General features: G+C 60.6%; 79 protein-coding genes, 1 tRNA gene and 2 pseudogenes. 41 read left to right on the forward strand and 41 right to left on the reverse strand.

Features of this window, described 5'->3' with window-relative positions:
* The first annotated feature begins 111 nt into the window (after positions 1-111).
* The gene (locus E3T19_RS12170) at positions 112-618 is read left to right on the forward strand and encodes a hypothetical protein (RefSeq protein ID WP_134408930.1); all 507 of its coding nucleotides are present in this window, start codon (positions 112-114) and stop codon (positions 616-618) included.
* Positions 619-693: 75 nt separating this feature from the next.
* Here E3T19_RS12170 and E3T19_RS12175 read toward each other — a convergent pair whose 3' ends face one another.
* The gene (locus E3T19_RS12175) at positions 694-2,094 is read right to left on the reverse strand and encodes a sugar porter family MFS transporter (RefSeq protein ID WP_088455816.1); all 1,401 of its coding nucleotides are present in this window, start codon (positions 2,092-2,094) and stop codon (positions 694-696) included.
* Between the two features lie 432 nt (positions 2,095-2,526).
* Between E3T19_RS12175 and E3T19_RS12180 the strand changes: the two genes are divergently transcribed.
* The 4 genes from E3T19_RS12180 to E3T19_RS12195 all read left to right on the forward strand — a co-directional run bounded on the left by E3T19_RS12180 (position 2,527) and on the right by E3T19_RS12195 (position 8,032).
* Positions 2,527-4,428: an ABC transporter ATP-binding protein gene (locus E3T19_RS12180; protein WP_134408931.1), complete on the forward strand. Its 1,902-nt coding sequence runs from the start codon at positions 2,527-2,529 to the stop codon at positions 4,426-4,428.
* Positions 4,429-6,081: 1,653 nt separating this feature from the next.
* Positions 6,082-6,567, forward strand: coding sequence for a dihydrofolate reductase family protein (locus E3T19_RS12185; protein WP_198415675.1), 486 nt, complete (start codon positions 6,082-6,084; stop codon positions 6,565-6,567).
* A 229-nt stretch (positions 6,568-6,796) separates the two neighbouring features.
* Complete coding sequence (locus tag E3T19_RS12190) at positions 6,797-7,231, forward strand: hypothetical protein (protein ID WP_134408932.1); 435 nt, start codon at positions 6,797-6,799, stop codon at positions 7,229-7,231.
* A 426-nt stretch (positions 7,232-7,657) separates the two neighbouring features.
* The gene (locus E3T19_RS12195; RefSeq protein ID WP_134408933.1) at positions 7,658-8,032 is read left to right on the forward strand and encodes a hypothetical protein; all 375 of its coding nucleotides are present in this window, start codon (positions 7,658-7,660) and stop codon (positions 8,030-8,032) included.
* An 840-nt stretch (positions 8,033-8,872) separates the two neighbouring features.
* On the opposite strand, the gene E3T19_RS12200 is transcribed toward E3T19_RS12195, so the two are convergent.
* Together E3T19_RS12200 and E3T19_RS12205 are read right to left on the reverse strand one after the other, a co-directional pair.
* Positions 8,873-9,286: a hypothetical protein gene (locus tag E3T19_RS12200; protein ID WP_134408934.1), complete on the reverse strand. Its 414-nt coding sequence runs from the start codon at positions 9,284-9,286 to the stop codon at positions 8,873-8,875.
* Between the two features lie 287 nt (positions 9,287-9,573).
* Positions 9,574-10,203, reverse strand: coding sequence for a LysE family translocator (locus tag E3T19_RS12205; protein ID WP_134408935.1), 630 nt, complete (start codon positions 10,201-10,203; stop codon positions 9,574-9,576).
* 256 nt (positions 10,204-10,459) lie between these two features.
* Between E3T19_RS12205 and E3T19_RS12210 the strand changes: the two genes are divergently transcribed.
* Positions 10,460-10,972, forward strand: coding sequence for a GNAT family N-acetyltransferase (locus tag E3T19_RS12210; protein WP_134408936.1), 513 nt, complete (start codon positions 10,460-10,462; stop codon positions 10,970-10,972).
* A 293-nt stretch (positions 10,973-11,265) separates the two neighbouring features.
* Here E3T19_RS12210 and E3T19_RS12215 read toward each other — a convergent pair whose 3' ends face one another.
* Positions 11,266-12,486: an MFS transporter gene (locus E3T19_RS12215; RefSeq protein WP_134408937.1), complete on the reverse strand. Its 1,221-nt coding sequence runs from the start codon at positions 12,484-12,486 to the stop codon at positions 11,266-11,268.
* A 61-nt stretch (positions 12,487-12,547) separates the two neighbouring features.
* Between E3T19_RS12215 and E3T19_RS12220 the strand changes: the two genes are divergently transcribed.
* The gene (locus tag E3T19_RS12220; protein WP_134408938.1) at positions 12,548-13,561 is read left to right on the forward strand and encodes a LacI family DNA-binding transcriptional regulator; all 1,014 of its coding nucleotides are present in this window, start codon (positions 12,548-12,550) and stop codon (positions 13,559-13,561) included.
* Between the two features lie 1,102 nt (positions 13,562-14,663).
* On the opposite strand, the gene E3T19_RS12225 is transcribed toward E3T19_RS12220, so the two are convergent.
* Positions 14,664-15,119: a hypothetical protein gene (locus tag E3T19_RS12225; RefSeq protein WP_134408939.1), complete on the reverse strand. Its 456-nt coding sequence runs from the start codon at positions 15,117-15,119 to the stop codon at positions 14,664-14,666.
* An 827-nt stretch (positions 15,120-15,946) separates the two neighbouring features.
* Between E3T19_RS12225 and E3T19_RS12230 the strand changes: the two genes are divergently transcribed.
* The 3 genes from E3T19_RS12230 (at position 15,947) to E3T19_RS12240 (ending at position 17,690) form a co-directional block, all read left to right on the forward strand.
* Positions 15,947-16,348, forward strand: a complete 402-nt coding sequence (locus E3T19_RS12230; protein ID WP_134408940.1) for a hypothetical protein — start codon at positions 15,947-15,949, stop codon at positions 16,346-16,348.
* A gap of 145 nt (positions 16,349-16,493) precedes the next feature.
* Positions 16,494-17,000: a substrate-binding domain-containing protein gene (locus E3T19_RS12235; protein WP_255578535.1), complete on the forward strand. Its 507-nt coding sequence runs from the start codon at positions 16,494-16,496 to the stop codon at positions 16,998-17,000.
* Positions 17,001-17,090: 90 nt separating this feature from the next.
* The gene (locus E3T19_RS12240) at positions 17,091-17,690 is read left to right on the forward strand and encodes a DUF1349 domain-containing protein (RefSeq protein ID WP_134408942.1); all 600 of its coding nucleotides are present in this window, start codon (positions 17,091-17,093) and stop codon (positions 17,688-17,690) included.
* A 1,952-nt stretch (positions 17,691-19,642) separates the two neighbouring features.
* On the opposite strand, the gene E3T19_RS12245 is transcribed toward E3T19_RS12240, so the two are convergent.
* Complete coding sequence (locus tag E3T19_RS12245; protein WP_134408943.1) at positions 19,643-20,143, reverse strand: hypothetical protein; 501 nt, start codon at positions 20,141-20,143, stop codon at positions 19,643-19,645.
* 313 nt (positions 20,144-20,456) lie between these two features.
* Here E3T19_RS12245 and E3T19_RS12250 point away from each other — a divergent pair, with 313 nt between their 5' ends.
* Positions 20,457-21,005 (forward strand): RNA polymerase sigma factor, encoded by a 549-nt coding sequence (locus E3T19_RS12250; RefSeq protein WP_134408944.1) that lies wholly within the window; start codon positions 20,457-20,459, stop codon positions 21,003-21,005.
* Positions 21,006-21,145: 140 nt separating this feature from the next.
* Positions 21,146-21,769 (forward strand): hypothetical protein, encoded by a 624-nt coding sequence (locus E3T19_RS12255; RefSeq protein WP_134408945.1) that lies wholly within the window; start codon positions 21,146-21,148, stop codon positions 21,767-21,769.
* Between the two features lie 273 nt (positions 21,770-22,042).
* On the opposite strand, the gene E3T19_RS12260 is transcribed toward E3T19_RS12255, so the two are convergent.
* Together E3T19_RS12260 and E3T19_RS12265 are read right to left on the reverse strand one after the other, a co-directional pair.
* Positions 22,043-23,137: a CU044_5270 family protein gene (locus E3T19_RS12260; protein ID WP_134408946.1), complete on the reverse strand. Its 1,095-nt coding sequence runs from the start codon at positions 23,135-23,137 to the stop codon at positions 22,043-22,045.
* The gene (locus E3T19_RS12265; RefSeq protein ID WP_241980205.1) at positions 23,100-23,693 is read right to left on the reverse strand and encodes an RNA polymerase sigma factor; all 594 of its coding nucleotides are present in this window, start codon (positions 23,691-23,693) and stop codon (positions 23,100-23,102) included. Before E3T19_RS12265 ends, E3T19_RS12260 begins: the two co-directional genes overlap by 38 nt.
* 480 nt (positions 23,694-24,173) lie before the next feature.
* Between E3T19_RS12265 and E3T19_RS12270 the strand changes: the two genes are divergently transcribed.
* From E3T19_RS12270 to E3T19_RS12295, 6 genes are all read left to right on the forward strand, one after another.
* The gene (locus E3T19_RS12270) at positions 24,174-24,626 is read left to right on the forward strand and encodes a hypothetical protein (protein ID WP_134408947.1); all 453 of its coding nucleotides are present in this window, start codon (positions 24,174-24,176) and stop codon (positions 24,624-24,626) included.
* A gap of 314 nt (positions 24,627-24,940) precedes the next feature.
* Positions 24,941-25,342, forward strand: coding sequence for a hypothetical protein (locus E3T19_RS12275; RefSeq protein ID WP_134408948.1), 402 nt, complete (start codon positions 24,941-24,943; stop codon positions 25,340-25,342).
* A gap of 233 nt (positions 25,343-25,575) precedes the next feature.
* Positions 25,576-26,169: an RNA polymerase sigma factor gene (locus tag E3T19_RS12280; RefSeq protein ID WP_134408949.1), complete on the forward strand. Its 594-nt coding sequence runs from the start codon at positions 25,576-25,578 to the stop codon at positions 26,167-26,169.
* Positions 26,166-26,675 (forward strand): hypothetical protein, encoded by a 510-nt coding sequence (locus tag E3T19_RS12285; RefSeq protein WP_134408950.1) that lies wholly within the window; start codon positions 26,166-26,168, stop codon positions 26,673-26,675. The genes E3T19_RS12280 and E3T19_RS12285 overlap by 4 nt, the downstream gene beginning before the upstream one ends.
* Positions 26,676-26,832: 157 nt before the next feature.
* Positions 26,833-27,534 (forward strand): hypothetical protein, encoded by a 702-nt coding sequence (locus E3T19_RS12290; RefSeq protein WP_134408951.1) that lies wholly within the window; start codon positions 26,833-26,835, stop codon positions 27,532-27,534.
* Between the two features lie 716 nt (positions 27,535-28,250).
* A complete protein-coding gene (locus E3T19_RS12295) occupies positions 28,251-28,706 on the forward strand; it encodes a hypothetical protein (protein ID WP_134408952.1) in 456 nt (151 codons plus the stop codon).
* Between the two features lie 466 nt (positions 28,707-29,172).
* Here the strand turns inward: E3T19_RS12295 and E3T19_RS12300 are convergent, their stop codons facing one another.
* From E3T19_RS12300 to E3T19_RS12320, 4 genes are all read right to left on the reverse strand, one after another.
* On the reverse strand, positions 29,173-30,015 hold the full coding sequence (locus E3T19_RS12300) for a hypothetical protein (protein ID WP_134408953.1): 843 nt from the start codon (positions 30,013-30,015) through the stop codon (positions 29,173-29,175).
* 257 nt (positions 30,016-30,272) lie between these two features.
* Complete coding sequence (locus tag E3T19_RS12310) at positions 30,273-30,791, reverse strand: hypothetical protein (RefSeq protein WP_134408954.1); 519 nt, start codon at positions 30,789-30,791, stop codon at positions 30,273-30,275.
* Complete coding sequence (locus E3T19_RS12315; RefSeq protein ID WP_134408955.1) at positions 30,788-31,381, reverse strand: RNA polymerase sigma factor; 594 nt, start codon at positions 31,379-31,381, stop codon at positions 30,788-30,790. Before E3T19_RS12315 ends, E3T19_RS12310 begins: the two co-directional genes overlap by 4 nt.
* Positions 31,382-31,715: 334 nt before the next feature.
* A complete protein-coding gene (locus E3T19_RS12320) occupies positions 31,716-33,116 on the reverse strand; it encodes a glycosyltransferase family 39 protein (RefSeq protein WP_166788869.1) in 1,401 nt (466 codons plus the stop codon).
* Positions 33,117-33,451: 335 nt separating this feature from the next.
* Between E3T19_RS12320 and E3T19_RS12325 the strand changes: the two genes are divergently transcribed.
* The 3 genes from E3T19_RS12325 (at position 33,452) to E3T19_RS19665 (ending at position 35,865) form a co-directional block, all read left to right on the forward strand.
* Entirely contained in the window at positions 33,452-34,021 is a 570-nt protein-coding gene (locus tag E3T19_RS12325) for an RNA polymerase sigma factor (protein ID WP_166788870.1), read from the forward strand.
* The gene (locus E3T19_RS12330; protein ID WP_134408958.1) at positions 34,018-35,052 is read left to right on the forward strand and encodes a CU044_5270 family protein; all 1,035 of its coding nucleotides are present in this window, start codon (positions 34,018-34,020) and stop codon (positions 35,050-35,052) included. Before E3T19_RS12325 ends, E3T19_RS12330 begins: the two co-directional genes overlap by 4 nt.
* A gap of 459 nt (positions 35,053-35,511) precedes the next feature.
* Entirely contained in the window at positions 35,512-35,865 is a 354-nt protein-coding gene (locus E3T19_RS19665; RefSeq protein ID WP_370294273.1) for an AAA family ATPase, read from the forward strand.
* A gap of 362 nt (positions 35,866-36,227) precedes the next feature.
* Here E3T19_RS19665 and E3T19_RS12340 read toward each other — a convergent pair whose 3' ends face one another.
* The 3 genes from E3T19_RS12340 to E3T19_RS12350 all read right to left on the reverse strand — a co-directional run bounded on the left by E3T19_RS12340 (position 36,228) and on the right by E3T19_RS12350 (position 38,350).
* Positions 36,228-36,725 (reverse strand): hypothetical protein, encoded by a 498-nt coding sequence (locus E3T19_RS12340; protein WP_240632529.1) that lies wholly within the window; start codon positions 36,723-36,725, stop codon positions 36,228-36,230.
* A gap of 124 nt (positions 36,726-36,849) precedes the next feature.
* The gene (locus E3T19_RS12345; protein ID WP_198415057.1) at positions 36,850-37,320 is read right to left on the reverse strand and encodes a class F sortase; all 471 of its coding nucleotides are present in this window, start codon (positions 37,318-37,320) and stop codon (positions 36,850-36,852) included.
* Positions 37,321-37,579: 259 nt separating this feature from the next.
* Positions 37,580-38,350 carry a hypothetical protein gene (locus tag E3T19_RS12350; protein WP_088458189.1) on the reverse strand — a complete coding sequence of 257 codons (771 nt, stop codon included), beginning with the start codon at positions 38,348-38,350 and terminating at the stop codon, positions 37,580-37,582.
* A gap of 1,820 nt (positions 38,351-40,170) precedes the next feature.
* Between E3T19_RS12350 and E3T19_RS12355 the strand changes: the two genes are divergently transcribed.
* Positions 40,171-40,542 carry a hypothetical protein gene (locus E3T19_RS12355; protein ID WP_088458187.1) on the forward strand — a complete coding sequence of 124 codons (372 nt, stop codon included), beginning with the start codon at positions 40,171-40,173 and terminating at the stop codon, positions 40,540-40,542.
* A gap of 515 nt (positions 40,543-41,057) precedes the next feature.
* On the opposite strand, the gene E3T19_RS12360 is transcribed toward E3T19_RS12355, so the two are convergent.
* Positions 41,058-41,651 carry a 2'-5' RNA ligase family protein gene (locus E3T19_RS12360; protein WP_241980207.1) on the reverse strand — a complete coding sequence of 198 codons (594 nt, stop codon included), beginning with the start codon at positions 41,649-41,651 and terminating at the stop codon, positions 41,058-41,060.
* A 520-nt stretch (positions 41,652-42,171) separates the two neighbouring features.
* Between E3T19_RS12360 and E3T19_RS19390 the strand changes: the two are divergent.
* Positions 42,172-42,465 (forward strand): annotated as a pseudogene (locus tag E3T19_RS19390) (recombinase family protein); the annotation flags it as partial.
* A 140-nt stretch (positions 42,466-42,605) separates the two neighbouring features.
* Here E3T19_RS19390 and E3T19_RS12370 read toward each other — a convergent pair.
* The 8 genes from E3T19_RS12370 to E3T19_RS12405 all read right to left on the reverse strand — a co-directional run bounded on the left by E3T19_RS12370 (position 42,606) and on the right by E3T19_RS12405 (position 48,892).
* Positions 42,606-43,244 (reverse strand): Type 1 glutamine amidotransferase-like domain-containing protein, encoded by a 639-nt coding sequence (locus tag E3T19_RS12370; protein ID WP_134408961.1) that lies wholly within the window; start codon positions 43,242-43,244, stop codon positions 42,606-42,608.
* Between the two features lie 412 nt (positions 43,245-43,656).
* Positions 43,657-44,226, reverse strand: coding sequence for an AAA family ATPase (locus E3T19_RS12375; protein ID WP_134408962.1), 570 nt, complete (start codon positions 44,224-44,226; stop codon positions 43,657-43,659).
* A gap of 115 nt (positions 44,227-44,341) precedes the next feature.
* A complete protein-coding gene (locus tag E3T19_RS12380) occupies positions 44,342-44,731 on the reverse strand; it encodes a GntR family transcriptional regulator (protein ID WP_134408963.1) in 390 nt (129 codons plus the stop codon).
* On the reverse strand, positions 44,728-45,339 hold the full coding sequence (locus E3T19_RS12385) for a hypothetical protein (RefSeq protein WP_134408964.1): 612 nt from the start codon (positions 45,337-45,339) through the stop codon (positions 44,728-44,730). The genes E3T19_RS12380 and E3T19_RS12385 overlap by 4 nt, the downstream gene beginning before the upstream one ends.
* 741 nt (positions 45,340-46,080) lie before the next feature.
* A complete protein-coding gene (locus E3T19_RS12390) occupies positions 46,081-46,563 on the reverse strand; it encodes a GNAT family N-acetyltransferase (protein WP_134408965.1) in 483 nt (160 codons plus the stop codon).
* Positions 46,564-46,908: 345 nt separating this feature from the next.
* Positions 46,909-47,370, reverse strand: a complete 462-nt coding sequence (locus E3T19_RS12395) for a nuclear transport factor 2 family protein (RefSeq protein ID WP_103432397.1) — start codon at positions 47,368-47,370, stop codon at positions 46,909-46,911.
* Positions 47,371-47,384: 14 nt separating this feature from the next.
* Complete coding sequence (locus tag E3T19_RS12400) at positions 47,385-48,311, reverse strand: pyridoxamine 5'-phosphate oxidase family protein (RefSeq protein ID WP_134408966.1); 927 nt, start codon at positions 48,309-48,311, stop codon at positions 47,385-47,387.
* Positions 48,312-48,343: 32 nt separating this feature from the next.
* The gene (locus E3T19_RS12405) at positions 48,344-48,892 is read right to left on the reverse strand and encodes a carboxymuconolactone decarboxylase family protein (protein ID WP_134408967.1); all 549 of its coding nucleotides are present in this window, start codon (positions 48,890-48,892) and stop codon (positions 48,344-48,346) included.
* Positions 48,893-49,001: 109 nt separating this feature from the next.
* Between E3T19_RS12405 and E3T19_RS12410 the strand changes: the two genes are divergently transcribed.
* Entirely contained in the window at positions 49,002-49,619 is a 618-nt protein-coding gene (locus E3T19_RS12410) for a CGNR zinc finger domain-containing protein (RefSeq protein WP_134408968.1), read from the forward strand.
* Between the two features lie 161 nt (positions 49,620-49,780).
* Here E3T19_RS12410 and E3T19_RS12415 read toward each other — a convergent pair whose 3' ends face one another.
* The 4 genes from E3T19_RS12415 to E3T19_RS12430 all read right to left on the reverse strand — a co-directional run bounded on the left by E3T19_RS12415 (position 49,781) and on the right by E3T19_RS12430 (position 52,309).
* Complete coding sequence (locus E3T19_RS12415) at positions 49,781-50,362, reverse strand: zinc-binding dehydrogenase (RefSeq protein WP_166788871.1); 582 nt, start codon at positions 50,360-50,362, stop codon at positions 49,781-49,783.
* A 235-nt stretch (positions 50,363-50,597) separates the two neighbouring features.
* On the reverse strand, positions 50,598-51,200 hold the full coding sequence (locus E3T19_RS12420; protein ID WP_134408969.1) for an HD domain-containing protein: 603 nt from the start codon (positions 51,198-51,200) through the stop codon (positions 50,598-50,600).
* On the reverse strand, positions 51,201-51,671 hold the full coding sequence (locus E3T19_RS12425) for an OsmC family protein (protein ID WP_134408970.1): 471 nt from the start codon (positions 51,669-51,671) through the stop codon (positions 51,201-51,203). It lies immediately after the preceding gene.
* Positions 51,668-52,309, reverse strand: coding sequence for a GntR family transcriptional regulator (locus E3T19_RS12430; RefSeq protein ID WP_166788872.1), 642 nt, complete (start codon positions 52,307-52,309; stop codon positions 51,668-51,670). The genes E3T19_RS12425 and E3T19_RS12430 overlap by 4 nt, the downstream gene beginning before the upstream one ends.
* A 333-nt stretch (positions 52,310-52,642) precedes the next feature.
* On the opposite strand from E3T19_RS12430, the gene E3T19_RS12435 reads away from it, so the two are divergent.
* The gene (locus E3T19_RS12435; protein ID WP_134408972.1) at positions 52,643-53,140 is read left to right on the forward strand and encodes a hypothetical protein; all 498 of its coding nucleotides are present in this window, start codon (positions 52,643-52,645) and stop codon (positions 53,138-53,140) included.
* 350 nt (positions 53,141-53,490) lie between these two features.
* Complete coding sequence (locus E3T19_RS12440; protein WP_134408973.1) at positions 53,491-54,384, forward strand: DNA/RNA non-specific endonuclease; 894 nt, start codon at positions 53,491-53,493, stop codon at positions 54,382-54,384.
* Here E3T19_RS12440 and E3T19_RS12445 read toward each other — a convergent pair.
* Positions 54,381-55,016, reverse strand: a pseudogene (locus E3T19_RS12445) (recombinase family protein). The gene E3T19_RS12440 and the pseudogene E3T19_RS12445 overlap by 4 nt on opposite strands.
* Positions 55,017-55,335: 319 nt before the next feature.
* Between E3T19_RS12445 and E3T19_RS12450 the strand changes: the two are divergent.
* The 5 genes from E3T19_RS12450 (at position 55,336) to E3T19_RS12470 (ending at position 59,329) form a co-directional block, all read left to right on the forward strand.
* Positions 55,336-55,554 carry a hypothetical protein gene (locus E3T19_RS12450; RefSeq protein ID WP_134408974.1) on the forward strand — a complete coding sequence of 73 codons (219 nt, stop codon included), beginning with the start codon at positions 55,336-55,338 and terminating at the stop codon, positions 55,552-55,554.
* Positions 55,555-56,152: 598 nt separating this feature from the next.
* The gene (locus tag E3T19_RS12455) at positions 56,153-56,722 is read left to right on the forward strand and encodes a dihydrofolate reductase family protein (RefSeq protein WP_134408975.1); all 570 of its coding nucleotides are present in this window, start codon (positions 56,153-56,155) and stop codon (positions 56,720-56,722) included.
* 241 nt (positions 56,723-56,963) lie between these two features.
* Positions 56,964-57,782, forward strand: coding sequence for a hypothetical protein (locus E3T19_RS12460; RefSeq protein ID WP_134408976.1), 819 nt, complete (start codon positions 56,964-56,966; stop codon positions 57,780-57,782).
* A 332-nt stretch (positions 57,783-58,114) separates the two neighbouring features.
* The gene (locus tag E3T19_RS12465) at positions 58,115-58,663 is read left to right on the forward strand and encodes a GIY-YIG nuclease family protein (RefSeq protein ID WP_134408977.1); all 549 of its coding nucleotides are present in this window, start codon (positions 58,115-58,117) and stop codon (positions 58,661-58,663) included.
* A gap of 93 nt (positions 58,664-58,756) precedes the next feature.
* The gene (locus E3T19_RS12470; protein WP_134408978.1) at positions 58,757-59,329 is read left to right on the forward strand and encodes a hypothetical protein; all 573 of its coding nucleotides are present in this window, start codon (positions 58,757-58,759) and stop codon (positions 59,327-59,329) included.
* Positions 59,330-59,409: 80 nt separating this feature from the next.
* On the opposite strand, the gene E3T19_RS12475 is transcribed toward E3T19_RS12470, so the two are convergent.
* Positions 59,410-60,108, reverse strand: a complete 699-nt coding sequence (locus E3T19_RS12475; RefSeq protein WP_134408979.1) for a hypothetical protein — start codon at positions 60,106-60,108, stop codon at positions 59,410-59,412.
* Between the two features lie 327 nt (positions 60,109-60,435).
* On the opposite strand from E3T19_RS12475, the gene E3T19_RS12480 reads away from it, so the two are divergent.
* Complete coding sequence (locus tag E3T19_RS12480; RefSeq protein ID WP_134408980.1) at positions 60,436-61,335, forward strand: hypothetical protein; 900 nt, start codon at positions 60,436-60,438, stop codon at positions 61,333-61,335.
* Positions 61,336-61,451: 116 nt separating this feature from the next.
* Here E3T19_RS12480 and E3T19_RS12485 read toward each other — a convergent pair whose 3' ends face one another.
* From E3T19_RS12485 to E3T19_RS12495, 3 genes are all read right to left on the reverse strand, one after another.
* Positions 61,452-62,417, reverse strand: coding sequence for a hypothetical protein (locus E3T19_RS12485; protein ID WP_134408981.1), 966 nt, complete (start codon positions 62,415-62,417; stop codon positions 61,452-61,454).
* Between the two features lie 308 nt (positions 62,418-62,725).
* The gene (locus tag E3T19_RS12490) at positions 62,726-63,841 is read right to left on the reverse strand and encodes a hypothetical protein (protein ID WP_134408982.1); all 1,116 of its coding nucleotides are present in this window, start codon (positions 63,839-63,841) and stop codon (positions 62,726-62,728) included.
* Positions 63,842-64,058: 217 nt separating this feature from the next.
* Positions 64,059-64,352 carry a hypothetical protein gene (locus E3T19_RS12495; RefSeq protein WP_134408983.1) on the reverse strand — a complete coding sequence of 98 codons (294 nt, stop codon included), beginning with the start codon at positions 64,350-64,352 and terminating at the stop codon, positions 64,059-64,061.
* A gap of 40 nt (positions 64,353-64,392) precedes the next feature.
* On the opposite strand from E3T19_RS12495, the gene E3T19_RS12500 reads away from it, so the two are divergent.
* Positions 64,393-64,980 (forward strand): hypothetical protein, encoded by a 588-nt coding sequence (locus E3T19_RS12500; protein ID WP_134408984.1) that lies wholly within the window; start codon positions 64,393-64,395, stop codon positions 64,978-64,980.
* Between the two features lie 780 nt (positions 64,981-65,760).
* On the opposite strand, the gene E3T19_RS12505 is transcribed toward E3T19_RS12500, so the two are convergent.
* The 3 genes from E3T19_RS12505 to E3T19_RS12515 all read right to left on the reverse strand — a co-directional run bounded on the left by E3T19_RS12505 (position 65,761) and on the right by E3T19_RS12515 (position 68,001).
* On the reverse strand, positions 65,761-66,438 hold the full coding sequence (locus E3T19_RS12505) for a S8 family serine peptidase (RefSeq protein WP_134408985.1): 678 nt from the start codon (positions 66,436-66,438) through the stop codon (positions 65,761-65,763).
* Positions 66,439-66,467: 29 nt separating this feature from the next.
* Positions 66,468-67,208 (reverse strand): hypothetical protein, encoded by a 741-nt coding sequence (locus tag E3T19_RS12510; RefSeq protein WP_134408986.1) that lies wholly within the window; start codon positions 67,206-67,208, stop codon positions 66,468-66,470.
* Between the two features lie 508 nt (positions 67,209-67,716).
* The gene (locus E3T19_RS12515; RefSeq protein ID WP_134408987.1) at positions 67,717-68,001 is read right to left on the reverse strand and encodes a hypothetical protein; all 285 of its coding nucleotides are present in this window, start codon (positions 67,999-68,001) and stop codon (positions 67,717-67,719) included.
* 288 nt (positions 68,002-68,289) lie between these two features.
* Between E3T19_RS12515 and E3T19_RS12520 the strand changes: the two genes are divergently transcribed.
* Genes E3T19_RS12520 through E3T19_RS12530 form a run of 3 tightly spaced genes read left to right on the forward strand, consistent with a single transcriptional unit; the run spans position 68,290 to position 69,522 of the window.
* A complete protein-coding gene (locus E3T19_RS12520) occupies positions 68,290-68,667 on the forward strand; it encodes a hypothetical protein (protein ID WP_134408988.1) in 378 nt (125 codons plus the stop codon).
* Positions 68,664-69,083, forward strand: a complete 420-nt coding sequence (locus E3T19_RS12525) for a helix-turn-helix domain-containing protein (protein WP_134408989.1) — start codon at positions 68,664-68,666, stop codon at positions 69,081-69,083. The genes E3T19_RS12520 and E3T19_RS12525 overlap by 4 nt, the downstream gene beginning before the upstream one ends.
* Positions 69,076-69,522, forward strand: a complete 447-nt coding sequence (locus tag E3T19_RS12530) for a hypothetical protein (RefSeq protein ID WP_134408990.1) — start codon at positions 69,076-69,078, stop codon at positions 69,520-69,522. Before E3T19_RS12525 ends, E3T19_RS12530 begins: the two co-directional genes overlap by 8 nt.
* Positions 69,523-69,861: 339 nt before the next feature.
* Here the strand turns inward: E3T19_RS12530 and mobF are convergent, their stop codons facing one another.
* The gene (mobF, locus tag E3T19_RS12535; protein ID WP_134409000.1) at positions 69,862-73,347 is read right to left on the reverse strand and encodes a MobF family relaxase; all 3,486 of its coding nucleotides are present in this window, start codon (positions 73,345-73,347) and stop codon (positions 69,862-69,864) included.
* Positions 73,348-73,822: 475 nt separating this feature from the next.
* Here mobF and E3T19_RS12540 point away from each other — a divergent pair, with 475 nt between their 5' ends.
* Positions 73,823-74,179, forward strand: a complete 357-nt coding sequence (locus E3T19_RS12540; RefSeq protein WP_134408991.1) for a hypothetical protein — start codon at positions 73,823-73,825, stop codon at positions 74,177-74,179.
* A gap of 239 nt (positions 74,180-74,418) precedes the next feature.
* Here the strand turns inward: E3T19_RS12540 and E3T19_RS12545 are convergent, their stop codons facing one another.
* The gene (locus tag E3T19_RS12545) at positions 74,419-75,279 is read right to left on the reverse strand and encodes an AbiJ-NTD4 domain-containing protein (RefSeq protein WP_134408992.1); all 861 of its coding nucleotides are present in this window, start codon (positions 75,277-75,279) and stop codon (positions 74,419-74,421) included.
* A gap of 359 nt (positions 75,280-75,638) precedes the next feature.
* On the opposite strand from E3T19_RS12545, the gene E3T19_RS12550 reads away from it, so the two are divergent.
* The 3 genes from E3T19_RS12550 (at position 75,639) to E3T19_RS12560 (ending at position 79,220) form a co-directional block, all read left to right on the forward strand.
* Entirely contained in the window at positions 75,639-76,271 is a 633-nt protein-coding gene (locus tag E3T19_RS12550) for a hypothetical protein (RefSeq protein WP_134408993.1), read from the forward strand.
* A 1-nt stretch (position 76,272) separates the two neighbouring features.
* The gene (locus E3T19_RS12555) at positions 76,273-76,782 is read left to right on the forward strand and encodes a hypothetical protein (protein WP_134408994.1); all 510 of its coding nucleotides are present in this window, start codon (positions 76,273-76,275) and stop codon (positions 76,780-76,782) included.
* A gap of 395 nt (positions 76,783-77,177) precedes the next feature.
* Positions 77,178-79,220: a hypothetical protein gene (locus E3T19_RS12560; RefSeq protein WP_134408995.1), complete on the forward strand. Its 2,043-nt coding sequence runs from the start codon at positions 77,178-77,180 to the stop codon at positions 79,218-79,220.
* Between the two features lie 591 nt (positions 79,221-79,811).
* Here E3T19_RS12560 and E3T19_RS12565 read toward each other — a convergent pair.
* The 3 genes from E3T19_RS12565 to E3T19_RS12575 all read right to left on the reverse strand — a co-directional run bounded on the left by E3T19_RS12565 (position 79,812) and on the right by E3T19_RS12575 (position 81,515).
* Positions 79,812-80,999, reverse strand: a complete 1,188-nt coding sequence (locus E3T19_RS12565) for a tyrosine-type recombinase/integrase (protein ID WP_134408996.1) — start codon at positions 80,997-80,999, stop codon at positions 79,812-79,814.
* 6 nt (positions 81,000-81,005) lie between these two features.
* Positions 81,006-81,260, reverse strand: coding sequence for an AlpA family transcriptional regulator (locus E3T19_RS12570; protein WP_241980211.1), 255 nt, complete (start codon positions 81,258-81,260; stop codon positions 81,006-81,008).
* A gap of 178 nt (positions 81,261-81,438) precedes the next feature.
* Positions 81,439-81,515, reverse strand: a tRNA-Pro gene (locus E3T19_RS12575).
* 327 nt (positions 81,516-81,842) lie between these two features.
* Between E3T19_RS12575 and E3T19_RS12580 the strand changes: the two genes are divergently transcribed.
* The gene (locus tag E3T19_RS12580; RefSeq protein ID WP_088455772.1) at positions 81,843-82,313 is read left to right on the forward strand and encodes a hypothetical protein; all 471 of its coding nucleotides are present in this window, start codon (positions 81,843-81,845) and stop codon (positions 82,311-82,313) included.
* Positions 82,314-82,407 lie beyond the last annotated feature (94 nt).

Here is an 82,407-nt window from a genome sequence, read left to right on the forward strand (position 1 = left end):
ATGGCTCCACGAATACAATCACCACAGGCACCACACCGCCATCGGAGGCAAGCCACCGATCACGCGGTTAACTAACCTGCCTGGGCAGTACAGCTAGGGTTCGCATCGGAGATGATCGCACGCGCGATCGCGATCGAGGAGGAGCGGAACAATCGGTGGGACTACATCTATCTCACCGCGCGCCGCGGGTGGGCCACCCCGGGCAACCCGCTGAACCGACCCGGCTGGCACTCCGACGCGTTCGGCAAATCCGACATCAACTACGTCTGGACTGACCGTTTCCCAACCGTGTTCGCCGAGGGGCCATTCGAGCAGATCAGCGACGACCACGTCCGCTCGACCGAACAGTTCGAGGAGCAGGTCCGCAGCAACGACGACATCCGTCTGGTGACCTACGGCGACCGGGTGCTCATGCGCCTGGACTCGTCCGTCATCCACACGGCGCCTGCGATCCCAGCTCCGGGAGACAACCGATCCTTCATCAAGGTGTCGTTCTCGAACGAGCGATGGAACCTGGGCGGCAACAGTCACAACTACCTCTTCGAATACGAGTGGCAGATGTTCGATCGCGCCCCGATCCGCAACGATCCGGCGCGAGCGAACGCGGATGCAGTATGAAGGTCCGCGCCGTGCGTGACCGCACTCTCGCGGGCTCCGCCGACCGCGAATCGTGGCTGACCTGAGTCACCTGATTCACCGGCTCCTCTCCTGAGAAGCGAAGACATTCTGGGTCGGAATACTTTTGGTTTCGATGTCCTCCAGCGTGCGGCCACGAGTTTCGGGAACACGAGTCCGGATGAAGATGACACCAAGAATGCAGATGGCACCGAAGATCGCGAACACCGCGTCCTGGCTCATCAATGCGGTCATGATCGGGAACAAGAGACCGACAGCGAACGATCCGATCCAATTGAAGGACGATGCGATACCAGAGGCCCTGCCGCGAATCGCCATTGGGAAGATCTCTCCAACGATCACCCAGGTGAGTGGGGCCCACGTGAACGAATAGGCGGCCACGTAGATGCTCAAGAACACCACGATCATCATCGGGTTCGCGTCCTCCATCACCGTATTGAGTATCGCGGGCAGAAGGAAGGACACACCCATGATCGTGCCGCCCACGGTCAGCAACAGGCGTCGGTTGAACTTGTCCGCGATCACCAGGAACAGCAAGGAGCCGAGCACGAGGATCACGCCCTGGATGATGGGCCACAGCAGCGCCGAACTTGCCGAATTGCCGGTGGCTTTTTCCACGATCAAAGGGATGTAATAGAAGATCGCGTTGGCACCTTGGAGCTGCTGGAACGCGGCGACACCGACCCCCGCAATGACGAGATACCGGTACTTGCTGTCGAACAACGTTGCCAGTGAGGTGTTGCCTGCCGTCCTCTTCTCGACTTGAGCCGTTTCCTTGATCGATCTGAGCTCGGCATCGACCTCGTCGGGGCGGCGAATGTAGCGAAGCACCGTGGCTGCCTCGTCTTCCTTGCCGACTTTCACCAGAAACCGCGGCGATTCGGGCAACCGCAACACGCCCAAGTACAGAATCACAGCCGGCACCGCGGCCGTCGCCAGCATCACTCGCCACGCCCACGCTTCGGGCAGATCCTTCAGGGAGAAATCCAAGATGTATGAGATCAGCATGCCGGAGACGATCATTGTCTGATTCAGGCCGGACAAGCGTCCACGCAGCCGCGCGGGTGCAAGCTCGGACATGTACGCGGGAACCGATGCGGAGGCCGCGCCGACCGCCAGGCCCAAGAAAATTCTGGCGATGACCAGATAGGTGACGCCATCCGGCGGCGCTAGGCCGCAGAGAATGGATCCGAGCATGAAGACAACCGCTGCGGCGAGAATCATCTTGCGCCGTCCGAATCGATCGGAAAGCTGTCCGGCCAGAGCGCCACCAAAGATGGCGCCGAACATTACGCCAGAGGTTACCCAACCGATGATGGCGGCATCGTCAAGGCCCCAGTCACTTTGCAGGAACGGCAGAGCTCCAGTCATGACTCCGATGTCGTAGCCGAAAAGGATGCCTCCGAACGATCCGAAGAAGTATATGAATTTGCTGTCGATCTTTTTTTCATTGTCCATGATTCACTCCGAGTGAGGAACTGGTTTCAGCCCCTGGTGATCACTAGGAAGGATGGCTGGCCGGGACGGTCGTCTCGGGCCAATGCCGTCGTGCGAATGAGCGCGTCCTCGGCGATGACATGGAGCGCGGCACATTTCGATGTGCTGAGTTATTCTCTATCGCAGCTGTCCGCTCTGACGCATGCCTTCCCGGCTATGGGACTTGGATGCAACACAGGTGGGCTCTCAGACCCAAAGTGAGCGCTAACATCAAGCTGTTTTGTAGCCTAGCTCACAAAATTTCGGCATCGTGACGTTGACCGGCTTGGGTCGAGGCGCTGGTTCTTCACCCGCCGGCTGGTCATCACCCGCAGCGATGGCATCGCCCACCAACACGCAGAGCTCGGGCAAGCCGCCATCTAAGCTGGACTGTTGCCCACGGAAGGAACCTCAATGAGCATGGAAGGCGCGGCCTGGAGCTCGCTGTACAAGATTTCTACCGCCAGGGACGGCAAGCACGGCTTCTCCCGTGAGTCCGTTCGGCGGATCTTGACGTTCGCGGTGCCCTACCGGTCCAAGCTGCTGATCTTCATCACCCTCTCCACCGTGGGAGCTTTCCTCGCGGTCGCGACGCCGGTACTCGCCGGCCAGGTGGTCGACGTCATCGTCGCCCAGGGTGCGGTCAGCACGATCGTTTGGCTCGCCGTCGTCATCGCCCTCGTGGCCGTGGCCGACGCCGCCGTGTCCCTCGTGACGCGCTGGTACTCGGCGCGGATCGGCGAAGGCGTGATCCTCGACCTCCGCACCGCCGTCTTCAACCACGTGCAGAAGATGCCGATCGCGTTCTTCACCCGCACGCGGACGGGCGCCCTCGTGAGCCGCCTCAACAACGATGTGATCGGCGCTCAGCAGGCCTTCAGCGGCACACTGTCCGGCGTGGTCACGAACCTCGTGGCGCTGATCCTCACCCTGATCGTCATGCTCAGCACGTCCTGGCTCGTGACGGTTCTCGCCGTGATCATGCTCCCCATCTTCCTGGTACCCGCGCGCCGCATGGGCAGCCGCCTCGCCGCGCTGCGCCGCGAGGCCGCCGATCACAATTCCGCCATGAGTACGCAGATGACCGAGCGCTTCTCCGCGCCCGGTGCCACCCTCGTCAAGCTGTTCGGCCGGCCCGACGAGGAGGCCGAGGAGTTTCGCGTCCGCGCCGCCCGTGTCCGCGACATCGGGGTCCGGACCGCGATGCTGCAGTTCGTCTTCTTCACCGCACTGATGCTCGTCTCCGCTCTCGCCCTCGCGCTCGTGTATGGGCTCGGCGGCTCCCTCGCACTCGCCGGCCAGCTGAATACCGGTGACGTGGTCACCCTGGCGCTCCTCCTCACCCGCCTCTACGCGCCGCTCACCAGCCTCGCAAACGCACGGGTGGAGATCATGAGCGCGGTGGTCAGCTTCGAGCGCGTCTTCGAGGTGCTGGACCTCGACCCACTCATCAAGGAGAAGCCCGACGCCGTCGCCGTCCCCGAAGGCCAGGTGTCCGTCGAGTTCGACAACGTCCGCTTCGCCTACCCGTCCGCGGACAAGGTGTCCCTCGCCTCTCTCGAGGAGGTTGCCACGCTGGACACCCGCGGCGGCGAGGAGGTGCTGCACGGCGTGTCCTTCAGGATCGAGCCGGGGCAGACCGTTGCCCTCGTTGGTACGTCTGGTGCCGGCAAGTCCACAATTGCGCAGCTCCTCTCGCGCCTGTATGACGTCGACAGCGGCGCCGTGCGCCTCGCGGGGACAGATGTCCGCGATGTCACTTTCGCCTCCATGCGGCACAGCCTGGGCATGGTGACGCAGGACGGCCACCTGTTCCACGAGACCATCCTCTCCAACCTGCGCCTCGCGAGGCCGGAGGCGTCCGACGACGAGGTGTGGGACGCCGTCCGCCGTGCGCGGCTCGAGCCGCTCATCCGGTCCCTGCCGGACCAGCTGGACACCATGGTCGGAGAGCGGGGCTACCGGCTGTCCGGAGGTGAGCGCCAGCGGATGACCATCGCGAGGCTCCTGCTCGCCCAGCCGCGCGTCGTCATCCTCGACGAGGCGACAGCGGCGCTGGACTCGACGTCTGAGGCCGCCGTGCAGGCGGCGCTCAGCGAGGCGCTCGAGGGACGGACGGCGATGGTGATCGCACACCGCCTCTCCACCATCCGCAGCGCGGACCTGATCCTCGTGGTTGAGGACGGCTCGATCGTGGAGCGCGGTACCCACGAGGAACTGCTGGCTATGGGTGGGCGGTACGAGGAATTGCACCGGACCCAGTTCGCCGTGCAGAAGAATGTTGCAGCCGATGAGGAAGCGCTGAGCCGGACCTAGTCGCTGAGCACCCGAGCCATGCACTTGCTTCTTTTGAACCAGCGACCCCCTGAAGGCTACAGCCTTAATTCGGTTGGAGCCGAAATTGTCCGGAAACCCTCGGATTCCCTTGTGTTTACAGGGAACCGGGCGGTTCGCTACCTACGATTGTACTCGGTCAGATTGGGGCCCCTGGATTTGAAAGTGATGGGTAAATGATGGCCATTTGAACCGCTTTTTGGACCTCCGATCGAGGCGCTGAAGCCACCGAGGGGCGGCCTTCACCGCTGTCTACATCCTGGTCGGCAACCGTCTAAGCTGCCGATACGTCGCCTTGACGAGGATTTCCCGTCACCACCGCTATAGCGGGATCATGGAACCAACAGGAGCTAACCGGCCTTGGAGTGTCGATGAGAGAAATCATAAGACTTCTGAGTGTGGACATCGTGTTCACTCTCATAAGCGGAGTTGCACTCCTGATCGTCCCGGTCATGCTGACGTGGTGGGTGATCGCACAGATAGTGAATGCCCAACGCAAGAATGCAGGACTACAGCGATTCGCAGGAAGATGGCACTTTCTCCGCTTCGGCCCTGCGGCTCCGCTACTAAGCCTGAGCGCCTTCATCTGCGGAGCGGTGCCAGTCGTAGTTGACCGGTCCAGCAACGTTTCAAGCTCAATTCTCTTCCCGTGCATCGCCTTGAGCTTCACCGGCTTGATGGCGTTTCTCATGTGCATGCTTCTTTGGTCTTACGCCAGTGACCCTGCAGAATCAGCGGTAGCGGATTAATCGCTCCGATCCACCGGTCGTTGGGTTGCCCGCGATCCGATCAGCGTGCATGGGCATAGGTCACCGCAGATATCGAGAACAGCCCCCAAGAAAGGGAAGTTTGAATGGCCAGGATGTTCAAGTTCAGCGAGGGTGACCGCGTAGATTGCCTCGACTACCATGGCCCACTCGGAGCGGCCGGCACGATTCTCAAACGGTGGGAAGAGAAGGGTTTCCTCGTCTATCGGGTTGCATGGGACGGTGGGAATCCTGACGGCCACGTAGAAATCGAAAGCACTTTGGTGCCCCTCGAATCACCCCAGGAGTAGCCACCGTCTCGATAACTTGTCTCACTGGCGGCATCGTCCAGCGGGCGCAAGCTCAGGTTCGTCCGACACAGCGAGTTGCGCTCGTCCCTCGGGCGGACAGAATGCGCGAGTTGTATCGAGCGAATCTCACGAGCCACCGGTTTGCGAAGGCCACGGAACCAGCCGACGTGGCATCAGCTGCGATCGGACTTGAACCGGCGCCCGGCTGAAGTTCTGGCCTTAATTTGGTCGTTGCCGAATGTCTCCGAAAACCCTCGGATTCCCTTGTGTTTACAGGTAACCAGGCGATTCGCTGTTTCCAATTGTAGGTCATCGTTTTGGGTCAAATAGAGATGAATTATATGAGTAAATGATGACCCCGTCAGCCGACTTGAGCGCTCTCACAAGCCCTCTCAACCTCTCCCCCGGAGGCCGCCGCGAGTGATCGCGCACCGGACGGTGATGGTGATTAGTCGTGCGCTCGGTCGGCGGTCTGGTTCGCATCACGGGCGGCGCAATATACTGGGCGCGATTTCGATCAACGTCACGCTCGACGGCTGCTGCCACCACGAGGCAGGACTCCCCCGGACGAGGAGTCGATGCGCTACTGGACTGCTCAGCTGGAGCGCGCCGATGCCCTGCTCTTCGGCCGGGTGACCTACGAGATGATGGCGTCGGCGTGGCGGAAGCCGGCCACGGGCACGTGGCCTGACTGGGTGGATGAGTGGCAGAAGCCGTTTGCCAAGACCATCGACCGGGCGCAGAAGTACGTCGTGTCGAGCACGATCAGCGGGGTCGATTGGAATGCCGAGCTGATCCAAGGCGACTTGGGGCAAGCGGTTCAGCGGCTCAAGCAGGAGTCAGGCGAGGGCCTGTGGGTCGGTGGCGTCACTCTCCCCCTGGCGCTGGCAAATCTGGGACTGATCGACGAGTGCGAGTTCCTTGTGCAGCCAGTCATTGCCGGACACGGACCGACGCTGCTCGCCGGCCTGCATGAGCACATCCAGCTCGAACTCGTGGACCGCCATGAGTTCCGGTCGGGGGCAGTCGCCGTGCAATACAGGCCCACGCGGCGTCCTGATTGACGCGACGTGTCCCGGCACGAGGCGCCTCCGCGGCCGAGTACCGACCGACCCTGCCGGCCCCACGACCCGCCGAGGTGGCCAACAGCCTCCTCGAAGAGCTCGTCAGCTCGTATCGGCATGCCTGTGTCTACCAAGTAGCCGCCGGAGCCGGCCCCGACAACAGGTTGGGGTCCTCTAACTGATCGCGCCGCAACTACGTGATATTAGTCTCACGCCGAGAGGAGGACCCATGAAGAAGCAGGCAAGCCAGGCCGAAATAGACAAGGAAATCAGGGCACTGCGGGGGCAAGCGGTCCGCCTATGGACCCTCCGCAAGTCACGACTCACCCTGAGTCTGTTACTCCCGATCACCGCAGTCCTTGTGATGTCGGCGGGCGTCTACATCACTGATATGGCCGTCGATATTCTTGCGGGCCCCGGATTGCTCTCTGCTTTTCAGGGGCTCCAGACGGTACAAGGCCTCCTGAAGATCGCCTTCGCCGTCGAGGCGGTGATCATTCTCTCTTGTGGAATCTGGGTCTACATCGAAAGCGTACGGCTTCGGTTCAAGCTCAAGAACATCGGCCTTACGATGCGCAGACTCGACCCGAATGCAGGGCTACTAGCGACCGGGCTGGAAGAGATTTTACGCAGCGAGAACCCTCTCAGCGAGCTCCGCAGCTGACCTCTGCTCGGCCCTAGCACCGGAGCGCAACCACGCACCCACGCACCCACAAGGCTTTCAAAGCGCCAAATATCCGCTGGGCGGTTTCAACCGGACGACGCAACAAGGGCTATTTTTCTCACGCGGGATGAGACGTGCGTGCCTCAGCTTCTGTGCGCGGTCCCCCAGCCAGCCCCTGAACCCACGGCCGCGTTGATTCCGGCAACCACGGATGCGCACCGGGTGATCATCGCTATGAGCAGTCCCACAGCGCCCCCAGAAGGGGGCTGAAGCACGATCCGTCTCCAACACCGTAGGGTCAGGATGCGAGACAAGTCGCCCGCCGCTCGTCGTGTCTCGAGGAGCGTCGGTCACGTCTCGAAACCCATGGGTTTCGATGCACTTAGGTTACGAGACGGCTGTCAGCGGCCTGCTACCTTCATGGGCATGATGGACCCTGTGCAGTGGATTGAACATCGACGTGGCGGCGACGGCGAACTGATCGGATGGATGGCACCCGACGGCGAGGGATTTGTTGTCGTCGATCTATTGGGCCGAGAACGCTCTGATGTTGTGGACTGGCTCACCGCCGAAGAAACGCTTGACGAAATTGGATTGGGGTTTCTCGCCGATCCCTTCGAACTTCGACTTCCTGATGGGCGATGGCTGCAGGTCCGCATCGCCGAACTCTCCCCTGAGGGGATCCGGGTCACGCGCGATGATTGGGGCGCCACTGACGTACAGGATCGCGAATTCGAGCTGCCATTCCCGATGCCAATAGAGCTACGTCCACGAGCCGACTGGCCGTCAATCGCGGAGTGAGCGGCGGTTCCCTGAAGAGTGTGGACTCGCATAGGTCGTTGCGAAGCTCTAGGGCGTCGAACCTTCAACCGCCGCGGCTCCAGGAATGCTCCCACCGTCTCGTATCCGATGGGTTGCGAGGCGCTCAGGTTACGAGACAAACGCTGTTGGGTGGTGGTCCCGTGACAGTCACGATGAAGTTCGGGACCCGGGGCATGCAAGTCTGGCGACGAAATGAGATGCAAGAGCTGCGCTCAACATCAGGGCAGCTCCTCGCGCGGTGTCGCCCGCGGTGAGAGGCGTGGCACTGCGCCTGAGGGAGGCGCGGGAGATCCGGGCCCCGGGCAGCATTACGAATGGTGCGGTAACCAGTCCGGCGGTGTATCGCTTGAGAACAACGGNGCGGACTGGGCCGGAGTTACCAGAATGCGGGAGGATCCCAACCGCGCGGCGATGATCCTTGATGTAGCCGGGAACGTGAACGCTTCCTCCACATCGTGTATCAGCCACGCAATGAAGAGCGATGCTGCGGAGGTTCGTATGCCAACGAGTGTTCTCTTCACGGGGGAATCGTACTGCGCGACATAAGCAACCCGAGGACGAACGATTCTGGCTGCCGAGCCAATCAGCGACGATTCAGACGGTTTCTGGTGCCGCATATCCCATAGGTTTCAACACATTGAAGTTACGCGCCACGTCGCATGTAGATGGATGCTTTGGGTGAGCTGCTTGGCGCCCAGTTCCCCGCTGCGAATAGCCGGTCTGCCAGGCATCCATCCGACTTCCGCCAAGTCATCCGCCCCTGCGTATTCGAGACGTGTCTCGACCTCCTTCTGGTCGGCAAGGGGCGACTGTGGAGCCCTACTTCTTCAGTGCGAGGTTGTCTGCTACCTGGTCCCACTCGTCTGACGACGGAAAGTCTGACTCGGCATTCAACTGAGCTTCACGGCCGCCATCCACAAAAAGGGTAATTGGTAGCGAGGTGGAACAACTTTGCACCCAAGCTTCATCAGAGACGTGGATGGTCAAACAGACTTCTCCATCCACAGGTGATTCGGAAGCGAAGTACCGAGCGCTCTCCTGTTCAAACAAAAGGCGAGAGGAGCCCGGGATCGTGGCTGCAGGGCCGGAAGGGAGCTTGTCCGTCTCGGCCTGGGGTCGATCGAACGCCGTCACGTTGGCGCTCGCCTGGGCGCTACAGCCGGACAATAGTGCGAATGAGGCGGTCGCGATCAGAAAAAAGGCTGTGCGTCTGTTCCAGAGCTGCTTCTCCATGACCTCATCATGGCAGCACGAACACCTGATTGATCCCCAAAAATTCTCCCGGTGCGGCACAAGTCAGGTCGCGCCACTATCCAGGCCCCCGGGTGGCAGAACAGGCGATGCCTAGTCTCGTAACCAATGGGATATGAGGCAGCTAGGTTACGAGACACACACCATGTTGGATCGCTTCGACCAGTGTCGTTTTCCGTGCACGGCTGCACGAATCTTGATACTCGTTTGCACAGCTCGCCGGGGCCGCGGTTTGGTCGAGGCCCAGGAGAAGCGGCCGGCTCGTGGCTTTAGGCGCGGCGCGCAGTGAGCGAATATGCCGCTAGCCCGAATAAGACAGTTCCAGAAAAGCGCTCCATGGTCTTCATTTTGATGCCAGGTAGGAGACGTCGGACTCCGCTGCCGGTTAGAGCCCAGATCAGGTCTGGGAGCGATGCCATTGCGATGAAGATTAATCCGAGGACGCTCATCTGCACCCAGGCTGGGCCGGCACCTTCCTGCACGAACGGTGGCAATAACGAAAGGAAGAACACAGCTGTTTTGGGATTGAGCACCCCGACGAGCAGGCCGCGTTGGAAGGCCTTCGCAGGTTGAACCCTTCCACCGGCGGCCGCGAGGTCCGCGAGCAACGTGTTATTGCGAGAGCGCCATGCTTGAATGCCCAACCAGATCAAATAGGCCGCCCCCACGACCTTGACAACGGTGAAAGCCGTCGCGCTGGCGGCGATAACCGCGGAGATGCCGATGACCGCTGCCAAGACGTGCGCGACGTATCCCAGCTCGACACCCGCGACTCCGCTCAGTCCCGCTCGACGCCCCGAGCTCAGCGTGGTGGTCAGGATGAACGCGACAGAGGGGCCAGGCGCCAGGACTAAGGGTAGGCAGGCTGCCATGAAAAGGAGAAAAGTGCTCGTTTGCATTAGGTGCTCTCCATCCGTCAGGTGGGGCGAGGCTATCAGCACAGTGGGTCGGCAGTGTTTCGGGCCGCAGCCCCGACGTTGCAGTCGCCAGAGGGGGGGTGCCGGCCGTCTCAGTACTCATGGGTTTTGAAGCACTCAGGTTACGAGACGCTCCTGCGGGTGAGACCCAACGTGAGGCCGCACAGGCACTTAGTCGAAGCGCGATAGAATTACCCAGTACCGAATCCTCCGCCCCGCCAGGTGGAGGTTTTTTAGTATGACCACTTCTCAGCCAGGCCCTGCCACCGTGTCTCTGGCGCACGAGGGCGATCGGCCCACTCTCGAACGACTTTGGACCATGTTCCGGCACGAAATGTCCGCCCACTCCGGAGTGCTCCCGAACAATGACGGCCGCTTTCGACAAGAGCGGCTCGATGCCGCCCTCAGCAATCCGGAATGGGCCGGCTTCGTCCTCAGGCTGGGTGGCGCGCCTATCGGCCTGGCTATCGTGCGCGGCACCGAATCCACGGAAAGGACTCTGAGCAGCTTCTTCCTCGTCCACGGCGCGCGCAGAGCTGGTCACGGGCGAACTGCCGTGCGGGCAATTGTCAGTCAGTATCCCGGGCGATGGGCCGTCGCGTTTCAGGACGTGAACTTTCCTGCCGCCGCATTCTGGCGGGCTATCGCTTCCGAGTTAGATGAGGGATGGACGCTGGATCATCAGGACGTACCAGGCCGGCCCGGCTTCGCACCCGATTCGTGGGCCCGGTTCCGCGTACGCAACATGTAGACGGGCACTCATATGTCGCTCGGCAGAACCCGACCTTCATGAGACCGAAGTCCACGGGGCCCTACGTGTCGCGTAACACATGGGTTAAGCGACGAGTAGGTTTCGAGACACTTACCGTTAAAGTCCAGATGCTTCATGCATTCGTGAAAACAGGACTTTTGGATCTGGCCGACGCCGCAGCGGGGGAACTCCTAGTTAGCGTGGAATGCACCGAGCGAGGGATAGCGGAGACGGCCACGCGTTTCGACGCGTCGCCACTGCGGGAGGCTTCACTGCGAGCCCGCCCCTCTGGCCTAGTTCCTGAGCCGCACTCTGAGTTTCTTCCGACGGGCGTACCCGGACAGGTGGAGCAGGGGTAAGGACAGGGCTGACAGGACGACGCCGAGTGCGGCGACTGCGACCATAGCGCCGCGCAAACCCGTCGCTTGTGACCAAACGCCGACGTAGACCGGTCCGAGGAGAAATCCGATGTAGGAAACCGTGGTCACAATGGCGGTGGCTCTGCCGCGATACGCCTCATCCACCCCCCGGGACACGAGGCTGAGCATCGTTGGGTACAGTGCCGCTGTGCCGGCCGCGGCCACGATCAGCCCGAGGATGGCGATCGGAACGGTCGGGGACGCAGCGAGGATCAGCGCACCGGTGGCCGCTGCAAGGGATCCCAAAATCACTATGGGTCTCTCGTTGCCCTGTTGGATGCGCCCCAGGGCAAACCGAGTGACGGCGACGACACCGGCGAAGACGGCTGGCCCGACGGCGCTGAACCCGGGGCCGGCGCTGAGTTGGTTCTCGAGGAAGACCGCACCCCAGCTCTGGTGGGCGTTCTCACTCGCGAACGCGAGCGCGCCCAACACGCCGACAAGCAAGAGCGGCGTGTTGCGCAGGCGTAGGCCGCGGCCGGAATTAGGTCCAGGCGCCCACGCGGCTTTGCGAGTCGGGTTAGCGGCGCCTTGAATTGAGAGAGAGCGCAGAACGCTCGCGCTGGCTACAAGTGACAAGACAGCCACGACCAGGAAGGGGGTGAATACTGGTGCGCCGATCCAAGAGGAGAGTCCTGTCGCGATACTTGCCAGAACGACGAAGCTCGAGAACACACCTCCGGAACGGATGATGATTGCGCTCCCCGATGCTTGCTCTGCACGGCCGGCGATCGAGTTCATGGCGACATCGGTGGCCCCACTAGCCAAGCCAACCACGGCGAGCCCAACACAGAGGGCAACGAACCCGTGTGCGGTCAGCGACACACCGAACCCGGCCAAACCGAGGGCGACGATCGCCGCCACCGCGAAGCGGAGCCCCCACTTGTCCAACGCCCGCCCGGTGACCAACATGGCAGGCAGGGCCCCGGCACCAATGAAAAGAAGAGCGAGGCCCAATTGGCCGTCGTCGACATCCGCTTGCATCCGAAGGCGAGGGACGCTCGCTCCCCACGCACCCCAGAAAGAGCCGAAGGAAGCGGCAGCGAGATACGCGGAGAACACAAGTTTGCGCACGGGTAACGTTTCGGAAGGCATATGTGTGACGTTACACAGTTACAATGGGGTTATGCAATCACTCCCGCAGCGTCGCCCCACAATGAGCCAGGTTGCCGCGCGAGCCGGAGTGTCGGTGATGACGGTTTCCTACACGTACAACCGCGCCGACAGAGTCTCGGCCGAGAGCCGGGACAAGGTGCTGCAGGCTGCCGCCGAGTTGGGTTACGCGGGCCCTGATCCTGCGGCACGGTCCCTGCGCTACGGCAGTACCCGCACACTTGGAGTCATCCTGGGCGAGCACCTCACCTACGCGTTCGACAACCCTCAGGCCGTCACATTCCTGGCCGGCATCGCAGAGGTCTGTGCGGATCGAGGATACGGAATGCTGATCGTGCCCACTGCCGGAGGCGCCGAAGACAGTCTCCGAGTCAGCGAGGCCGCCGTTGATGCATTCATAATCTGGACAACGACCGACGACGACCCCGTGCTCGACGCAGTTTCAGGAAGCGGTCGACCTGCGGTCATCCATGGTGGGCCTGCCCGCGCGGGCTTCAAGCTCGTGAGCATCGACAACCGAGCGGCCGCCTTTGCAATGGGCATGAAGACCTTCGCCGGTGCCCACCGCCCCGCAATCCTCAGCTTTCCCCTGGATTCCTCGCGAAAGACAGTGCTCGCTGCGGGCATCGACCCCGACGCCGTGCGGTTCCCCGTGACCAGGCAGCGCCTCCTCGGGTACAGGGATGCAATTGAGGCGCTGGGGCTTGACTGGAACGACGTGATTGTAGGCGCCGCGGCAACCAACAACGAGGGCGAAGCCCGCTCCCTCGCCGAGCGAATGTTCGCCCTAGAGCACCCTGTCGATGCAATCGCGGCGATGAGCGATGACCTGGCACTCGGCGTCCTGGGCGCTGCGACAAGCGCACAGCTCGCTGTCCCCGAGACTCTCTCTGTAAGCGGATGGGACGATTCACGAGCGGCCGCTCTCCACCAGCTGAGCTCGGTTGCCCAAAACCTGAGAGCCCAAGGGACGCTGGCGGCCAGGCTGGCTCTCGGTGAGGAACCCGAACCAGCCCCAGATGACTGGTCAGTAGTCGTCCGAGCGTCAACTGGGTAGCCAGCGACTCAACGGACCGAGCACGGCCATACCCTGATCAGACGGATGGGCGTCAACCGTGAGCCGTTTTTGCGATCTGACGACCTCTCGTAACCCGTTGGTTGTGAACCGTCTTAGGAGTTGAAGACTGGGGCAATGGACGGTGCTTTTGGTCCCAGTGCTAGCAACTACTCTTTCAGCGGCAGCGTGTCCCCACTGTCTGCAAGATACTGGGTCGCACCCCTTTGCTTTGACCAGCCGAATCGATAGGAGCCTTGTGTCATTCATCGTTCAGACCGGCAGGGTAGTCGACCCGGGGCCTATTCAGGATGACGACGGGTTCCTTTACGGTGGGTGACCATTGTGTCTGGCACGGAGAGTCTCGCCGAGTTCGAGGGAGAAATCTCTTATCGGGTACTAGTAATGGGCGACCACACAACTGTTGTTGGCAGGTTGACCGAATCGGGCGACCAGCCGATTCTGGTCTTCGCGGGTCGGTATACCGCAGTGGCTGACGCGGATGGGAAGGTGACCCACCAGGTCGACGCGAGCCATGTAGGTCTCTCGTTGAGTGACCCGGCGTTCGAAAGTACGGGGTCGAGCGCCGCTCCGCCTTGGTATTGAGCTGCTCGGTTCGATGACTCGAAAAGCATGGGATTTGAGGCAGTTAGGTTACGAGACAGCTCTCGTTCTGGCTACATGCGATCGAGTGGATGAGCGCGCCACCCCCATCTACGTGAAGCCTGCGCCCATTATGCTTGATTGTCTCACTAGCTCGGGGCGACCGCCCAAAGCGGTCCGTCGCCACAACGGTCCGGGACGTCAGCGGTCGAGACGTCCCGACTCGTTTCGCCGCCACCAACATCGATTGTGTCGCCCATGTGGTATGTGACCCCGTTCAGGACTCAGAACTCTCCGTCCCCAGAGATTTCGTCTTCCGGGAAGACAGGGATCGTGCCGTTTCGAGCCGAACACATCTATTATCGAAGTGCAGGACGCACGATAGCGCAGCCGCGTTCCCCGCGCCCGAACTCGCATCGTAGGTCACAGCGCCATCATCCAGGTTCGGGAGTCGCGTGCAGCCGGCAAGGGCCAAGACAATGCAGAGCAGCTGTCGCTTTCGCTACGTCTGTTGCGTCTGTCGGCTCCGCAACTCAGCCACCAGTCGAACCAATTCCACGATCCGGTCGCGGCTCGAAAAGTTGAAGATCCCCCATCCTGATTGGTTTGGCACGATCGGAAGCTGGAGGTCGCCTTCTGGTGTGCTTACCTGTATATCGATTCTCGGAATCGACCGGACACCCAATGCGAACTCTCCTTTTTCCACTGACGTCACGTTTTGCCACGGAATTTGCACGAGCAGCTTCAATGGTCGATGTCCCGAATAGACTTCTAAGCCGCGATCGTTAGCGACAATCGCGAGAATAGATGCCTTTTCCGATCTAGGCGCACCGAGCTGCAGCAGCGCTTCCCAAAGGCCTGTTCCATGCCTCTTGTCGACGTTGAGCACGAGACTGTTGGGTTGTACTTCCGAGAGCTCGCGCACTCTTCGATTAAGGCGCGTGCCGTAGAGGATCATCCCCAAAAAGATCAAGAGGGCGAGTCCCGCGATAATCGCAACGGAATAGACGAACGCAATCGCGTTCTGCGACTCATCTAGCTTGTCGGCGCGATCGACAATCGTAAGAATTCGGCCAGCTATGAAGATTGAAAACAGTACGACGAAGACGAAGAACGAGTTTCTTAGTCCTTTACCCGGGGACGATGGCTTACTGATTGTGGCTCCCCTTTCTTACTAGACCGTGAGGATGGAGGGCCAGTGCGGCTTAGCCCACGAAACTCGAACTTAGGGAGCCCGCCAGGAAACCATAGCGTTCGCACTGCTCGCCGCCCAAGCGGTCGCCCGAGACGCCCCTTTTCATGCGCCCAGCGATCCTCCCGCGCGACCTAACGACCAACCTCCGCTTCATTTCAACAGCGCGCTGCGAAGAAGACTCGCGTTCTAAACCGATTTCGTGAGCGACGGCGCGCTACAGGGGTGTCGAAGTCTTCTACATTCACGGGTACAGGAATGCCTCCGCATTTCCCCAGGCCGCGGGACAGCCGCATAACAAGTTCTCTTGTCTCGAAACCCTACGGAAGCGGGACAGGTCCAGATATGAGACAAGGCACCTGCCGCTCGTCGCGTGAGCAGGCGAACTTCGACGTCTCGTAACCCATGGGATATGACGCACTTAGGTTACGCGACCCTCAGACCGCGCTCATTCGTGGGCATTCATGATTGCCAAATGCGGTCTCAACGCGGGTGCATTGCGCCGAGGGGGCGACTACTGCTGTGGGAGGCTGACTCCCATGGAGACCATAAGTCAGCGACAGACAACTAGGTGCGATCCCGGGGCAGTGCTATTGACGATGGTGCTCGGCGTTTGCTTCGGTCTCGTCTCAAGCGTGGTCTGGGCTGTTGTCGGTCATGTCATCAACGCCAATGCCAACCCCGGCCTGGCAGCTCCTTTCATTGGTCTGGAACTGTATCTCGCCGTAGTCGGTGGCTTGTTGTTGAGTTCGGTCGCCGTCGTTGGTGCCGCTGTCGCGCTGGCCATTGCGGACCATCACCTGAAGTCGTCCCGCTTAGTACAGGGAGGCATCGCCGGTGTGGGAGCGGCATTGGCAGGGCTCGGACTGCTCGTCTACCTCGGTCCAACGATCATTCTGGACGGCGGTGGGGCTGCGGGCATACTCGTCTTCGTCGCCGCTGCCTCGTGTGGGCTGATGTGCATTCGAGCGAGCGCGCACAAAGTCGTCAACTAGCCCTCGTCAACGCTCTAGGACGTCTCGCAACCCATGCGATATGAGGCAGTGAGGATATGAGACAGTTATCGATCGGTTTCTCGACCGGGGTACGCCGAGTCAGCCGGGAGCGGAGGAATTAATAGGGCGCGTCGCGGCCGAGCACCTGTGTGAGCTTGGCCATCAACGAGTGCTGCATCTGCCGGGACCACCCGGGGCTCTCTCCGCTGGGCATCGACAGGACGCGTTTGTCGCGCGAGCCAGTGCACTGGGCATGGTTGTCGAGATCGGCCAAGCCGGCGACTGGACGTCCGCATCCGGATTTGATCTTGCTCGCACCATCCGCCCGGACGCGTACAGCGCAGTCTTCGTCGCCAATGACGCGATGGCGATCGGTTTGATGCACGGCCTACGCGGCCGCTCGATCGGTGTGCCCAGCCAGCTTGCTGTGCTGGGAGTGGATGATTTGCCCGAAGCCCGGCACTTCGATCCGCAGCTGAGTTCCATCCGACACGGCCTGGCCGCGGAAGGGCAACTCGCTGCGCAAACCTTAATCTCGGCGATTCAGGGCAGTCCTGAGCCCGACCCATCACATTACCTGCGTGTCCACGTCGTTGGCCGTGTCTCGACCGGTTCCTCCGGTGCCGACCCTCGAGAAACCCGTTATCGATAACAGCTCCTAAAGTCCGCCGACGAGTATTGGATTTCCTTTACGCTATCGACGGCGCTGTGTACGGCGCCCATGATGGGGAGAAGGAATTCGATGAAGGTAGCTGTGCCGGGGGTTCCTCCGCTCGCATGGGTCAACGGCCAGGGAGTTGCCGAAACGCCAACAACCGGTGTCCTCGTCGTCACCGCTGCCGCAGGCGCTGACTGGACCAACGACGCCTTCGGTGGACCCCAACAACACGCAGCGTCCTTGCTCGGATTCGTCCCACCGGGAGACTTTTCCTTCTCAGTTCGCGCTCGGGTCCTGACCGAACGAACAACTTTCGACGCTGCAGTCCTGGCGATCTGGGGCGACAGCGACCATTGGGCAAAGCTGTGCTTCGAATACTCACCCCAGGGCCAAGCAATGGTCGTGTCCGTGGTGACAAACGAATACTCGGATGACTGCAACTCAGCAGTTGTCTCCGCGGACTCGGTCTACCTCCGCGTTGTTCGCTCCGGGTCGGGTTGGGCCTTCCACTCTTCCGCCGACGGTCACAAGTGGGTTTTCGTGCGCGTCTTCCGCCTCGCCTACGAGGGCCCTGTGCATGTGGGCTTTCTCGCGCAGGCCCCCATGGGAGACCAGTGCGTCACCGAGTTCAAGAACATCACCTACAGCACCAATGTGCCGGCAGATTTTCGAGACGGGAGCTAATTCCGCAGGTCACCAGACCGCTAGAGAGACACCGCAGTGCAGGCGTCTCCAAACGTTGCCAAGCGACGCACAACGATACGTCGCCACGTGCGCTAGTCGAGCGCCGACATCGTCCCTGATGTCTCGAAACTTATGGGATACGAGACACGTGAGTTACGAGACATCGTGATCTGAACGGGCGTTGCCACCAAGGCTCGCGGTCGACGGCGTTACGGCGCGGTGGCTGGTCAGACCGTGTGCGTTCCTGAAAGAGCTAATCCATATACTTTTCAACCACCGAGCTCGATGGCGGGACGCGGGACTCGATGAGGCCAAGAGCAGCCGCGAACTGTGCGTCTTTGGCCGCTCCGGTGGCGATCAGGCCGGATGTTTGCGGGCATATTGGCAGCGCGAAATCGCGACCGTTTACCCGAACCCAGAGGATTATCGCTCGATCGGTTAGGTAGGCGAAGGTCACGCTCCCGAACTCCCAGGAGGTGGCACATGACCACGAGATACGGACGACGCACTCCACTCGGCCATGCCGCCACCGCCAGAGTTCGAACTTAGGCCCAATGTCCACGAACACAAGGAATGCGCCGGATCGTGACCAGCCCGACGCGAGCCTGATGCCTTTGAGAGATTGGACTGCCATTACCAATTCGGGCGACGATGAGGTCACCACTGGCTCGTACCCCGCTTTGCGAAGCGCCCTGGCGAGCATACGGGCGGGGCGATTCAAATACCAGAAATACAAGCCCACAGCGAGGAACGCACTCAATGCGAAAATTAGAGATGCGGGAAGTGTGGCCCAGAGCTGGGCGGGTGTCTTTCCGATAAATCGTGCTGACAGGCCGGGGAGGACCACCGCTGCACTGATCCCGACGAAGCTCAAATACACTAGCCAATTTATGCGCGTAGGCCGCGGGAGCCGGTCCTTCTCGCTCAACAGGTCCCCACCGATCTTGGGCACATGAGTCTCACCGCGCCTCTCTGCTCACTGGTCAATCTACGGCACTGCTTGTAGGGGCGATCGCCTCCTATCCCTTGGGATAGGAGGCGACTCACGGGGCCACCTGGTTGGCCCCAGGGGTGACCCCGGTCCCGTATGCCATGGCGTGTGAGGCACTTCGGTTACGAGACTTTTCATCGCGACAAGGTCGTACCCGCCGGAAGGATCGTTTGAGGCCCTCTTTGCCGAGACGGCAAAGTCTGCGAAGACCGCGCCGCGATGCCGCCTCTGGACCAATACGATCTCTTCATGGTGACATCACGGCGAGGGAATCAGTTCCGACCGGATTGGCGAACCGAACACGCACTTCACACAGGCCTGCAACCACTAGAACCCCTACCCGCGCTCCTCATGCTGTTTTCTCGAGCACTTCTGCTCTGGATACTTATCCCGCTCGGATTCACCGTTTGGGTGCTCGGGTCGCCGTGGTTTCTGCTCAAACATGTCTCGCTTGGACAATCCCTGGGTTGGCTCGATCTGAATCTCTGCGTTGCGCTCCAGCGCGGCCCACTACGACCGTTCATCGCGAAGCCAAGAGTCAAATGGATCCCCGGAAGCAAGATGCACCAAACAGAACACCGAATACGGATGCTCGACCTCTGGTGAACCGACCGCTGGCCCGTCGCACACCGGCAGGGTCACCAGGATGGCGCACGAATCGCGTTGCACCGGATTCCAAATCAGCTCAGGTTCGCTAGCGCGGGGCATGTCGATTCCCATGCACAGTGTGTGGAGCCTGCGGAAGCGGTCGTAGAGCAAACACGACGGTGATTCTGTCTCGGAACCCTACCGATGCGAGACAGGTCCAGATGCGAGACAAGTCAGCTGCCGCTTGTTGCGTGAGCAGGCGAGCTTTGACGTCTCGTAACCCATACGTTTCGAGGCAGTGTTGTTGCGAGAGTGCCGCAGCGTGACGGGAGAAGCTCCCGTGTCTGTCCGATTGGCCAGCGCCATAGTGCTGCTACTCAGGGGTATCGAAGTCCTTTACATTCACAAGAACAAGGAAGGTTTCGGCATCTGGGCTGCACTCATCGAAACCCGTGAGCTGTGCCGGGTCCGAGAACTTTTCGAACTCCTCACGAGCAACGAGGTACCCCCTGCTTCCGGTCAGTTTCTCGCCAATATAGACAGTTCCATTCGCATCACCGACAGAAGTCTGGTCGGGCAGCAGCTGGAATCCGAGCGGCCAGATTATGGGGTACACCACACCCCCTGATAGTTCTAATGCAACGCAACCATCAGCTGTTGCGACCGTACCAGCGATGTCCCGATGCTCGTACTCTCCAGGGATCCTGCCAGTGATGATCCGCGGACCGCTGCCCGTTGTTTCACCGCTGTCGGTGACGGTAGGGGATTCAATACCGGTCGGATCGACACAACCCGGAAGGAAAAACGTCGGCACCAACAGCGACGCGGCTCCCCAACGCCTAAACGTCTTGGTGCCACGACCTACGCTGCGCATGGGGCTGAACCTAGCAGTACCTCGATGGGAGATTGTCAAGCATCTCAAAATGCCAGCCACGGCGGCATCTTGGAAATCAGACGCACGACGTCGGGCACGGCATCCTGCTGTCTTATAACCGTACCGATGCGAGACAGGTCCAGATGCGAGACAAGTCAGCTGCCGCTTGTTGCGTGAGCAGGCGAGCTTTGACGTCTCGTAACCCATGCATTTTGAAACACTTGGGTTTCGAGGCACTTAGCGCTTCTGACCTTTTAGCGTTGGCGTCGGATTTGGTTGGAACCAAATCCGGTGGTGCCGGACACTTCTAAGTATGAGCACCAGTGATTCAGTTGAGTGGGACCTAGCTCTCGCCGGACGCGGCGAGGCGTTTGGCCGCGTGTATGACCGACATCACGACCGCGTACTCCGTCACAGCCGGCGTCTGGTGATGAATTTTGTTGACGCAGAGGACGTTGTTTCTCTTGCGTTTCTGGAAGTCTGGCGGAAACGAGATTCTGTTCGTTTCGTTAACGGATCGCTTTTGCCCTGGCTGCTCGTCGTCGCAAACTATTCCGCGAAAAATCTGTCTCGTAGCGCCCGCCGCCATGAAGCACTCCTCCGCCGGCTACCACCCATCCAAGACGCCCCTGCTGCTGTGGACGAGCTCAGCGACATCGAACTGGCTCTGTCCCGGCTACCCGTTGCTGCACGTCAAGTCATCACTCTCTGTGTGCTCGAGGGATTCAAAGTAAGCGAAGCGGCGATCGTGCTCAACGTCCCGGACGGCACAGTCGAATCCCGGCTCTCCCGAGCAAAGAGAAGGTTGGCTCAAGAATTTCTAACCGGACCGGTCCCAGCAACCGCGGAAAGGACATCATGACCAACCACTCCTCGTCTCAAGCTCGACAAGAGGCATTTCGCACCCTGCTTATCTCACAAGTTGAAACTGATGCGCTCACCGGCGCCCCCCAAAAGACCTCGTCCAAGTGGCTCCCCGCAACCCTGGTGACAGTTGGAATCGTGATCATCGGCAGCCTCGCACTCGGGAACCTCAATGGTCAAGAGAGCGACACGCCCCTGGCAACGGCCGGCCCTGTCGCAGTCAACCCGCCGGACGCTTCCGGCGACGAGACCGTCGCTAGCGACCCAGCAGAGCTTGCCGCCGGCGCACAGCTCGTGGTTGTGGGAACGGTCATTGGAGTAGAGGAGACGCAGGCTCCTGCCGAGGTGCCACAGCCCTATGGCGTGGTGAAGACGTTCACACTCGTCCTCTCCACAGACCAGACGATACAAGGCATTGCGGAGCCGGGACCGGACGGTTTTTTGCGTATAGTCATCCCGTCTTTCGCCACCAGCACTGGCGGACTATCGGTCGACGAATACCTCCAGCGCATCCCTCTAGGCAGCGAGGTAGCTGGCTACCTGGAACGGGGTTGGCCCGCCAGCGGGGGGATGGTGAATACAAACCCTGAGTACGCAGCAGCCGACCAGGTCCCGCTATACATTCCGACCACCAGCCAAAGCCTGGCGGTGCAGGTTCACGAAGACTCCACCGTGTTCTGGCCGCTCACAGGAACATGGAAGGAGGGATCAATTCGTGACGCGTTGCCGGGAGGCACCGTCGTCCCTCTGGCTGGCGATTGAATCAATGGGCGCGACGCGCTCAGCTCTCCCTGGCACCGTTGACGCGCCGCGAGAGCGTCATAACGCATGGGTTTTGAAGCACTTGGGTTTCGAGACGCATCGCTCCAAGCCGCTGCACACGTGCGCTCTAGTTCTTCAGGGGCGCAATCGTGGTCTGCTCGTCGGAAGAAGACTCCGCCAGCTTTCGTTTGACCAGGGCGGTTAGATCGACGGAGGAGCCCAGCCGGAGGTCGACACCGGCTGGGTCGGGCGTTGAGGACTGATTGCGGGAGATCATCCCGGCAGGCCCATGTGTCCGTAAACGTTGCCACCCGCGGGGGCTTCGTCCACCACTGTGGTGGTCACAGCCGTCCATCCCACTATCGCTCCCACTGGGAGCGGATAATCGCCGCCGAGCGCCACGACGGTCGTTCGTTCCCCGATCATTTCCCCGGTTTCGGGATCGATGATCATGTCGAGTCTGGTCTTCTGACCCGATTCCTGCCGACCAATGGCAATTCCTGTGCGTCCGTTGAGCGTCGCGACTCCCTCAGTGATCATGACGCCGGGGATCATGGCTGCGGCTTCGTAAAGTGCTCCGCGGAGGTCTGCTGGAATTCCGCCACCGCGGAGGGTGTCTGAAATCCAGACGAGCGCTTCACCGTCAGGTGAGGGGCCCTGGCCCAACGTAATGCGGTAGATGTTGTTGAGGAGCTGGTACGGGTCACGAGGCAGCGCAGCAAGCATCTCGACGTCAGAGCTGGGGCTGCCATAGAAGGCGCCGCCCGCGGCTCGCACGTTCTCCTGGTAGTCAGGGCTGCCGCGTTTTGCCAAACTCTGCTCCCACTCCGACTGCATCGCGGCCTCGGACTCAGGCCCGAAGGCTTGATACGGCTTCCTCATACCCCGCATCCAGACCCAATCGTCATTGAGATTGGCCGGGATATAGAGCTGGTCCTCGGTGATCGTGAGGAAGAAAATTTCGCGGCCGTTCTTGCCGGCGGGGCCCAGTCCGTTGTAGACCGCGCTCGTGTCCACCCGGAGATACTGACCTGGCTTGAGCACAGGGTCTGCTGTGGCGATAGTTAGCGCCGACGCTTCGTTAAGCACGGCTGCCGCCGCGGGATCGGCGCCGCCGCGCCAGCCGGCGAGCCCGACCATGTCGCTCATAATCAGGCCAGTCACGAGCGTGGCCGCCACAGCCGTGCAGGCAGCCGAATATCCAACTCGGCGCAGAACGGGCATGCGCCTGGCGACGGACGGGCGGGATGCCGGACGGCGGGATTCCTCAATGTGCGCCAGCAATGCCGCGCGACCGGAGTCGAGTGCTTGCCGACTCGGCTTGGGTGGGTCAGTACGAGCGCTGCGGAGCAGTGTCAGTTCGTCCATGAAAGGTCTCCTTATCGGTAGCAATGTCGAGAGCGGAGCGAAGCAGTCGACGCGCCCGGTTGAGCCGGGAACGCACGGTGCCGAGAGGAATTTCTAAGGCATCCGCGACGCCTTGGTAGTCGAGATCTCCCCAGGCGTAGAGCAGCAAAGTGTCTCGGTCACCCACCGTCAACCGCCGCAGCGCACTTTCGATCCGTTTAGCGGATCGCGCCGCGTCCATCCGTGCGCCAGCAAGCTCGATCGCGTCAGGCACAACGTCAGCCGCGATTCCTGCGACCATGCCTCTCCACGCGACTGCCTCCCGCCGGGCATGCTGCTTCAGCAGCGTTGTGGCGATGCCCAGCAGCCACGGAAGAGCGCTGGTCGCAGATGCGTCGAACCCTCGCCGCTTGTCGAAGGCGACCAGGAAGGTTTCGGACAAGATATCGTCCGCGACCTCCGCGCCGATCCGGCGAGCCGCGTATCGGTGGATCGTCCCCGCATGCCGGTCGTACAGCGCCGCGAATTCTTCCGGGCTGCCGATCGATCTCTCGATCACCTCGTTGTCTGTGCTCACACTAGGTATTGCTCATTCACCGATAAATAGTTCACGATTCGACCATAGAAGCTGAGGACCGGCCCGCCGCGCAGACCTGAGCTTCCGCGCCACTCCAGCAGGCTCCATCAGCGAAGGCTTCGGTGTCTCGAAACCCTACCGATACGAGACAAGTCCAGATGCGAGACAAGTCGCCTGCCGCTCGTCGCCTGAACGGATGATCTCCAACGTCTCGTTTCCCATGGGTTATGAGGCGGTCTTGCTTCGAGACACGTGCCCGCAGTGCGCTCGAATCACCGCACGCAACGCTGTGGGGCGTCAAGGCACTCAGGAGTGCGTTCCGGTTCGGGGCTGTTGGGAACAGGACAGCGCGTAACGGACACTATTTATTAGGGCTCCGAAGGAGCGCAAGGATCAACCGGGCAATAGGCTGCGGCCAATGAGCGGGGATGAAAATTCCTTGATCTCACACCGAAGAGCACCAGTCTTGAGGGGCAGTTGATGAAGCACAAATACAGAAGCATCGCAGTGATAGTGGTCGCGCTTGCCCTGTCTGGTTGCGCTGGAGGGGCCATTAGCACCGGGGCGCCAGCGTCCTCGCCCGTGGCCGGCGAGGAATCTGGCTCCACTATTGCTTTCGTCGACGGTCTCTTGACGTACGAGGTCACGAGAGTAGGCGACAATTTCATCGCGCTGGGGGCCGCGTACGCGGGAGAGGTTTCATTCGAGGACGGATGTCTTCTCGTCGGTGGTGCGCCGTTCGTGTTTCCCCGTGACGGAACGAGCTGGGACGGAACGACTCTCAGACTCAACGGCAACGAGTTCGTTGTTGGCGACCAAATATCGGTGGGTGGTGGCGGTGGGCTCGAGGGCCTAAAACTCCCTGAGAATGCTACTGACCAGTGCGGAGGTGAGGCACCCATTTTTGTCTCCACAATCGACGACAAGAGCTGATACCTGAAGACGGCAGGACGGTCCTGGCTGACTCGTGAGTATTGATGGGTACCGCATAAAGGAACGGAGCAGCGGGGCAAGGTGACCCCCACCAGGGCGATATCCGTGACTCGTATCCCATGGGTTTCGATACACGGGGGCTAGGCGACGTCGGGCTCTCAAGGAGCCCTCCGATGACGCATGAAGACTCTGACCAGACCTGGGCGCATTGGACCCTGCAGCCTAGGCAAAATCCGAGCGATCCTGGCGCAATGGAGCAAGTAGGTTGAGGACATGAGCGCGCGTGGAGGCATCGTCGTGAGGAGCAGACGCGGGTGAACGACACTGAATCTTCCCGATGTAGTGGTTCGGCCCGCATTTTTCAGGCGCTCTGGATTGTGGGCTACCTGATTGGCACCAGCACGCACACCGTCGATCTCGTGCTGGGTGGCACAAACGCCTATTCGTCCTTCCCCGATCCTCTTCGCCTGTTCTGGATCTTGCTGACGGTTTTAGATCCGCTTGTCGTCGTTCTCATATTGCTCCAGAAACAGGTTGGCGTCGTCCTCGGTGTTGTCGTCATCGTCGTCGACGTTGGCGTGAATGCCACGGTTTACGCCACGATCGGAGGCCTTTCACTCTTTGGCGTACTCTGTCAGACGCTGTTCGGCATCCTGATACTCATCACGGCTCGACCACTATCCGCCTGGTTTGCCGCCGTCAATCGATCAAAGTGACTCACGGGCATAGACGTAGCCCGCGAGCACGTGCTGGGCGCAACAAGGGAATTGTCGCGCCCATGTCTTGTATCCCATGCGATAAAGGACACATAGGTTTCGGGACACACTCAGTGCGAGGCCCTCTCCGCCAGACGCATTGAAGGCAAGCGCACGCGTCGACGGGTCTGCGCCTCGCCATGCCGTGGTTTTTCCGCGATGGAACCACGTTCGGCGTGCGGACATTATTAGGTATGACGGCAGCCCGGGGGATTAACGAGTACGAGGTCTGGGCTCGCGCCGTCGACGGGGATGCGGGGGCGTTCGGGGAGCTGTTTGATGAACACCGCGACCGAGTGTTCGGCCACGCCCTGCGCTCGCTCGCGTCACGCCACGATGCTGAGGATGCCACGGCAATCGTGTTCCTCGAGTTGTGGCGCCATCGACGTAGGGTACGCGTGGTTAATGGCTCGGTTATCGGCTGGTTGTTGGTGACCACAAACAACGTCTGCCGCAACCAGGCCCGTTCGGCGAGGCGCTACCGCCTGGCCCTGGCGAAACTCTCGCCAGAAGCGGCGAGCCCAGACCCGTCCGACGACCTGTCGCTCGAAATGGACCGCGCCCGCAATGCGCCGGGCGTGCGCGAGGTCTTCAATCAGCTCAGTGCGCGGGATCAGAACATCCTTACGCTCTGCGTGCTGGAGGACCTGACCACCGCAGAGGCAGCCCTGGCTCTGCGCATCCCCATCGGCACGGTGAAATCTCGGTTGTACCGAGCAAAGAAGAGAATGGCCGAGTTGATGATGCAGTCTGCACCCGACGCGAGAGAACAGTGGAGTCTGTCATGAGCCAGGACCGAACAGGTCGACTTGATCGACCTTCAAAGTTTGACCCGCGCCGTAGCGATGAGATCCGACGCCTTCTCACCGGCCAGGTGGCGGCAACAGCCAGGCCTCGCAGGGCCCGACTTTCGCGCACAGCGTTCTCGCTCGCTGCCACGGCGGCTCTTCTGTTCGCCGGCGGCATCGGTGCCGGCGCCGTGGAGGCCTACGACCAGCTCTCCATGAGCGCGGATGCTCAGAACGCAGTCCAACCCGATAGCCCCACATCCGCGGAGCCCTTGAGCGGCTTCGGCGCCTCTGCAATCGACCTTGTGCCGATTCTTATTGTGGATGGTGAGGTCGGCTACGCACATCGGGACGCCCTCGAAGCGGCCAACCCGCTTGCGGAGTCCCACCTGTCGGGATCCGCCAGCGCCGATTCCGAAGCATCCACCACTCTTGTGCCGATTTATCTTGCGGATGGTGTCACCTTGGTGGGCTCTTTCGATCCTGCCGCATTGATCCATCCGTAGCCTCTCTGCCGGCAGCGTCCATGCTTCTGATCGGAAGCCCAGTTGGCCGTTCCGTTGCCCAATACACGCGGTAATGACCCACGCGGGACACCCAGATCAAGTCGGATTGACACCCATTGATGCGCTGCGGACATTTCTAGGTTAAAGAAGCAACCCAATGATCAGAGTGCGGCAGATCGAGGCGATGCCACTCGCCACGTCGGCGCGGCGCATGCCCACATCACCACAAAGGGGAGAAGAAGTGAAAAAGATCGCGTCCTGTTTTATCGGTCTTGGACTGACGCCTCTGGCATTGTCCGGGTGCGCGGCAGCTTCCGCTGAGGGCATTGAGCCCACCGCAGCCTCGCCTGCCAACTCGCTCACGCCCGCCGAAGTCGAAAGTGCAGCCGTACCGAACGAAGAATTCTCGTCGGCTGTGGGTCCGGTCTTGGAGTCGTTTCCGAACGACTACGCCTTCTTCTACTTCGACAGCGAACTTAAACCCGTCATCGGTTTCACTAATGAAGCGGTACCCGCGGTTCTAGCTGCGGTCAAGTCGACGGGGCAGCCAGCGCAGATCCTCGAGGACTCCGGGTTCACCGATGCTGAATACAATGCAACAGCCGAACAGCTTGTCGCTGACCTGCAAGCGACGTGGCCCACGAATGTTCCATTCCCCATGATCGGTGCGCGACCAGACTTTGGTGTCGGCGTGCTTGGTGTCACCCGAATTGCCGATGAGGGCAGCTCGGATGCGGCCCGGTTGATCCAAGAGTCGACCAGGTTGATCGAAGAGGCAGATGTCGGGTCACCGTTCTCGGTTCAGGTCGATAAGAACGTACTCGGGCCAGGAAAGCCGGCCACCGCGGTTGACCGATAGGGATCGTCCAGCAGACGTTCCTCGAGTGGATCCACACACCTGTGACTTTTGCGCTCTGGCAGCGTTTTTAGCGCATCGAACTGATTGCGTGCGCCGGTCCAGAGCGGCGTCAGCGTCTTGCATCCCATGGGTTTCAAGACAGGTAGGTTGCGAGACAGATCCGGCTGGAGTGCCGTTTAGGTGACTAATTGCTGATTTCGAACGATCACTTATGAATGATCCGCGGCGCGCGCCATCAGTGTCAGTCGTGCAGCGCCGGGCTGCCAATCAGAAAGGTGCCGATGTCCAAGGGCAAACGCCGACACCGTGAGCTCATAGCGCAGCGCTCCCGCCAGAACCAAAAAGCCCCCGGCCATGTGACCGGGGTTTTTAGTGTGCCCACTCGTGGCGCTTGAGGCTCAGGTACTCACGGTTTTTCCTCAGGGCTTACTCAGCAAACCAGTCGGCTATTCCCTGAGCCAGGGCAGTACGCTCCGAAGCACAGCGACGGTCCTGCTCGACGAAAGGGCACGTCGGACGCTAAATTCAAAGGGGTACTCGGCATGAACAAGATCATCTCCTGCCTCATCGGCGTGAGTCTGTCAGCACTGGCGCTGTCCGGTTGCGCAGCGGCTTCCACCACGGGCGCTGGGTCGGCCGGAGTGGCCAGTGTCGAGCCGAGTCGACTCCCCATCGTGGAAGAACACGCTCCCCCGTCCGACGCGGCAACTACAGCCATGAATGAGTTCGCTGCCCTAAATCAAACGCCGCTCGGCGACGCCACGGCGCTCATCGAAGAGCAGTTCCCCAACGAGTTCGCCTACGCCTTCTTCGATGACTCCAGCGCCATGCACGTGGGCTTCGCTGGAACGGCGCCGGCTGGAGCAGTCGCACTCCTCAAGGGCACCGACCTGCCCTACGTCGTCATCGAGTCCGTGGGCTTCAACGCAGCGGAGTATCAGCAAGCGGCCACCAGCGTTGGCGAGCAGACTCGGAAGTACGTCACTTCCGACCGCCAGGTACAAATCTCTCAGGACTCCTCGATGGCACCAGGTGCGATCAAGGTGAGCTTCCAGTCAGATGACGCCCAATTCAGGAGCGACCCCGGACTTAGGAAATCCATCACGGTCGACACACCCTTCAGGATCATCTTCGACTTCACGAACACCTCCCCCATCAGCACCCTCTTCTGAGCGGCTTGACGCGAGTTCGGTGATTCGAACAGGACGAGCGACCGCCTAGATCGGGTGTGGCGCGCTCCTGCCCATCGACTCCGATCCAAACGTTTACTCGGTTGGGGCCGATATCGGCGATCGGATAGTGACTGCGGTGGTGGCGCGCGACTACCTCCGTACGTCACCCTTGCCTTCCAGACACGAGCCTGACGCCACAGCCCTAAGCTGGCCTGGCCACATCGGGGTTTCGATGCCACGCACTAAGCGCAGCCTTCGTCCTGTCTCGAAACCCTACCGATGCGAGACAGGTCCAGATGCGAGACAAGTCAGCTGCCGCTTGTTGCGTGAGCAGGCGAGCTTTGACGTCTCGTAACCCATGAGATTCGAGACACCTAAGGTTGCGAGACACTTTCTTCGGCCGATTAGGGCGAGTTCCTAGCGGCGGTCAGCTTGCTTTGGATCGTTAAATGGGGGGCGAGCTCGTTCACCGAAAGTCAACTTTTCCCGAGCCCGTTTCGGCAGCGGAGGGGCCCCACCATCTTTCGCCGGGTGCCAGAGCGCTTTGTTCCTTGATTGACGGGCCAACCTTCTCAGTGCCCGTTCCCATGATGATGGGTGAGGTGTACGTGTCGTCGAAAGTGACGGTGAAGGGCGCGTCGACCGTAATTGGCTTGTAGCGGGATCTGGCGAGAGGAGCGGTGAGCCCAGGGTCGGTGGTGAATTCGGGTTTAGTCGATAGGAAGCTCACCTTGATGGCGCCTGGTCCAGCTGATGGGTCGGACGAGACCGATACCTGTCGTTCTGGTGTGATGTACTGGCGGATTTGGTCGAAAACGTCATCCTGAGCGGCGCCATATTCAGCTGCATTGAAGCCCACAGACGCGACGATGACATACGGCAAGCCGGTGTCGTGGAGGAGTGTGACGGCTTCCGTCGGAGCCGGTCCGGCGAAGGCCACGTGCATGGCGGGGACTTCGTCGAAGAACGCGTACGCGAACTCGTTTGGAAATTGCTCTTCGATGGCCGCGGTGGCGGTCCCGAGGGCAGCGTAATTGCGTTCCCAGAACTCCCCATCGGCAGGAGTGGACGCGTCAGCTGGAGTCCCTGCGCTGTCGGTGGGCTCTGCCGAATCGGCAGGGCCGGCTGCGGCGGCGAGCGGCAGCAACTGGTCCTTCTCCTGCTCAGTACCAATTCCCATGACGTTACTGGCCCCGAACTTGCTTTCGCTATCGGATGCCGACGCAGTTGCAGCGGAAACTCCTGCGCAACCAGACAATGCAATTGCAGCCAGTCCAACGCTGACGAAACAGGAGGCGAGCTTGTTCATTTCTACCCTTTGAGTGATGGTCCACGCCTCTGCCGGCTCGTGTCCGGACAACGGCATGTTTTCGTGGCGGTCGAACTCGGACAAACGGATTAGTGCGTTCAATACTTAATGTCCGGATCGGACCAAGGAGTTCCACTCTTGCCCCGAACTGGGGTGAGCTCTTGGCCCGTACCGGACGGCCAGAAGCTCCTGAGCGGCACGTGGTCTGCCCGACCACCTCAGCTCAAGTTCTGGTCCCAGAGTGCACCTTCGGTGGCTTACTTAGGGATCAGGGAGGCAGGATCGTAATAGCCCACCAAGGTGACGCCGTCGGCTAGGTAAACCGGCACCAATGGGGCGGATATTTTTGTTCCGGTTGTGTCGGATTTGGGAGTGTAGGCGGTCGCAAACGTATCTGCCGCTGCGAGGGCGCCCTGATACGCGTAGCCGACCTCACCATTCATGATGAGGATCGGCCTGAGGTCGCCAGCGTAGTCATCTCCCGAACTGGCGCTAAGGGGCTCGGCGGCTGACGCCGGGATACCGGACACTGCGGCGTTCTCAGGATCCCCGCTTTCGGAAATTTGGTCGTAGGCCAGTACCGTGCCTGCCCCAATGCCGCCGGCGAACAGGAGCGCCGCGGTTGCGGCGAGTGAGAACGCTGCACGAGATAGCCGGGGCGTGCGCGGCCTGGGGGCGCCAGCCACCACGCTCGTGAGCAGGCTTCGGATCTCGTTACTGCGACGAGGATCGAACTCTGACGATCGATCGGGGCGCTCTGTTTGGTTAAGATTCACGACAGGCTCCACTGGTCTCGCGTGTCTGGCGCAGACTGCACCATCAACTCGGCCATTCTCTTCTTGGCCCGGAATAGGCGAGATTTCACCGTTCCGATGGGAATGCGCAGAGCCAAGGCCGCCTCCGCGTTGGTCAGTTCTTCCAGCACGCAAAGGGTGAGGACGTCCTGGTCCCGCGCACTGAGCTGGCTGAAGACCTCGCGCACACCCGGCGCATTCCGGGCGCGGTCGATTTCCACGGCTAGCTCGTCCGACGGGTCCGGATGCGTCTGCTCTGGCGAGAGTTTCGCCAAGGACAGGCGGTAGCGCCGCGCCGATCGGCTCTGATTGCGGCAGACGTTGTTGGTCGTCACTAACAGCCAGCCGATGATCGAGCCGTTCACCACACGCACCCGGCGGCGATGGCGCCACAACTCGAGGAACACGATCGCCGTGGCATCCTCAGCGTCATGCCGTGATGCCAGTGAGCGCAGGGCATGGCCGAACACCCGGTCACGGTGCTCATCGAAGAGCTCCCCGAACGCCCCCGCATCCCCCTCGACAGCGCGAGCCCACAACTCGTACTCGTTGGTCCCCCGGGCTGCCGTCATACCTAATAATGTCCACGCGCCGCAGTTGGTTCCATTTCAAATAGCGTCATAGGGCGATCAGGCACAAATCGGTCTCTCGCCAGATGTCAGCCCCAGGAGATCGCCGATCTAATTCAGGCACGCTAAGCGCGGCCTCTGCAGCGTCTGCGTCTGCGCAGCCAGCGTGTCGTTCAGCTCGGATATCCCGATCTGCGGCTTCTCGTAGCCAAGGGATACGAGACGTCTCCGCGTGGCTCGTCCTGCCCCAGAACGCATCCCTATGTCGCGTATCCCATGGGTTATAAGGCAGTGAGGTTGCGAGACACGGCGTTGGGTGTCACGAACTGGGGCCGCATTAGCGTTCGTAGAGAGTGATGAGGGAACGGTTCGTTTTGTGAGAGGTGCCGGCGAAGAATCCGATCGGCTGAAGCGCAGCGTATGCCTCCCGGGTTACATCTGAATCCAAGAGTCCTGCCGTGACAACCCAGATGCGATCGATGCCCGCCAGCCCCGGCCCGATCTCATCGAGTGAAAGTGTTCGGTCGGAGAACGTGCCCGTCGTCGTGAAGGGTGCCTCGAGGGCTAGGTCTGCGGTGTCGGCGAACGCCTCCGGATAGGCGTAGAGCGCCTGGCGCGGTCTGAGCGTGATGCTGCCGGTGTCTTGCAAATAGATCCCGTCGCCTTCAGCGGCGTGAGAGTGAATGTAGTCGGCGATTTGGGAGAGGTCGCTGCCACCGTTCTTCGCGAATGGGCCGCGCTGGGCGATGTAGGTGGGCACGCTCGCCAGAGCAAGAGCCGCGACCAGGATCCCGGCCACGATTGAGCGCGCCGGCATCGTGAACGCGATAGCCAGAAGAATTGCGACCGCCGGGACGGTGAGGGAGAGATATCGAGCGGTGTACAGCGGGCCGATAAGGGCATCGGCGGTGAGGAGAAGTACCAGCGGCACCAGGAACCACGCCGCTGCAAGCCGGAAGAGGCCGCTGTGCGGACTCAACATGATTGTTCGAGACCGATATGCCACTAGCAGCAGAGTGCACCAGGCAATTGCCGCAACGAGCCAGGAGCTGTCAAACCCCGGCTCCACCAGAATGGTCCATGCATTGACGACGGGCTGATCAGACAACCACGCAATCTGGTCCTTTTGAGTGACGCTCACGAGCAGGATGGGAAGCGCGGTCGCGACGGCGACGGATGCGGCGATGAGCCAGGGCACGAGAATACGCCGCACTGGATGGTGCAGCAGCAGGAAGACGAGATGGGCGGCGAAGATGAGCACGGAATATAGAAAGAGGTAGGTTCCGGCGGCGCCGAGCGCCGCGTACGCTGCCCACCATCTCCAGTTTCTGGCGCGCGCAGCCACCAGGAGAATGACGGTGATCCACACTGCAACCGCGACGCTCAGCGCAAAAGAGCGAGCTTCGATGCCCATGGAGGTTGTGCGCGGCAGGACCGTGAAGATCAGGCCCGCCGATACAGCCATTCTTACGCTCGTGACCGACGCGACCAGGACTACGAGCCCCGCAGCGGCCGCCGCGACGGCGATCGCAGAGAGCGACCGCGTGGCCAACTCGGACTCACCGAATGCGCCGACCCAGAGCTTTACGAGGGAGTAGTAGGCGGCGTGCACCGCATCCTTGTGCTCGACAAACGCGAAAAGCTCGTGCCAGCTCAGTCGGGACGCACGAAGCGTCGCGACTTCATCACTCCAATACGAGGGAATCCAAGAACCCGCCAGCGAGATAACGACGGCCACAAGGCCGACAACTACCGCAGCCTGGTTACTCCGATTCGGATTGCCTATGCGTGAACGGCCTGTGCGACTCGATCTTGGGATAGCGAGTGAAGTTGCATGCACGGTCGGCCCCCAGATCGATCCAGAGCCTATTCCCACCGAACTGCTCAGAACGGTCGGTTTGCCGTTCCGCCCAGTTCTGGGGGTAGGGACTGTCCCGCACATCCGTGCCCGCGGTGGCAGAAGAATTTTCGAGCGAGCTGCAATGTTGGAGACGAATCGAACGTTCCTGACATTCTTTGGAAAGACCACAAATTTCGGGGGGACAGCGTGAGAAAAAGATGCAAACAGCGGTCGTGACGAACATCTCGTCAGAGCCATTGACAGACGAGAAGCTTCTACAGCAGAGCGTTGACGGTGACCGGCGAGCCTTCGGCACCCTCTACGACCGGCATAGCCGAATTGTTTACGCCGTTGCCATTACGGCCACACGAAAACCAGCCGACGCTGAGGAAGTCTCCTCAGACACGTTCTTCACGCTGTGGAAGAAGCGGGCAACGGTGAGGTTCATCGAGGGGTCGGCCCTTCCGTGGCTGATCGCGACCGCCCGATACCAAGCGAAGAATCACCAACGAGCACGTTTCCGTGAGGCGACGATCTCGCTCAACGACGACGTAGATACCCATGCCTCCGCTAGCGCCGAAACAATCGCCGCCGAACGCCAGCTCACCGAACGGCTCGAAGAAATCATCGCCGATCTGGGTCCTCTCGAACAGAGCATTGTTCACCTGTGCCTGGTCGACCGCCTTACGTACGAACAGGCCGCGATCAAACTCGGCATCACTCACGCCACGGTGCGAAATCGGCTCGCCCGATCACGCACACAACTGCGCCACGAACTGCACCTGGAGGAAGGAACCTCATGAACAAGTCAACTGACCTGCACAGCGACCTCCTGCCGAACGACAAGGCTTTCACCCGGATGAAGCAGGACCTGTTCGAGCGAATCGACGCCGACGAGCTCGCCCCATCAATCAATCTGGTTGCTCCGGTCACACACAACCCTGCGAAGAAGACGACGCGGCGACGGTGGGCAGGCGCCATGGCCGTGGCAGCAGCAGCGATCACCGTTGCCCTGCTGGGAGCCAACCTCTTCAGCCCGAACGTCGCACCCGCGACGGCCGCGGAAGTGCTCCGTTCAGCCGCAGCCGCGACCATCATCACAGCCGACCCCGTGGTCGGCCCAGGCCAATACCTCATGACCCAACGCACCGAAGGCGCCCTGGGGAGAGGCAACGATTCTGGCTATATCGACAACCGTCGTAGCGCAATGTATATCCCCTACGACCGGTCCGGCACCTGGATTGAAGAGATCCAATGGCTCCCAGCTGGCGAGATCTTCGGTGATGCCGCGGAGGCGCAAGCGGAGATCGACGATTTCTGGAGTACGCCGGGACGCGGTGACGCGAAGTTCTATGAGGGTCCGGCCGGTATCTTCGCCGGATCTGACCGGTCGTACCCGGAGCTGGCGTCCATGCCCACAGATTCCACCGAACTGCTGGACTTCGTCTACAACAACCTCACCGGCCAGAACCCGCCGGACGAACAGGCCTTCCTAGACATCTGTGACCACCTGTCGACGGGTGTGGTGCCGGCGAAACTACGCGCGGCGATGTATGAGGCCCTTGCCCATATACCAGGGGTTTATGTCGCGGAGGGTGAAGTGACCGTGGATGGCCGTACCGGGGTAGCAATCGGCCGCAAGACCAACTCTGACTCGGAGTCCCACCAGCTCATCATCGACCCTGCCACCGGGCTGCTTATCGGGACCAGAAGCGTTCAACTCATTGATCGCCAATTCGTGCCGGCTGGCATCCGTGGAAATGTGACATTAGAAACCACGGTCGTTGATGAGGCCCCCACCGGTCCGTTCACCGTGCGGCGCCCGCAGGGCTAGAGAGACGGCGATGAGCGCGGACCAAGAGTTGGCATCGGCACCGACCGCGACGTATTGGATAGACGTAACCTACGCGGTGAGAGAGATGCTCCATCGTTAGAGACCTACATATCAGCCGGCTCGAGGACATTGGTCCTCGAGCCGCTCGGTCCGTCGCCCCCTTCTTGGCTCCGTCGAGCACGATCCAAACTGGTGGAGCATCTTGGATGCGGAACTGTCTCATATCCCTACGGATGCGAGACAGGTCCAGATGCGAGACAAGTCACCTGCCGCTCGTCGCTGAACAGGCGATCTCCTTTGTCTCGTATCCCATGGGTTTTGCGGCAGCTAGGTTACGAGACAGCTCGCAGGCAGCGCGACCGACGGCGATGCGTTTGTGCGTTTCGTAGCCAGTCCAGTGGAGCGAGCGGAGGCGATTAGCGTCGATAGTCTGGTCGTTTGGGCCAAGTCGCGGTGTTTGTGAACGGTATTCCGGGGGCCGGGAAATCGACACTTGCGAAGGCCCTGGGCCCGGAACTAGGTTTCTCGGTCATTTCCAGGGACGCAATAATAGAGGCACTTGCAGACCTCGTCACAGTAGACATGCCTACACAACGAATTGGGGCCCTAGCTGCGGATGCAATGTGGTCAATGGTCGGGATGATCGATGGCCCAACACTTGTCGAATCATTCTGGGCGACCGGTAGGGATGAAGAGTTTTTCAAGCGTGGCTTGCGAGCGTCTCAGGTTGAGCAGGGAATCGAACTGTGGTGCGAGGTGCCTCGGGAGTTCACACCGACATGGCTCGGCTTGATGAATGGGAACGCATGGTGAGGGTGGCGCATCCGATTTCAGATTTTCCGACACTGCAGGTGGACACCACGAGCGCCGTGGATGTGCCCCAATTCGCTGTCACCATTAGACGGATGCTGAACTTGCCGAAGCGTGAGGCCCGTAGCGTTCATATCGACTAACGACTCGACTGCGTAACTCGAGTATCGACGTCGCCATCCCCTAAACGAGGTGTATTCGGCGTCGCGCAACCCATGGGATGTGAGGCACAAGGGTTAAGAGTCACATCCCCATGGACGACGAGGATGAAAGTCGAACGGGGCGAACCCGCTGCGTGCGCTGGACACCGTAGTGGTGCCATTGGCCGCGGCCACATCGCGCGGGGCTGATGCAACGCGGCCGGATTAGTGTTCGGTCCAGCAGGCGAGGATGGTAGTAGCTATTTCATAGGAGAATGCGGTGCGGGTTATGCCATGCGGCCCGATCATATCCGTCAGCTTTCTGGCGTCAACTTGTAATGTCATGTTGTCTTTGAGGAAGACGACCACGCCGTCTGCGGTTTCGTACGCGGGGAATCCGAGATTCGCGAGTCCTTCAATGGGTTGGACTGAGGCAAGGTTTCCTTGCATCGTGTCGAAGTAGCTACGGGCAGACGCTGCGTCCGAGGATTCCTGCACCGAGATCACGAATTCTCCATCAGTCAGATGGTAAATGCAGGTGTATTGACGATTGATCCAGCTGTCGACGGAGTGTGGCGGTTCGGCGAGGGCCAGCGCACGTGTGATGTTGTCGCGTGTTTCGGTGCCACAAATCATCTGTGATGCTGCGGACGGCACTGCCGCCGCGCTGCCTGCCGAGCTCGACTGCGGAATCGGGGAGGCCGAGGTGCCTGGCATTGACATTCCGGGTGCCATTGCGTTCTCGGCACCGGAGGAGGTAGCGGCGCAGCCAGCTAGCAAAGCTGTGGAGGCCACCACGATCGCAAGCAGCAGCCAGTCGCTTCTATCGATACGCGTCTTCGTTCTGCTACGCCGCATGGTCGGACACCAAGCTGGCGTAGACAACTACGTTGTCTGGGTACGTACGAGTGGTTTCGTTGAACTCGCCACCGCAGGTGATCAGCCGTAGTCCCGCGTGGTCGGTGTTGCCGTAAACGGCAAACTGCGGAAAGCTATCCTTCGGATATTCTTCCACTCCATCGACCACGAATACAGCCACTGTTGCATCGGCTCGTGTAACCAAAATCTCATCGCCGGGACGCATATCGCCGAGTCGGTAGAACACCGCGCGCCCCTGCACTCTGGAGTCGACGTGACCCAAGATGATCGAGGGTCCGATCGTGCCGGGGGTGGGCGAACCGGTGTACCAGCCGGCAGGAGAGGCTTCGTCCAACGACGGCGTCTGCACCGTGCCGTCCGGATTCAGTCCCAATTGCATCAGGACAGAGTCCACGTCAATTGCGGGGATGTTGATCTGGGTGGGCTCGGAGGCGGTCATGATCGGGCCAACAACCGGGTCAACCTGCGGAGCCGGTGGCACGGGGATGGGCTCCGGTGAGGGCGTAACGGAGACTGGCTTCTGAGCGGGGGGCGCCACGGCAGCCGAGGCTGGTGGTCGTGGAGGAGGGGGGTTGCCCCATAGGGCGAAACCGGTCGCCGTGCTGCCGACGGCGACGCACAGAACCGCCGCCGCGGTAGCCAGACGGCTACCGCGACGACGCTTTTCAGCCGGAATAGTCACCGGGATCGAACCGATCTCAGCCGCGTGCGGCGAGACGTCGACGAACCACAAGCGCGCCACCTGCCGCGGTCAGGAACCCGGCGCCGAGGGCGAGAAGGCCAATGTCAGCACCGCTTGAAGTGCTGCCACCCCCGGTTTCCACGCCACCATTAGGCATATTCGATTGCGACGCACTCAGGGCGCCGCACAAAGCCGGTGACGTAGCTGCCAGGGGCAGACTCGGAACCAAATCGCTTGGCGCGTCCTGTGCTGCTTGAGACAACGTGGCCGGGTCGAGACCGTGGACCACCACGACTGCCGTGCCTGCCTCTAGTGAAGCCGCGGTGGCAGCATCCAACGTGAAGGTGCGGTTGTAAGTGAAGCTTGCACCCATCCCGGCAACCGTCAGATCAGTTCCGGCCGCCGGACTCGTGTCACCGCTGGTGGACAACGTCGTACCAATTTCTCCGTAGGACGGCTGACCTTCGGTCGTGCTGATCACACCATCTCCGTCGGTGTCAGCTGCCGTGGTAGGGCATACCCCCTGCGCTCCGATGTGGATGTGCTGCACGTGCGGATACGGCTTACCGTCGAAGGTTTCGGCCAGTCCGCTGACGGTCTCGGTAACCGTTGCTTGGTCACCGGAAACCTGGATGGAAATCGTACCGCTGCCATTGCTTCCGTTAATTGAATCGAGCGTTCCCTGGTAGGACGCATCGCCTGTGGCCGCAACGGCGGGGCCACTCGTCAATACGGCCACGCCCAAAGCCAACGCTGGCACAAACAACAGTGCTGCTTTCTTATTCATCAAAATCCCTTACTAGGAGGTAGTTTCGAAAATATACTCGGAGCGAAAAAATGAACGGGTATTCTGCCGATGATCCTTTGCGCGAACAGCCTTTTTGTCAAGAGCTACTGGGCGTTCCTCAGCCGACCCGCGAGTCTGCAAGCCCTGCATGCACAGCTCCTTTCGCTGATTCGGCGGCAATGAAGTCAGTTGCATGGTTTGAATCCATCAACGGACCGTCCGCGAACCGTCGCAACTCTCGGACACTCCTCGACGCCTGCTGTCTTGAAACCCTAAGGATGCGAGGCATGTCCGGATACGAGACACGTCCCCCGCCGCGCGTCGCCTGAAAAGGCGATCTCCCGACGTCTCGTATCCCATGGCTTGTGAGGCAGTTGGGTTAGGAGACACCCGACCCTTCCATGACGTCCGTCTGTCAGGCTGCTACTCCGGTTGAGGATCCGGAACCTGCGCTCTGGGGTGTGTGGTGTGTGGTGGCCGTCCCCGGGCTCATTCGGAGGGGGCATAGTGTGTACGGTATGACCGGCGAGGACTCCTTGAGCTTTGTCCACACAACAGTGGAGGCCTTGTCGCGGAGGAGGGCAACCACCGTGCCGGCGAGTCAAATCGCCATAAACGGTGTGCTACTTGATCGGCTCCTGGTGTCGCTGAACTTAGATGACGGCGCAGCGCCACCTGACACGCTCGACATGATGTGCGCGCCCCTTCAGATGGACCTTTCAGTCGAGCATCGTGTGGCGTTCCTTAAGGCACTGCGGGGTGACAGGTGGTCCACTGACGACCTTCAGCCCGGTCGGGTCCCAGTCGCCTTTTGTGCGGTTTGCGGGAACTCAAGCTGCGGACACATTTGGTCCGTAGCTCTGACGATGTCACCTTCCACCGTCGTGTGGAAGGGTGTTGGGTGGGAAATTGAGACGTCCAAGAGATTGGCTCCGCCGAGACGGCAATTTTTGAGGCGGACAGTCACGCAGGAGTTCGTTGGCTGGGTGCCCGCCCCTTTCATCCCCGAGGTCACTTTCATGTTCGCTCGGGAGGAGTACGAAGGGGCGATCCTGCGCGAGATCGAATACCAAACGAAGGACTCCTCGAACCACTAGGTAAGCGAGGCATCTTTCTCGGTGCAGCGAGACCTGAACGAGCGGGGCCGCCGTGTTGAAACACACGTAGGACCATTTTCGTATCCTCGGTCTCGGGGACAGCTCGTCACAGTGTCTCTGAACGGTCGCCCGAGATGAAAGGACGCGCCCGCCTGATAGACGAACGCCTAGTTGCTCACGATCTGGGTTCTCGCCACGCACGGCTGGGCACTCCCTTGTTCCGTCGTCGGCGGCATATGCGGCCGCACCTACGTCTCGCAACCGATGGGATATGAGGCACCTTGATTGCGAGACCAACCACACCGATCAGACGTAATTGCCGCCCTTGCCTCCACGTTCCCTAATGCGACGATCTAGGACAAGGCTCGCCCAGACCAGACCTACGAGGACGACACAGTTGACGGCCATAGGAATCGGAAACGTCATCGTAAACAGGAGCACTATGGAGAGAGCGCCTGTTAACGATTGAACTATGCGTTGGGCCTTCTCCAAGGATGAAAGCTTGGCTGCGTCTTGGTCGTTTCCCGGGTGTTCGGGCATCTGCGCTCCTCTGGGCTAAACGCTTGCGGGATACGGACGAAAGATTCATTGTGGCCTTGATCCTATACACCAGGTGGCACATGCAAGCCGGCGCCATTCACACCGTGCAGTGTCTCGTATCCCTAGGGATATGCGACGTCTCACCCACGCTCCGATCGTGAAGGCCGCGACTAGGATGCACGAGTGACTGACCACGAAATCAAGAGGCGCAGGCGTGTCCTCGATGGACCCGACGCTGTACGGGTGGGTGCAGCGCTTACCGGAGGTGGTTTTGTCGCAGTTGCCCTCTGGCCGTACATCTTGACATTTCCGAGTTCTGAAGATGTCTACTCGCAGTGCATTGGGCTCACAGCCGGTCACCTCACACACATCAACCGGTCAACCTTCCCCACACAGATCTTCTGCGAGACCGAGGACAACCCATTCGCAAGCGCGCTCTACCCTTTTTGGGCATCTGTGGGAATGAGCTCCCTGTTCGCACTCCTGGTCTTTGCCGGGTTCTACGGCGTCTGGATGATGGCGCGCCGCGACCGGCGCTTAGACGGTAGGACGTGAGCTGACCGATCGCGAGACAGCCAAAAGCTGTGAGCGTCGAGGCGTACGGTCGCAACCATCAAAATCCGTCTCGAAACCCTACGGATGCGAGACTGGTCTGGATACGAGACAAGTCACCTGCTGCTCATGGCGTGCACAGGAGCGATCTGGTGTGTTTCATATCCCGTGGGATACGAGGCAGCTTGATTGCGAGACGCCTCACACACGTGACGGTGCGCGGTGGGGTTAGATCTGGCCGTGCCCGGGTCTCCTCACGGGGAGACGGACATCAAGCTCGCCGCTCAGTCCTCCCCGTGAGCCAGAGCGAGAACGGCTTGTCGTACGGGTAGCAGTGGTGCTTTGAAGGTGTGGCCCAAGAGGCGGAACTGTCGATTGCGTCGGCTGAGACTTCCCGGCCGCGTTGGACGGGCGGGCACGGCTTGGAACTTGAGACGGGAAGTAGTCAACGTGAGACGTTGTTTTTGACGAGGGCCCGATGACCCTTGCTCGAAGGATGAGGGTGCGGCGGCCCCTCCTCAGAATGTTTGCGGGGCGGGGCCGCCGAACGGCAGAACCTCCGCGCGCTCGACGCCATTCTCGTACCAGACGAACTCCGCTTGGGTCAGTATCTCGTGTGGGTGATCCTCCACCTTTCGCTGGTTCTCGGTGTGTGTCTTCCTCCAATCGGCCTCGCTGAGGCTGTTGCAGTAGATGAGTGAGAGGTGGAACACCCATTCTTCGAGCGGGAGCTCGCCAATGCGGCAGAAGTCGGCGTCGTCCAGCCTGGTTGTGAGGCTCGAGTAGGCATCGATGAGGGAATCAGACCGTTGCAGCCGGGCGATGAGCACCTGAAACGGAGTAGGGAAGCCGTCGACTCGATCGACGCGCACCTCAATCGGTTCCTGTCGCTTCGCCCATGCCTCCAGGGTGCTCTTGAGTTCGTGCACCCTGCTTGGCTCATAGAACCCCCGCAGCGTGACGTGTCCCGTATTCGGGTGAGTGATCGAACTCGGAAGTGATTTGCGCATCGTCGCTTGCTCTGCCGCGTAGAACGTGGCGACGTGGCTAGCGGGTCGGTGTACGAGATACTGCTGACCGTCTAGAGAACCCAACAGCGTGGGGTCAGTCATGAAGCCGTCTTGCATCGTGCTCCCCCGATCGAATAGATGGCTCATGCTATCGTTCCGCCGTCGAACATCTGCCTTCCGTGACAAGGACGGAGTGAGCGTTGCAGTTGCTAATTAGCCATGAGTGGAAGAGGGCGGGAGGAACGGGATGAGCGGCTGCAGTCGAGTACGGAAACTCGCGCAACAGAGTACCTAAGACGACGATGCGCGAGGCGCAATAAACGAGGCGTGAAATGTCTCGTAACCCTACGGATGCGAGACAGGTCCAGATGCGCGACAAGTCACGTGGCTCTAGTCACGTCAACAGGCGACTTCCTGCGTCTCGTATCCCATGGGATACGAGACGCTTGGGTTTCGAGACGCCCAGCCGCGGCCAATGCGACGGCCATCCACTTTTTTCCTCGTCAGCTGGGCGGGGCGTGGTTTTGATCCACAGGGCTCCGCGGCTGTCCGGCTCGGCTCGGTGCCGGCGTGTGCGTCGCTGTGGGAGGCTTGCGGTGTGAGCGGAAGACTGCACAGCAAATCCGTCCACGACCCCAATGATCCTGTCGGACGACTCCTGTTTAACGTGCTCGCCATGGTTACCGAGTTCGAATCCGATCTGATTCGTGCCCGAACGCGCGAAGGCATGCAAGTCGCGAAAGCGAAAGGGCGACTCCGTGGGAAACAACCGAAGCTGTCGAACACTCAACAGAAACTTCTCGTGGAGGTGCACAACGCCGGTACTCACTCGACAGCAGAGATTGCCGAGCTGTTCAACGTGGCTCGCTTGACTGTGTATCGGACTGTCCAGCGACAGCTCGGAACCGGACGCTGAACAACCGCTCTTTACCGTTCCCGTTGCCGGGCACTCTCGCCCTACAACGGGAACGCTCACTGTGGCAGGGCTGATTAAGGTCATTGTCCCTCCAGCATCCCTGTGAGCAGCAGGAAAACGGTGCTGTATAGGACAAAGGACTACGCAGTGGCGGGAGAGGCAACCATACGCACATCCCTGTTTTCTACAAGCAGGGCGGCGTCATCCGGCAGCATCGTCAGTCCGAGCATTCCGTCCAGCCGACGAGCCACCTCAGCGATTACCTCCGGCGGGTACGGCGGCAGCTGGCCATCAGCATGAGGCAGAATCACCGCATCCACGAGTCCGAGACCGCTGAGATCATCCAAGGACGTTCCGTCCGTGTGGCCGTCGAGTGCAATCGCTGTATCAATGCTTTTCCCTGTAATTATAGCGCCGGCGCTGGCTCCGATGTAAGGCAGCCCTGCGCGGACCCGCTCGATCAGGACTTCGTCAGTGCCTGTGCTGCGCAGAATGGCCATCAGACAATCAGCCATACCACCGGCTACATAGACCGCATCGACGGTATCAAGTGCGGCAGAAAAATCAGCAGCGGTACCGTCTCCGATCGTCAGCGGGACGAGCGTGTATCCCAAACTTTGAAGCTGAAGACGTTCCCGCTCAACAAATGGAGCATCACCGAGCGGCTTGGCTGCGTCATTGATATAAGCGATACGGATGTCCGAGAGAGAGTCTGATTTCAATGTGCTGAGGAAATCTGGAACAGCGCCGAGAAATCGGGAAAGTAGGAGAAGCTTCATGTCATCACTGTAGGCGGAGCCACTGACAGGCTCTGCGCCAGATGGATCGCCGCACACGTGGGGATCATTTTCTAGGATCGCATTGAGACGACTTCAAAGTCACGTGGGCCGGACCTCCAACGGGTACTCGCGCGGAGGCTGGCGCTTCCGACACTCCCAAATTGTGACGGTACTCGTTTGACTGTCCCGACATTAAGCCCGATGACGGGGCGCCATGCGCACGAGCTCGTCGTCTTACTGTCTCGTAACCCTAGGGATGCGAGACACCACCAGATTCGAGACAAGTCACCTGCCGCTCGTCGCGTGAACAAACGATTTTACACGTCTCGTAAGCCATAGGTTGCGAGACGCTGAGGTTAAGTGACACTAGTGCGCGGAGTGGGTTCACTCCCAAGCAATAGACATGCGGCCGCTACGATCGCGTAGCGGCGCGGAGTGCCCCGGCCAGCCAACGCTCCACGTCTCGCTGCGATCGCAGCCTTACGACAACGAGGTGGGGATGCTGGAGTTCTAGCAGCGGTACCTGTTCGTCGTACTTGTGCCGGGTCGAGATTGCCCATCGCACAATGTGTTCCCGGTCGGTCAGCAATGTTCGGAAGGGGCCCTCGACGTTGCCGTTCCATAGCTTCTCTCGATAGAGCCGGCGTCGAATGGTGCGGCGGATGACACGAGGAAGAGTTACACGTATGAATGGCAGATCGAGCCACACTAGTAAGTCGGCATGTTCTGCGAGCACCTGTCGAGCGGAGCCGTACTGCCATTCGGTCGTCCATGACTCCGCGGCGATGAAGGCGAGTACATCGTCGAGGAATTCCGGCCTTGGAACCCATTTCGGGCCGTGGAATAGCGAATCGATTTCCGTATGCGAGCCCCCGGTGATGGCGGCGATTCGCGCTGCCAGTGTGGTCTTGCCCGAACCGGAGACCCCCGCGACTAGTACGCGGTGTGGGCGATGAGGAAGGGCGCCGTGGTGGGGAAGCATCGCTCAAGTGTAAGCACGCACGCTCCAGCCGCCTCGAGCAGCTGCATCGCCTGAGCAGAGAGCGTGTTGTCGATGCCCGGATGTCTCGCAAGCCATGCGTTACAACACGCCTATGTTACGAGACACTTGACGCACCTGGAACGTCTATCTCCAAGCGCGTCGCCTCTGTGCGCCACACAGCACGCACGATGGCGATGGTGTCTTCCAAGGTGACGAGCGCGCCTTCGCTTGCTTCGGCGAGAGCGCGGGCATGCTCGATTACCGCCTGCGGTGCCGGCGCTGCGCCGGGGGCCACCCGAGTGCCGGCAGCGGTACGGGTGACGATGAGTCCGTCGCGTTCCAGCGACTTGTAGGCCTTTGCTGCGGTGGCTTGCGCGACCCCGAAGTCTCGTGCGGTTTGTCGCACGGTCGGCAGACGTTCGCCGTCTCCGAGTTGTCCAGAGCGGATGGCGCCGCGGAAGAGCGCGTCGATTTCGTCCGCCGAACTCGGCGTTGTCCTGGTCATCGGCGTGGTCCAGTGGCCACTACCTCGTGCGCGGTCTCTGCGCGTCGCGCGCGACGTGTCTCAACTACAGCACGGACACTGTCGACGGAAAGTCGGAGCAAGAACGCGACCCCGCCAGCCTGGAGCGCGTACCCCAGCAGGTTCATCGGCCGGGCGAACGCGTCGTAACCGCCTGCGACGAAAATGCTTGGATTGGACTGAGTGCCCGAAACCCACTGATCGTCTACGCCAACCAAAGCCTGCCCGGCGGAACCCGTGTGCATCCACACGGCGCCGAGCGTGGTGATGAGGCCACCGATCAGGATCAAGGTGAACAGCCGAGCGGTCAGCTCTCGTTCCGAGCGCACGCTCGCCGCGGTTGCTCGGGCAAACACGGGCCGGTTGGCATCAGCGCGCAGCGCGGCGAAAAACACTGCGGCGGCCAGCGCAAGCGCCAACAGTGTGGCGAGGTGATTTGGCCAACCAGCACCGGACAAGTATCCGTACCCGCTGTTGAAGCTCATGTAGATCGGAAGGTTGGTGTAGTTGGGAACGTGTCCGAAGAATGGTCCGTCCACGGGCGCGGTCGTCGCGATGGCAATCTGCCAGCCTGCGGTCAGCGCGAGCACTGCGGCCGTGATTCCAGAGACCCAGAGCAAGGTTCGAGACGCAAATGCGTGCCACGGGCGGCGTGGGACAATCGTCCGCTCACCAGGCGCAGGAAGTGGCATACGTCTCAGCGCTACTGCTGCAGCGGCTACCACTAGTGTCGCGGCGAATAGTGGTGCTGGCCGACGCCACCATCCATCGAACCCCGAAGCGTCCTGCGCAGATACGGCGATGGCGCTGACCGTCGTCGCGACAACGACTACCAGCAAGGAGCCGGCCACTCCCGCCCACGCAAGAGTTGACGCGCGTTGCCCTGTGTGCGGGAGCGACACGATCCGCCGCGGACGAACCCAGGACAACGCGAACAAGACCAGGCCGAAAGTGATGGCCACTTCAAGAGGCAGAACATCTTGAATGGCGTTCACGAAGAGAAAGAGAAAGTTCATCTAGGCCCCCAGAAAATTGAATCGCTCGCGACTGACGCGAGATTGTGCTGCAAAAGTAGCACAAACTTGTGCTATCGAAACAGTGCAATCGTAACGTTGGGCGGAAAGGCTTGTCCCTACGGGGCCAAGCGACCGCGGGCCGGGCTCAGTGTCTCGAAACCCTAGGGATATGAGACAGGTCCAGATGCGCGACAAGTCACGGGCCGCTCGTCACGTCAACTGGCGACTTCCTGCGTCTCGTATCCCATGGGACATGAGGCAGGCAGGTCACGAAACAGTGAGATCAGCCGAGTTGCGGGGAGGGGCGCGCGGACATCACCTGTGAAGGTGCTTCTGCATCTGCTGTGTTGATACGACATACCCCGCCGAGTCATAGAGCGCCACTGCTCGGAGATTGCGCCCGAATACGTTCAGCTCCAATGCGGACACGCCGGCAACCATCACAGCGTCCTCGACCGCTGAGAGCAAAGCGCGCCCAAGGCCACAGCCACGGCGCTGCTCCAGAACCTCGATGTCGTACAAGAACGCCATGCCCGGGGCGCCACGAGGGTGATCCAGGCCGACCCACGCCCGACCAAATGCCTCACCGTCGGAGTCGATTCCGGAGAACAGCAGCATTCTCGGCGTACTAAGTCCTCGCGGAAGAAGTTCGGAGTTGGACTCCAACGCACGACGAATTGACCCTTCCGCCGCCCAACGCCCGGCGGCGACCTGTTCGGCCGCGAATTCCTCGGCAATTGCCCTCTGCCACCTGTCGAACTCCAACTCCGTCATCGGACGGACACTCACCTCGCTCATGGGGCAATGATTGCAGCGGGAACGGGTGATGTCATCCACAAGCTCCGGATGGCAGACAGATTGGCCTCCAGTCTCGTAACCAATGGGTTTCAAGACAACTGGGTTACGAGACACCGGAACGAACAGGGACTACCGCACTACCGCACTGGCGCCCGATAGCCGATCGTTCGGCGGACCCTCTCTCTTACTTGGCTTGCTGGGACAGTGTCCGCCAATTAGGTCCAGATGTTGCCCAGTTCGCGGAAGGGTGGGTCGCGGCCGAGGGAGTGCGATTCTCGGATAACCGTCGTGCCTTCAGGCCACTTGCGCAGGGGGTGCACTTGGGCTGTTGCAGGTTCATGTGAGTCACCAGACCGGGAAGTCGACGCCGTGTTCGGATTTCGCGCGTGGTCCGAAAATGCGCCGCTCAGCCTCGATGATGCGGTGGTCGTTGATGGATGCCTCGCGGCGGCCCATGAGACCGTTGGATTCGAACTCCCACAGTTCGTTGCCGTAGCTGCGCCACCACTGGCCGTGGTCGTCGTGCCACTCGTATTGGAATCGGACGGCGATGCGGTTGCCGCGGAAGCCCCACAGTTCCTTTCGAAGTGCGTAGTCCTGCTCACGCTGCCATTTCGCGGTAAGGAGGTCGATGATGGCGGGACGGCCGATGACGTGCAGGTCCCGGTTCCGCCAGACCGAGTCCGGTGTGTAGGCGAGGGCGACCTTCTCGGGGTCGCGGCTGTTCCAGCCGTCCTCAGCCGCCTGCACTTTCTGCAGGGCCAACGATTGGTCGAATGGAGGGAAGGGGGGTCGAAATTCTGTCATCGGGAATGTCCTTGTCAATCGGTCAGCGCGGGGTTGGGCGGATAGGGGTTGTGAGCGGTCTCCCGGGCCGGGAGGAGACGACCGGCTACCGACCGCTGCAGGGTGAACCGGGCGATGCGACCAGTGTGTCCGTCGTCTCCGAATCGGCCACGTTCGCCCCATTCGATCTCGGTCGTGCCGGACAGATGCAGTGTCTGGCCGGTCGCGAAATCAAGGAACAATAGGGAGGCTTCGGGGTTGACGGCGATGTTGCCGAAACTGTTGAACAGGTTGTTGCCCTTGTAGTCAGGCCACCACAGCCCTCGCTCATCGACGCGGACGAACCCAGAAGGACCGCCGCGATGGGACGCGTCCACTCCCCGCTCGGGGTTTGCGGTCCCGAGGAAGAACGTGTCGGCAGCACGGATCAGCCCACGGTCATCCGCGGAGAGTGTGCTGCCGTGTCGGACGCGAACGCTGCCGAGCGCGCCGGATCTGTCGCGTGCGAGAAGGCGTTGCTGAATATACTGCGGGCAGTTGGCGTAGGCCTGCTCAACCTCTATGAGAAGAACGTCGCTGACACTGAGGGTGCCGTTAATGCGCACCCGACGCCGTGTGGCGAATTCGATAGTTACCATTCCGATCTTCTGACCGGTGGGAAGCCTGTGGAGCGGGTCCCCTGCGGGGAACACGGCACGAACCGCAACGGTAGTGTCGGACTGCGCCTTGAGGAACCCGGGAGGACCGGTCAGCGCGGACGTCCAGAGGCGGCTTGCACGATCCCTTCCGGAGATGACGAGAAATGTTCGGTCGCTGAGGAATCCGGGGATACCGCCGGTCAGGGCCGCGGGGTCGAGCATGCAAGACAAACGGGCCGCGTTCTGCTCGACCCCGGCCCTGCGCTGCACAGCGAGCTCGCCGGCGTGGAAGCCCACGTCGGCGAGCTGGTGTGTTCCGTTCATCGTCACGATCTCCTTGAGAGACTGAAAGAGGATTACAGCCCGACGACGGGCCAGTCGTTCTCCACGTTGGCGAGCACGTTGAAGTAGTTGGTCAGGATGTTCAGCGCGAGGTTGGCGACGACCTCACCGATCTCTGTGTCGGTCACGCCAGCGGCGCGGGCTGCGCCGATCGCGTCGTCGCCAACGTCACCGGCGTTTTCGGCGATCGCGTTGGAGAGCCTCAGCAGCGCGGCAACATGCGGGTCGCTCGACTCCGCGCGGCGCGCGGCGTCGAGTTCGACGGCATCCACCTTGGCGATATTGCTGCCGATGTAGGTGTGGGCGGAAAGGCAGTACTCGCAGCCGTTCAGCTGTGCGGTCGAGATCGCGAGGCGCTCACGCACTGCAGCGGGAAGACTGCCCGACCCGACCGCGGCGGAAAGCGCGAGGTATCCCTTCAGCAAGGCGGGGCTGTTGGCCATCACCTTGGTCATGTTCGGCACGAGACCCAGTCCCTTCTGGACCTGGTCGAGCAGATCCTTAGCAACGCCCGTGGCTGTTTCAGGCTGAATGGGGACGATGGTGGTGGTGGTGACGATCATGGTTTTGTCTCCTCGATTTCTAATGCATGAACACTCGTTCATCCGTGATAAGTATTACCACGGTTGTTCTAACGGATGCAAGGCAGATCTTCCGTGATAGTTTGTCCGTATGGGAAATGAGAGTTCGGACCGCACGTGGGTACTCCCGGAGGAACCGATCCCCGTTCGACTCATGGCGACGATCTGGGCGGACGCGGATGGTCTGCACGATGACTTAGCCGCCCCGGCGGACCTAGACGCCTGGCTGGGTTCCGTGGGCGTTCAGCTGAACGGCGTGGGTGCGACGCAGGAGGAGTCCCTGCGCGCACGGGCGCTACGGGATTCGGTGCGCAAGCTGGCCGCCCACGTCACGGGCGACCAACGCCCGGGTGCCGCCTCACCCGTGACCACCGTGGACGACGCCGCCGGAACCGTCAATGCCGCTGCCAGCTGGCGTCCGATTGCCCAGCTCCGTCTGGATGACGCCCGCCTCGTGCTCGGCGCCGATGCTGCGGCGTCTTCAGTAGTTGCAGGCCTGGCCGACGTCGCTTGTGAAGCCCAGCAGTTGCTGAGCGGGGACCCCTCCCAGTTGCGGGCGTGTCACGCACCAGGGTGCGTGCTCTACTTCACCAAGACGCACCCGCGGCGGGAATGGTGCTCGGTCACCTGCGGCAACCGCGCCCGTGCCGCACGGCACTACCAATTAGTGAGGTCCGCGCGCGGCGCTCGAGAGCACACTGAGCGCTAAAGCACTCAGCCGCTTGTTACAGTTCGCCTGCATCACTCAACAGTCCCGCAGAGTCGGATGCCTGAGTTTCTCGGGTCCGTCTCCTACGTCTCGTAACCTCGGGCTTCGATGGGCTGAAACGAAGCCAACGTGTCGCTTGGGCTACGCCTGGCTCTGTGGACTCAGTTGATCCGGACCACTGTCTTTCGGGTCCCGTGACCATTCGCCTGTTCGACGTGTGCCGTGATTGCGTCTTCCCAAGGGACGATCCTGGGAACGGGGGTAACGAGGTCCTCCTCGGTGAGTGCGAGTACGCTCTCGATGAGATTGCGGGTTGCGGTCGGAACTGTGCGGCTGAGGTTGATGATGCTAGACCCGGCGAGCGAAACGTTCCGGGTTCGCAGTTCGCCCGGAGTCGGCGTGACGGCGTCCTTTTGGGCGGCCGCAGCTCCATAGCTGATGACAGTGCCGCCGGACGCGACTTCTGTAAGGGAGTTAGCCAGCACATCGCCCCCGATCGATTCCAGGATGATGTCAAACAATTGACCGCCCGCGGCGTCCTTCGCTCGAGCGAAGAAATTAGTGCCGCGCTCGACCCCAATGACCCCGTCCGCGAGACCTCCCGCTTTGGAAGCTGAACCGAGTCCCCCAACGATGTGATCGACCCGATACCGGCGAAGGAGCGCTGCTAATGCATACCCCACTCCGCCGGCGGCACTTGTGGTGAGGACGTTGCTTCCCAGCCCGGGTGTGGAGCGGCGCACGAGGCCACTAGCCGTTGCCCACGTCAAGGGGATGCTTGATGCGGTTGCTCCATACCGCGGACGAAGGGTCACCCAGAGGCGTAGCCAGGGGCGCCCCGTCGAGCAAGCGCATCGGTAAAGTTCAGCCCCGCATACTCGACCTGGATCAGGACCTGGCCGGGCTCCAACTCCGGCACCGAAATGTTTGTGTACCGAAGCACTTCGGGACCGCCGGGCTCAGTCATTTGCAGAGTTCTCATGAGTGCTGATCGTCCAATGGGTTGGCACGAATCAGATCGACGATGCCACTCCTCATCGCTGAAGCTGCGGCGCTAGTTGGTTTTCGCCGACTTTGCGCCTCGAAGCATCGGATGAATTGCGCGCCTAAATCCAGGCGGGGCACTTTGCCGAGCACGTCATTCACGGTCTCAGGGTTCCAGAGGTGTGCATTTCGTCCTGATATGTCGAGTGAGGTCGCAACCCTGAGCAACTCGCTCTCCGAACCTGGCTCAACCTCGTCGTCGGTCATGTGAGAAACGATGATCTTATACAGCTCGTTGCGTCGTTCGATCGTCCAGTCAGCGCCTGCCGCGAAGGCCCAAGCGACATGCCCGCCCGCTTTTTCAAAGGCGACGTTTTCGCTGTCGAATTCCGGTACCAGTCCCAGGTCGTGAAGCAGAGCAGACACGTAGAGCAGCTCAGCGTCAAATGCGATGCGGTTGCGGTCCGCATGATCCACCGCCCAGGCATACGAGCGGATGCTGTGGTTGAGGAGTGCGGGGGTGAGGTACTGTCGCGCAACTTCCAGAGCCAATGCACTTACCCGGCTCGGGGGATCGATTGTGGGTGTGATTCCCATTTAGGATGCCCGCTCGATGGTTGCACGGTGGTAGATCGGCGTTTGAATCGACCTAGCGATAAAGCAGTAGTCGCCCACGCGCTCATGCAACTCCTCGGCGAGAAGAGCGTCACTATCTGAACTGATGACGACTACCGGGTGCAACGTGACGCTCTCGAACTGTCCAGCGCCATTTTCTTCTTCGATCATGCGGCCGGTGGCGCCGTCTTTATAGTTGAGGACGGTAACGCCTTCTTTTGCGGCTAGGGCGAGGTACCAGAGCATGTGGCATTGGGCGATGGACGCTAGGTAGAGCTGTTCTGGATTCCAGCGTGAGGGGTCGCCTCGAAACGATGGGTCGGAAGAACCAGCAATCGTGCCCAGCCCTTCGCTCGCCACCTCGTGATTTCGAGAATACGAACGAAGGGTCTTCGTTCCCTCTCCGGTATTGCCAGTCCAGGTGATGGATAGGGCGTAGTTGTGGTCGGTCATTGTTGGGGTCCCTCACTCAGTGCAAGAAGTGTTTCGCGGGTATTGAGGATGTGCTTTTCGACAGCATCGCGCGCGGCCGCGGCGTCGCCTCCGAGCACGGCGTCGATGATCACCCGATGCTCGCGATCGACCTGCTCCACCCGCTCAGGTGTGTGGAGAGTGTGTTTCGTGCTGACGGTGATGCGATCCCACCAAAGCGCCAACGTCGCACTTATCGCTGCGTTGCTCGCGAGAGCGGCTGATCGCTCGTGGAACAGTCGATTGAAGTCAACGCCCTGCTCGAGGTCTCCGGCCCGAGTGTGCGAGGCGGCGCTGTCGGCAAGCTGCGCCAGCTCGGCAAGAGCTGCGGGCGGAAGTTCTCCCGCGCTCACTCGTTGAGCTGCTTGGAAGACAGCCCACCCCTCAAGCCCTGCACGTGCGGATAGCAAGTCGGCAAGTTCCGGGATCGCCATGACCTTGACTCTTACCCCTCGACCCTGGGCGATCACTAAGCCGTCGCCCTCAAGCCGGTGCAGCGCCTCTCGTATCGGCGTGCGACTCACACCCAGACGTGTGGCCAGGTCTGCTTCGGCAATGCGAACTTTTGGATCTAGTTGTCCCGACACCACTAACCGATGTAACTCCGAATAGATTGTCATACCGATTATTGTATGCAGTAACACATAGTGCATGCAATCTGCCCTTGCATCCCTCCGCGCCGCGATCTTGAACTGCTAACCCGCACCGGCCAACGGAAGCCAACATGCTCAACTGTCTCGCAACCCTAGGGATTCAAGACGTCTCACCCGCCATCAGCCCTCAGGCCCCGGAGCGATTGGGAAGCGGAACCGTTGGCGCTGGTGGCAGGTCAGCGAAGATATTCTGGTCGGACCTCGGCGATCATTCTCGCTATCACTAGGTATTTCGTCTCGAAACCCGCGACGATGTGCTCAGTAGTCTTGGCCGAAGACACTCGGGTAGCGAGGGATGCAATGCAGCGAATTTTTGATATCCGCATCACCAGGTGGTACTTCAAGCTCCTCTACGCCATCGGTGCATGGCTAGTCGGAATCCCAGCCCAAGGCCTCCTCGCCGCGTTGAGCGCACCCGCGCTGGTCAGCAGCCTGCTAAGTACGGTGATCACGCTCGCAAGCGTCATCGTTGGCGCGAGATTGTTCCGCGGTCGAGGCGAACCGGTCGCGCCCCGTCGGCCTTGGTGGAAAATGACCGCTCGACCGCTGCTCAGTCGGGTGCTCGGCATCATCTCTACGCTGTTTCTGGCCTCAATATTGTTCCTCGCCATCACTGCGACTCTCGGGGTTGACGAGTCAGTGCAGTCACTGGGGAGCACGCCAATCCTCGACACGACCATTAACGTCGCCCTCATGGCAGTGCTGGCGTTTCTGTATCTAAATTCCGCTATTCGCTTGGCGAAGATACCTGCCCCCGTCCGAGAACCTAAGTTCAAACCAAAGCTCAAACTCATATAGGTACCGTCGCATCACAGAATTGTCCATAACGATTGGCGGACGTAACCCAGTACTAGTCCGCCGCAATTCGGCCGCGTAGTCGCGAGAGCCCGATGAATCCCGCCCGCTACGGAATCGCGTTGGGGTGCGCCATAGTTGAATCCACCCAAGTACCGGGTGTCTCGTATCCCTACGGATATAAGACGTCTCGTGGCCGTGATCTGGGCTTCTTCTAAAATCGTCCAGATCCCGCGACGGCCGAGTCTTTTAACTACGTCGCATAACCTCCGGCGGAAATTTCGGTACCCTGCGTTAGTTATGAGACACCTTGTCGACGCTCAAATGTCGGCTGCGACTGCTTAGCTATCGGCATGAACGCTGCCACAATCTCTCCAGCTGGGTACGACGACACCTTCCTCGAGTTGCCGCTGCAGTTTCCCGCGCCGAACAAGGGCACCATCACGCGCGAACTGACCTACACACACTTCACCATCCTCCTGGAGCCCGTCCGTCGCCTTGCCATCGCGACCGGTGTCAACATCGACGGCAACCACCTCGTCGACGTCGACCGCGGCGATGACTGGCACTTCGACTCGCGCATCCCCACCAACGAACAGACCGGTGAGGCCGTCTACGCGAAGAACGACCTAGACCGCGGGCATCTCGTCCGGCGCCGAGACCCGGTCTGGGGCGACGCCGCAACCGCCCAGCAGGCCAACGCTGATACCTTCGCCTACACCAACGCCGCCCCGCAAGCCGGGGCAATTAACCAGTCGAAAGAGCTCTGGCTCGGACTTGAGGACCATGTCCTCACCTACGCACGCACCAACGAAAACCGCATCAGCGTTTTCACCGCACCTATGCTCTCCATTGAGGATCCGGTTTACCGCGGCACCGGGATCCCGCAATCATTTTGGAAGATCGCGGCGTGGACCACCACGATGAACGGTTCCACCGTCCTTCGATCCGCCGGGTTCGTTTTAGACCAAAGCCCCCAGCTGGCCGATATCGACCTTGACGATGCCGGCGGTCGAGCTCTCATCGACGGCACTCCCCCGCCCCTGGGTCCATACCGGACGTACCAGGTGCCCATCGTGGACATTGCGGTCCTCACCGGTTTGAACCTGACCGTTCTGGCTGAGGCGGATGTTCTGGCGCCCCTGCCCACAATTCGAGACGATGCCGGCCCTCGAGAGCTATGGGTTGAGCTGCCTGAAATATCAGAAGTGCGCCTCGAACCCCAGCCAGATCGCCTGCCGGCCTAGCTCGCCGCAGAAGCTCGCGGCTTCGTTCTTCCGATCAGCTTCACACCGTCTGGGCGCAGTTCTCCGGACGGCGAGACGTGACGGTAGAGAGTTTGCCGGGTGACACCGAGCTCCTTGCAGAGGTCACCGATATGGGTTTCTTTCTGTCCCATGGCGGCCATAGCGAGGCGAACTTTGGCCGCTGTCATCTTGTACGGCCGGCCACCATTTCTTCCGCGGACCCTCGCCGCGGCGAGGCCGGCAATAGTGCGCTCGGAGATGAGCGTCCGTTCGAACTCTGCCAGGGCGGCGAAGATACCGAAGACGAGCTTCCCTGATGCGGTCGTGGTATCGATGGCGGTGCCCTCACCAGTAAGGACCTTCAACCCGATCCCCCTCCGTAAGGTCGCGCACCGTGTTGACGAGGTGACGGAGATCGCGGCCGAGCCGATCGAGCTTCCACACCAGAAGGGTGTCGCCGTTGCGGAGCCCTTTTAGGCACGCCGCCAGTTGGGGGCGGTCATATTTCTTCCCGACGCCTGGTCCTCGTAGAGATTGTCCTTATCGAAGCCGGCCGCGACGAGAGCGTCGCGCTGCAGGTCGGTGCTTTGAGATCCATCAGTCTTTGAGACGCGCATGTACCCGACGAGCATGGCGGAACCCCTGTCATTTATGCCGCCGAATACGTGACAACCAGAACACCTCTGGCACAAAGACGGAAATTGTCATTTAACCCGTCACGGATTCTACGTCCTGAAAAGGCTCCTCAAATTTGATTTCGTGATGACCTCCTCCGGTCGCGGCTCTCCGCGATCTACTCGGGACCGGGCGGGACTTTCGCCCCTGCTGGAAAGGAAAATACCGTCATAGTCTCACAGTCGACATCGATGCAGCCGCTGTCAGAGGCCCGCCGTTCCGCCCCGCTCCGCCGGATAACCGGCACCCGTGACCCGCACACCTCGGAGACGAAAAATGCACGCTACAACTTCTTCGCACCAGCCGCCGGCCCGGGAAAGCGCCGCCCGAGAGCGATTGATCATCCTGATCCAGGAAACCGCGGTTCACATTGAACACGGTTACGAGGACCACTTGGGACTGGAGGATTCGGAAGCGCTAGCCGACACTCTGATCGCCAACGGCTTCGACCGCAACGCAAAGCTCGCAGCCTATCCCCTCGGCCACTGCGCGTAAGTGGGCGCTCTTGCCCAGCCTGCATGGATGCGGTCTGGAGAACTGCGATGAGCCAGATCTGTCAGTTTGAACTCCAAGACCCGGGGGCGACCGGTGTCAAACAAGAAGACGGGATGATGACCGGTATTTGGCACCCAGTTGAGCTTTACCCCAGCCGGGCACGCCACTCCCCGCGCCTACCTCTTGGTGACGCTGAAAAAATTTGAGCCAGCGACCGGCTGAAGGTTCTGGCCTTAATTTGGTCGTTACCGAATGTCTCCGAAAACCCTCGGATTCCCTTATATTTACAGGGAACCAGGCGATTCGCTGCCTCCGATTGTAGCCCATCGTTTTGGGTCAAATAGAGGTGAATTAGATGGGTAAATGATGGACTTGTGAACCGCCTTGAGCGGTCGCTTGGGCCCTTCCGACCTCTCCCCCGAATGCCGTCGCGAGTGATCGAAGACGGACAATGATGGCGATCGGACGCGCGCTGGTTCGCGTCGCGGGCGGCGCTATACACTGAGCGCGAATTAGTGCGCCGATCCGAAACAGCCCCGTCAACCATTTGAGAACGGTCCGACAAAACGCGGGGTGCGCGTCAAAGGAGATTCACTAGATGAGACCACTCCGATACTCCATCAACGTCACGCTCGACGGTTGCTGCCATCACGAGGCAGGACTCCCCCCGGACGAGGAGTCGATGCGCTACTGGACCGCTCAGCTGGAGCGCGCCGATGCCCTGCTGTTCGGCCGGGTGACCTACGAGATGATGGAGCCGGCGTGGCGGAAGCCGGCCACCGGCAGGTGGCCTGACTGGTTCAATGAGTGGCAGGTCCCGTTCGCCGAGACCATCGACCGGGCGAAGAAGTATGTCGTGTCGAGCACACTGAGCGAGGTCGATTGGAACGCCGAGCTGGTGCAAGGCGACCTGGAGCAAGCAGTTCAGCGCCTGAAGCAGCAGCCAGGCGAGGGCTTGTGGGTCGGTGGAGTGACGCTCCCCCTGGCCTTGGCAGATCTGGGACTGATCGACGAGTACGAGTTCCTTGTGCAGCCGGTCCTCGCCGGACACGGCCCAACGTTGCTCGCCGGCCTGCGTGAGCGCATCCAGCTCGAACTCGTGGACCGCCAGGAGTTTCGGTCGGGGGCTGTCGCCGTACGATACCGACCCACGCGAGTTTCGGCCTGACGTGGGCTCAAGATTTGTCTGCCATCGCCCGGGATTGCGCCGGGTGCATCTCTACTCGATCGTCACGCCGACGCGTCCTGGGCCTGCGACCCGAGTCAAAAGCGAGCGCCACTCGGCTAGGCCAGCTCGTCTCTTCCTAGCGACACCCGAGGAGGAGCGTGACGAAGCGCGCGTATCGACGCGCCAGCAGTCCACCGGCCTGGCACGCTGGGTGCTACTCTCCTGCCAGTAGGCTTCGGAAATGAAGCATGACGATGACGAGTGGTTTCCCCGCGAAGTGCGCATTCCCAAGGGAACGCACCTTTCTGATTCGCGGGACACTCCTGGGGCTGAACGCAATTTGCTCCGTGAGGATGGAACCAACCGGTTACTTGGACCTACCGAGTCCCGCGAGGTGAAATCGGATGTTTTCGCCTCATCCTCCCCGACGCCCGACGCGGGATCACCAGATTACGGACACGACATGCGGGGTCAAGCATTGGGGCAAGACAAGCTTTCACCGTCACAGCAAGCAGTTGCCGATGCACTTTTTGAGCTACTCGCGGAGGCAATTCGAGAGTTCGTCATCCCTGTTGCACGCGAGCACATTTTTCCTTGGGCAGTTCAAAAAGTTGGTGAGCTCGTTCAGCGTATGCGGGTCACTTCCATCAAAGTCTACGAGCGGGCCGCAAAGACTTCCATCACAATCAGGCCGCCGAAAGATCCGGCGCAAGACGCTAATGGCTCGGACGCGGCTGCGACGCAAGCTCAGGTTCGCATGAGCCAGGCGGAGCTCATCAAAGGCCTGAATGACGTTCTTCAAGCCGAGAGGTTTCTTGCAGAACGGAAGAGATTGCTGGCCGACGCGCTCCGTGAAGGAAACGACCTGCCTGCGGAGCTGATTCGGGTGATCGAACAGGTTGGCGGCGACACTCCGACGCTCGATGAAGGGACGTTGGTAGTCATTGCTGATTTCTCAAGTAGGACCGAGGCAGGCGGGGCAATGTTCGCCATATCGGCTAGTGAAGATGTTGTGTTTGAGCTTAACGAGCTGCCAGCGGCGGTCGAGAACGGCTCTTAGCAGCGCAGTAGAAAGTCAAGTCCTCGACACCGGCATCAACGGCATCCGTGATTCCTCATCGACCAGAGCCGAATTAGGGAACTTGAACGCCCGGAAAAGGCCTTAGGCCGTTTTTGACCACTGCTCCTTTAGCCTTAGCCACAGCGATCACCGGCAGCAGCTTCACCCAAGCTCGCTGAGCTAAAGGCGGCACAGAGAAACTCGTAAACGGGGCGGTGCGGCACGGAAGAAGTAACGCTTACTCTGCGTCGGAGCTAGAGCCGCTCAGCGTCTGGGTCATTTCTCGACTATTTCCATCTCGACGTATGACCCTTCGGCCTAAGCTTGCAGCTGTGACCATCGCTGCAGAACTCGTCGACGATGCCTCATTCCGTCCCGCCGACTCCATCGATTCCGACGTACCGCCCTCCCCCGGCCTCTACGCCATTCGACTCCGCATCGGGTCAACGTTGCCAGGACCATTCGAGTCACTACTCGGCGAACGCTCGTCGCGCCTGATTTATATAGGGAAGGCAACGTCGCTCAAGGACCGGATGCTCCGAAACGAACTCCGAGGTCGTGGGCACGGCACCTTCTTCCGCAGCATCGGAGCCGTTCTGGGGTTCCGCCCGCGGGCCGGTTCGCTCGCGAACAAGGTGAACAAGTACAACTTCAGCTTCGAGAAGCCCGACCGGGACTCCATCGTTCATTGGATCAACGTCAACCTCGAGGTGAGCTGGCGGGCGTTGCCGAGTAGCGACGTGCCGGTCACCGAGACTTTGCTGATCCTTGACCACACGCCGTTGCTCAACCTGGACGGCAATCCTTTGGCATTGGTTGAACTTGACGATCTACGTGTGCTGTGTCGTCAGATTGCTTTGGCGTCGGCTGAGTTGGTGTAGCGCGCCTGAGGCTCGACGAGTCCTGCGGCGCGAAAGGTCGAAGGTTCCTTAGTGCAGCCACAACGCCTGATGGAACGCGGCTTAGGCTCAGGTATGACCTCTGATGATTGGCGCTCTATCCTCTCCGGCTTCGTGCTTCCGCTGGTTTCGATACTGCTCGGAGCGGGGGCGGCTTGGTACACCGTCCGCAAGAACGCGGAGATGGACAAGACTCGCTCTGCCATTGATGCCTCCCGTGTTTCGTTGGAGGCTAGTCGACTTACACACGACACGAAGACGGCGGATCGTGATGTCAAGCTACCGATCTACCTTGGATTGCTCGATTCGGTAGCGAAAGCAGCCAAGCAGGCCGCCGATCAAGTGGAAGCGAATCGTGCGGCGGGGCTAACTAGCTTCAGCATCTACTACGTCGAATACAACTCAGCGGCTGGCCGCGTGCGCTTGCTAGTTCGCGACGAGAATCGTGAGCGACTCAACGAGATCCTCCATGCGTTCCATACGAGTCACTATGAAACGGCCTTGTCTACGTCAAAAGACCTCTCTGACCTACTCAGCCTCGACCTCCTCGGTAAAGGCTTTGGAGAGCTCGATGAAAGGTCCAGTGAGGCGCATGGTTCTGGGACTACTTCTGAAGAAGCACACCAGTCAGTAGCTGGGGCATGTTAGCTCTCACAGACGAGAGTTCTTCACGCCGGGGCGTCGGCAGCCGCGGAAGAGAACGGCGCCACATCTCACGAAGGCCGGAACTACTCCTCGCTGGCATGCTCGTCCCAGCCCGTGTCGCTCTGGTCGATTTCTATCTGGCAGTCGTCAAGGCGGGCGTCGTCAGCTTCGCGCTGCGTGTTGGCGGCGGCGACGATCGCATCCCATCCTCCCGGCGGCTCGGGCGCAGGCCCTTCAGTTCCCAAAATGGACCTAGGAACATCCGCAATATGGCCCATCGCTACACGCGTCCACGACCTTAACCCTTCCGCATCGTCCCAGCCATCGCCGGTCTCGCCAATCCAATACGGCGTGATGATCCAGAGACCCCGGAGCCGATAGCCGGAAGTCCGGAGCTCCTCGGCACACTTCACGATTTCTGTCATTTGTCGCGGCGGATGCTTCCCGAGCGCGGAGTGCACGTCGTCGCCTCGTCCCCAACCCACAGTCAACAAGTCGTGCACCAAGTCGCGTCTGTAACTGTGCCACTTTCGCGTCGTGTCAATCAAGGACACGGCGATCTCCCGAAGCTCGTGGGGCACTCTCGGCGAGACAAACGCTTCGTGGAGCCGCGGCAGAAGCCGCCCGAACATCTCGGGGCGCCTACCGCTCACAAGTTCAGCAGTCCGCAGTGTGTTCCACATCACTCGCGCCTCGTGCTCGGCGAAGCTGTCACTGATGACGATGTCACCCATGAAGTAGTTGAGCCGAAACTCTTCAGGTACCTCGTCAAGCGTGGGCATCTCACAACGGTATCGGGCGCGCCGAGAGCTTGCGACCGCCAGCTCGTTCAGAACTCACGCAGACCAGGCTGCGTCGCCAGACCTGCATCTTGAACTGAAAATCAGGATGCTGCAGCATGGGCACGCCAAGTGAGGACGCTCGGGGCAACCGCCGCTTTGCAGGTGGACCGACAGTCAAGACCGCGTGGTGCAGCAATCGATTCAAGTCCATGCACCATGTTTAGGGACGACCGCGTTCTTGGTTCGGACCGATCGAGAAACACGAGGTCACCACCGCGTATAAGGCGCCCAGGCTGCTCCCGCCAGGAAAGTCGGTACAGTCATGCCATGACGATCGAACACCCGCCACGACCCGAAATGTCGCTTGTGCTCAAGGACGCGAGAGCCGGCGCACGCGAACGGGGCCTCCCAGTCCTAAGCGCCAGTTTCGGTACCGAACCGACCGTTATTTTCGTCAGTGCTCAGGTGGGACTCGGCGAAGCGCTGGATGTTGCAAGAGCGATGAACGCGCCGTTCATTTCTATCGACGCAACGGAGTTCAGTTTCGAGGACTTCATCTCCGAGGTGAGCGAAGAAAACGAAAGTGCCGCACTTGAGCCCGAGGTCAAGGGCTACAAGAAATATGACGGCGAGCTCGACGGCGTGTACGTTCGCTGGGTCGCTGCCGGCGAAAGCTTCCTCTATATGGCCACTCCTGAGTGGTGCGATCGAATAGGTGAGCTGCAGGGCCAGCAAGAGGAACGGGATCGGGAGAACCGGTCCAGAGACGTTGCCGCGATGTGGGCCAGACGGAGGGAACTCGCTGAGGAGATAGAGGCACTCCCCGCAGTTCGCGGTATAGGCACTCGCGGCCGCAAGGCCCTAGCAACGCGTCTCGCCGGTGGCCTGCTCAAGGAAGACGATGACCCTGGGCTCGTGCTGGGCGCGGTTCGCGACGCCGTCGAGCTAGCGGGCGTGAATGCCATCGGTGCATACGCTGAGATCGAGTCGGATTTAGTCGTCGTCGCACGAAATCTCATCGAGACAGATGGCTGGCAGAGCGTCTGGCGCACCCCAGATCGGATCGCTGCAGCAAAGGCATTTCTGCTCAGCAGCACTAACGGGTACGCCCCGACCGCTGCCCTCTCGGAACAACTTCGCAGGCTCGCCGAAGACGAAGCGCGGCTCAAGCCAAAAATGCCCCCGCGGTATCTCCGGCTTGGGACCAACACTCAACCCTCGTCGTGAGATCGCCTGGATCTCACTACCGCGGAACCTCTCGAACTAATTGAGAGCGCTCGATTTATCGACGTCCTGCAAACCGGGCCGTGGCATGGGACGCACTCTGAATTCCCGTAAGCCCGTTAAGCAGTCTCGTGCGCCGACCCGACGTAATCCTTCCAACTCTGGAAGTCGTGTTCGGCAGGCGGCTCTTCATCGACTAGCTCGTGCCGCGACGTTCGGATGCAATCTCGCACATCCTGACGCACCCAGGACTCGGCTGCAGACGAGATTTCCGGGGTCCCCGCTCTGACCCACATTGCTTCGAAGATCGCTCGAAGCGTGGCGCGATTGTCGGCGATCAGACTCGCGGCTTTCTCCCGCGGCAGTATCTTGGCGATGCCGTTGAGTACATCAGCGGTCGTGCGCACTGGGAAGTACGTCGTGTCCAGGAAGATGGGGAAAGTCTTCGGCTCCTTCCGGGCACCTGTCCTCTCGACGTCGTTTGTGTCCCAGATGACATTGACGTCCAGGCTTCCATCGTTGATGACGGTTATCTCGCGGACCTCCTCACTACCAGGAGTATGGCTGTAGGCCAGAATCTGAGGTGCCGCTAGGTGACTCTTCTGGTCGGTGTCTCGATAGAAACGTGGGTGATTCGCGTTGCAGCTTGCAATGCTGTGCTCAGAGTCACAGCCGGGATCAACGGCGAGAAGCCAATCCATCGCTTGTCCGGGTACGATCGCTCGGGACCGAAAGGCTGCCAGGGGGGTCTGCTTCCAGTGGGCGGCAGCCCATCTTGGCTTGTGCTCGGCTGTCAACGCCCGTCCTTCCTGGCAAAGGCAGGACGCCAACCAGTCCGCGTCGTTTCCCCGCTCCGAAACAGACCAATCACCCCAGCCACAATTGCAGCTGGCTTTCGCAGCGGAAGCCACGTCCTGCCCCCAAATGCCGGTGATAATTGCTTCGTTGAGAACCGGATCCCCGTTTCCGGTTAGCGCCGCCAGCTCTGCGTTGATGTAGCGTTCCCAGGCGCGATAGGAAACACGATGTGTTTGGCAAGCGCGGGCGCCCCGGAGGCAGTAGATCAGTTCCGGTGTTTGTGTCATCGCAGCTATACCTTTCGTTTGGTAACCCGAGTGTAAGAGCGTCCTCCGACAATGCACGAACACCGCAAGTACGTGAACCCTGTCAGCGCCGACTGAAAACAGGACCATACATGCCGATGGGAAACAGGACCGCCGATCGGCGGCGAAGGTGAACGACGTGAGCCGCACCATGCCGAGCTGAGTCCAGGTCTCGTGAGTCGTCTTGCACATCAAAGTCGGACAGGTCGTTCATGACACCTCGTTTACCAAGGGACGCTTCGAACCCTACAACTTCACGTGGACCGGCCCCGACGACTGTTCGGGCCCATTCACGATCGTCGCGAGTCATCATCGGCCCGAAACTTGGATTCCTGCACGGCGAAGGGTGCCAAAAGGTCCTCCAGGTTGTAATCGAACGCAGTGAGATGCGGTCGGTAAGCAGCCTGATTCTCGTAGCCCTGTGCGTCCTCAACGGGTGGATGTTCGATGAATAATAGATCACCTGAGTCTTCTTCGAATTGGAGCCGAACCCCACTCTCGCGATCACCGGTCATCGCAATTCGAAAATTCTCGTCTAAGCCACCGGCGGGGACGCGATTCAGGTCGAGGCTGTCAATAGTATTTTCGATCAGCGCGAACGCAAGGCCGGACCGAAAATCGCTAATAAGAGCCGCATCTTTGTGGAGCGCCACAAGTTCGTCACTTCCGCGGCCCTCTTCGAAGGGCAGGTGGCCATCCGCAACGGCTCCGAACCCAACGTTAACCGCTGCGAAAAATTCGCTAGTCCTCCGCGAAGCCACCTCGAGCAAAGGGTTGAACACGGTGATCTTTTGGTCGTCCGTGAGGACGTCCCATCTCAGCATCGTTTGGGACAAACGAGAAATGCACTCCAGCATCAAAGGGCGGTTGTCCCATGCGCCCGTTACTGACTGCACAAATGTCCGGAAATCATCGTCATCGCTTTTCTGGCGGCTACCGTCTGAGGAACTAGTCACAATTATTGTTTCGGATCCACCGTCATGATTTACTTCCCAGTTGGGTAATAGCGCAGCGAGGGCGTCAGCGGAAGACCAGGCAATCAATGCAAGGGGCAGCGGATGACGCCGCGAGCGCCCATTCCGAACGTGAGCCTGAGTGACGTCCTCCCAGCCCTGTCGCACTGCATCAGACGCATTCAGGGCAAGGAGGTTCACATGACCGACCAGATCCCGACTTTGCGAGATTCCCATCGGATCCGCGCTGAAGCTTGTTTGGAGAAACGTAAGCAGCTTCGCGACTGCTTCTAGTTCACGGTGACCGCGCGCCATGTCTCGGTCGAGTTCACGCTGCTTCAAGGCCATCCGGGACGTGTGTCGGTTCGTTGCGATGAGAATCCACACCGATGCCAACGCGCCAAGAACTGAACCAATCAATCCGCTCAGCAGATTTTGAACCCAGATTTCCAATGCTCCCCCAACAACTATCGCCTACCCGGAACTGGGCGTGCGAACGGTGTTAGCTTGGCACAAGGGAGCCTGGCTGAGTGGACGGTCGCGCGTTAGACCGACCCTGGCAGTGTCGGAGGCTCTCGGATGAAATCGGGTAACCCGACCGCCGGGACCTCGGCCCGGGGCGGAATCGGCGCTTGGTCCTAAGCAGCACGACCATGCGCCCTCCCCATGATCAAGCTCGGAGTTCCAGGTCAGAGCCGGGGTCGGTGACGCGAGCATCGGCGAATTGACCAGAGAATCGGTGCTTCGCCGGTGTCAGCCACTTCGTCAGCGCACCGTTACCTTCATCCTTCACCCAAGCTTTCGCTGCACCCTCGACCTCGGACTCTTCGTAGATCAGCGCGTGGTCGAGCTTGTTCTGCAGCTCGTGGATCACGTTCGGGTCTGACACTTCGGCGAGTTCTGCCGAGCGGTAGTGGCGCGAAGCAATGCGCCGTCGCCATGTCCCCGACGGCGGACTGTTCATCTCGCGCCACTGGAAACCAGTGGCCTATAGGGTCGATATCGTGACCAACCTATTGAACTTCGTAACTGAATTGGCGCCAACCGTGACCACGCTTGGGCTGATCGGTGTCACGGTCTGGTACGCAGTGCAAACTCAAAAAATGGCGAGGTCTGCGCGCGATGCTGCGGAGAGTTCACGACAGGCAGCGGAATACTCCGCGCGATCGGCTGCGATCGCTGCGGCTGGTGTCCGAGTCGATTTCCATATCGGTCCGGTTTACGCGATTGGATTTGATTTTGATGGACTCCCGTTCAAAGGCGTACGGATCGAGTGCTCGGAAGCGTCCGTATACGTGCACGATGTTGTCGTAGGTGAAGCGTGGGCACTCGACCCAGCTGAGGCGAACGGCCCGACCTCGTACACAACGATTGAGATCTTCGCAGAAGGAAAAATTCCACCAGTGATCGGTCTGGAGTCTTCTCCGGTCCTCATGCACCGCCATGAGTCCACTTTCCTAGAGTTTGATTCTCAGCATTGGACAGAGTGTGAACCGGCAAACCTGACAGTTGATATCGACTACTCGTTCGACGGCCTCGAACCTCTGCGGCGCCGCACCATCGAATGGCAGCGGAGCGACGAGGACTTCTAATAAGGGCTACTGGGCGCTGCATCAGAGTGTGAACGGTGCTCTGGACATTCTGCCTACTCACAGGGAACCGATGGCCTCTTTTTCGACGACGCACTCGAGTGTCCTGGGCTCGGCGGAGTTGAGCGGTCCACCAAACAGACTGGAGTGGAACGCACGGCAGTATTCGGGCGTGCGATGCTTCGAACGTCGGCGTCTATCGGATCTGCCGCGTCGGCCGGATCGGCTTGGCGGGCCGGCGATGGCAGCTGTCAACCGCCCATTTCTTTGGGACCACGTTCGGTACATGGCTCACAAACGGCCGACAGCATTACCGAGAACAGGGCGTCCGATAAGAGCGGCCTTGTCCCCAAGGCCGAAACCCACCAAGCACGCAATGCTTCGCGAGTGTTCGGCGACTGACCGTGTCCGGAGCACTCTGTTGCTCCAGCAGGCGGTCCATGTACTCACGGGTGCGGCCCGAAAGGGACTTGCCGCCGGCCGTCACTGGAACCTTTCCCCATGGGTTGCGGACAGACTTGACAGTCCATTCGTCGAGGTTCATTGTGCCCGTGCCATGGTCTCAACTTAGCCACAACAGCAGACAATGCTGGCACTGCAGCGCCAGGCTGACCGGTCCCGGGTGCTCTGTGCTGACCGATATGAGCGGTTATGACTTTCGGACCGAAAATTGGCGTGAGGTCGGCCGCCGAAACCGGGGGTTGCGTACCGGCCGCGATTGAAACGAGTTGCGGCGCCGCCGGGACGCTGGTCCCGCCCAGGAAAACCGGTGCATGCGACTTGCTAGGGCACCGGGACCCAGTTGGGTGGGAAAATAGTCACGTCGCCCGGGGCGGACCATTCGTCGGGCGTCGCTACTGAGAATGCGGACTTTGCTGGGCAGTACGCCACGCCGGGAGAGTTGCCCGCCGCACACACGACAGCGAGATGCGCCTCTTTCCATAGCTGCTTCACCGTGTGACAGAGCGGACAGTCGTTTTCGCACGACGGCGAGCGCCTGCCTGCCGAGAGGTTGATGACGCCCACTCCCGCACGCCCCTCCAACAACGTTCCAGCTACCCGCAACGCATGGTTGAGCAGCTCGATCGACGCTTGCCCCTGCGCATTCATGGCCTTCACACTAATGATCTCAGCTGTCGGAACGTCCACCGCGAGGATCGCCGCTACGGCGGTACCGTGGCCGTTCTCATCACGCGTTCCTTCACCGGTTAGGTCAAGCTGCTTGATCACACGCCCGACAAGACTCGGGTGGTCGACGCAGACACCGGTGTCAATGACCACGAAGGTGAGCTGGCTAGTTGAAAGACCATTAGGAATTATTAGCCCAGACACCGGTACTAGGCGCCATCGTCCGTCCGGTGCACGGAGCTTGTCCATGATCGGGCCCTCTGCGTTCAGGACCTCCACAGGGTCTGCGTTGTCGAATCCGCTGCCTGGGAGGTCACCGTCGCCGCGACTCACCTAAAGTGTCTCCTTCGTCGGGCACGGGATTAACTTTCGGGATTCGAGGGCTTGTCTCCGCCTGCGCCTGACGTCGCCGTCACCGCTCCCACCCCGAGGAGAGTTCCCAAAATCCCGACACCCGCAGCAGCGTCGAGAATCTTTGTTGACATGAGAGCCGAAATCACACCAACCCCGAATATCACAACGACCAGGCGTCCCCAGTTCTTGATCACAAATGGGAGCGCAATCCCGGACGACGAAGCCGAAACTGGAGCTTCTGCGGCGGCAATCACCACGTCCTTGCCAAGCGTTTTGGTTACGTTATCGCCATCAAAGTAGGTGGCCGAGACCTTATACCTCCCCGCCTTGTCGAAAGTTGTCGCGAAACCTGTACCGGAGCCGCTCGGGGGAAGCCCGCCGTCGGCAACCCATGAGACCTCACCGGCGACTCCCATTAGAGCAAACACCAGCTGGGTGGAGGGGACACCTGTGTCAGGACCCAGGATTGCCGGCTCTGCGCCTTGTATTGCTGCATCGTCGGTTGTCGTTTTGGGTGTCTGACCGTTTTTGACCGCCGAATTGATGACCTTCAAGAGTTGTACATGGTAGTTATACGCGAAGACCAGGGCAATGGTGATGACGGCGAGCGCAGCCACAAGGATGAGAATGGCGAGGTAGTAGTTGGAGAGCGCCACGTTCGCCGCGATGGTGGGATCACCCGGATTGGGGGATGGAGTTGGGGTCGCGGAAGCATCAACAACAAGGATGAGCAAATCGGCAAGATTCATCGCTCTACGGCCCTTCTGCTTTGTGTGCAGATCCTGACAGCAAACGGAACAAGCGTCAATGGAATCCTGTGGTTCATACGAGGAACATCATTCTTGCCGGGCGTTGGATACTCGAGGCCGGAACCTTCGACAATGATCGCTGACTACATGCCCACCCGCGGAAGCGCTACCGGCCGGACAATATCCAGCCTCGACCGATCTTCGATCGCCGGCGCCGCCGGTGTGATTGAGAACCTTCAGGCGACGCCCACAGCCTGGAGGTCAGCCTTCGGCGATGCGCCACCCGATAAGGGGGGATGCGCATCTCGATTGTCGCTCTTCAGTGGCCATTCTTTGCGCTTGAGTATCGTCGCGGACATTAGGACGAACCCTGACGCGGGCATCGGCGGAACCAACTACCGCCGATTCTTCTAGTTGGCAGCAACGACCAAAGCCCCTGCAACCAGGTTTTCCCTTCCTGCTAGAGCGTCGGCTTCGTCACGACGCTCACGTTACATGGATAGACCGACTACATCCGGTAGTACTCATCAGGCTCGAAGTTTGATTTCCAGCCGCGATTCTTCGGGTGAGTGGATAGCCATCGCCCGAGTTCCCTAAGCACTTCGCTAGGGTCTTCGAGAAGCACGACCTGACGATGGACGAAGGTCTTGTAAGTTACGTTCGCCCGCAGTTCGTGCGCGGGTTTCTGCTGGGCCCGACGGATCTCGCGCAGCGGTCGCATGAGATCGGTGACGACGGCCTTGTCGATGCCTTTGCTCTCGATGAAGTTGGCCAGACGGGTGAGCGTCCCCAACGCCTGCTCCTGGGAAGAGCTTATCCGCGGGGTTTTCTTGAATCATCGGTCCGGCATACCCAGTAAGGGGGTCCCCGGGCGAAACGGAACCGGACCGGCGGTTAGGCTCATCAAATGCGACTGTTCAATGACCCGTCCCGATGCAGTGCGGGGCGAGCAGTTGGTTTTCGATGGTTCGGGTTCCCACGGTGTGACTCAGGGGATGAGAAGGATTTATCCGTAGCAACCGAGGCCTTCTTCATAGCCTTAGATACCCCCGGGCGGGTATGGAGTCCCTACAACAAGGCCATGGCAAAGATGGAGTTCCAGCGCCGAATCCAGAAGGCAAGCCGTGGCGAACTGACTCCGGTTTCGGAAGTCAAGCATGTGGATGAGACCAATCCTCCGCCGCTTTACGAGATTCGCTGGCAGACGATCAACGTGACAACGGTCGTCGATGGTGTGACTCAATTCGGTAACACACTTGTGCGTTTGTACCACTCCGAACCCGCGGCAGCGCTGGATCATTTCGTTGGGCATCACATCCACGAGAAGTCGTTAGCAGGCGATATCAACAGTGCCCAGGATGCTGAGATCGGGATCGCGAAGCGCTTTTATGACAGCGGAGAGTCCCAGCTCTGGGGAATTGCCCCCGAACCCGATTCGGATATAGAGTCTGGTCTATGACGAAGGATATCGCTCGATTAGAGCTCCTCGCTGGAGATCTCATAGATGAGCACGATCGCCTGCTGACGGAGCTCAAGGCTCAACGCAGGAAGCACAATCTCACTCAGAACGACGTGGCGGAGCGAATGGGCGTGAGCCAGCCGACGGTGGCCGCGTTCGAGCACTATGACAGCAATCCAACACTCGCGAGCGTCCGCAGGTACGCGTTGGCCGTGGGCGCGAACATCGAACATACCGTGACTGACGCCTGCTGCACCGACGACGACTCGTTTGAAGCTATCGTGAAGTCGGTAAGAATTCCGGGTGCCGCCGGAGCCATCTGGTCCAAGTCGGCACGCTTGGGCGGATGGAAAACTGGGGATCACGCGCCCGCCCCCGTTCGTCATGTAACTCGATTTGAGTCCATGGATGCCTGACGTCGAGGCGATCACCGTCGAAAGCGTGGTGGAAAACTCCTCCCTTTCTGACATCTCCGTGTTTGAGCTCTCCGCCCGGCGCGGGAAGGTGACTCCGGATTCAGAAGAAGGCGAGTCCGTCGAACCCTCCTATGGGATGCAGATCGACTATCGCGACGCGGACAACGGGTTCCGAGTGCGCCTGGTGACCCGCTTCGATACTGATCTGGGGGTCATCGTTTCAGACGTTGGCGCCGAGTACACGCTGGAGGGCATCGGCGCTCGGTCTATACCTCGACACGTACTTCTTGATTTCGTCAACAACGTCGCGATAATGGCCCTCGTGCCATACGTCCGCCAATCTATTGCAGACATCACTCTGCGCGTCTTTGGATCGGCGCTTCTCATGCCGATGATTCGACGTGGCGAGATTGAGTTCTCCGTAGACGAAACGGAGTAGCAGAGCAGGCTGCACACTCAGCGCTGGCCGCGCAATTCGTTAGTTACCCGCAAGCACAGCGACCCGGCACGAGGGGCATGCCCAGAACGGGCGGGATGCGGAGCCGACCGGTTCGCAGAGCACCAGGCATGAGGGGCAATGCGGCGCGTCGATCGCGGCGAGGTCGTCCATGCCTGGCAGTGTACGCCGTGAGCCCGGCTCAGGTGCTCCACTTCCCCGGGTCCACTGGCCCGGCGGCAGCAAGATGCCTACATGGATGATCAAGAGTTGGCTACCGTCGCTCCACGGTCCAGGGATGTTCTACGGGTTCAAGTTCCACCAGCACTCAGGCATTAAATGTTACATGCGGACGCGCAGAGGTGAAGGCCCCGTCGTACGACCTGGGCGCCGTATCGCATCAGCGTCCTGTTCCTCTGCGATCCGCTTAGCGGCCTGTATCGCGCGCCGAGCTTGAGCGTTATCACGTCGTTGGGTCTGTGTCTGCGGCGCGGGACCAAAGGCTCTCGTGCCAACTATTGCGTAGCGGTCTCGGTATGCCGCCACCGTTCGCGCCTGCTGTCTCCAACTGGATGTCTCGAGTCGTCGTGGGACGACACCGAGTGCCCGAGTCCACCTGGCGCCTCCGAGCAATGCTTCGTCGAGTACCGCGTTCGCCCGCGATTCGATCAAGTCGCTGCGCTCGTCGAGAGCCTGGCGCATCTCCATGGTCATCGGTCCGATCGCCTTCGGGATGAGCCCCGCGATAAGTCGCGGCGTCCTGAGCGCTCGAGTCGGGCGCGCATCACCCGCCACCGCCGTCGTTATCCGGGAGCATAGAACGGCCGCCACATCCTCAGCTTCCTCTATCCCTCGTGCTGCAACCGCACGAGCCACCAGGCTTTCGACGTCGAGGTAGTGGGCTTCAGCTCGCCGGAGCTCCGCCGTCAGCGCCCCGAACGCAGAAGACTTGATGGCATCCTCAGCCTGGCCGGGTGAGAGCCTACTGCCGCGCACCAATGACGCCCATCTGTCGTGCTGCGCGGCCGCCGCGATGGTCTCGTACTCTGCCGCGAGCTGGGCAACGGAACCCCACGTATCCTGCTGCACCACGATCGTTTCGTGTGCGGACAGCTCGGCGCCGACGTGCTGTAGAACGCCACAAAGGACGCTGCGAGCTGTCGCATCCTTGTCGGAGCCCGGGTGCGGCCCAATGTGGGCAGCATCGGGTCGGTCAACGGCGACGTAGGCGTGGTTGGCTTCGCGACCTCGCGTCATTGCGACGTAGAGGTTTTCGCGCGTCATGCTTGCGGTGACGACGACGTGTCCGGTGTCGGTCGTGATGCCCTGCGCGCGGTGCGACGTGACGGCGTAGCCGAGTTCGAGGTGGTGCTTGACGTAGTCCGCGGGTAGCCGTACTGTGCTCCCCCATCGGTGGCCGTGCAGGCGGATATGGACCGAGCCGTTCCGGCTCACCCCGGTCACGGTCCACCGGTCTCCGTTATGCACCCACGTTCGGGCAGCGCGCAGCTTCCGGTCGTTTCGGCGCGTGATCACCGTGTCACCGACAGCGGCACGGTTTCCGTCGTGGAGGGCGACTTCGCGGACCGCGTCTATGCGACCTTCGAGGATGAGTTCTGTGCGGGCGCGTGCGTTCAGCGCGGCGACCGTCTCGTTCGAGTCGCTGATCAGGACGGTCGCCCTGCCTGCTCGGGTGTCTGCGCGCCAGGCCGTGTAGGCGGCATCCATTATCGACTCGGTGGCGCCGCCGTTCACTCTGGCGTGTGCGATGTAGTGGTCGATCGAGTCGGGGTCACCTTGGCGCAGTCTGAGGGAGGCTGTCTTCTCCCACTCGTGTGTGAAGCGGTGCACCTCGACGAGTTCGGGGGCATCTGCCCGGCTGTGTACCAGCATTGAGAATGCGCCTCCGGCGTCCTCCGAGTGGAGCTGCGCGTAGTCGCCGACTAACAGGACCTTTGCACCGGCGCACGCGGCAACCGTGGTGATCCGGTCCAAGGAGAGGGTGCCCGCTAAGGATGCTTCGTCGACGATGATGAGCTGGCCGGCGTGGAAGGTTTCTCCGTGGTCGAGGTGGTTCTGCCACCACTTCGCCAGGTTCTCGGTTGGGATGCCGAGGTCTTCTGCCAAGACTTGAGCGGCTGCGGCCGAAGGAGCAAGCCCCACCACCGAGCCGGCATGGTGCGTGGCCTCCCAGACGTGCCGAAGCGCACTCATCGCGGTGGTCTTGCCTGCACCGGCCGGACCAACCAAAACATCGACGGCTCGCCCAGACCCAGCGATCGCCGTGAGCGCCGAGAGCTGGTCGTCAGCAAGCACCACGCCACTCGGCAGCTGTGTGCGTGAGAGTCCACTAAGCGTGGCCGGGGACACTCGAGGCCCTGTCATGTCCGCCGCACGGTCCAGCAGCCGAGCCTCGGCATCGAGCAGTTCCGTCGAGGTGAAGACGATGGCGTGCTTCGGCCGGAAGACGGACGTGCCGTCAGCTCGCAGGAACGAAGTAGGGCTCGACGCGAGCTCGGGTGGAGTGATCCGCAACGAGGCCCGCTCGACGGCCTCCACGACAAGGCCGATGACGGCTTGGCGATCAGACGCCGAGGCGAATCGTTGTTGCGCCAGCTGGCGTGCTGCCTCGGCGGCGAGATTCCAATGCCGCCAGGTCGCACGCTTCTCGCTCACCGACGTCATCACTCTGCTCCCGATCTGATCGAGCGCCTCCTTCGGCAGGCCCTCGGCCCGCAACGTGGGCGCCAGCGAGGATGTGGATGCCGTGGATGCCCATGTCGTCGCGTCCTCACCAAGCACCCGCTCCGCTCGTTCGCGCCACGCGGCGGTGAGTTCGGCGAGCGAGTGCACCTCCTTCGTGGGCCGCGTGGAGAGTGTCGCCTGGGCGCGTAGCTTCATTATCGTCACCGGGCCTGGCCGGCGGCCGTGCCGTTCCAGGAAGGCATCGATGAGGGCGTCGGTCGCGATGTCGATGTGCCGTGACCGCGATGAAAACTCCGCGACGAGCGCCTCATGAACTGAACTGATCGACAGCGCCGGATGGCGATCCCTCCCCCGCTCCCGCATCTCCCACTGCACGCCCAGGGATCGCGTCAACGCGTCCGCGAACAAGGACTCGTGCAGTTCGGAGAGCGCGACGACGGCAGCGTGCATCGGCCGGCCGTCGAGCGAGCGCCACCTGCCGTCGAGCACGGTTTGCACCTTGTTGCTGATCACCACGTGCGTGTGCAGGTGCGGGTCGCCGGCCCGGCTGTCGAAGTGGTCGAACGCCGTGGCGATCAGGCCCGTGACATCAACTTGCGCGACGGCTCCGTCGTACGCGGTTGTTCCTGTCCTTGTCGCCGCAACCTCGCGCTCCATGTACGCCACGACCTCGGAGACCGCCGCATGATGCGCCTGCACGATCTGCGACTGTGTGGCTGCGTCCGCTACACCCCAGAGGATGCTTGCCGACTTCGGAATAGAGAACGTGAAGTCGTACCCGGCGACTGCGCGCCGCCGGGTAGTAGTCTGCTGAGCGCTGTCGGGCAATGCAGGATCGGCTTGCCTCTGGTAGTCGGGATAGGCGCGACCGAGCGGTGCCGCATCGACCGGGTCTCGCCCCATCCCGATCAGTCTCTGCAACTGGGCCTCCGTGACCTCGGCACCCTCGAGGATACGACCCGAACCGAGGCCCGGCAGACCGCTTCCCATCCATCGACCCGGTGGCGTGCCCTTCGCACTGTAGTAGCGGGTCAACGGCGTGGACAGTGACCGCTGCCCGTCGCCGGCAACGACGGTACGCAGCAAGTACTTGTAGCCATCGCCGGCGCTCATCACCCGCATCGACACCGTCACCACGGCCTCCTCCGCTTTCACGTAGAAGGTGTGCCGCCTCGATCTGCAAGAGGCGTGGCAATTCGACTGTGGGATTTTAGGGGTCGCTCGGGACACCGTTTCTGGTCAGGCTGATGTCGGCGATCAGCAGGCCGAAACGGCCTAGTTCCGCCATTACATACGCTAATAGGGCGTCGCGGACGCGGGCGCCGGCGTGGGATATTTGTTGACAGTGCTCAAGCTCGTTCTGCACGCAGCCATGAGCTAACGCATTGGAAAGGTGCGAGTGAGTCGAACCGAACTTCGTGTGTTCTTGGCCAGCCCCGGCGGGCTCGAGCCCTAAGGCGATGCAATTGCTCGCTCAAACCCTATTTGCGAAGCAGAGGCAGAAGACGGACGGACACTAGATGGTCGATTGCGCTAGTCATCGGTAGACCGATATGTGCTCGCTACCGCTGTGGCCACTGCCGATAGGCTGACAGCCATGAATGCAGCTACGTGCGCAATACTGGCGGGAGTTTTTCCCCTAATCCTGATTGCGATCGTTGCTGACCGGCGTGGAATACACCAAGGGCTGAAACGTAGAAGCTGGTACCGGAGGAGCTTTGTTGGCACTGTTGCCGCGTGCCTCCTCGGCATTGTTTACGCGGTTATAGGAGTCCAAGTAGAGGGTTTCAAAGGGCCTGAAGCTTCACTCCTTTGGATACTCTTCACCGTCGCCTTGCTCGCGTTTGCCGCGAGCATCGTGCTGAGTATCGCTACTCAGGAAAACGCGGAGGATCAGTTCGAAACTGAGGCTGAGCGCACGAGCCAAATGCCCGCCCTGGCTGAAGCCCCATGATTCACATACAGCTTCTCATTCGGGCAGCGCGTCCTCGTCCCAGCGCAACGTCCCTGTGCCGATCTCGAACATTCTCGTTGTAGCTGTGGATAGCGTCACCGACGCAAATGCCTGCTTCTCGGTAGCTGGCCGCCTGCCCTCCATTCATTCCACTATCGCCCATGACGGCATGGGTCTCGTTGCGGACCGCGCATAGTCCTCCGGCGTCCAGCGATCGATAACTCGAAGCATTCGGCGCGCTACCCCACGTTTAGCTTGCCCGCCTCGCGAGCCTTCTCGATGAGCAAAGAGACGAATGCGGCACCCGTAATCACAAGGTATTTGGCAATTGCGTGGTCGACGTTCGGGATTCTAAAGGAGCCGTGGCGGACCCCATTCTCGTTTGAAGCCCAGCCGTACATCTTATTCCAAGCCTCGATCTGCACCCCGGAAATGGCCAACCCAGTGTTGGAAAAGTCCTTCAACGCCTTTCCAAGCTGATTCTTCCCAGTAAGGAATTCACACATGGCCTCGACTCCCGACATCGCTTCCTTTACCGTATTCGGATAGTCCGGGGCATTTCGTTCGCTGAGAAGAACGATCGAATTCTCGATGTGCTTGAACACCCCTTCCAGTCCTGGCAACGATGATGCGCTAAGCGCGGCAACAACCGAGTCGGACTCCACTCCAAAATCGATGCGTATCACTCGTCGACGCACAACGCGGTACCCCACAAGGTGGCGAATGAAGACATCGTTCACGCGGTCGGTACTTTGCTCAGGTAGATCGAAAACCAGCGCCGGGATCACCACTTCAAGCAGGTCGAATACGCGGTTGAGTGGTTCTTCGAGCATGACTTGTTTCGACATAGACCAGACGACATCGCCGGATGGAACCTCGTCCACCATTTTTCCGAAGAAATCCGTCCAAACAACCTCCGGCGTCTTATCGAAGATCATCGAGTTGTTTTCCTGGTTGTGATATCCAAACTCCGACTTCCTTATAGCCGGGTAGATCGCGTTCCAGACGGCAATTCTCGTAACGATATCCAGTCCGTCGACTTGCGCAATTGTGCGAGGTTCGGAATAGCCGTTCGCTTCTGAAAATGAAGGATGGGTCATATGCCCAAAGTATCGGTTGTCACCGCTGGTACCTGAATCTGATGCAGGTGGCAATTTGTGCGGTTGCCGATGATCACTGCCCCAGCGCTGTCTCGCAACTTAGGATTTTTCCTAACGAAGCGGATGCGCCGTGCCCTAGGTCGGGACCGCTCGACCGTGATCGGGAATCGCCAGCCCGAAAGCGCGTCAGGTCCGACTGATCTCTGGTCAAGATCCTGTACTAAGACTTCGAGCGCTGCCTACTAGCGCCGTAAGTAGCAGTCGCGATTTCACGGCACAACGTCCTATTGACGGGGTCCCGACACGACAGAGACGCCCTGCTGTCCAATTTCTCGCCTCTGACCCAGTACTCTGAGGCCATGGGGCAGCAGGGCGTCGACTATGAGACTGCCTTCAACGCAGCGAAACAGCGGATTGAATTGTTCCGCGGACGAGCACGATCGGCCGCCGGTTTGACAGGCGCCGGCGCAGGAGCCTTGGCAGCAGGACTCGTCCTGTCCCCGGCCGGCGCCAATTTGCCTTTCCTGGGAAGGCTTCTTGGCCTCGCAAGCGTGATCCTGCTGATTGTTGGAACAGGCCTTTTCGTGACGGCGTCTCTGAAGTACTCGAATCAGGACAGGAACGCGGAACCACTCGCCGGCGAAGCACTAATCCAGCAGTCGGACTCGCTTTTCGAGTCCGTGAAATCGCTCATGAAGTGGGCCAAATGGGTTTCCGGTGTAAGCGTTCTTGCCCTAATACTCTCACTCACCGCCCTTGCGCTCTTGCCCCCAGAAGAAGTCAACGTGGCAGTCGGGACGATTGAGCGACAGCACTTCGTCGGCTGCGACGCCCTTCCGGAAGAGTTCGACGCGCGAACCACGCGAGACATGCTGCTAAGCGGTTCAGAGTTCGTCGAGTTGAAACTTGAACCAGGTGTATGCGGTGAGAGTTCTGGGCCCACGTCAATAATCGTGCTGAGGTCTGCAGTGTCGCTTTCCTGGCGGACTTAGGATGCCGTTCGAACTAGTCGTCGGAGTACGCCACCCGGTTGCCGCTGTGCTGGACAATTGGGACGAGGCGATAGTTGCAGCGGTCAAACAGTCACAACGGGACTGGCCAACGAGAATGGCTTTGCCCGGCGAGGAAATCGTCCAGCTTTTGGTCATCCCCTACCTCGCGGCTAACCATGCAGCGATCGTAGAAAATTCGTTCCTGTCGCAGACTCTGGGCTCAGTCACGGGGCTAGAAAGGGTATTGGTGATTGTCGTCGCCTGCGCGCAGTCACGTCCGCAAGTAACGGAGGCACAAGTGGTGCAGCTCGTACATGCCCAAGGGTTCGGCATAGCAGCTGATACAACGCCCGGCCGCGCGTTCAAACCGTCCCAACTCGAGAGCCTGGTGTACAGCCAGATTGTGAAAGCTGCAGCTACGTATGAAGCCGCCGGACGCATCGCTCGCAGCGAATCGAGTCCCGACCAGAATGTTTCAAACCCGGTTTCGTGGAGGAGTGAAGACTTTTGAATAGCGACGACGTCCACGTTGAGTGGGTAGTAGCGGCCGTTTTGCCGTGGGCCGTTTCACCACACCCGAATTTTTCTGAGGACTCCCCCTCAAGCGCCGCCCTTTTAGCACTTGTGACCGAAAGGCGAGAGCGCGAGCTAGAGCAATACTCTCAGCCCAACGCAAATCACCTCATCGGCTGGAGTTCCGAACTCATTACGAAGGCGCGTGAGTCTCTCTACCTAGAAAGCCAGAAATCTGCCACCGCGGACTTATGGGACATCGCATTTCGGCAGGAGCTCCCAGTTGGAGCGCGGGTGGCCGCGGCCCTCTACGGGAGCGTCGGGCTTGCCGAGTTGGAATTATCGTCCGTGGCTCGAGATAGGCTTCGCGAGCTAGTCCAGGACCTGACACGCTTGCAGAAGCCTGACGCGTTCTCCGCGAGCTTCCGTCTGGCGATTGCAGTGCTCCTGCAACAACTAGTGCATCGAGAGATGGATACTGGTTCCGAGCCTGCCGCCTTCCTGAGCTCACGGGAAGTGCTCGAGTGGCTGCCGCGCGGCCCGATGAAGGCTTTTGACCATTTTCAAGTTTCCAGAGGAATCAGCTGGGGCCCGTCACGCACTCAAGCGGATATCGCGGAGTCTGTTCGCGTCCACGCGCAATCCGCCATGGCGTATTCGGATGCGAACCCTATGAAGGACCTGTGGGTGAAAGTCGTTAGGGGACGATCTGGGTGGGCCGACGCGCGAATGACTGTGCGAGCCGCTAGCCGCGACTCTGCTGTTCTGCGCGATTTGTTCGAATCTGAATTCGAGTCGACGTCCGGCAAGCGTGTATTCATGCGAAGCACTGCCGGCGAGATCGGCATCGACGCGCTGCTGATTTCGGAACTGGCAGGCGATTTTTCGAGGACAAGAAGCAATCGGGAAGAGCTTGCGAAAATACACCTCATCGAACATCCGGGTGATGATTTCTATACCGGTGAGGCGTTGCGTTTACTTCGTCATGCGCGGGCCTCGAGCACGCTTCAGGTCGCCCTCCGTCGCGTTAGAGCTGAGGGGCCCGATCAATCATTGAAGCGAGATGCCCATTTGATTCTTCACCGCCCTTCCGAGATTGGGGTATCCGAACAAGACCTGCAGTTACTCGACTACGCGGCGGACTATCTAGAGCCCGCCGAGTTGAGGACAGCAATTGACCTTGTCTGGCGCCGTCTCGGCGATAGCGATGGTCTCGAGACGAACTGGTCGAATCTGGACAGAGTGTGGAAAACAGTTGGTCGACTTCTTCCGGGCAGCTCCTATGACCAGCAAGTTGCTCAGAAATCATCCGTTTTGCTTAGCCACCCTGAGCTCCTATCGCCGCCTTTTAGCAACACTTTTAGTCAACTAGTAGAGACCATCGATTGGGCGTCCGTAGGGGCTGAGGCGAAGGCCGTCTGGACGTCTTTCGCGGTTCGACATGGGCAGACGATTGATTCGAATGCCGATCTGGAACGCGTGCTACGCGCCATACGCGAGAACGTTAACGGAGAAAAGGGTGTAGGTCTCGAATCCACGGGCGTGAAGCTCGCCGCCTACTTGGCGGATAACGGCTCCGACGACCCGCTTAGGGAAGACGAATTCATTCACGTCTCAGCTGCGAACCTAGTTCTTGCTCTGAACCAGGAAGCTGACCAAGCGAATAAGGGAATCTACTCCTTCGGCGGTCTAGACACATGCAACGTCGCAGTGGCATTCGCCCTGCGCTTCGAAAACGCAGATGTCTGGCGAGCTGTTCTTGAGCACCTCACAAACCCCAGGATCGACGGCGTTCTGAAAGCCCAGGGTCTGGACAGGATTGCTCGCTACCCGAACCAGATTCCGGCCGATGTCGTTCAAGCCCTGACTCTCGATTGGCAGTCGATACTTACAAATGTAAGAAGCGATGGCTTTTTCGTGCGCCCGTCGACAAAAGTATTTGCAGAGGCAGTCCGCGCCGGCGCCAGCCTGAAAATCATGCCTGAGGTCGAGGTACTCGGGGCCATTGTCTCCATGATGTCCGAAGGGGACACGGGAAAGGTACAAGCCGCTAGAACCATCTCCTTTGCCATCCGTGAGGGGGATTCGACATGGGCCCACGCGCTATTGCTCCAACTGTCGCACGAGGCCAATCCAGACGTTAAATTCGAAGCCGGTCAGTCCCTGATCCGAACTTCGACAGCAGGTTCGCTTTTGCAGAAGCCTGTAATCGAACGAATTGGAGAGTTGCTCGAAAGTGAAGGGATTCGCATTCCGATCCGGATGCTCTACACATTCCAGGACCTCGCACCTGGAACCTATCGACATCTCGACGAGTTGCTGCCGAAGGTCTATCTGCTTTCGACCGAGGCCGCTCCGCGGGTTGTGAGGGGTGCAGCCAAGGAGGCAATCCGGGTATGGAACTCACGACAACTCGAAGAACTGGACCGTTCTTAGGCTCATCGCATTCTTTGATTCTTCTTGAAGGCAGGAGCGTGTCCAGTGAGAATGACAGCCCCACAGGATGACCGCCAAGCAGTTTGTGGACGTCCTTCGCCTTTCGAGGATGGAACGATTGCAAACGCTCGATCCTCGGCGCAAAATGGAAGGTAGATCCTCGAAGGCCCGCGCGTTGCATACACGACCTGATCCTCGGGCTTTCGGCAAAACTCCAGATGGGATGGTGGGGCCACCGTGGCACAACCGTGGACGGTGGTTAATTTTCGCCAACGCCGGTCGGTGAGTGCGGCGGTCCGAAGCGAGGATTCCCTGCGAAGCGGCAAAACTCCAGATGGCACGGTGCGGCCGCAACGGCATCACCGCACGCCATCGACATCCGCGAAACTACAGTCGAGGGCCACGCAGGCAGATTTGCTTCGGCACTACAAAAGCCCAGATGGCACGGCGCCGCCAGCGTGGCGGCACCGTGAAGAGTCAGCATCCATCGCGAACGCACAGGCAGGATAGCTGCGGCACTCCGGCCACAGATTCAGTTCCAAGCGGCATAATCCCAGATGGTGCGGTGCTGCCACCGTGGCAGCACCGCATTCAGTCTTCATCCTTCGCGAACGCCCGATCGAGGAGCGCGGCGGTGGCTGGGTTCACCAGTTCGCTGCGTTGGATGTAATGCATGATCGTGACCCTGGTGTCGGTGTGGCCGAGTAGTTCTGCGGCGAGTTCGATGCTGGCGTTGGTGTTGACCGCGGTCGCGACGGTGCGGCGGAACATGTGCGGGGTCACCCCGTTGATGCCCGCACCCTCGAGCACTTGTCGCAGCTGCCGGCGCACGTTCGCGGTGGTCAGAGGGGTGCCGTCCCGGGATTGGAACAGCAGGTCATCCAGGCCCATGCTGCCGACTTTGGCGAGCCGCCGGCGGACTGCGTCGGAGGTGAAGGTGGGGATGGCGACAACGCGGGTGGACTTGGCGGTTTTGGGGTGGTCCTGCCGGAAGGTCTGCTCCCCCTTGCGGCTGACGATAGTGCCGGCCAGGCGGATCGAGGGCACGGGGCTGGTGATGTCAACGTCCCGGCGGCGGATGGCCAGGACCTCGCCGATCCGGGCAGAGGTGCCGAGCATCACCTCGATGATTGCGCCGAGTTGACCGTCGGGCTTGGGGCCGGACGTGTGGTTGACGGCACTCTCCCACTGGGCGATCGCCGCCCGAATCACGTTGACCTCGGGGGCCATGAGTGCGGCGGGGACGTGCGGTTCGCGGTGCAGGCGGGCGACGTGGTCCATCGGGTTCCGCGGCAGGACCTCGTGCCGCACCGCTAGCTCCAGGGCGAGCCGCAGCACCACCCGGGCCTGTTTGGCGCGATTGTAGGAGATCTTCGCGAGCTGCTTGATGAACTTGTCGCACCGGGCCACCCCGATCTCCCGCAAGGCGAGATGGTCGAAGGCGGGTGAGACCAGGGTGCGCATGTTGCGCTCGTAGAGGTTCCGCGTGGTCCTCGAGATCCGGTCCTCAAGGTCGATGTCCTCCAACCAGTAGACCACCAGGTCACTGAACAGGCTGTCCGGGGACAAGCTCGTGTCGGCGGGTTGGAACAGGTCCCGGTCGGCGAGCTTGGCCTTCAGTGCCCGTTCGGCGGCTTTGGTCGTGGCACCGGTGCCTTGCACCAGGCGCGCGTGGCCGTCCCAGTCGCGGTAACGAGTTCGCGCCTCGTAGCGGCCGTTCGGCATCTGGCGGGTGCTGATGTCACCGAAGGTGCCGATGGTCAACCGTTGCCGGGGCATCTCAGCTCACCGCCGATCGGGACGCCTCGGCTCGCTGGTGGACTCGCGCTGTTGGGCGATCCACGCCCGCACGTCGGAGATGGCGAACTTGAGGTGTTTGCCGAACCGGTACGCGGCCGGGCCTTTGCCGTGCACCCGCCAGTCGTAGACCGTGGCGATCGGGATGCCCAGGTAGGAAGCCAGCTCGTGGACGTCCATCAGGGGCTCCAAGCCCCAGTCGTCGGTGGGAGGAGAGGTGGGGTTGTCGTTGTGAATGCTCATACCCAGAAGGTGCGCACGAGAATCCCGGACGATCGGGAGGGACCGAAACCGACCTCAGTCCCTCAGATGACAGGGCCGACTCAACGGCGGAAATGGGCTGAAAGTGATGGGGTAGTGATGGGAACATCAAATCTCTTAACCAAAAAAGTCCCGGAAACCCTTGAGTTTCCGGGACATTTGGTCGGGCTGACAGGATTTGAACCTGCGACCCCCTGACCCCCAGTCAGGTGCGCTACCAAGCTGCGCTACAGCCCGCCGTGCCCGACAGATTCCCGTATGGGCATCCACCGGAGGCAACTGGAATAGCTTACCGCGTCGGCGGAGTGCTCGCGTTCACTTTTGGGGTGTATCTGGGCGCGGGGTGCTGGGAAATGCGGTTGACAATGTTGCAGAGCGACGTAGTGTCTACCGGAGACAGGGCACCGGATCTCGACAGGATCGGTCAACGGGTGGGCTCGGTCAGCGGGTGGGCTCGATCAGCGGGTGCGACGACGATTCTCTGCTCACACATAGGTTGTCCATAGGAATGATGCGTAGCGTGACGCGAGGTCGTCACCGGCCGCTCATACAACGAAGGAAGTTATGTCCCAGAACAGCTCACGTCCCCTGTCCAAGTTCAACCTCGTCTTGGCACTGCTGTGGCTGGTCGACGTGGTCGTGACCGCCGCGGGGTACCTGATCCTGACCTCCTCCAACGCCACCCAGGCCGAGTTCTACACCTCGCAGTCCTCCGACTACGTGGCGTACTTCTCCGCCCAGTCCGGCAGCGGTCTCGGTGCCACCCTGATCGGCACCGGCATCCTGGGCTTCATCATCACCCTCGCGGCCATGGTCGTGTCCCGGTCAATCGCCAAGAACGCCGTCGTGGCGCCCGCCGCTATCGATGACGAGCCGGACTTCGACTTCGATGAGACCGACTTCGACTCCGCCTCCGACACTGACGAGAAGACTGCCGTGACGACGCCGGCTGCCGCCGCGCCGACCGTTGAGGCTCCCACCACCAACACCACCTCGGGCGACGAACCCACCGACGAGCCCAAGACCGCTCGCTAGCTGTGCTGCCCAGGCAGGTTGGTCAATCTGCTGATGGGTACGGCGCCGCCGATTCCGGTGTGGGGCCTGTGGTGATTGTATTCATGGAGCCAAG

This window comes from Cryobacterium sp. TMT4-31, assembly GCF_004403385.1.
GTDB classification, from domain to species: Bacteria; Actinomycetota; Actinomycetes; order Actinomycetales; family Microbacteriaceae; genus Cryobacterium; species Cryobacterium zongtaii.

Excerpts from the sequence above, each read along its gene's own strand:
- E3T19_RS12300 (WP_134408953.1), bottom strand. The coding sequence starts at position 30,015 with ATGAACAAGCTCGCCTCCTGTTTCGTCAGCGTTGGACTGGCTGCAATT.
- E3T19_RS12175 (WP_088455816.1), bottom strand. The coding sequence starts at position 2,094 with ATGGACAATGAAAAAAAGATCGACAGCAAATTCATATACTTCTTCGGA.
- E3T19_RS12450 (WP_134408974.1), top strand. The coding sequence starts at position 55,336 with ATGCACGCTACAACTTCTTCGCACCAGCCGCCGGCCCGGGAAAGCGCC.
- E3T19_RS12225 (WP_134408939.1), bottom strand. The coding sequence starts at position 15,119 with ATGATCCTCTACGGCACGCGCCTTAATCGAAGAGTGCGCGAGCTCTCG.
- E3T19_RS12185 (WP_198415675.1), top strand. The coding sequence starts at position 6,082 with ATGCGCTACTGGACTGCTCAGCTGGAGCGCGCCGATGCCCTGCTCTTC.
- E3T19_RS12290 (WP_134408951.1), top strand. The coding sequence starts at position 26,833 with ATGATCAGAGTGCGGCAGATCGAGGCGATGCCACTCGCCACGTCGGCG.
- mobF (WP_134409000.1), bottom strand. The coding sequence starts at position 73,347 with ATGCGGGTGATGAGCGCCGGCGATGGCTACAAGTACTTGCTGCGTACC.
- E3T19_RS12460 (WP_134408976.1), top strand. The coding sequence starts at position 56,964 with ATGAAGCATGACGATGACGAGTGGTTTCCCCGCGAAGTGCGCATTCCC.
- E3T19_RS12270 (WP_134408947.1), top strand. The coding sequence starts at position 24,174 with ATGAAGCACAAATACAGAAGCATCGCAGTGATAGTGGTCGCGCTTGCC.
- E3T19_RS12435 (WP_134408972.1), top strand. The coding sequence starts at position 52,643 with ATGCAGCGAATTTTTGATATCCGCATCACCAGGTGGTACTTCAAGCTC.
- E3T19_RS12180 (WP_134408931.1), top strand. The coding sequence starts at position 2,527 with ATGAGCATGGAAGGCGCGGCCTGGAGCTCGCTGTACAAGATTTCTACC.
- E3T19_RS12400 (WP_134408966.1), bottom strand. The coding sequence starts at position 48,311 with ATGAACGGAACACACCAGCTCGCCGACGTGGGCTTCCACGCCGGCGAG.
- E3T19_RS12410 (WP_134408968.1), top strand. The coding sequence starts at position 49,002 with ATGGGAAATGAGAGTTCGGACCGCACGTGGGTACTCCCGGAGGAACCG.
- E3T19_RS12520 (WP_134408988.1), top strand. The coding sequence starts at position 68,290 with ATGGCAAAGATGGAGTTCCAGCGCCGAATCCAGAAGGCAAGCCGTGGC.
- E3T19_RS12190 (WP_134408932.1), top strand. The coding sequence starts at position 6,797 with ATGAAGAAGCAGGCAAGCCAGGCCGAAATAGACAAGGAAATCAGGGCA.
- E3T19_RS12510 (WP_134408986.1), bottom strand. The coding sequence starts at position 67,208 with ATGAATCTTGCCGATTTGCTCATCCTTGTTGTTGATGCTTCCGCGACC.
- E3T19_RS12210 (WP_134408936.1), top strand. The coding sequence starts at position 10,460 with ATGACCACTTCTCAGCCAGGCCCTGCCACCGTGTCTCTGGCGCACGAG.
- E3T19_RS12260 (WP_134408946.1), bottom strand. The coding sequence starts at position 23,137 with ATGGACGAACTGACACTGCTCCGCAGCGCTCGTACTGACCCACCCAAG.
- E3T19_RS12205 (WP_134408935.1), bottom strand. The coding sequence starts at position 10,203 with ATGCAAACGAGCACTTTTCTCCTTTTCATGGCAGCCTGCCTACCCTTA.
- E3T19_RS12555 (WP_134408994.1), top strand. The coding sequence starts at position 76,273 with ATGCCGTTCGAACTAGTCGTCGGAGTACGCCACCCGGTTGCCGCTGTG.
- E3T19_RS12170 (WP_134408930.1), top strand. The coding sequence starts at position 112 with ATGATCGCACGCGCGATCGCGATCGAGGAGGAGCGGAACAATCGGTGG.
- E3T19_RS12220 (WP_134408938.1), top strand. The coding sequence starts at position 12,548 with ATGAGCCAGGTTGCCGCGCGAGCCGGAGTGTCGGTGATGACGGTTTCC.
- E3T19_RS12480 (WP_134408980.1), top strand. The coding sequence starts at position 60,436 with ATGACGATCGAACACCCGCCACGACCCGAAATGTCGCTTGTGCTCAAG.
- E3T19_RS12280 (WP_134408949.1), top strand. The coding sequence starts at position 25,576 with ATGACGGCAGCCCGGGGGATTAACGAGTACGAGGTCTGGGCTCGCGCC.
- E3T19_RS12380 (WP_134408963.1), bottom strand. The coding sequence starts at position 44,731 with ATGACCAGGACAACGCCGAGTTCGGCGGACGAAATCGACGCGCTCTTC.
- E3T19_RS12215 (WP_134408937.1), bottom strand. The coding sequence starts at position 12,486 with ATGCCTTCCGAAACGTTACCCGTGCGCAAACTTGTGTTCTCCGCGTAT.
- E3T19_RS12295 (WP_134408952.1), top strand. The coding sequence starts at position 28,251 with ATGAATGAGTTCGCTGCCCTAAATCAAACGCCGCTCGGCGACGCCACG.
- E3T19_RS12420 (WP_134408969.1), bottom strand. The coding sequence starts at position 51,200 with ATGGGAATCACACCCACAATCGATCCCCCGAGCCGGGTAAGTGCATTG.
- E3T19_RS12565 (WP_134408996.1), bottom strand. The coding sequence starts at position 80,999 with ATGCCCCGGCAACGGTTGACCATCGGCACCTTCGGTGACATCAGCACC.
- E3T19_RS12430 (WP_166788872.1), bottom strand. The coding sequence starts at position 52,309 with ATGACAATCTATTCGGAGTTACATCGGTTAGTGGTGTCGGGACAACTA.
- E3T19_RS12285 (WP_134408950.1), top strand. The coding sequence starts at position 26,166 with ATGAGCCAGGACCGAACAGGTCGACTTGATCGACCTTCAAAGTTTGAC.
- E3T19_RS12250 (WP_134408944.1), top strand. The coding sequence starts at position 20,457 with ATGAGCACCAGTGATTCAGTTGAGTGGGACCTAGCTCTCGCCGGACGC.
- E3T19_RS12405 (WP_134408967.1), bottom strand. The coding sequence starts at position 48,892 with ATGATCGTCACCACCACCACCATCGTCCCCATTCAGCCTGAAACAGCC.
- E3T19_RS12475 (WP_134408979.1), bottom strand. The coding sequence starts at position 60,108 with ATGCCCACGCTTGACGAGGTACCTGAAGAGTTTCGGCTCAACTACTTC.
- E3T19_RS12525 (WP_134408989.1), top strand. The coding sequence starts at position 68,664 with ATGACGAAGGATATCGCTCGATTAGAGCTCCTCGCTGGAGATCTCATA.
- E3T19_RS12495 (WP_134408983.1), bottom strand. The coding sequence starts at position 64,352 with ATGAACAGTCCGCCGTCGGGGACATGGCGACGGCGCATTGCTTCGCGC.
- E3T19_RS12340 (WP_240632529.1), bottom strand. The coding sequence starts at position 36,725 with ATGTCAATGCCAGGCACCTCGGCCTCCCCGATTCCGCAGTCGAGCTCG.
- E3T19_RS12485 (WP_134408981.1), bottom strand. The coding sequence starts at position 62,417 with ATGACACAAACACCGGAACTGATCTACTGCCTCCGGGGCGCCCGCGCT.
- E3T19_RS12350 (WP_088458189.1), bottom strand. The coding sequence starts at position 38,350 with ATGAATAAGAAAGCAGCACTGTTGTTTGTGCCAGCGTTGGCTTTGGGC.
- E3T19_RS12530 (WP_134408990.1), top strand. The coding sequence starts at position 69,076 with ATGCCTGACGTCGAGGCGATCACCGTCGAAAGCGTGGTGGAAAACTCC.
- E3T19_RS12550 (WP_134408993.1), top strand. The coding sequence starts at position 75,639 with ATGGGGCAGCAGGGCGTCGACTATGAGACTGCCTTCAACGCAGCGAAA.
- E3T19_RS12240 (WP_134408942.1), top strand. The coding sequence starts at position 17,091 with ATGAAGGTAGCTGTGCCGGGGGTTCCTCCGCTCGCATGGGTCAACGGC.
- E3T19_RS12580 (WP_088455772.1), top strand. The coding sequence starts at position 81,843 with ATGTCCCAGAACAGCTCACGTCCCCTGTCCAAGTTCAACCTCGTCTTG.
- E3T19_RS12245 (WP_134408943.1), bottom strand. The coding sequence starts at position 20,143 with ATGCGCAGCGTAGGTCGTGGCACCAAGACGTTTAGGCGTTGGGGAGCC.
- E3T19_RS12390 (WP_134408965.1), bottom strand. The coding sequence starts at position 46,563 with ATGAGCGAGGTGAGTGTCCGTCCGATGACGGAGTTGGAGTTCGACAGG.
- E3T19_RS12440 (WP_134408973.1), top strand. The coding sequence starts at position 53,491 with ATGAACGCTGCCACAATCTCTCCAGCTGGGTACGACGACACCTTCCTC.
- E3T19_RS12200 (WP_134408934.1), bottom strand. The coding sequence starts at position 9,286 with ATGGAGAAGCAGCTCTGGAACAGACGCACAGCCTTTTTTCTGATCGCG.
- E3T19_RS12455 (WP_134408975.1), top strand. The coding sequence starts at position 56,153 with ATGAGACCACTCCGATACTCCATCAACGTCACGCTCGACGGTTGCTGC.
- E3T19_RS12395 (WP_103432397.1), bottom strand. The coding sequence starts at position 47,370 with ATGACAGAATTTCGACCCCCCTTCCCTCCATTCGACCAATCGTTGGCC.
- E3T19_RS12540 (WP_134408991.1), top strand. The coding sequence starts at position 73,823 with ATGAATGCAGCTACGTGCGCAATACTGGCGGGAGTTTTTCCCCTAATC.
- E3T19_RS12470 (WP_134408978.1), top strand. The coding sequence starts at position 58,757 with ATGACCTCTGATGATTGGCGCTCTATCCTCTCCGGCTTCGTGCTTCCG.
- E3T19_RS12345 (WP_198415057.1), bottom strand. The coding sequence starts at position 37,320 with ATGACCGCCTCCGAGCCCACCCAGATCAACATCCCCGCAATTGACGTG.
- E3T19_RS12360 (WP_241980207.1), bottom strand. The coding sequence starts at position 41,651 with ATGACTGACCCCACGCTGTTGGGTTCTCTAGACGGTCAGCAGTATCTC.
- E3T19_RS12195 (WP_134408933.1), top strand. The coding sequence starts at position 7,658 with ATGATGGACCCTGTGCAGTGGATTGAACATCGACGTGGCGGCGACGGC.
- E3T19_RS12425 (WP_134408970.1), bottom strand. The coding sequence starts at position 51,671 with ATGACCGACCACAACTACGCCCTATCCATCACCTGGACTGGCAATACC.
- E3T19_RS12570 (WP_241980211.1), bottom strand. The coding sequence starts at position 81,260 with ATGAGCATTCACAACGACAACCCCACCTCTCCTCCCACCGACGACTGG.
- E3T19_RS12370 (WP_134408961.1), bottom strand. The coding sequence starts at position 43,244 with ATGAAGCTTCTCCTACTTTCCCGATTTCTCGGCGCTGTTCCAGATTTC.
- E3T19_RS12375 (WP_134408962.1), bottom strand. The coding sequence starts at position 44,226 with ATGCTTCCCCACCACGGCGCCCTTCCTCATCGCCCACACCGCGTACTA.
- E3T19_RS12330 (WP_134408958.1), top strand. The coding sequence starts at position 34,018 with ATGAACAAGTCAACTGACCTGCACAGCGACCTCCTGCCGAACGACAAG.
- E3T19_RS12545 (WP_134408992.1), bottom strand. The coding sequence starts at position 75,279 with ATGACCCATCCTTCATTTTCAGAAGCGAACGGCTATTCCGAACCTCGC.
- E3T19_RS12315 (WP_134408955.1), bottom strand. The coding sequence starts at position 31,381 with ATGACGGCAGCCCGGGGGACCAACGAGTACGAGTTGTGGGCTCGCGCT.